Source organism: Burkholderia sp. Bp8998, from assembly GCF_003854235.1.
Lineage (GTDB): Bacteria > Pseudomonadota > Gammaproteobacteria > Burkholderiales > Burkholderiaceae > Burkholderia.
The window spans coordinates 1-114,381 of the sequence record NZ_QTQF01000006.1 but is presented as its reverse complement, the minus strand read 5'-3'; the positions used below and the strand labels follow the sequence as shown (position 1 = coordinate 114,381).

Here is a 114,381-nt window from a genome sequence, read left to right as displayed (position 1 = left end):
CGAACCGGGCCATTGTACAAAGCCTTGCGGCCGCGTGTCGGGCGAACTTTTTACCGGTTCCGGGAGTCCGCGTATTATCGGCATCCCGTGCGGTTCGCGCGGTGCGACGTACGGGTGACGGATCGACGAGGATCGACATGAAACGCGAATGGATTCAACGCGGTGCGGGCTGGGCGGCGGTGCTGTGCGTGGCGCTGCTGACGGGCTGTACCAGCTACGTGACGACACAGGTCACGGCCTTCTCCGACTGGAGCGGCAGCGACGCGACACGCACTTACGCCTTCACGCGCACCGATGCGCAGAAGCACAGCATCGAGCAGTCGACCTACGAGCCGATCGTCGCGAACGAACTGTCCGCGTACGCATTCCGGCAGGTGCCTGCCGCGCAGGCGCGCTATCTGGTCGGGCTGGCCTACGGGGTCGGCAGCGATCTGGTGACGGTGCCGCAACCGGTCTACTACGACCCGTGGTTCACGGGGCCGGGGCCGTACTGGCGGGGCGGGCCGTGGGGCCCGTGGGGGCCCTGGGGGCCGATGCCGGCGGGCTACGTCGCGCAGACCTACCAGGTCTTCGACTACACGCTCGGCATCCGGATCACCGAGCGCGCGACCGGCAAGGAAGTCTATAACGTGACCGCGCGCACCACGGGCGACAACGGCGCGCTGCTGTATGCGATGCCGTTCCTTGCGCGCAGCGCGCTCGCCGATTTTCCGTTGTCGAACGGGGCGATCCGCACGGTGCGGCTGCCGGTCGACAAGCGCGGCGGGCCGGCTGCGCCGGCCGCCAACGAGCGTGCGGTGCCGGCCGTGCCGGCATCGGGCACGGCGGTCGCGAAGTAACGCGGTATCGACACCGGCGCGGCCGCCCGGCCGCGCCACGTGCCTGCGTGCGTCAGGCCCCGACGCCGAGCAGCGCCAGCGCGCCCAGCACGACGAACAGCACGGCCGCGATGCCGTGCACCAGCTTCGTCGGCAGGCGGTGCGCGAAACGGTCGCCCAGCAGGATCGCGGGCACGTTCGCGAGCATCATCCCGAAGGTCGTGCCGGCCACCACGCCGATGTAATCCTGGAAGCGCGCGGCGAGCGCGACGGTCGCGATCTGCGTCTTGTCGCCCATTTCCGCGAGGAAGAACGCGACGAGCGTCGCGCCGAACACGCCGAGCCGCGAGCGGTTCGCATTGGCTTCGTCGGCATCGAGTTTGTCCGGCACGAGGATCCACAACCCCATCGCGATGAACGAGAACGCGAGCGCCCAGCGCATGATCGACGGCGTGACGAGCGCGCCGAGCCATTCGCCGAGCGCACCGGCGAAGCCGTGGTTCACCAGTGTCGCGACGAGTACGCCGAGAATGATCGGCACGGGCTTGCGATAGCGCGCGGCCAGCACGAGGGACAGCAGTTGGGTCTTGTCGCCGATTTCAGCAAGGGCGACGGCGCCGGTGGAGATGAGGAAGGCTTGGGACACGTATGGGGTTCCACGGGCCGATGTTGTGCGTGCGAGCGACGATCCGCCGCGCGCCGGGCCCTGATGCGGCGCGCAGTGAACCATCGGTCTCGCCAGGCCTGGTGGCTGCGCCCGCCATGGCCGAACGGCCAAGTCTGTTGACGGACGCCTCCGTCACGATGCGCGCCGGGGGCGCGGGACATCGAGCGGAGCGGCTACTCCCCAATGAGCGGCGAATTCTAGCACGGCGCGTGCCGCGAACGGTGAATTCGGCGGCCCCGGCATGCGCCGCAGCGCATGCCGGGGCCGGGTGGGCCCAACGCGCGTGAGTTACGCGGTGGCGGTGGTGCGGCGTGCGGCCCCGCGCTCGTGCACGAGCCGGCCGGCCGCGTACGTGCGGTACACGGCACGATCGTCGCCGAGCAGCGCGAACGCGAACAGCAGTTCCTCGAGCGACTCCGCGCGCCTCGTGCGGCGCGCGAGCAGCGGCGTGGCCTGCGGGTCGAGCACGACGAAGTCGGCTTCGGTGCGCGGCGCGAGCGTGCCGACCGTGTCGGCGAGGTCGAGCGCCTGCGCGGCGCCGGCCGTCGCGAGCCAGAACATCCGCGTCGCCGTCAGGTGGTGGCCCGACAGCCGCGCGACCTTGTGCGCCTCGTTCATCGTCTGCAGCATCGAGAACGACGTGCCGCCGCCGACGTCGGTGGCGAGCGTGACGGGCACGTCGTATTCGCCGGCCTTGTCGAAGTCGAACAGCCCGCTGCCGAGGAAGAAGTTCGACGTCGGACAGTGCGCGACCACGGTGCGCGTCTCGGCCATCCGGCGGCGGTCCTCGTCGTCGAGGTGGATGCAGTGGCCGTACACCGCGCGCGGCCGCAGCAGCCCGTAACGATCGTAGATGTCGAGATAGCTGCGGTGGCCAGGGAACAGCTCGGCGACCCATTTCACTTCGTCGACGTTTTCCGCGACGTGGCTCTGCACGAACACGTCCGGATGCCGGCGCGCGAGTTCGCCGCACGCCTCGAGCTGCGCCTCGGTGGAGGTCGGCGCGAAGCGTGGCGTGAGCGCATACATCTGGCGGCCGTTGCCGTGCCAGCGGCCGATCAGCTCGGCACTGTCGTCATAGCCCGATTGCGCGGTGTCGCGCAGGAACTCGGGGCAGTTGCGGTCCATCAGCACCTTGCCCGCGATCATCCGCAGGTCGCGCGCGTCACTCGCCGCGAACAGCGCGTCGGCCGACTGCTTGTGCACGGTGCAGTAGACGAGCGCGCTCGTCGTGCCGCAGGCGAGCAGTTCGTCGACGAAGAAGTCGGCGACCTCGCGCGCATGCTCCGGGTCGCCGAACTGGCGCTCGGTCGGGAACGTGTACTTGTCGAGCCACGGCAGCAGGCCGGGGGCCGGCGACGCGATCATGTCCGTCTGCGGATAGTGGATGTGCGTGTCGATGAAGCCGGGCACGATCAGCTTGTCGCGCAGGTCGTGGACGACCGCGTCGCGTGCGAGCGTCGCGGCCAGCCGCGCATACGGGCCGGCCGCGACGACCTTGCCGTCGTCGACGATCAGGAGGCCGTCGGTCTCGTGGTTCGCGGCCTGGCTCGACTGCGCCGGGTCGCCGTTGAAGGTCAGCAGTTGGGAACGGAAAGCGGTTTGCGTCATGACGAATGGTCCTGCATCAAGGTAAGGCGAACAGAAGAAAACGGCCGGCGTCGCGCGGGCGACGGCATTGCAGGCGCTGCCCGTGCATGCGCGATGCGGCGACGCGCGAAGGTGGGGCGCCGCAGGCTGCGATTGCGCACGCGAGCGTGGCGGCGGCGGCCGCCATCGCGGGACTCCGGGCGGCAAGCGCCAGGATTGCGACCGCAATCGCGGCGGCGGTGAGCTGCCTGACGAGCCGCAACGACAGGCTTCGGTGCGCGACGACGCACATCGCCGTCGCCACGCGTGCCACGGGTGCGACGCCGGCGTGCGCGTGCGGTGCGCGCCGGCGGCCGGCACGGCGCAGGGCCGAGCCGGTCGTCGCGAAGCGGATGTCGTTGCGGTGTTTCATCTGTCTAGCGAACCTCGATGCCGGCCGTCACGCGGCCTGCCAGTACGAATCGAGACGCGCGATCAGCGCATCGCGCTGCGCGGCGTCGACGAACGACGCCTCGAAGCCGTTGCGGATCACCGCGTGCACTTCGGCGTCCGTCAGTTGCAGCCCGTCGACCGTCGCGAAGTAGTTGTCGTTGACGTAGCCGCCGAAATAGGCCGGATCGTCGGAGTTGATCGTCACCGCGACGCCGCGATCGAGCAGCGCCTTCAGCGTGTGTTTCGCCATGTCGTCGAACACACACAGCTTCAGGTTCGACAGCGGGCACACGGTCAGCGCCGTGCGCGTGCGCGCGAGGCGTTCGACGAGCGCCGCATCCTCGATGCTGCGCACGCCATGGTCGATACGGTCGACCTTCAGCACGTCGAGCGCTTCGTAGATGTAGGCGGGCGGGCCTTCCTCGCCCGCATGCGCGACGAGCTTCAGCCCGAGCGCGCGCGCCTTCTCGAACACGCGCGCGAACTTCGTCGGCGGATGGCCGAGCTCGGACGAATCAAGGCCGACGCCGATCAGCCGATGGCGATAGCGTTCGAACAGCGGCAACGCGGATTCGAACGTCGCGAGTGCATCTTCTTCGGACAGGTGGCGCAGGAAACACAGGATCAGCTTGCTCGACAGCCCGCGCTGCTCGGCATCGGCGAGCGCGCGGTCGATGCCGGCCACCACCGTCTCGATCGGCACGCCGCGTTCGGTGTGCGTCTGCGGGTCGAAGAACAGTTCGGTGTGGACGACGTTGTCGGCGAGTGCGCGTTCGCAGTACGCGGCCGTCATGTCGTAGAAATCCTGCTCGGTCAGCAGCACGCTCGCGCCGGCGTAATAAATGTCGAGGAACGACTGCAGGTCGGTGAACGCGTACGCGGCGCGCAGCGCGTCGATCGACTCGTACGCGAGCTTCACGCCGTTGCGCTGCGCCAGCGCGAAGATCAGTTCCGGCTCGAGCGAGCCTTCGATATGGATGTGGAGCTCCGCTTTCGGAGCGCGGGCAATCTTGTCCTTGAATGTCGGGGTCATGGCGTTGTTCTTGGTCGGTCAGAAGGTAGGGGAAGCTTGCGCGGGCGCGTTCGCCTCGACGGCCTGCAGCAACTGCGCGGCCACCGAGATCGCGATCACTTCGGGTGCCTTGTCGATGATGCCTTCGACGCCGATCGGGCAGCGCATCCGCGCGACCTGGGCCGGGTCGATGCCGATCGCTGCCAGCCGATGATCGAACTGCACGCGCTTGGTGTGCGAGCCGGTCATCCCGAAGTACGCATAGTCGCCGCGCCGCAGGATGCGTTCGGCCAGCACGAAATCGAGTGCGTGGTCGTGTGTCATCACGACGAAGTACGTGTGCGGCGGCGCCGCGTCGACGGCATCGGCCGGGCTGGCCACCGCGTCGATCGCGAGATTGCCGATCCCGGCGAGCGCCTCGGCCGGCGGGAACACCGCGTCGGGCCCGTCGATCCAGCGCACGTGGCACGGCAGCGTCGCCAGCACCTTCACGAGCGCGGTGCCGATGTGTCCCGCGCCGAACAGCACGACGGGGAACGCGTACGGCGCGATCGTTTCGGTCATCAGCGACACGCCGCCGGTTTCCCACAGCAGGCAATCGGCACGCGCGGCGGGCGATTCGGGCTCGCTGAGCAGCGGCACACCCGGCGAGGGGCCGAATGATACGCTACGCACGGTCGCGGCGCCGGCCGCGACGCGCTTCGCGAGCGACATGATCCAGCCGAGGTCGCCGACGTCGAGCCGCTCGAACGCGAGCACGACCGCGCCGCCGCAGCACTGGCCGAGGCTCGGGCCGAGCGCGAGCCGTTCGAGCCGGCGTGCGTGGGGCACGTGCGCGCCGTCCTTCAGCAGGTGCCGCGCGATCTCGATCGCCTTCCATTCCAGATGACCGCCGCCGATCGTATGGCGGGCGGTGTCGCGCGTGACGAGCATCTTGGTGCCGGCCTCGCGCGGCGCGGAACCGTCGGTGTGCGCGACCGTCACGAGCACGGCCGCTTCACCGTGCGCGAGCAGTTGCTGCAGATCGCCGAGCCAGGCCTCCATCAGCACGCTCCGGTTGGGACGACGCGGCGCGACGCGCGGCGCGGGCTGGCGGGCGCGGCGGCAACGAGGATGGACGGGAGCGCGGCGGGGCGGCCGCACGACGGGTTCAGTGCGGTGGCCGTGCGCCGAAGGCGCGCGCGAACGACGCCGCGGAACGTGCGGACGCCATGAGGGTGACGGATGCGGATGGTTTGCGTTGTCATGATGAATCCAGTCGACATTGCGGATCGGGCGCGCGTTACGCAGGAGGTGAGACCGCCTGGCCTCGCGCACGTAGATCGCCATCCAGTCGCGAAGATAGCACCGCAACGCGACGGGAACATCGCCGGGCGGTGATCCGGGCTATCAGGCAGCGATCATGTCGATCATAGGCCCGCCGCGCGGGATCGGGGCGCCGATGCGCGAGCATCGGGCCGAAACGCATGCGTGGCGGGGCGTGCGCGCGGATGTCGCGCGACGCGCGGTCGCCCGGAAATCCGGGCGGCGGCGGGGATAGGTGTTTACGCGCGGCCGGCAGGGTGCGGCCGCGAGAGACGTCGCCGGCACAGCCGGGCGAACCAGGGCCGACCACGGCGGCATCGACCGGTCGGCCGGACCGCGCGGCGCGGCCTCTCAGCCTGCCAGCTTGCGGCGATGGCGCCACAGGCTCGAGGCGACGGCAATCAGGATCACGGCGAAGCCGATCAGCGCCCAGCCGGGCAGCAGGATCCCGAAGATCGGCGGATAGACCGTCTCGCACAGGCCGGCGACCTTGAACATGCCGGGGAACCACTGGGCGGGCGGCAGGCTGTCGACGATCGGCTGCAGCGTGTCGAAGCCGCAGCTGAAGCCCGGATTCATCTGGATCGACAGGTGTCGCGCGGCAGTGCCGACGCCGCCGGCCGCGGCGATCGCGATCAGCAGCTCGAGCACCCAGATGCCGCGCCAGTTGCGCATCCCGGCGGCCAGGAACGCGAAGATCCCGATCGCCGCGAAGAAGTAACGCTGGATGATGCACAGCGGGCACGGGTCTTCGTTCTTTACGTACTGGAGGTACAGCGCGCCGGCCAGCAGGGCGATGCACACCCAGCCGAGCAGCATCAGCAGGCGGCGTTCACGGCGGAGTGCGAGCGTGTAGTCGTTCATGTCGGCGGGATTCCTGTCGTTGGTCGGTCCGATAAGCAATCGCGCGATTTTAGCGCGAACGATCTGGCACGAAACTGACAGCGCGCGCGTGCGGCACCCCGCCGCACCTGCTTCGTCCGGCCCATCACCTCGCCCTGATGCCGCGCGTGCGGTCACCGGATCGTGTTCAGCACGGCCTCGACCGCCTGGCCGATCGCGAGCAGCGCGTCGTCGCGATGAGGTGCGGCCGCGAGCATCAGGCCGACCGGCGCCGCGTCGCGCGGATGGCACGGCAACGACAACGCGCATGCGTCGAGGAAGTTGAACGCGCTCGGGTTGCGCAGGATCAGCGCATTGGTGCGCGTGAACGCGGCGTCGTCCGCTTCGAGTTCGGCGATGCGCGGCGGCACGACGGGCACCGTCGGCGCGACGAGCGCGTCGAAGCGCGACCAGACGGTGTGCGCGGCTTCGTCCAGCATCGCGTGGCGGGCGGCGAGCAGGTCGAGATAGTCGGCCGCGCTGGCCGGTTCGCCCTTCAGGATGCGCGACAGTACGCGCGGGTCGTATTGGTCGCGGTGCTGCGCGAGCAGCGGGCGATGCCATGCGTATGCCTCGATCGGCGAGAAGCCGAAGCGGTTGATGTCCGGCAACCGGTCGAGCGCGGAAAAGCGCACTTCCGTGACGATCGCGCCGGCGGCTTCGAGGTGCTTCAGCGCTGCGTCGAGCGCGGCGGCGACGTCGGCGTCGACGCCGTCCGTCACGTAGTTGGTCAGCACGCCGAGGCGCACGCCTTCGAGCGGCCGCGCGGCCGGCACGTTCGGCTCGAGGCCCGCGAGCATCCGGTCGACGAGTGCGCAGCAGGCAACCGTCAGGCCGATCGGGCCGAACGAGTCGAGCGTGGTCGACAGCGGCACGCCGCCTTGTGTCGGGATCCGGCTCGCGGTCGGCTTGAAGCCCGAGAGCCCGCACAGCGCGGCCGGAATGCGGATCGAGCCGCCGGTGTCGGTGCCGAGCGCGACGGCCGCCATCCCGTCGGCGACGGACGCGGCCGCGCCGGACGACGAGCCGCCGGCAATCCGCGCGTCGCCCGGTACGTCGCGGCGGTACGGCGACCGGGGCGTGCCGAAGTGCGGATTCAGGCCGAGCCCCGAGAACGCGAACTCGCTCATGTTGGTGCGGCCGACCAGCACCGCGCCCGCGCGCTTGAGCCGTGCGACCGCGACCGCGTCGGCCTTGGCGGGCGGCGCCCCGTCGAGCACGCGCGAACCGGCGCGCGTCACCTGGCCCGCGACGTCGAACAGGTCCTTTACCGACACGGGGATGCCCGCGAGCGGCGACAGCACGGTGCCCGCGGCACGCAGACGATCGTGCGCGTCGGCGGCCGCGCGCGCGTTGTCGGCGTCGACTTCGGTGAAGACGGCGGCACCCTGGCCGGACGGATCGGCGATCCGATCGAGCGCGACGTCGACGAGCGCGCGGCTCGTGGTCCGGCCGGCGGCGAGGTCGGCGGCGAGCTGGGCGAGCGGAGGGAAGGGCGTGAAAGTGGTCATGGGCGGCTCAGGGGCGAAGATGTTGGACGAGGGTGGCGCGAAACGAGTCAATATGGCGTTCGACGGCCGTGCGCGCGCCGGCGGCGTCGCGCGCGGACAGCCGCTCGAACAGTTCGCGGTGTTCATGCTGGACGTCGGACAGGTGGTGCGGTTCGGACAGCGTGACGAACCAGAAGCGCAGCGAGCGTTCGTGCAGCGCGCGCAGGATCTCCGCGAGGACCGTATTGCGTGCCGCCGCGGCAATCGCCTGATGAAACGCGCGGTCGAGTTCCATCATGCCCTCGACGTCGTGCGTGTCGACGCGGGCCTGCCCGTCGTCGAGCAGCGCGGCGATGCGCGCGAGATCGTCGGGCGTCGCATGGCGGGCGGCGAGTTCGACGCAAAGCGCTTCGTTGATGCGGCGCACGTCGATCACCGCGACGATGTCGTCGAGCGACAGCGGCTGCACCATCAGCCCCTTGCGCGGCATCACGGACAGCAACCCTTCGAGCACCAGCCGGTGGACGGCCTGACGGACGGGCGTGCGGCCGATGCCGGTGCGTGCGACGAGGTCGGCTTCGTTGAGCGCGGCGCCCGGCTTAAGGCGCATCGTGATGATGTCGCGCTGGATCAGCGTGTACGCGCGGACGGCGAGGCTGACCGCCGATGCGGCGGGCCGGTCGTGGAGGGCGTCGGTCAGGGCGTTCATGCGGGCGGCGGCGCAATGGCCGGGCAGGGCGCGGTCATTGCGCGGGCGAGGGGCGTGTGGACGATCCGTGAATATTATTGTGATATATCACTGATGTCCAGCTCACCGGGGTGACCTTCGAGCCGTCAAACGGGGTACGACGGCGTGTCCGGCGCCACATGCGACTGCTTGCAACAATATCGACAGGATGTTGCAGGTTTACCGCGCGATCGTGCACTGAAGCATAATGAATCCTCGTCAATCCAATACGCGCGAGCGACGTACCAGACCATCGTCATGAGCGAAATCACGCCTTCCCCGGCCGGTCTGCCCGGCACCTCTTCCACTTCTTCCCATTCCCCCCGTTCCGATCCTGCGAATACGCCCGACGCCCGCGCCGCGCAGGCTGCGGCTGCGCAGAACGCCGCCGCGGACGGCGTCTCGCCGGCCACGGCCGTTTCAGAGCCAGGTGCGCCGGGTGCTGCCGTCGACGGTGTTGCGGCGTCGCCGAAACCCGGCGTCCCGCCGCCCGGCTTCGGCGCGCAGCCCGATTTCGATACGCCGCGACCGCCGCCCGCGAGCGCGCAGCATGCGCCGCCGGCTTACCTGAAACAAAGCGACACACCGTGGTCGGTGTTCGGCCGGATTGTCGCGGCGCGCGCGCGCCGGATGTTCGACCGTGCCGGCCAGCGGATCACGCAGCGCACGCTGCGCATCGGCGTGTCGGCGCGGATCTTCCATCCGGAGCCGGGTGCGAAGGGGCTGCGCGGCAAGACGCTGCAATATCTCGAGGAATCGATCGCGCACTGGGTGATGTCGCGCGACGTGCTCGTGTTCATGATTCCGACCGTCGGTCATCAGGGCATGCTGCATCCGAGCAACATCCGCCTGCGCGACTACGCGAAGCATCTCGACGGCCTGCTGCTGCAAGGCGGTGCCGACGTGTCGCCGCAAACCTACGCGGCGTCGGATGCGCGTCCCGAATGGCCGGGCGACCGCGTGCGCGACATGTACGAGCTCGAGCTGTTCCACGAGTTCGTCGAGTCCGGCAAGCCGGTGCTCGGCGTATGCCGCGGCTGCCAGTTGATCAACGTCGCGTACGGCGGGTCGCTGTACCAGGACATCGCGACCGACGTGCCGACCGCGAATCCGCACGTGAGCGAGCATTACGACCAGCATCGCCACGCGATCCGCTTCCCGGATTCGTCGACGCTCGCGAGCATGTTCCCCGGGCGCAGCGAAGCGATCGTGAACTCGATCCACCATCAGGCGATCCGCGATCTCGGCCGCGATCTGAACATCGAGGCCGTGTCGGCCGGCGACGGGATCATCGAAGGCATTCGCTACCGGCGCGCGCCGTTCGTCGTCGGTGTGCAATGGCACCCGGAGTTTCATCGCGCGGGCGGCGCCGAGCTGCTCGACTGCACGCCGCTGCTCGATGCATTCCTGCGCGCGGCGCGCGAAACCCGCCTGTAACCCGCCCGTGTATCGCCCCGCAGGAAGGCCGGCCGCATCCCGTCGAATTCGAGATGCGGCCGTTTGATTTTGAACGATAATCGCGACTCCCGATGCGTTCGCCGGAGTCTGACGTTGGCCTTCCGAGATTTTTCCCCTGCACGATGCGCAACATGGATCGTCGCGCTGGCCGCCTGCGCGCATGCGGGGGCGGCGTGGTCCGCCGACGCGACCGCGCCCGTCGCGGGCACGCGCCCCGCGGTGACGAGCCTGAGCGGCGATGCCGCGACCGCGGTGCCTGCTTCCACGGCGTCCGCCACGGACGCCACCGCGCAAGGCAACGTCGCCGAACTCACGCAGATGCTGCACGACGGGCGCATGGTCGAGATGCGCACCAGCTACAACGGCAGCTATGGTGCGAGCCTGATGTTCGATCCGCGCGAGATGACGTATTACGTCGCGCTGTTTCAGGACAAGCATCTGTGGCGCGTGATCAAGTCGCAGGAGAAGCGCCGTGCGGAGAGGGTGTACACGAACTTCGTCCAGCTGACGGTGCAACTCGCGGACGTCGAAATTCATCGTACGGAACTGCAGGCGCAGAAGGCGTTCCTCGAACGCGTGATCGCGCTGCAGGCGAATCGCGCGCAGCAACTGCAGGCCGATCTGAGCGTCGCGCGCAGCCAGCAGGCCGAGGTGGCGCAGCGGCAGAAGTCGGCGCAGGAGCAGACGCGGGCGCTGCAGGTCGAGAAGCGGGCGGCGCAATTGCAGTTGCGCGATCTGCAGGAGCAGGTGCGGCAACTCGAGCGGCAGGCCGAAACGGGGTTGCCCGCGCGCCAGTGAGCTGGTATCGATCCAGCTGGATCGACGGACGAACGAAACCCGGCGAGGCCTGTTTCGCCGGGTTTTTATCGGGTGGGCGTCAGCAGGGGAGCGTGCCGGGGCTACCCGCCGGACCGGCACCAAGGCGGCACCGGGGCCGTGGCTGAGCGTCGCCGCGATCTGCGGATTGTTCGCGACGCTCGTGCTGTATCGCACGCCCGAATCGCGCAACCAGTACAAGGCGGCCTGACGTCGCCTGTCTTGCATCACGTCGAATGAAACAAGGGATCGCACCGCGCTCCCTTTTTTGTCTGCGTTCGGGTATTCAGGCGTCGCGCAGCGCGCCGGCGACCGCTGCCGCCACGTCGAGCCATTGTCCCGGTGCGGACTGGCGGGCGAGCCTGGCGTGCGGATACCACGGACAGTCGTCGCCGGTGAACCAGCGCCAGTCGGGTGCGAACGGCAGCATGATCCACAGTGGCTTGCCGAGTGCGCCCGCGAGGTGCGCGACCGCCGTATCGATCGTGACGACGCCGTCGAGCCGTTCGATCAGCGCGGCCGTGTCGGCGAAGTCGTTCAACCGCCCGTCGAGCCGATGCACGCGAGGATGCGCATCGACGCGCGCCCGTTCGTCGTCGTCGAGCGCCGGCTGGAGCACGACCCAGTCGATGTCCGGCAGCGCGAGCAGCGGCGCGAGCGCGTCGAACGGCATCGAGCGGTTTTCCTGCGCCTGCCGGCGTCCCGTCCATGCAAGGCCCAACTTGCGCTTCGACTGGCCGCCCAGCGAGCCGCGAAAGCGCCGGTGCGCGCTGTCCGGCGCATCGAGGTAGCGTGTGCCTGAGGCGATGTCGGCCGGCTGCAGGCCAAGCAGGAAAGGCAGGCTCATCAGCGTGCACGCGATGTCCGCCGGCGGCGGCTTCGCGGCGCCCTGCGCGACGAGCGTCACGCGCCAGCGCGCCGCGGCCGGCGCGAGCAGCGCGACGAGTTCGGGTTGCACTTCGAGCACGACGCGCGCGCAGCGCGCGCGGGCCAGCGGCACGAAGCGGACGAACTGCAGCGTGTCGCCGAAGCCCTGTTCCGCGCGGATCAGCAGCGTGCGCGCCGCAATCGGCTCGCCCTGCCAGCGCGGCAGCGTGCCGAGCGGCGTCGCGCCCGGCGTATCGTGGCGCGTTTCGTACGCGGGCAGGCCGCGGGTGAAGTCGCCCAGCGTCAGCAGCGTGACGGCGCGGTGCAGTTGCGCGAGTTTCAGGTCGGGGGCAACGCGCAGTGCCTGGTCGAACGCGCGCAGCGCCATCTCGTGCGCGCCGAGTGCGTGATGCGCGTTGCCGAGGTTCAGCCACGCGAGACTGAACGACGGATCGAGACCGACCGCGCGTTCGTAGTATGGCAGCGCTTCGCGCTGGCGCGCCTGCGCGCACAGCGCGTTCGCGAGCCCGAAGAGGGCGAGCGGGAACGGCGGGTGCAGCGCGAGCGCGGCTTCAAATGCGGCGGCGGCTTCGCCATGACGGCCGACCGCCTCGAACGTGTTGCCGAGATTGAAATGCGCGGCGACGAAGCGCGGTTGCGCGGCGATCGCCGCCTGGAAGTGTGCGATTGCGTCGTCGGCCCGGCCCATCGCGTTCAGCGCCATCGCGAGATTGTTGTGCGCGCCGGCATGCCCGGGCCGCAGCTCGAGGGCGCGATGGAAGGCGGCGAGCGCGTCGTCGTGACGGCCGAGCGCATTCAGCGCGTTGCCGAGGTTGTTGTGGATCGATGCGTCGTCGGGTGTGAGCCGAAGTGCGCGGGCAAACGCGTCGACGGCATCCTCGTGGCGCTGCAGCGCCGCATACGCATTGCCGAGGTTGTAGTGCGCGAGCGGAAAATCGGGCGCGAGCGTCAGCGCGTTGCGAAAGCGGTCGATCGCTTCGTCGAGCCGGCCGAGCGCCTTCAGCGCGTTGCCGAGATTGAGCTGGAACGCGGCGTCGTTCGGGCGCAACTCGACCGCACGCGCGACGAGATCGGCCGCCTCGGCATGCTGGCCCTGCTGATGCCGCAGCACGCCGAACAGATGCAGTGCGTCGGCGTCGGCGGGATGGGTGGCGAGTGCGGCGCGATAGCCGTGCTCTGCCTCGGCGAGGCGGCCCGCGCGGTGCGCGGCAAACGCTCGGTCGAATGCGGAATCCATGACGCGAAAACTGGCGGAAAGCGCGTATTTTCCCACACTGCGCGCGGGCGCCCCAGATCGGCCGGTCGGCATATGGCCCCGTCACGCGGAGCGGCGTAGACTTGCACAATCGCGTGTCATCGAGGTTCTCATGGCTGACACACCGCTCGATATCCCGCCCGTGCTGATCGTCGGCGCAGGCCCCACCGGCCTTGCCGCTGCGATGAGTCTCGCGCGAGCCCGCGTGCCGGTGCGCATCATCGACCGGCTCGCCGCGCCCGCGCCGTATTCGCGCGCGATTGGCATCCAGGCGCGCACGCTCGAATTGCTGGAGCAGCATCGCGCGGTCGAACCGTTTCTCGCGCTGGGTCATCGCGCCCATGCGGCAGCGCTGCATGCGGACGGTCGCGTGATCGCCCGACTCGATTTCGATCCGCTGCAAACGCGCTATCCGTATCTGCTGTTTCTCGACCAGAGCATCACCGAGCGGCTGCTCGCCGAGCATCTGGCCGGGTTCGGCGTGACCGTCGAACGCGGCGTCGCGCTCACCGCATGCGACGCGGGCGGACCGTCGCTCGACGTGACGATCCGCGATGCCGACGGTCGTGAACAGGCGTTCGCGCCGTCGTACCTGATCGCTGCCGACGGCGCGCACAGCACGGTGCGCCATCTGCTTGGCCTGGGCTTCGCCGGGCATGCGTTCGAGCAGACCTTCCTGCTCGCCGATTTCGCGGCGATACCCGACTGGCCGGACGAGGAGATCCATCTGTTCACGACGCCAGACGGCATCGCCGGGCTGTTTCCGATGGGCGGCGGCCGCTACCGGCTCGTTGCCGACCGGCCGCCCGGCGGCGACGCATCGCCCGATGCGCCGACCCCGACCCCGACGATCGAGGAATGCGCGGCGATCGTGCGCGCACGCGTCGGTGCATCGATTGCGCCGAGCGATCTCGCGTGGTCCGCGTATTTCCGCTTGCATAGCCGGATGGTCGACCGGCTGCGTCACGGGCGCGTGTTCTTCGCGGGCGACGCCGCGCACGTTCACAGCCCGGCGGGCGCGCAGGGGATGAACACGGGCATCCAGGAAGCGTTCAATCTCGGCTGGAAGCTCGCGCGCGTGCTGGGCGCGGGCACGCCGGAGCGGCTGCTCGACACCTATCACGCGGAGCGCCACCCGATCGAGCGGGACGTATTGCGGCAAACCGGCCTCGTCACGCAGATCGTCGAAGCCGACCACGGCGCGATGAAGCTGCTGCGCGATCATGTCGTGCCGCTGCTGGCGTCGTTTGGGCCGGTGCGCGACGTGGTGCGCCGCACCGTCAGCGAGCTCGGCGTGCAATACCGGAAAAGCCCGCTCACGCTCGAGCGCGTGCTCGACGGCGGGCCGCGCGCGGGTGAGCGTGCGCCCGACGCGCTCGTGCACGTGGTCGACGGGCCGCTCGGCCGGGCGCCCGGAACCGCACGGCTATACGATCTGCACGACCCGGCGAGCTTTACGCTGCTGCTGCTCGAGGAGCCGGCAGGTGCCGACGCGCGCGATACGGGCGACGTACCGCCGATGCCCGCGGATGCGCAGGCGCTTGCGCAGGGGCTGGAGCGGATCATGCCGGGTGCCGTGCGGACGTGGCGCGTCGCCGATGCCGAAAGCGACGGCGCGGACGGGCTTGCGCAGGTATACGGCCGCTCGAGGCCGTCGTTCTACCTGCTGCGGCCCGATGGCTACATCGCGGTGCGCGGCCGTACCGCCACCGACGCGAACGCGCTGCTGCGCCACTGCGAAAGCTGGTTCGCGGGCATGTCGGTGCCCGCGTAGCGGGGCGCTCAGGCGGAGGCCGCGGCCGGCTCGAGCGATGCGCGGTGCGCGGAGATCGCGTCGCGCACGATCGGTGCCGCGCGTTGTCCGGCCGCGCTCGACGGATCGTCGAGCGCGGCGAGAAGCGCGCGCCGCATTCGCGGCTCCCAGAAGCGCCGGATATGGTCGGCGATCCCGGACAGCGCTTCTTCGCGATCGGGCATCGATTCGAAGAACGCGCCGATCTGGTTGGCCATGTCGATCAAGTGTCCGTTGTCCATCGCGTCCTCACTTGCCCGTCGTCACGGCGGCCGGCGTGGCGGCGCGTTCGAGCAGGTCGAGCTGCTCCGAGTTGAAGCGCGCATACGCGCGCTGCCAGTCGGACGGCTGCGCAACCGGCATCACCTGCACGGCCGTCACCTTGTATTCGGGGCAGTTCGTCGCCCAGTCGGAGCTGTCCGTCGTGATCACGTTCGCACCCGACTCGGGGAAGTGGAACGTCGTGTACACGACACCCGGCTGCATGCGGTCGGACACGAGCGCACGCAGTACCGTCTGGCCGGCCCGCGATTCGATGCCGACCCAGTCGCCGGTCCGGATCCCGCGATCCTCCGCGTCGTGCGGATGGATCTCGAGGCGGTCCTCTTCGTGCCATCGGACGTTCTCGGTCCGGCGCGTCTGCGCGCCGACGTTGTATTGCGACAGGATGCGTCCCGTGGTCAGGATCAGCGGATAGCGCTGCGTGACCTTTTCCGGCGTCGGGATGAACTGCGTGATCACGAACTTGCCCTTGCCGCGCACGAACGCGTCGATGTGCATCGTCGGCGTGCCGTCCGGCGCCTGTTCGTTGCACGGCCACTGGATGCTGCCGAGCGCGTCGAGCTTCTCGTACGACACGCCCGCGAAGGTCGGCGTGAGCCGCGCGATCTCGTCCATGATTTCCGACGGATGCGTGTAGTGCATGTCGTAGCCGAGCGCCTGCGACAGCAGCAGCGTCACTTCCCAGTCCGCGTAGCCCGCGAGCGGCGGCATCACCTTGCGCACGCGCGAGATACGGCGCTCCGCGTTCGTGAACGTGCCGTCCTTCTCGAGGAACGTCGAGCCCGGCAGCAGCACGTGCGCGTATTTCGCGGTTTCGTTCAGGAAGATGTCCTGCACCACGATGCATTCCATCGACGACAGCGCGGCCGCGACATGCTGTGTGTTCGGGTCCGACTGGACGATGTCCTCGCCCTGGCAGTAAAGCCCCTTGAAGCTGCCGTCGAGCGCCGCGTCGAACATGTTCGGAATGCGCAGTCCGGGTTCCGGTTGCAGCGTGGCCGACCATGCCTGTTCGAACTGCGTGCGCACGGTTGTGTCGCTGATGTGCCGGTAGCCGGGCAACTCGTGCGGGAACGAGCCCATGTCGCACGAGCCCTGCACGTTGTTCTGGCCGCGCAGCGGATTGACGCCGACGCCTTCGCGGCCGATGTTGCCGGTCGCCATCGCGAGGTTCGCGATGCCCATCACCGTCGTCGAGCCTTGCGCGTGTTCGGTCACGCCGAGGCCGTAGTAGATCGCGGCGTTGCCGCCCGTTGCGTAGAGGCGCGCGGCTTCGCGCACCTGCTCGGCCGGTACGCCCGTCACGTCCGCGGTCGCTTCGGGCGAGTTCTCCGCGCGCGACACGAAGTCGCGCCATTGCTCGAACGCGCGCGTGTCGCAGCGTTCGGCGACGAATGCGTCGGCGACGAGCCCTTCGGTGACGATCACGTGCGCGAGCGCGTTGACGATCGCGACGTTGGTGCCGGGGCGCAGCTGCAGGTGGTGCGTGGCCTTCACGTGAGGGCCGTCGACCACGTCGATGCGGCGCGGGTCGATCACGATCAGCTTCGCGCCTTCGCGGATGCGCCGCTTCATGCGCGAGCCGAACACCGGGTGGCCGTCGGTCGGGTTCGCGCCCATCACGACGATCACGTCGGCCTCGCTGACCGACGCGAAGGTCTGCGTGCCGGCCGATTCGCCGAGCGTCGTCTTCAGGCCATAGCCGGTCGGGGAGTGGCACACGCGTGCGCAGGTGTCGACGTTGTTGTTGCCGAACGCGGCGCGCACGAGCTTCTGCACCAGGTAGGTTTCCTCGTTCGTGCAGCGCGACGACGTGATGCCGCCGATCGAATCGCGGCCATACTTCTGCTGCAGCTTGCGGAATTGCGTCGCGGCGTAGGTGAGCGCCTCTTCCCAGCTGACTTCGCGCCACGGGTCGGTGATCTTCTCGCGGATCATCGGCTTCGTGATGCGGTCCTTGTGTGTTGCGTAGCCCCATGCGAAGCGGCCCTTCACGCACGCGTGGCCTTCGTTCGCGAGGCCGTTCTTGTGCGGCGTCATGCGCACGACCTGCGTGCCCTTCATCTCGGCCTTGAACGAGCAGCCGACGCCGCAGTACGCGCAGGTCGTGACGACCGAGTGCTCGGCCTGGCCGAGCTGGACGACGGACTTCTCCTGCAGCGTGGCGGTCGGGCATGCGGCGACGCAGGCGCCGCACGACACGCATTCCGATGCCATGAACGATTCGCTTGCGCCGGCGGCGACGCGCGATTCGAAACCGCGCGCGGCGATCGTCAGTGCGAACGTGCCTTGCGTTTCCTCGCACGCGCGCACGCAGCGGTTGCAGACGATGCACTTCGACGGATCGTACGTGAAGTACGGATTCGATTCGTCCTTCTGCTCGCGCAGGTGATTCGCGCCGTCGAAACCGTAACGCACTTCGCGCAGCCCGACCACGCCCGCCATGTCCTGCAGTTCACAGTCGCCGTTGGCGGGGCAGGTGAGGCAGTCGAGCGGATGGTCGGAGATGTACAGCTCCATCACGTTGCGGCGCAGCGACTGCAGCCGGTCCGACTGCGTGCGCACCTTCATCCCGGCTTCGGCGGGCGTCGTGCACGACGCCGGATAGCCGCGCCGGCCTTCGATTTCGACCAGGCACAGACGGCATGAGCCGAACGGTTCGAGCGAATCGGTCGCGCAGAGCTTGGGCACGTTGACGCCGGCTTCGATCGCGGCGCGCATCACCGACGTGCCGGCCGGCACCGTCACCGGCTGGCCGTCGATTTCGAGCGTGACGTCGGTATCGGCATGCCGTTGCGGCGTACCGTAGTCGGTTTCGTCGAACGGATCGCGTGCACGCGCCTGTGCGGCGCTCTTGCACGCGCATTGGCCCGAGCCGCAGCCGCCTTGGCGGACGTTGTTCGTGTCGAGGGACATGCAGGGCTCCTTCTGGGTCAGGCCGCAGCCTTGACCGGACCCGACGCGGCTTGCTTGCCGGCGGCGAGCCCGAAATCTTCGGGGAAATGGTCGAGCGCGGACAGCACCGGGTACGGCGTCATCCCGCCCATCGCGCACAGCGAGCCGGCGAGCATCGTGTCGCACAGGTCGCGCAGCAGCGTGACCTGTCGCTCCGACGTATCGCCCTGGCGAATGCGTGCGATCGTCTCGACGCCGCGCGTCGATCCGATCCGGCACGGCGTGCACTTGCCGCACGATTCGATCGCGCAGAACTTCATCGCGTATTCGGCGAGCGCCGCGAGATTCGACGTGTCGTCGTGCAGCACGATGCCGCCGTGGCCGACGACCGCGCCGATGGCCGTATAGGCCTCGTAGTCGAGCGGCACGTCCCACTGGTGTTCGGGCAGATAGGTGCCGAGCGGGCCGCCGACCTGGGCGGCGCGCGCGGGCCGGCCGCTCGCCGTGCCGCCGCCGTAGTCGAACAGCAGCTCGCGCAGCGTGACGCCGAACGCGAGTTCGACGAGGCCGCCATGGCGGATGTTGCCCGCGAGCTGGAACGGCAGCGTGCCGCGCGAGCGACCCATCCCGTAGTCGCGGTAGAACGCGGCACCGCGCGCGAAGATCACCGGCGCGGTCGCGAGCGTGATCACGTTGTTGATCACGGTCGGCTGGCCGAACAGGCCGGCGAGCGCGGGCAGCGGCGGTTTCGCGCGCACGACGCCGCGCTTGCCTTCGAGCGATTCGAGCAGCGCCGTTTCCTCGCCGCATACGTACGAACCGGCGCCCTTTGCGACGTGCAGGTCGAACGCATGCGCGGAGCCGAGCACGTGGTCGCCGAGCCAGCCGGCTTCGCGGGCGCGCTCAATCGCGGTTTCGAGTGCAGCGATCGCGTGCGGGTATTCGCTGCGCACGTAGATGTAGCCGAGCGTCGCGCCCGTCGCGATGCCCGCGATGATCATCCCTTCGATCAGACAGTACGGGTCGCTTTCCATGATCAGGCGATCCGAGAACGTGCCCGAGTCGCCTTCGTCCGCGTTGCAGACGATGTACTTCTGTGTCGCGCTGGCCTGCCGGACGGTGCGCCACTTGATGCCGGCCGGGAAGGCCGCGCCGCCGCGGCCGCGCAGCCCCGATTCGAGCAGCAGTTCGCACGCGGCGTCGCCGTCGAGTGCGAGCGCGTTCTTCAGGCCGGCGAGGCCGTCGTGCTTCAGGTAGTCGTCGATCGACAGCGGATCGGTCAGGCCGATGCGCGCGAACGTGAGGCGCTGCTGGCGCGCGAGATAGGGCAGGGCGTCGACGAGGCCGACGCCGCTCGGATGCGTGCCGCCGTCGAGCCAGTTCGCGTCGAACAGCGCGGGCACGTCGGCGGCCGACAGGTTCGCGTAGCCGACGCGCCCGGCGGCCGTGCCGACCTCGACGAGCGGCTCGAGCCACAGCAACCCGCGCGAGCCGTTGCGGATCAGTTCAATCGCGACACCGCGCCGCTCGGCTTCCGCGACGATCGCGGCGGCGAGGGCGTCGGCGCCGAGCGCCAGCGCGGACGAATCGCGCGGAACGTAGATGCGGGTCGTCATGCGGCCTCCGGGGTGTGAGTGGCCGCATCCGCGAGCAGGGCGTCGAACTTCTCCGGCGTGACCTTCGCGTGCAGCACGCCGTTGACCGTCATGGACGGCGATTGTGCGCACAGCCCGAGGCAGTAGACCGATTCGAGCGCGACGTCGCCCGGTGCGTGCACGTCGGCGCCATCGCCGTGCGCCGCGTCGAACCGGCAACCCGTGCGCGCTTCCGCGTGCGCGGCCAGCGCTTCGCAGCCCATGCTGCGGCACGCCTCGGCGCGGCACATCTGGATCGTCACGCGCGCGGGCGGCGCGGTGCGGAAGTGGTGATAGTAGGTGAGCACGCCGTGCACTTCGGCGCGCGACAGGTTGAGCGCCTTCGCGAGCGGTGCGACGCAGCCTGCGGGCACGTAGCCAGCATCGTCCTGGATCGCATGCAGGATCGCGACGAGCGAACGGCCGGCGTGCGCATGGCGCTCGACGAGCGCGTCGGGCGCAGGGGAATTCGGGGACATCGGTTATGCTCCTCCAAAGTCTCATATGTGCCACTGATTCATATAGTGCACACCGGGACTTCGTCCTGATTGATTTTGAGCAACGATAAGCGGAAGATTCCGCAGTCGCAATAGGAAATCGGAGTGCATAATTGGTTCGAATCGAATGCGACGCGTATCTGACCGTACGCGACTCGGAGGGCCGCACCGCCAGCCTGTCGGACGTCGCTCCGCTGCTGGAGCTCGTGGCCGTTACGGGCAGCATCGCGCAGGCTGCGCAGGCGAAAGGGCTGTCGTATCGGCACGCCTGGGGCATGCTGCGGGCGCTGGAAGCGTGCGTCGGCGGCGAGTTGATCGAGACCGCGCGCGGCAAGGGGTCGACGCTGTCGCCGTTGGGGCAGGCAGTCGTCGATGCGCAGCGCCTCGCGCGCAGCCGTCTCGACGGAAACCTGCGCGCGCTGGCGGCCGAGGTGGCGAGCGACCTGAACCGGCGGCTCGCGCAGCGCGACGGCGCCGTGCGGATCCATGCATCGCACGGCTATGCGGTTGCGACGCTCGTTTCCGCGCTCGTCGATGCGCAGGCAGCCGTGGATATCAAGTATCGCGAGAGTGTCGAGGCCGTGCAGGCGCTCGCGCGCGGCGAATGCGAGCTGGCCGGGTTCCATCTGCCGCGCGGCGCGTTCCGCGAGCAGTGCGCGCAGATCTACCGACCGTGGCTCGACGACACGCGTCACGTGCTGATTCATCTGACGCGTCGCCAGCAGGGGCTGTTCGTGCCGCGTGGCAACCCGAAGCAGGTCAGCGGGCTCGCCGATCTTGCCCGCAGCGACATCCGCTTCGTCAATCGGCAGCCGGGGTCGGGCACGCGCATGCTGCTCGATCTCGCGTTGCGCGCGATCGGCATCGATCCTGAGCGTATCGACGGCTATGCGTCGGCCGAACTCACGCACTCTGCGATCGCCGCGTTCGTCGCGAGCGGGATGGCCGATCTCGGCTTCGGCGTCGAGCCGGCCGCCCATCATTTCGGGCTCGATTTCATCCCGGTCGTCGACGAGGACTATTACTTCGCGTGCGAACGCGCGCAGCTCGACTCGCGGCCGCTTGCCGGCGTGCTGGCCTTGTTGCGCGATGCTCGCTTCGTCGAGCGCGTCGCGCATCTCGACGGTTACGATCCGGCCGCGTGCGGGACGCTGACCGGGATCGCGGCGGGACTCGCCGGTCCCGACGGGGCGGGCGCGCCGGAAGGCAATGCACGGTAACGGGGGCGCGTGCGAACCGCGCTGCAGCAGGGAGGGATTTGCGCTACGCTTGCCGCTTGATCAACGTTCCAACAAGCACGCCGTTCAGGCGTCATCCCGCCATGAAACTTTCCGTTCCCCTCTCTGCGGCAGCGTTGACCGCGGGGCTTCTTCTTGCCGTTTCGCCGTTTGCGCTTGCGCAGAATTCCCCGGGCGTGCCCGGCGGGATCCTGAGCGACCAGTTCCGCCTGAACGAGCATCCGCAGATGCCCTTCGCGGCGTCGACGCCGTCGCAGAAATTCCAGAGCGGCAAGAAGTCGGCATTGCGCCGCAAGGGTGATATGGGTGATCCGAACGGCTGCAACCTGAAGTGCCCGATGGACACTCAGTAAACAAACGCAGGCGCGCCGGGTCGTCGTCGACGCGACCGTCTGGTCGAGCCGCGCCGATGCCGCACGGTTATTTTCGAGCCCCGCAGAGCGTGCTGCCTTGCGGGGCTCGTGCTTTGTGGTCCGTCGTTATGTCGTGCGATCGTGCGGTGTCGGATCGGGTGCGTGTCTTATCTAGGGTTAACCCTTGATTCAGGAAGGATGTCTTCCTGAAACGTGCCTTATTCTTAAGCATCCGCCTACATAAACTTCAGTTTGTCAGCGATGAACGGGTGTTCACCGCGAAATCAGACAAATCTGGAGGTAGGTCATCATGAAGTCGCTCGTTCAAGCTGTTGTCGTTGCTGCCGCTCTCGTTGCTCCGGTCGTTTCGTTCGCGCAGTCCGGCTCGGCACTCACCCGCGCACAGGTTCGCGCCGAACTGGTTCAGCTCCAGCAGGCCGGTTACAACACCGCGAGCGGCGAAGATCCGCACTATCCGGAAGCGATCCAGGCCGCCACGGCGCGTGTTGCCGAGCAACAGCGCAGCGCGTTGGCCCAGGCACACGGTGCTGACGCCAGCGGCTATGGCGCGCAGGGGCAGGGCGCATCGGCATCGGGCTCGCGTGCGATCGGCGTGCGTCCGGCCAGCGCAGAAGAAATGAAGTCGCTGTATCGCGGCAGCTAAGCCGTGCATCGCCCGGGGAGGCCGCGCGGCGGGTGCGACGGTGCGTCGCGTCCGGGTCGCGGTGCCGGGCGGGTGCCGTCTGCGGCGGTCGATCACCGCGCGGGCGGCACCGAACATCCGTTACCTCCTGCCGCCGGTAGACCGGCGGCATTCCGCTCGGCCCGTTCGGGGCTGGGCGCTTTTTCGGAAGGCGCGGGATGTGGCGTGTCGCCGGCAACAAAAAACCCCGCAGACTCGCGTCATGCGGGGTTCGTGCGTCAAGCGTGGAATTTGGTGGTGGGGGCGCACCCTATCTAAAAATCGCGCCATCCCAGCAGTTTGGCACTCACGATAGCGGCTGGTTGATTCGTCAGATGTTATAGGATTGGTGCAAAATCGTCTCCCATCTTTCTGGCAACGAGCGGGCATTTTATAGAGGATGCCAAAACATTTGATGCGGCTTGGTCGGTGCTCGCTTGCCATCCAGTTCGATTCCGTTTGGGAATCGAACCGACGTCCTAATTTAGACTTGGCTTGCGGACGAAGCAGCGCCTTCATGGACTCCCGTCAACTTATTGGAAGGGAGTTCAAGATGGATATTGTTTACTTCAATCAGCGCCAACTGGCTGCCCGCTGGGGCGTCAGCGAGGCCACGCTAGAGCGCTGGCGTAGCGATGGGGTCGGACCGAGATATTTGAAATTGGTTGGTAAGGTGCTCTATCGCCACGTGGACATCGAGGCTTTCGAGGAGGCGAGCGCAAGGGCGGCAACTCCGGGCAAGAGAAAGCCTCGTGCAGAGACGGCCTCAGTCGATCAGAGTTCAATACCTGACCGAAGCGTCGATTTTTCGCGGCTGGTCGGCCCGGCTCAGCGTTGGTATCACGTAGTCAGAGCGCAGGGCGGGAGAGTGGCGTCGAACCCGCATTCGCCTTTCGAGTCAGACAATAACGCCTCGGAATTGAGGGGCTGAAAGGGTTGGCTGTGAGCAGCCAAGGCGCTTTCCACTAACCGGGGTCGATGCGGCCGGTTGAGTTGCAATGGCCCGGCTGCTACACCGGGCTCCATTCTCCGCAAGTAAGCCATCACCGTAGACAATTCCCCCGATTGCGTTCCGCTCGGGGGATTCTCGATGGCACACAAGCTTTGCGTCTGCTGTGGGGATGTGTTCGTACCGCGTCAGCAGATGCCTCATCAGACCTACAGCTCGTCGCTCGCTTGCCAGCGCGCCCGCAAGCGTCAGTGGCAGCGCGAGAAACTCCGCACCGACTCCGACTACCGCGATAACCAGCGTGATGCGCAGCGCGCGTGGTTGAGCCAGAACCCGGATTACTGGCGTCAGTACCGGCGTGACCCTCTAGACCACGCGCTCGACATAATAATGGGGGCGGAATGCCTTCGTTGTTCTGTTGTTGTTCATATTCTGCTTGACCGTTTGGGGCGGTGCACCTAAGATCATTCGGAACAACGACTGAACAACGAGGTGCAGCGTGGAGAGACGGTTTGTCGCGACCCTGAGTCGATCGCAGGGCCGGAGTGCATGGGCGGTGATTTTTCGTCACCCGGTTCGGCTCGATCCGAATACCGGCAAACCAGGGCTGAGGGTTCGCCAAGGACTCGGGACGTCCGAAGAAACCGAGGCGAACGACCTAAAGGAGCAGCTCAATCAATTGCTTGCGGAAGGCGCCTTCTGGAGTCTGCCCGCGCGGGCTGAGGCTGAAAAGCGGTTCCACCGCCGGGTTGTCGAAATCTTCTACCACGGCATGGAGCCTGAGCAGAGCGACTTCAGCGCGATCCGCGAGTCGATCATTCCCTTGCCAACGTCCAATGACTCAGACTATAGGCGGGCGCTGCTCCTCGGAACCACTGGCGCCGGCAAGACGACGTTGCTGCGGCAGTTGATGGGTACGGATCCCGAAACCGAGCGTTTCCCATCAACATCAACGGCGAAGACTACGGTGCACGAGACCGAGGTCGTACTTGCCCCAGGGCCGTTCAAGGCCGTGGTCACGTTCTTTCCCGTCGACGAGGTCCGTGAGCATCTGAACGAGTGCATCTCGGAGGCTGTGCTGGTCGCCTACCGTGGCGATAGCGACGGCGAAGTGCTGCGTAAGCTGCTGATGCACGTCAACCAGAGGTTCCGCTTCAACTATGTTCTTGGCAACGGGCCTCAGGTCGATGATGTCGACGATGACGAGGATGAAGAGGACGACGTTCTCGAGCTGACCGAGGATTCTGCCGCTGATGGCGCTATTGATCTCGAGGCTACAAACGCTTTGTTGAGCAAGACGTTGACTGCGCTGCGCGCCATTGCCGCCCGCCACGGCGATCAACTGAAGACCGAACTCGGTGCCATCGACGAGAAGGATCAGCGGGTCGTCGACGAGCTGTTCGAGGAGGAGCTTGATCGCCGGCTTCGCGAAGATGACGAGTTTCACCGTATTAGCGACGAGCTCATGGACGAGGTCGAGTTGCGCTTCTCGCTGCTCACCGATGGCACCGTGCGGCGCAATAAGCAGGGCTGGCCGCAGTCGTGGTCATGGGAGACGGATGATCGCGAGAACTTCATCAAGACGGTCACTCGCTTTTCCAGCAACCATGCCCCGCGGTTCGGGCGCTTGTTGACTCCGCTGGTAAATGGCGTCCGTGTGGCGGGCGCATTCCTGCCCGCGTGGAGTGGTGGACAGCAACCTAAGCTGGTACTGCTCGATGGCGAAGGCCTAGGCCACACACCTAAGTCGGTCGCAGCCATCTCGACTTCGCTCACGCGGCGTATCGAGTCGACGGATGCCATCGTGCTCGTCGACAACGCCGTGCAGCCGATGCAGGCTGCGCCGGTTTCGGCCATGAAGGAGATGATCACCTCGGGCAGTGCCAGCAAGCTGCTGCTGGTGTTTACGCATTTCGACGAAGTCAAGGGCGACAATCTACCAAACGCGGCAGCCAAGGAGCAGCACGTCCTGGCTTCCGCTGAAAACGTTCTTGCTTCGATTGGCGAGGAACTGGGTCCCTTCGCAGAACGGGCACTTCGTGGTCGGCTGAAGGATGCTTGCTTCTTCGTCGGTGGCATCGACGAGGATCTGGATGCCACGAAGAAGGCGCACAAGCGGACCATCGGTCAATTGCAGGCGCTGTTGGCCGCCATCGATGCCATCGTGGAGACGCCGGCACCTGTCTACGCGAAGCCGGTGTATGACCGAATGAATCTCGTCCTAGCCGTGAAGAACGCGGCTGAGAGCTTCCACGATGCATGGTGGCCGCGCCTCGGCCTCTCCTACAAGCCTGGCGTGAGCAAGGAGCATTGGAAGCGTATCTGGGCATTGAGCCGACGACTCAGCACCCCTGGTCTTGGCGACGAGTTCGATAACCTAAAGCCGGTCGCAGATCTTCGTAAGCAGCTTCAGGATCGGTTGTATGTGCTGCTGCAGAACCCGCTGAGGTGGGCTCCGGCCGAGCCGACTGATGACGAGCATAAGCAGCAGGTGTTTGACGGCCTCGCCAACGCGCTATCCGCCAAAACGCTGGATCTCGCCACCCGTCGCGTTCGAGCCGAACGGATATCGGAATGGCAGTCGGCGTTCAACCAGTCAGGGCGCGGGTCTAGCTATGCGCGGGCCTCGATTATCGGCGAGCGAATTTACGAGCGTGCGGCACCGATTCCCGACGTAACTCCCTCGTTGGATCGCAATTCCTTTCTGCACGAAGTGGCGGCGTTGGTGGCGAGTGTCTGCGAGGACGGTGGTGCTGAACTCGCGTAGCAGCGAGGACCTGAATGTGACTGAGACATTGACGCTGTTTCGCGTGCTAATCGCCGTGACTAACTCCGGGAAATCGAAATGAATGATCCACACGTACTAACACTTCTACAAATGCGGTTGCTCATTGGCTTCCTTGGCGAGCGTACCCAGTTTGCATGGTGGCCGACGGCGTTCTACGAGGCATCGAGCCGACTCTTTCTCGAACCGGTGTTCTCGAAGACTGCAGGGTTGGCACAGTACCACGGCATCGTAGAGGCAGCGCGCCGGCTGCATGACGAACACCTGAGTGTCGGTAGCTACCACCTATTCCGTCTGCCTGAGGAGGTCGAACAGGATATTCACACCCTCGTGCAGGACGGTGATAGTGCAACACTCGCAGGTCAAACTCTTCATAATAAAGATTTGGCATTGGTGGCATTGAAGAATATGACGTCGGCGACGCCAACAACCGGCGAGGGGCCGCTTGCATTAGGCAAAGTTAATGAATTGGACGCTGACGATGTTTTGAAGGCGATCGCTGGCGCCTATTGGTCAGCCTTCACGCGAAACGTAAGGGTCTATCCTTATCTGGCGGGGTAGGTGTGAGCGAGAAGCAGAAGTACGATACCAACTTAGCCATGGGTTTGGGTCTTATAGAAGAGACAAAAGTTCTTCTAAAAACCTGGAGTTACCCGATGGGTGCAGCAGACCTGTATAAAGAGGTCCTGCATTCCGGTGTTTTGTCGCGCATTTCGGCATATCGGCTAAGAAATATCGTCATCCGTTGCTTTGGCAATAGATACTTGGTCAACGCAGGTAAGCCGGCGCGCACGCTAAAGAAATTGCTGCCGAGTTTGACTTCGCCGGAGCTTGTACAGCTCTTCTTCATCTTTACATGTCGTGCAAATCCGATTTTGGCTGACTTCGTCAGGGACGTTTATTGGAGCAGCTACGAATCGGCGGCTCGGTTCATCACAAAGGACATGGCCGAGCGGTTCATTCGTCGCGCAATTGATGACAACAGGACTCCGTCCCGTTGGGCAGATGGGCAAGTCGAGCGCGTGGGCAGATATTTAACAGGATGCTGCTCGGATTTCGGTTTGCTTGGGCGACCCACACCAGCAGGAAGACCCCTGCTCCCGCATAGGATCGAGCCGAAGGTTATTGCCTATCTCGCCCATGACCTGCATTTCATGGGGGTCGGTGACAACGCATTGCTGGCGCATGAAGACTGGTTCCTGTTCGGCCTAGAGCGTGAAGACGTGCTGGAAGAAATAAAGCGGCTTTCGCTCAAGGGGCTTCTCATCATTCAGGCGGCTGGCGACGTGATTCGCGTCAGCTGGAAACAACAAGACATGGAGACGCTCTGCGATGTCCTCACTCAAAGCTGATTTCGACGAGTTGCGCGAGCGCATTCGGCACGGGCGGGAGCTCGGCCATGCGAGCTTCGAGCCGATCTATTACCTAGTCTTCCCGCCAGAGCAAATCCTTGAGGTAAAGCGACAGACGTCCGCCTGGCTGGCCAAGCTTCACCAGGAAGGCTGGGACGTTCACACATTCTCCATCGTCGAACAGATCTGGGCCCTGCTCAAGGACGATCCGTTCTGGTCGCTCTGCGTGATGGAAGACAAGGCAGCACCATTGGACTGGCCGCGTACCAACAAGGCGCTGGCCGACATCCTGACAACTGAGAATGGCTTGCTCAAGCGGCTTGAGGACGCTCTACAGCCGCTGGAGGGGCAGCAGAACGCGCTGCTGTTGGTAACCGACGTTGAGGCACTGCATCCGTTTATGCGGATCGGCGCCATCGAAAGCCAGCTCCAGGGCAAGTTTCACGCGCCGACGATTTTTCTGTACCCCGGCGTGCGAACCGGCAAGACACGCTTGAAGTTTCTCGGCTTCTACCCGGAAGACGGCAATTACCGCTCCGTCCACGTCGGCGGCTGAACAGACAAAAGAACCCTAAGACTATGACCATTCGCTCACTCTTCGATCCAAGCAAGGACATCTACCGGACCATCGAAAAGGTCATCACTTACGGCGCCTCGCAAGAGAGCCGCCTCAAGGCTGAGATCTCCGAATACGTGGTCACCGAGAGCATTGAGGAGCAGTTCCGCAAGCTCCTTGATCGCATGCAGCTCGCAATGGAGTCCGGCGGCGAAAATGAAGTGGGCGTCTGGGTTTCTGGCTTCTACGGTTCCGGTAAGAGTTCGTTCACCAAGTACCTCGGCCTGGCATTTGATGATCAGCGCACCATCGATGGGACGCCGTTCATTAACTACTTGCAAGACCGCCTTCACAAGCCGCAGACCAAAGCGCTCCTCAGCACTGTGGCAAAGCGCTTCCCGGCCGCGGTGGTCATGCTGGACCTTGCCAGTGAAATGCTCGCTGGCGCCACGATGGAAGACGTCTCCACTGTTCTCTATTTCAAGGTGCTGCAGTGGGCGGGCTACTCGCGCAACCTTAAGGTTGCCGCTTTCGAGCGCATGGTCGAAAAGGATAGCCGCACGCCCGAGCTGCATGAACGGATCGCGAAGGCGCTGCCGGGCGCAACCTGGGCGCGCGTGCAAAACAACCCGCTGGCAATTGACGGGCTGATCCCCAAAATCGCCCATGAGATGTACCCGGCGCTCTTCCCCGAGGCCAAGTCCTTCTCGTCCAGTACCGAGGGCTTCTTCCAGTTCGAAGACCAGCGTGTGCAGGAGATGATCGACATCGTCCGCGAAAAGAGCGGCAAGCAGAACATCATCTTCATCGTCGACGAAGTGGGGCAGTACGTTGCCTCGCGCGACAACCTGATCCTTAACCTTGATGGCCTGGCCAAGAACCTCAAGCGGCTGGGCGACGGAAAGGCCTGGATCATCTCCACCGCGCAGCAGACCCTGACCGAGGACGACCCTCGCGCAGCCCTGAACTCCGACAAGCTCTACAAGCTCAAGGATCGCTTCCCGATCCAAATTGACCTTGAGTCGAGCGACATCAAGGAAATCTGCTACCGCCGTCTGCTTGGTAAATCACCGGCTGGCGAAACTGAGCTCGGCAAGCTGTTTGACGCCCACGGCCAGGCACTGCGACACAACACCAAACTGCAAGACGCCAAGTATTACGACGCAGACTTCAGCAAAGAGAGTTTCACCAATCTCTACCCGTTCCTGCCGGCTCACTTCGACATCCTGCTGCACCTGCTGGGCGCCCTAGCCAAGTCCACCGGTGGCATCGGCCTGCGCTCTGCAATCAAGGTGATCCAAGACGTCCTGAAGGGTGAAGGCGGTTCCAAGGCAATGGCCGATCAGCCCGTGGGCTGGCTCGCCACCACCGTCACGCTGTACGACGAGCTGGAAAAGGATATCCGCCGCGCCTTCACGTCTATTCATCAAGCGGTTGGCAAGGTCCAGATTCGCTTCCCGGATTCGCAGCTCCATCAGGACATTGCGAAGTCCGTCGCCGTGCTGCAGATTCTGGGCAATCTGCCGGTGTCAGTGCAGAACGTCGCCAGCTTGATGCATCCCTCCGTCACGGCACCTTCGCATCTCGACACGGTCAAGAAGGCCGTCGAAGAAATGCTGGGCGACGTGCATGTGCCGCTGGGCGAAAAGGATGGCAGCCTGGTATTCCTCAGCGAGAAGCTGCGAGATATCGAACAGGAGCGCGGCGCCATTGCAATGCGCACTGTCGATGTGAAGCGCATCTTCAACGATGCGCTGCGCGAGTCCTTCGATCCGCTGCCCCGCGTCAGCCTTCACGGCACGATGGGCGTCGCAACGGGCCTGAAGGTCCAGGCCGGTAGCGCCATCACCAGCCTGGCTGGTGACAGCAACGCTATCCAAACGGTCGCTGAGCTGGTGCCCGCCAGCGACTACGAAGCTGCCAAGAACCGGATGCTGGACGACTCCCGCAGTCGCGCCGGTCGCAATGTCATTGGCCTCTTGGCCCGGGCCAACGCTGACCTTGACGACCTGGCGAATGAAATCTATCGCTGCCAGCGCATCGCGGAGCTGCACCGTAACGAGCCCGACCAAGAGGTCAAGGACTACTGCACCGGCCAGCTCGACCGCGCTGCCAAGCTCGCGACCCAACTGCAAAGCAAGATCAAACAAACCCTACAAGCCGGTTCGTTTGTCTTCCGGGGGCAGGCCACTGCCGTGTCGGCGCTGGATGCCGACCTGCTAGAAGCCGCTAAGAAGCTGCTTTCGGACGTGGCCGACCAGGTGTTCGACCGTTACGTCGAAGCGCCGGTACGCGCCGGAACCGATACCGCTGAAAAATTCCTGAAGGTTGCCAACCCCGCTGCCATCAGCAGTGCGCTGGACCCGCTCAGCCTCGTGCAAACCGTCGCGGGGCGCGCATCCTTCAAGACCGACCACAAAGCGATGATCAGCATCCGGGACTACATCGACAAGCGCGGCACTGTCGATGGCAAGCGGCTGCTCGACGATTTTTCAAACGATCCATTCGGTTGGTCACCCGACACGACGCGCTACATCGTGGCGGCCATGCTCATGGCCGGTGAAATCAAGCTGAAGGTCTCGGGGCGTGAAGTCACGGCCGCAGGCCAACAAGCCATTGATGCCCTGAAGACCAATAACTCGTTCAAGCAGATCGGCGTCACACTGCGCGACGAGCGTCCGTCTATCGAAACCCTCGGTCGGGCGGCGGAGCGACTCTCTGAACTGGTCGGTGACATGGTCATCCCGCTGGAGCAGGAGATCAGCAAGGCGGCGGCAAAGCACTTCCCACGCTTCCAGCACGATTATGGTTCCTTGGCCGAAAAGCTCAGTGGGCTTGGTCTGGCAGGCAGCGAGCGCATCCGCACCTTGAACCAGGACATTGCCGACGTCCTGTTCACCGATGCATCCGACGCGCCGCAGCGCCTGGGCGCCGAAACTTCGGCCATTTACGACAACCTCAAGTGGGCGCAGGAAGTGAAGCGCGTGCTCGACAACGGGCTCGACACCACGCTGCGAGACTTGCAGGCTCATCGCCGCGAAATCGAGGCGTTGCCGGACACCGGCGTGCCGGGTGAGCTGCGCCGCGAGGTAGCTGAGGACCTGGCGACCCTGTCGGAGCGCTTGGGCAAGGAGGACTTCTACAAGCACACGGCTGACTTCAACTCGCAACTCACCCATTTGAAGGGCCGGGTGCGCGACGCGGTCGTCACGCTGTCCGATCAGCAGAAGCTGCGTCTGAAAGAAGGCGTCGAGGAACTGCAGCGTATCCCCGAGTGGGAAGAACTCACTCAGGAGGAGCGCGGCAACGCCGTCAACCGGCTGGATGGCCTCGCCTTGGCAGCCACGCAGGATCTGGTGGGGCTCAAGAAGCTCCTAGCGCGCGACTATGACATCAACAGCACCCTCGAAGACCTGAAACGGTCGATTCAACGCCAGGGCCAGGAACGCCTGCGTCAGCGCATGGAGGAAGAACGCGCCAAGTCCGGCGAGAAAGGCCCCGCCAAGCTCTCCAAGTCGATTGCGGTGCCGACCAAGATGACGTCGGCTGCAGACATTGATGCGCTGATTCAGCAGCTGCACGAAATCAAGGCACAGCTTGGCCTCTACGCAGAGATCGAAGTGACCTTCTCTGTGGGCAATGGAGGCAATCAATAAATGGCTTTCGACCAAACAACAAGAAACCGCCTGCAGCGCTTCGTCAACGATGCGCGCCGCGTGCTGGAAGAAGAATTCACACGCCAGCTGCAGAACGATTACGGCATGGACCCGAACTCAGGCAGCGTGGCGGATCTGGGCAACCTGCGCCATATCAACGACGCCCAGCGCGAAACTGCACGCATCCTGCGCGACACCCTGGCCCACTACACCGCCAGTGGCGATATGAACGCCATGCAGGGTCTGGATCGCATCGTGCGCGAGCAGGCCTTCACCGTGCTCAACCGCCTGGCAGCCCTACGCATGGCGGAGGCTCGCGGCTTACTTGTCGAGTCGGCGGGCAACGGCTTCCAGGCCAAGGGCTTTCAGCTCTACGCTCGGCTGGCCGGCACCGGCCTCGGCGAAACCGGAGATGCCTACCGCGTGTACTTGTTCAGCGTGTTCGATGAGCTCGCCCAAGACCTGCCGGGCCTGTTCGACCGCTACTCACCGCAGGGCCGCCTGTTCCCGCGCGAAGCCGCGCTGCTGCAAGTGCTGAATCTGATAAACGATGCCGACATCGCCCCGCTGTGGAGCGAGGACGAGACCATCGGCTGGATCTATCAGTACTTCAACTCCAAAGAAGAGCGCAAGGCCATGCGCGATGCCTCGCAGGCGCCGCGTAACAGCCGCGAATTGGCAGTGCGCAACCAGTTCTTTACGCCGCGCTACGTGGTCGAGTTCTTGGTGGACAACACCTTGGGCCGCCTGTGGTTCAACGCCACTGGTGGGGCAACGGGCCTGCGCGAGCGCTGCCAGTACCTGTTGGTGAAACCCGATGGGGCGCAGACTCTTCACGCCGCGAAGCTGCGTGACGCGCGCACCCTCAAGCTGCTGGACCCGGCCTGCGGCTCCATGCACTTCGGCCTTTATGCCTTCGATCTTTTCGCCGAGATCTACCGGGAAGCCTGGGCCTGGGAGAAGGAACACGGCCCTGGCTCGCTGGACGTTTCCACCCAGCCCCAGGCTGCACTCAAGCCACTGAGCCAGACCTACGAAGATGAGGCTGCATTTCTGCGAGACGTGCCGCGCCTGATCATCGAACACAACATCTATGGCGTGGATATCGACCCACGTGCCGCGCAAATCGCCTCCCTGGCCCTATGGTTACGAGCGCAGCGTGCCTGGCACGACGCGGGAGTGAAGGCCAAAGACCGCCCGTTGATTGGGCGGGGCCATGTGGTTGCCGCCATTGCGCCCCCGGCAGAGCGTGAGTTGCGCCAGCAGTTCGTGGCCAACCTCGATCAGCGCGACGCCGAGCTGTTCGAGAAGACCCTGCAAATGCTCAAGGGTCTGCCGGAGCTGGGTGTGCTGCTCCAGGTCGAGCGCGAGTTGCCGCACTTGATTCGCCAGGTCTATGTGGGCAAAGGCACCGGCCTGTTTGCTGCGCAGGAGCAGGAGAACTGGCAGCAGGCGGAGGCACGTCTTCACACGGCACTCACTGAGTTCGCCCAGGCCACCAAGTCGACGTATCAGGGACGGCTGTTTGCGCAGGATGCCCTGCAGGGGCTGCGGCTCATCGATCTATGCCGTGAAGTGTTCGACGTGGTGGTGATGAATCCACCTTTTGGTGCCCTTACGAGCAACACCAAGGAGCAACTGTCAAAGGTCTACCCCCGTAGCAAGAATGACCTGGTAGCTATTTTTGTTGAGCGCGGGCTTGAACTACTCCGGCCAGGAGGTCGCATTGGCGCAATCACTTCACGTACATGTTTCTTTCTGACTAGCTACCAGAAGTGGCGAGAGGAGTTGGTATTAGGCGCAGCAAAACCAGAGGTGATGGCCGATCTGGGGCACGGGGTAATGGATGACGCGATGGTTGAGGCCGCAGCCTATGTTCTGGAGAAGGCAGCATGACGATATTCCTAGGCCTCCTTGAGGAGAAAGATAAGGCAGCTGCCTTACAAACATCTATTCGTGCATTTCGGTCGGCAGCACCGGACTCTCGGGTCTTCGCTGTCGAGCCCTCTGACTTTCAGGAAGTCCCCGGCGCTCCATTTGCGTACTGGGTGAGCGCAAACGTCAGGTCATCCTTCAAAGCAAATCCGGAGCTTGAGTCTGCAGGGCGCGACGTCCAGTCGGGGGCGTCTACGATGAATGACTTCCGGTTCTTGAGATTGTGGTGGGAGAACACTTCAAATGCTGCTGCTCGCGGCACCGAAGAAGGATCAAGCAGAGGAAAGTGGGTGACGATCTCGAAGGGAGGTTCTTTCGCGCGCTATTACATCGACTGGGAGCTACAGCTCAATTGGGAGGACGACGGTCGCGAAATCAAGGAGCATGTCGCAGCATATCGGGGTGGGAAGGGCTGGGGCTATCATTGGGCGGCTGCTCTAAACGGTTATACGCAATATTTCCGTCCGGGACTTACTTGGCCGCGACGTTCCCAAAAGGGTTTGAGTGTTCGCATCCTTCCCGGTCAGGCAATCTTTGGTGACAAGGGGCCGACGATATTTGCGCCCAATGACGATAACGAACAACTTTTGAAGTTGCTCGCGTTAACCAATTCGTCAGCGTTTTTCGAATTGGTTCGGCTTCAAATGGCCTTCGGCTCATACGAGGTTGGGGTTCTTGAAAGAACCCCCGTTGCTAGGGAGGCACTGCATCCCGATAGCGCGCTCTTGGAATTGGCACGACGGGCATGGTCCCTTACACGCACATTGGACACCGTTGAAGAGGGTTCCCACGCATTCCTATTGCCAGCCGCGTTGCGTGCCCGTCTAGGCGACTACAACCCGCCGGCGATTAAATGCGAGCTGACCGAAATTCAGTCGAAGATCGACGCGATTGCATTTGATCTATATGGATTCACCGAGGCGGACCGCAAGGCCGCATTGGGGCACAGCAGTGTTGATGAAGTTCCTGAGAACGATTCGGAGGAGGACGAAGGGGAAGACGTCAAGCCCGAGGCGTCAACTGTCGATGCACTACTCTCTTGGGCAATAGGGGTGGTATTTGGTCGCTTTGACTGGCGCCTTGCCACCGGCGAGCGCGCCGCACCCGCCGAGCCGGAACCCTTCGAGCCGCTGCCCGCCAAGAGCCCAGGCATGCTGCCTGACCGGGCAGCGCCCTTCCATGCGCACGAAGGCATACTGGTGGACGACCAAGGCCATCCCCACGACCTCGCGCGCCTGACTGAGGAGGTTCTTGCTCGCGTCGACGTGACCGTTCCGGATGATGTGCGCCGTTGGTTGCAGCGAGATTTTTTCGCCTTCCATCTGCAGCGCTACTCCAAGAGTCGCCGCAAAGCACCGATTTACTGGCCGCTGACCACTACGTCCGGCAGCTATACGCTTTGGGTCTATTACCCTAGCCTCACCAGCCAGACGCTATACACGGCGATCAACGACTTCGTCGAGCCCAAGCTCAAACAAGTCGGCGCTGACGTGACGGCGCTGCGCAATAAGGGATTGGCCCGCACGCGCGACGACGAAAAACAGTTCGAGGCCCTGCAGGCCTTCGAGCTGGAGCTGATCGAACTGCGCGACAACCTGCTCAAGCTCGCGCCTACCTACAAGCCCAACCACGACGACGGCGTACAGATCAGCGCCGCGCCGCTATGGCCGCTGTTCCGTCACAAGCCCTGGCAGAAGGTACTCAAGGACACCTGGACCAAGCTTGAAAAAGGTGACCATGACTGGGCGCACCTGGCCATGAACTACTGGCCGGAACGCGTGTGCGAGAAATGCAAGACCGACAAGTCGCTCGCTATCGCGCGTGGACTGGAGGATTTGTACGTTGAGCCGGAGGCTGCACCTAAGAAGCCACGCGGCAAGAAAAACGCGGGGAGCGACGAATGATCCAAGACGTAAAGGCGCTGCCGGTAATCCTGAGCCTGCGGGAGGACAAATGACGATTGCGGAATTTATTCGAGAGAGCGTACTAAGGCCGCGCCTGGAGCAGACGGGCTGCTTGGTGGTGTACGACGTTGACAAGCGCTACCGCGAGCAGTGCTTCGACCTTGCGGCCGACAAGGTGCGGGTCATCGATGCATCTGAAAGCAGTATTGAAAGCCGCGAGGCCGCGCTGCTGGCGCTGCGCGAGCTGGTGCAACCCAAGGCGCCGCTGGAAGGTGTGCTGATCTATGTGCCAGCCAATCGCCCCGAAACCGAAGAACAGAAACAGGCTGATCCGTTTGCACTGTACGCAGAATGCGGCGCGGTGTTTCCACAAGACGATGGCGACGAATACCTGAGCCTTTGCCTGCGCGCCAGGCCGGATCACGCGACCGAGATTCGGCAGGTATTTGGCGGGTCACCTGCGGGGCCTACCTTTGCGGTGATCGACGCGATCGGCGGTGGCGTGAGCTGGCCCCAGTTGCGAGCTACTCTGCGGGTGGAGTCTGGCCGCGAGATTCTGGCGGCCCTGCTGGCGCCGAGCGGCAGCCAAACCGAAGCGCTCAAGGGACAAGAAGGCTGGGTGCAGGAGGCGCGCGATTTCCTGCGCGCTACCTTGGGCCTGAACGTGAAGACGCGCGGCAAAACGTGGTCCGCCTTGGCGGATGAGCTGTGGCGCTATGTGCTCTTCAGCGAGTTCGTTTTTGATTTGCCGGGGGCGCTTCCGGAGACGCTGAAGGGGGTGCCACACGCACCGATGGAAGCCAGGCCTATCGTCGAGGATGTGTGCGACCGTTTGCGCACTGATCCTAAGACACGCGCGGCTTATATCGAGCGCGCGGAAGCCATCGAGGCAGAGCTCAACCTGACCGATTTGTGTGGGGCCATTGACGATTTGGGCGAGCGCGACACTTTCCCCTTCGAGGAGCGAACCTTCCTGCGCACGGCGATCAAGGGCATTGTCACCGGCGACACCGATGCCACACGCCGGGTGCTGACTCGCCACAAGAGCTCTGTCTGGCTAGGCAAAGGCGAAAGCCAAGCCCAGTGGGAGCTGGTGCGCTCTGGTTTGAGTCTGGTTGAGGCCTGCGAAGACTTCGAACGGCAGTTGCCAGACCGCGCCCGTTCCCAGGCTGAGCTGATCGATTTTTACCTGGGCAGCCTGCGCGAGGCTGACCGCTTGCAACGCGAATTTGAGCAAGCGGCAGGTGACTTTCTTGACCAGCACGGCCTGATGCATGAAGTGATCAGTCAGGCCCGGGCCCGTTATCGGCGCTTGGCGGAGAAGGTTCAGGGTGTGTTCGTGAAGCATGTCGAGACGACGGGGTGGCCGCCTAGCGGGCGCCTAGCCAATGCCGATGCTTTTGATCGCCTAGTGGCCGATCGCCTCAAGGAGCGCGGGCGCAAGGTGGCCTACCTGATGGTGGACGCTCTGCGCTATGAGCTGGGTGTGGCCCTCGAGAAACTGCTGGCGGAAGACGGGCCCGTCGAGCTGCAAGCGGCTTATGCGCAGCTGCCCACCATCACCCTGGTCGGTATGGCCAGCTTGCTGCCTGGCGCCCGCACGGGGCTGACCCTGGCGCTGGAGAACGAATCACTCGTTCCCAAGCTGGACGGGGCGGCGGTGAGCAATGTTGCGCAGCGAATGGGTGTCCTGAGCAAGAAGTATGGCGACCGCTTCGCGGAGATGCCGCTCAACGATTTCGTGCGCGGTAAACCCAAAATTGCCGAGACCGTCGACCTGCTGGTGTTGCGATCCACCGAGATTGATAGCCAACTGGAGAGCAACCCAGAGACGACGCTCGGGTTGATTCCGGGCACGCTCAAGCTGATTCGCGTCGCACTCCATAAGTTGCGTGGCATGGGCTTTAAGGAGGCGGTCATTGTCACCGACCATGGCTTTTTCCTCAATGCACAAGCGGAGGCCGGCGATGTGTGCGTGAAGCCGCAAGGAAAATGGCCGGTCAACGCGCACGACCGCATGATGCTGGGCGATGGTACGGCTGATGGGCACAGCCTGGTTGTAAGCGCAGAGAAGGTCGGTATTCGCGGGGATTTCACGCAAGTGGCGCTACCGCGCAGCATGGCGCCCTATCGCTCAGGGCACCTGTATTTTCACGGCGGAGCATCCCTGGCGGAGGCCGTTGTGCCCGTGCTGGTTGCTCGGCTGGATACCGCCGTCCAGGCGGATCTTCGCAAGGTGGTGGTCGAGCTGAGCTACAAGAACGGCGCCAAACGAATAACTACGCAATTGCCGGTCATCGAAGTGATACTGGTGGCCGACGACATGTTCTCCCAAGACACGAGCGTGGAAATTCTGCTGGAAGCTCAGGACATTAAAGGCAATGTGGTGGGTGAGCCGCGCCCGGGCGGAGATGTGAACCCTGCGACCAGAACTGTGACCCTGATGCCAGGCCAGCGCAAGCAAATCGCGCTGCGGATGGATGATGAGTTCAGAGGCAAGTTCGCGGTCAAGGCGCTGAACCCCACAACTCTGGCGGCCTACAGCAATCTGGCGCTTGAAACCGACTATACGGAATGAGCCCTATGGACGAACTCGACCAAAAATTAAACGCCACATTCGACGGCAAGGTTCTTCGTAAGGACCTGCTGCATCGGATTAAAAAGGGCACCAACGTCCCGACGTTCGTCCTGGAGTTTCTGCTCGCCAAGTATTGCGCCAGCAACGACCAGGCAGAGATGGATGCCGGCATGGAGGCCGTGCTGTCGTCGCTGCAAGAAAACTACGTGCGGCCAGACGAGGCCAATGCGGCGCAGTCCAAGGTGGCCACCAAGGGCAAGCATCGGTTCATCGACAAGGTTCACGTTCGCTACGTCGAAAAGGAGAAGCGCCACTGGGCATCGCTGGAAAACTTCAATTCGCAACGCATCGCGATTGGCGAGAAGTTTTACCGTGATAACGACAGGCTGCTGGAAGGAGGCATTTGGGCGGAAGTCACACTGGCGCACAACGACATTGATGAAGACGACTACGCGTTCTCGATCGAGGATCTGCGTCCCATTCAGCTGACACGCTTTGATTTCGAGCGCTATGCAGAGGGGCGCGCTGCGTTCACGCGTGATGAATGGCTCGCGGCGGTGTTGCGTTCCGTGGGGCTGGAGCCCAGCAAGCTCTCGAAGCGCGTGCAGATGCACTTCATCGCCAGATTGGCTGCGCTGGTTGAGCCCAACTACAACTACATCGAGCTGGGGCCACGCGGCACCGGCAAGTCCTATTTCTTCAGTGAGTTTTCGCCCTATGCCACCTTGATCTCGGGCGGCCAGGCAACCAAGGCAACGCTGTTCTACAACAACGCGCGTCGCAAGGTGGGGCTGGTTGGATTTTGGGACACGGTGGCCTTTGACGAAGTGGGCGGCATCAAGGTCAAAGATCCGGACACCATCCAGATCATGAAGGACTTCATGGCCAACGGGCGCTTTTCGCGTGGGGCCGAAGTCATCGCCGATGCCAGCCTGAGTTTTGTCGGCAACATCGACGTGTCGGTGCAGCAGGTGGTCAACTCCAACGAGCACGATCTGTTTCAGCCGTTGCCGCCAGAGCTAGACCTCGCTGTTATGGACCGTTTCGCAGCGTACATCCCAGGTTGGGAGATGCCCAAGAACAGCAGTGAGTTCCTGACTAGCAACTACGGGTTCATCACTGACTACCTAGCAGAAGCCTTCCACTATCAGTTCAAGCACACGAATCGGTATGAGGAAGTGAGCAAGCGTATTCGACTCGGCAAATCGATCGAGGGGCGCGACGAAAAAGGCATCAAGAAGACCGTTTGCGCATTCTTGAAGGTACTGCACCCCAACGGTCCGCCGACCGACGAAGAGTTCGAGGAGTACGTGGCTTATGCGACGGAGTGTCGCCGCCGCGTCAAGGAGCAGATGAACAAGCGCAAACCAGATGACGAGTTTGCGCGAATCAACTTGTCCTACTTCAAGGCCAGCGGGGAGGAAGTGGTGGTTTTTTGTCCTGAGTCGAAGGATGCGCCCGCAACGCAACAGCCGGCTCGTCGTCGTTTAAATCAGGCGGATGGCCAGCCTACTGAGGTGGCCGAAATGCAACCCGCTGCGCAGCCAGAACCTGCTGCACAGGCATCTCAATCGGCGCCTACACCGGCATCACCGGCCCAGGCGACTGTTGCGCCGTCTCCGGCGGAGCTCAAGGAACAGCACTTCACCATTCTCTATGGCGACACTGGCTACAGCTATGAGTCGATTATGGGCCCCTATCTGCGGGGTGCCAAATCCGTCGTGATCGAGGACCCGTACATTCGGCTGCAGCATCAGATTCAGAACTTTGTTCGATTCTGCGAGACGGTTCTGAAAGCTGGAACGGTGAAGAAGATCAACCTGATCACTGGCTACGACGACAAGACCCAGTTGGCCGACATCGCAGAAAAACTCGATGAGCTGAAGCAAAGCCTACTGGAGTTGGATGTCGAGCTAGAGGTGAAGCTCAACCCAAGCATGCACGACCGAGAGATTCGTATCGACAACGGGTGGGTGATTAAGATTGGCCGAGGACTGGATTTTTTCCAGAAGCCCGGAGGCTGGTTTGAGGTAGGGGCGAATGATCTTACCCTGCGTAAGTGCCTTGAGACAAAGGTGGATATCTTTCGGATATGAGGGGTGCGAAGGGTTGTTCTAGGTGGATCACGATCTCTGACGATACTCTGTTAGAGCCTGCTGGCAGAGTTGCCAGCGCCGCTGACAACGTCGCTTGGAAAACAATCAGCCCGGCCTGTACCGTGAGCCGCGTCTGAGCATCAAGCGGCAGGGCATTGACGATGGCCAGTGCCGCAGGAATCGACGTATTGATGAGCGACTGCACCGATGCGGTATCGACATTGGTGGCTTTCTGGCAGACGGTTGCACTGTCGGTCGCGAGCGCAGCTAGTGCCGACGCTTGCGATGCAAGCAACGCGTTGCCATTCGAGGCCAACGTCGCCAAACTGTTCAGTTCCGGCTGAGCCACGGAGCAGGCCTGTTTGACACGGGTCTGAAATGTGGTCGCCACGGTCGTGGTTGTCTGCTGTTGCGCCGTCGTGCAGGCAACGAATGCAATGGGCGTGGCAAGACTCGCCGCGAGAAGCAGCTTCTTCATGATGAACACCTTCGTGGAGATTGCCGCGAATGCGGCGGGATGGGAACAGCGGGTGAATTACGCCTGCGGGGTAGCAGGGGCAGGGGGCACAGTCGGAGCTGGGGTTACAGGCTCCGCCGCAGGTGCAGGCGCGTCGGCCTTTGCAGTCTGGCGGTTCACCCACCAGTTCCCGATCGCATGTGCACCGGTCACGATCAGCGCGGCAATCAGATACGGCAGACTGTCTGGAATAGGCAGCGGGCATCCCGCCAGCAGCCATTGCAGCATGGGCGCGAGCGTGGCAGCCGTGATGGTCGTGCCGCCGGTGACAAGGGACGAAACTTGATTCATGGTCGACTCCTTTGGGTGGGTGAAATTTCGTGCACACGGTCAGGCCATGCTTGAAACCAGCTTGCCGCCCGCGTTCACGTAGGCGGTCTGCAACGCGGCAAGCGTGTTGACGTGCTGTTCGTAGTCGTTGCCCGGAAGGCTGGCCCATATGCCCGAGCAGAGCTGGACGGCCTTCGTGAAATTGCCGATGTCGATGAACGGAAGCGCGCCTTTCTCGCGAATCTGCTGGAGCGCTATCCTGTCCTGGGAGAGTGGCGAGAAATTGGCCAACCGGAGCAGTTGCCGGTATGCCAACCAGTAGCGGTAGAGCAGCTGATACCGGCCAGCGGCGGACGAATCGAGCGCCGAGTTGAGAATGTCCGGGTGCGCGGCGTAACTTGAAAACGTCAGCGGCTTCTCCGGTGTCGCGCCGACGAGCACTCGATAGCCGTCGTCGGAATCGGGAATGCGCGAGGTTCCTTCACTCCACGCGATCATGTCGAGAAAGGCGATCCGGTTGGATCCTCCGGCCTGCTGTGCGGTGATGACAGGCATGTTCAATCCTCCGTGTTTTGGCGCCGACGAAAAACCTTGTCGCGCGCCAGGATGAAAATCTGCAGAACCGTGTAGACGAGCGTGGCCGACAGCACCACGTTCGAAAGCGTCAGGTACGCCGCGACCTTGGCCAGCAGTGTGCCGATCAGGCCACCCACCCACGCGATCGACACCTTGATGGATTCCATGACGTGGTCATTACTGTCCATGGGCGTGCTCCAGAAATGAAGAACCGCCCCGTAGGGCGGCGTTAGATGCCTGCAGGTCGCGTTCAGCCTATGAGCCGCAGTAGTAAGAGAAGACCGCAAGCGCGAGATCGGGCGCCGCCTGCGGCTGGAACGCGTAGAAGCCGCACGAGTCGGGCGTGAGAAATGAATTGATCGCCTCGCTGAACAGCGATTGCCACGATGAACCGTCGCCCGACACTTCGTAATACCAGTTCGTCGCGTCGCTATGGATTCGCATCCATTCCGGAACGGCGCCAATGTTCGTTGAGAAGGGGTTGCCGGCCCACGACGAGAAATTACTGAAGTTGCCGACCCAGTAGCCGAGCTGGTTCTGATAAGCGAGTTCAAAAAGTTTGAGCTTTCCGCTCGCGCTGTCATACAGACACGGCCCAACACAACCGTAGTTCGCATTCAGTGGAGCAGCGCGCAAGCGCATCGTCACCTGAAAGGCCCCGGATGGTATCGGCTGCGTGAGGACGAATGCCTGCGCGCTGCTTGAATGCGGAGTGACAATGCCAATGCCCCACGGATATTGCGTGGCGATCGCGCCTGTCGCGCCCTGGTTACGCTGTGTGAACCCGGACAATTGCGGCACCGCGTCCGTCACGCCATGCGATGAATTCGGCGTAATCGTCGCGCTAGAACCTGTCGCCGTCACGCTCGCGTTCGTGAAATTCAGCGATCCCGGCGCCACGGCCTTGATGCTGCCGGCCTGTTCAACCGCGCCGAGCGTGCCGGCAAGGGACAATCCAACCCCAAGATTGCCGCCGTCGATCACCTGCAGATTCGCGCCGCCCGTGAGCGATTTGAATGCGAGCGTCTGTGCCGTCGAATTCGCCACATCGAGAATCGGGGCGCCACTGCCTTCGTTCGATGCGCCAGTAATTGAGCCACCGGGGCAGGTCAGGACCAGACCTCCTGCGCCGTTGTCCGTGATCGAAAAATTTCCCGCTGCGGCGAGCGTTTTCACAACGAGATTCGCTGCGGTCGATGCCGAGGTATCGACCAGGCGGGAGCCAGCTCCTTCGTTCACGGCACCGCGCAGCGACCCGCTTATCGCATTCGGCTGGTAACTGCGCACGTCGGTGTAGCTCGATGCCGTCAATGTCCCGGTCACCACCTGGTACAGCGGAAACGACGCGGCCGGAAAGCCTGAGGTGTTGCTGCTGACCACACCCGTCACCGGATCCGCGAAAATATAGTTCGTCGCGCTCGCGGCCAGCGTCAGGGTACCGTCTGGAATCGATTGCACCATGCCCTCGGGGTTCATATACGTGCCGCCGTAGTAGCCCCAGACGAGGCCGCCCGTTGTTGCCGCGCGCCGGCCCCACAACATCAGTGGGCTGACGGCATCAAACAGCGCGTTGAGCGTCGCCTCCTTTGTCGAGGAAGTCGCGGAAAGCGTATCGAGCAGGGTTGAACTGTTCGACATGGCCTACGCTCCGGCGTACCAGGAAAACACCGAAAGGCCGACGGCCTGCCCGTTCGGATCAGCGAAGAATCCCACCTGGTCCGGCGTGAGAAAGGTCGCGCGCGAGAGCGAGTACATATTCACCCACGTAACGCCGTCCGGCGACACGTCGTAATACCGGTTCGTCCCGTCGTCACGGATCCGGTGCCAGTCCGGCCAGAAGGTCATCGCGTACTGCGAGCCCTGAAATCCGTTCCACGCGGTCGGGCTGTTGAAGTTGCCAATGCCGTACTGGAATCCGCTCTGATACAGCAGGCCTGCGACCTGCAGCAGGCCGCTTGAACTGTTGCGCCAGACGAGTCCACACTTGATGTAGCTGGAGCTCGCCGGAAACGCGCGCATGCGGGCGACGACCTGATAAGGCGTCGAAGGCGCGGCCACGACCAGGCACGCGCAGTTTTCACCGCCTGCTTTCGGCGTGGACAGGCTGATGCCCCACGGTTCCTGCAGCGCGGTGGCGCTGCCCTGGTTGACCCAGGTGAAATTCGACAGGTTCGGCGGTTGATCGGGCGTGCCGAAACCCGAGAACAGCGCGATCTGCGCCTGCGATCCGCCCGGATTCGTGACCTGCGCCCCCTGGAAATTGAGCTGCGTCGCCGCGCTGACGGCAGTCGTCCCGTTCTGCTGGATCGCCGGCGCGACGGCAGCGGCCGCGTTTGCGCCGATTGCGATGCCGGCGGATCCATTGTCGGTGATCGTGATGCCGCTGCCGGCGACCAGTGTCTTGAACGCGAGGTTGCTCGACGTAGTGGATGCAGTGTCGAGCACGCCGATCCCACTGCCTTCGTTGCTGCCGCCCGTGACGGTGCCGCTCGTACCACTCGTGCTGATCGTGATCCCGTTCGATCCGCCGTCCGTGACCGACACCCCCGATCCGCCAATCAGCGACTTGAAGGCGAGCGTCTGCGCTGTCGAATTCGCCGTGTCCAGTACAGGTATTCCACTGCCTTCGCTCGTTGCGCTGCGGACGGTGCCCGCGATCACGCTCGGCTGGTAGCTGCGGCAGTCCGTGTAGCTGGAGACACCGGTCGAGCCGGTCACGATCTGGTAGAGCGGAATCGACCCGGCGGGGAAACCCGTGGTGTTCACCGACACGGCACCGGTTGTGGCGCTCGCATACACGTAGTTGGTCGTGCTCGCGGTGAGCGTGACGGTGCCGTTCGCGATCGCATTGGCGGTGGTGCCGACCATATATGTGCCGCCGTAGTAACCCCACGTCAGGCTGCTCGTCGTGCTCGCGCGCCGGCCCCAGATCATTGCGGGACTGGCCGCATCGAACATTGCATTGGCGATCACTTCCTTGGCCGCCTGATTTGTCGCGATGGTGTCGAGCAGCGTCGTGCTGTTGGACATCGTGTTACCTCGTGATGGTCGTCGTTGCGGATGCGCCCAGCACGCCCTGATCGCTGTTCTGCTGCACGCGGAAGGTGATCGTCGCGCCCGTCGGGAAGCCGTCTGCCGAGATAGTGGCGGCGGCATACGTCCAGGTGCCGCCGGCACCGTTGCCGGCCACCGTGACGGTCCGAACCACGGTCGAACCGTTCAGGATCGTGAGCGTGTAGTTCTCGGCCGACTCATCGAGCGGGACATCGGCGCCATCGATCCACTGGGCGCGCACGCGGGCACGCCGGATCCACGACAGCGAGATGTCGGAGGTGCTCGACGCGCTCCCGTGCGCGGCGATGAAATACACCGGCGAGAGTGGCATGACCCGGCCGTTCTTCGGCGTGAGGCTCACCTGCGCGCCGGGCGAACCTGAGAACAGGTTAAGCAGGAATGTCTCGAAATAGAGCGTCGAGCCGAAATCCGTCGTCTGGATCGGCATCGACACGATCGCAGCAGGATCGAGCAGCACGAAGCGCTCGCCAGCGGCGTGGGTGGTCATGGCGGCTTCCGTTCCACCGCGCCCCCGCAGCAGACCGGACAACGTCCAGGTGTTGGCTGCCGTCTGCGTCGCGTTGCGGAAAAACAGGATTTCGCCGCCCAGCCACGCCGCATTGGCGCCGGTGAGGAAATCTGCATAGCTGCACGAAGCGAGCGCCCCTTCGTAGAGCACGATACTGACCGTATTGATTTCGTCCGGGAGGTTGCCGCCGCCGAACGATGACAGGGCACCCGCCGCGTAACCCATGACGGACGCATGGGTGATCTGCGCGAACTGTGTGAACGTCACGTCATCGCGCGACAGGTCGATCGCCGCACCGGGCCACGATGAAGCCATGCCGCAGGCAGCGATGTAAAGCCCGGGCGTGTTATCCGCATCGCGCAGCGGCGGAATGTCGAGCGCCAAGAGGATGGTCGGCCCGCTGTAATCGATCTGCTGGCTGGCAAAGCCAAGCGCTGCGCCGCCCTGCGTCGTGTAGGAGCTGCCTGGATAGATATCGGGTTCCTCGCGCGCGGCGGCCCAGAGGAGCGACCCCTGGCCGTCATACTGGCAACGCGTGATCCGAACGATCCAGCTCTCGCCGTTCGCGCCCTGCAACGTCATTACGTCGCCCGGCTCGTACTGCAGGTAAGCGAGGCCTGTCGTGAACTGGAAAGTCTTGCGGCCGACCCATGCCGACCACAGCATGGCCTGGGTACGCGCGAGCGCATCGGAACCCGCGAGCACGATCGGTACCTGCATAACGGTGTCGCGGTTCGAGTTCGTGTATGCGCGCATCGCACGCTGTGTGTTCGGGTTGTAGTCGTCTCCGAGTTCCGGGTAAGTCAGCTGCATCGAGCGAGGCAGATCGACCTCCTGCACGATCGTCTCGGTGATCGGCGTCGTGTTTGCCGTGTCACCCACATTAGGCGAGGCACCGAGATCGGCGTAGAGGAAGGTCCCGACCGGTTGCGCACCGCGCTTCACGAACCGGATCACGCCGCCCGAATCGCACGCATCGAAGAAGTACGTGGACATGAGCGGGCCGAGGTTGCTGCGCGTGGTCGAATGGTTCGTCACGCAGTAGCCGTTCATCACGTCGGTGAGCTGCGAGACATCGACCTGCGAAGCCGACAGGCCCGCACGGCCACACAGGTCGGCCACGACATTGCCGACCGTCGTGAAAGTCTGCCCCTGCGAAATCCACATGTATCCGAGCGAGATGCTGCTGAGGTTCGCACCCGAGGCGAACACGAAGAAATTTTCGTTGATGGCCACCATCGTCGAGACGCCGAACGGTGCATAGCCGAGTACCGTGTAGGTGTTTTGCGACGGCCGGAACAGGGATACGGCGAGGTTGTCGCCCACCGTATAGATGTAGTCGTCCGTCAGCACATACCCGGTATTCGCATTGAAATTGATGCCGGTCCAGGTGGTGGTGACGGCCAGCGTGTCCCGGTCGAACTGGAACAGATGGCCAGTCAGGTCGTCGAATGCATAAACGTGGGTCGCCGAGCCGCCGAGGATGTGCCATTCGCCCAGCTGGGTGCTCTGGGCGACGATCAGCCCCTGCTGCGAGAGATCGCACCGGTAGATTGGACGGCCACTCGTCGTATAGGACGAGCTCAGGAAGATGTCGCTGCCGTTGCGCCAGAAGCAGGCCTCGTCGCCATCGAAGCCGAGGTCCATGCTGCCCGTCAGGCTCATGTCGTCACACGAGCCGTCCGGATGCAACCACCCCGGCCAGGTGTAGATGCCCGGCACATCGCTGTAGCCCAGTGGCATGTTGATGCCACCCCGGTTGCCGCTCCAGGGAATCAGCTGCGTCTGGACGGCACCATAAGCGCTCAGGTTTGCGACGGTGACGCCGTTGTAGCCGAAGTAGTACCCGTAGCCCATCGCGATGCCGCCCGACGCCGACAGGCACGGCGCCATGAAGAACGTTCCGAGCGAGGTCGAATACGCATACGTTGACGCCGAGCTCGACGTGGCGAGTGCGGCGGGTGCCGTGACCACCTCGAACGAGAGGGACGGCAGATAGTTGCCCCATTGCGAGAGGTCCAGCTCGTTGAATACGACGTAGGCCAGTCCCCGGTGCGCCGGCGTGTTGTTCACGCCGAGCGCAGCCTGCATTACCGGATCCGGCAGCTGGTTTTCATCACCGGGGTAGACGGTGAAATTCGTCACCATCTGGTTCGAGCCGCTGATCGCCTGGAAATTTGACGGATTGGACACGTCGTAGATCAGCTTGCCGTTGGCCCAGATGCGCCGCACGGCCGAAATCGGACCCGCACACAGACCGACGGCGAACGACATCGACACCTTCTGCTGCTGCGGCCCCTTGCCACCAGCCCCTTTACCGCCGCTGCTGGCGACGTAAGGCTGGCCGGCCCAGATGATGTTCCCGGCAATCCGGTAGATGCCGTAGGCGAGCGGAACCGGCTTGCCGTATGCGCTGTCCTGGATGCGGATATCAGCGGGCTGCGGGCCCTTCTGGCGGAACAGCAGGCCACCGGCGATTCCGCCCGCCATCCAGCCGAGTTCTGCACCTTCTGCGATACCGGCAGGCCCGCCGATCAGGAAGCCGGCCGCACCGCCGACCACGGCACCGGCGGCAGACAGGACAAGCTGGCCCATTCAGACGACTCCAGGGATGCGATAGGCTGCCACGACGTGGCGCCGGGTTTTTTCATCGAGGCGCGATTCGACCACGCGCCGGTTCGGCAGATAGCCGTGGATAAAGTGATCCGCATCGGTCAGGATCGCCACGTGGATCGGCGTGGCGTGCCACGCGAACAGCAACACATCGCCGCCTTGGGCATCTGAAAGCGGAACTCGTATCAGGTGAGCTTCTAGTGCGCCGCGCAGCCGGCCATCCGGGCGGCGCCCGTAATCTGGCGCATCAGGCACGTCGAGGCCGACCGCGCGAGATACGCCGATCACAAGACCGATGCAGTCGCAGGCGGTGCCCTTCAAGCGTCCTTGATGCTGGTACGGGGTGCCGAGCCAGTCGCGCGCTTCGGCGACGAACTGCTCGCGCGTGATGGTCACCACGGCATGATCTTCCATTCAGTCCCCCTGAGGCGAGAGCAGGAGGTCGGGGCCGGGGATATACGGCTCGCCACGGAAATGGACGACGTTGTTGTAACGCGCGTAGCAGGTGCCAAGCTGTTTGTCGCAGCCGGCCGCGATCGTGTACGTGTCGCCGACCGCCACGGGGTACGGCATCGCCATCGCAAGCGTCACGACGCCCGGCGCGAACGCCTTGACCTCCATGACGAAACCCGCGTTCTGGCCGGTTAGCCACTTGACCTTGCCGAAGGCGAAATACCCGACTGTGTAGTTGTAGCTGATGAAAATCTCACCGCCGGCCTGTGCGCTATTGAATGTGTAGAGACCCGCGGCCGAGACCGTGTACTGCCCGGATCCGGTCCCGACGCTATAGGTGGTGCCATACGAATCGACGACCGAGATCGTCGAAACAAACGCACCACCGTTGGGGGGCACGACCTGGACCGTAAACGGCGAGCGTGTCGGGATCTTGTGGCCGGTCGTATCGGTGTAGGCGACGACCGGCCCGGTCTGCGTGAGGCCGGGATCGTTCCAGCTGGCCGCGCCGTTCACGCGCGCGACCGTACCGTTGAAGGTGAGTGACGTCAGATCGATCGTGCATTTCGCGTCGCCAAGCTGCGCGCGGCAGGTCGGGCTGTACACGTCCCCCTGTTCCTGCTGCATCAGCTGCGCCACGCCGCGCATTTCGACCTGATAGGCGCCGTTTGTGATCGTCACCTGACCGAGCGTGCCGCTCGCCAGCGTCACGGCGCCGGCCGACGGGTTTGTGTAGTCAACCAGCGCGCAGGTCACCTGTGCGAAATCCCACTGTCCGGACTCGAGCGAGGCCTGCGTGATGGCCGAATTGTCAAATACGGCCTGAACCTCGAGGTTCGAGGTCGAAAGGTCGCTCGTGCTGTCGATCTGCGAATGGGTGTAGCCGCCTGCCGACTGATACGTCATGCCACCGTACGTGACAGGCTGGTCGAGATCGGTGAACGCGAAGACCTGTCCATCGGTGCGGGTGATCTTCCAGAGCGTGCAGACGGTCTGCACCTCGGCCTGCAGCGTGGCGAGGAGGGCGGTGGGAATCGAACGCATGAAGATGGCGAATTACGGGCGGATCTCTATCAGGGGGATTGATCCCCAGTCGACCAGCAGATCGCCAACCGCACCATTGCGGTCCATGATCTGTTTTTTCATCTGGTCTACGTCAAACCGCACAGGCACATCGAACTGGCCTGTCCACGTGAGCGTGGGGGAGCCCGTCGGTGCCGGCGTAATCGTCACGAGCCCGGTGGTCGTATCGAGCGTGACGCCGGTCGTAAGCGGCGCGCCGGACTGCAAAACCTGCACGCTGCCCGCAACTGCCTTCTGGATCAGCCGCGATTCCGTGAGTGCTCCGTTCGAATACAGTTTCGTCATCTGGTAGACGCCACTGGTTGCGGTCGCAACCAGTACGCCGGTGCCGCCGTCGGAGTAATCGGTCCAGTCCTTGATACGAAAACCATATGCGCGTCCCTTGACCGTGCGAAAGAAGGCATCGAGCGTGGCGGTATCGGCGGCGTTCATCGCCCGACGTCCGACATCGAACTGGATGCGCGCCTGCGTCCAGGCGGGGATGCGCGCGTCGCGCCCGCTGTAGACCTGGTTGACGACGGTCAGGTACGTTGGGCCGACCGTGGCACCGAACGCGATGTTGTCCGGAAAGCGGGGCGATTCGAGAAACGTGGTCATCGCGTAATCAACCGTTCCTTGCTACCGCGATGTTTGCCTGCCGCATGATGGCCTGCGCTTGCTGCTGCGCGCTCTGCCGGGTCGTGCCGGGCGGCACCGCAATATTCAGGTTGAACGTGTGGCCACCGCGCGCGGGACCGGAAGAACCACCCGGGGTAACCGTACCGCCCTGGTTGCCCATCATAAGGAACGTGCGGTTCGCGACGGTCAGCAGCTCCGGTCCTTTCTCGTTGACCTCGTACAGGCCACCCGGCGACGTATCGCCGCCGGATGCCATATGAAACGGGTAGGTCAGCATGCTGCCGATATCGTCCGCCCCGACACTGAAATCGGGCGTCAATCCCATCAGGCCGGACGGCATGACATCGGTCGACAAAGACATCGCACTGCCACCCGTCAGCCCGAGTAGTCCCATGCCCCAGCTGAACAGCTGCCCCAGCCACCCGCCCGAACTGCTGCCGGAACCAGAGCCCGAGCCAATCCCGAATAACTGGTTCGTCAGATCCTGCGCAATGATCTTCGTGATTGCCTGCTCAATGCTGTTGGCCGTATCGAGGAATTCCTGCCGCAGCGTCTTCGTGCGGGTGATCGTGTTGTCGAGCATGTTCGCGAACGAATGGGCGAAGACGTCGGAGATAGACTTGCCGAGCACGTTGCTCGAGGCGGAAAGTTGCTGGACTTGCAGGCCGAACTGCTGCGCCTGAAGATCGAGTTGCGGCAGGCCCGAGTTCGATGCGATGCCCTCCATCAGCTGCTGGATTTGCGCAAACTGCTGCGCGGCCTGCTGGCGAAGCTGGCCGAGTTCGACCATGCCGGCAACGGCACCTTTCTCGCCTGTCTCCTGTGCGACGGCCAGTTCCTTCTCCGCGAGGGTGAGTCGTTGGGTGATCTGCTCGGCTTCCTGCTTTAGCGAATTCATCTGCGCCTGTGCGACGGCAGCATTGCGTGCTTGTGCAAGCGTGGCGAGCGTGTCCGTGTCGCCGGCGAGCGTCGCCTGGCGCTGCAGGTGGCCATGCTCGCGATCGAAGTCCGCGCCCGCCGTGCGGCCCGGATCACGGTCTAGCTTGCCGAGTTCCGAGTTCAGCTTCTCAACCTCGTCACGGTACTTGCGCGTATCCTCGGTCTGCTTCTCGGTCAGTTCGGACAATCGCTCCGACGACTGCAGTAGCGCCTGCTGTTCGTCGTTTCGCAGCGCATTCGCCCGGTTCGTCAGCGTGACGCGGGTCCGGGCATCGGCCGTGCGCTTTGCCGCGCCTTCGACGATCGTGATCTGCTGATCGTAGAGCGTGCGGATCTGAGAGTTGTACTGCTCGATCGCCGCCTTCGACTGGTCGTAGTACGCCTGCTCGCTGATGTGGTCATCGCGATACGCGAGTTCCAGCTGTTTCTGCCAATCCTGCAGCAACCGGGACTGCGAGGTGATCTGTTCCTGGATCGGCTGGGTCTGCGCATCGAGATTGGCCCGGTCAAGCCCTGCGCCACCGGCGCCGTGGCTGTATTCCTTGCGGATACGCTCCTGCATCGCGCCGATTTCGGTGGGTGAGGCACCCGCCTGCTGGCCGACACGAGCGGCTTCGTCGAGCTCTTCCTTCAGGCGTTCGGCGCCGACCTTGTGCGCCTTCGTGAGTTCGTCCCAGCGCGTCTTCGCCGCGACGACCATCTCATCGGTGTGCGCCTTGTAGGCCGCCAATGGCGCCGCATCCTGCTGGCGACGCGCAAGCGACGTTGCAGCCGACTGCTGACGGATCAGGTCGTCATAGCTTCCGCCGGCCTGCTGGTTGATCGATGCGCCATCCCCGACGTTCATCGCATAGTCAAAATCGCTTTGGCCTGAGCGCCTGGCGGTGAGCGTACGGTTGATGCGCGCCGCCGTTTCCGCTGCCGTCTCGGCGCGACCGACTGACATCAGCGCATCGGCGGTATCGCTGATCGCGGACTTCACCCCGCGCCAGGCGCGCTCGATGTAACCGAGGTTCTCCGTCGCTGCGTTGCCAAGGTGCTGGTAGAGCGCGGTCGAAGCGACCGCCATCGCCTGTTCCTGCTGGCCGGCCTGCTCCAGCGCCTTGATGTGATCGTAGAGTGCGCCGTCGACGAAGCGATACTGCCTGTTCGCATCGAGGGCCCACTTCAGCACGCCGTCCGACATGCCGGCGAACTGGCGCACGATCTCCTGCGCATTCTGGCCGGTGACGACCTGCAGCCGGGTGGCGGCAAGCGCGACGGATTCGAGCGCCCCCGAACTGATACGCCCGGACGAGATCAGTGCCTGCGTGATCTCGCGCGCATTGCCGATCGTGGCGCCCGAGGCATCGGCGATACTGCGTGACAGTCGGTTATAGCTCGCTTCTGTCTGGCCGGCGTAGTTGCCGGTCAGCATGATCGAGCGTGCGAACTGGGCCGACTCCATCGCGCCCTTGATTGCCATCGCGGCAAAGCCGGCAACGGCTGCGGTAAGCCCTGCGATCGCAATGCCTGCCGGGGATGCGAGCTTCGACATGATGTCGATACGCTCGCCCAGCACCATGAGCGATCCTGCCGCGCGCTTGAAGTTGCCGGTGGCCAGTTCATGGGCGAGCACCAGCATCTCGCGCCGCGCACCGACCGATGCGTGGCCGACCCGTTCGATGCTGGCTGCGGCTTCCTCGGCGCCCTGTACGCGCTGGATCGCACGCCCGGCCGTGGCGACACCCTGGATGTTGTCGGACGTACGGGAGGCTGCCGCATCCATGCGGCGCATCGCAGACTCGACGATCTGCTGCAGGCGCCCCATGTCTTCCTGCGTGCGGGCGACATTACCCTGCAGTTCGAGAACGAGGGAGCCGAGCGACATAGGTCGATTGTGTGCGGTTGAAAACCAGTTTCAGGATCGTTGCGGATTGCTGCTCGGGGTCGTCGAAGAAGATCGGTTTCTCTTCGACGCGCGGCAGGTAGGGCATGAAGTCACTCGCCCGGTAGGGCTTGGGCAAGGTACGGTTGCCGTGATTGCCGACGGCCGCAGCGATGATGCCGGCACGCAGATCGGCGCGTGCCTCACCAATCGCCTCGATGCGCTCGAAGGCCATCCATTCGGTCAGTTCACTGCTGTCGAGATTGGCCAGCAGTTGCCGGACCGTCATGCCGAGGGCTGCGGCGAGCCGGAAGCAGAAGCGTCGGGCTGGCCGCTCACGGAGTTTTTTTCCGCGTCCGCCACGGCGTCCTTCGACAGGCCGTTGATGCGCTGCGCGGCGACGAACAGGCGCTCGATCACGGCCGCGTTCTTGCCTGCGAGCGCGGGCAGGTCATCCGGTGTGAAGAGCGGCGTGCCGGTCTCATCGACCGCCGTGAAGATCACGAGCTTCGCCCGCATGTTTTCGGTATCGACGCTATAGCGGCCGGACGAGTCTTTCGTCATCAGGCTGGTTTCATAGGCGTCGCGTTGCCCGCCCGTCATCGAACGGATGATGACGGCGCCGCCCCATTCGGGCACGTCGACGATAACGGTTGCGAGGTCATTGGCCGCAAGGATGGCGGCACGATTCAGGATCGTGGACATGGAAGTTCCGTGGTGAGGTTACAGGAAGCAACCGGAGATCACGCAATCGTGATCGGCCCGGTGATAATCAGGTTGATAGTGGCGGTCAGCAGCTTGTCCACACCGCCATCCCAAGGGAACGATTCGACGAACGCGGTGAAGGTCGCGGTGTGGCCGTTGGGTAGCGTGAGCCGATAATTTGCGAGCGCGCTGCTCGCCTTGAGCGTCTGTAGCGCAAGCTGCCCCGCATCGGTCAGGTCGATATCGACGTCGAAGCTGAAATTGCCCGGATCCTGTAGACCTGCGCGATATTCCTTCGCGAGCGACGCGAGGTTCGTCGCGTCGAGCTTCGATGTCTTGCCGTCGAAGCCCTTGATTGTCTTGAAGTTGCCGATCGGCGTCCAGGCAACGGGCGTGGCCGTGCCCCCTGAGGTCCACGATGCACCGCCTGTCGAGTTGAAGTTGACGGCGAACGTATTCGGCGTCACGTTGGTCACGACGAGTGACTGGCCGTTAAGCCCCGTCTCGCCGCCGACGCCGGCGAACGACACGACGTCGCCGTTGCTGAAACCGTGCGCGGTTGCCTCGATGATGGTGGGGTAGCCGAGAATGATTCCGGTGATACTGACGGCGGCGCCGGTGCCGCCTGACACGGCAAACGACGAGCCCTGCGACGAAATGGCAGTCGAGGTCATGGATGTGACTCCAGAGAGAAGGAAAACAGAGGAAGCAGAAGCAGGTCAGTCGTGCCAGACGGAAAACGTCTGCACGACACGGAAAGCCTTGACGTCGGATTCGTACAGGTCCTGCTCATGCTGCAGGACGTTCTGGATGCTCCACGACTGGAACGCAGCGGCCACGGCCGAAGCGGTCGCCACGGCATCGGCATATGTGTAGCCCCAGGACGAGATCTCGAAGAGCGTGTTGTTGATCGGCGGCGAGCCGTTGCCGGCAAGCGTATTGCAGATCGGACTCGCCAGACGCCGGTAGACGATGTACGGGTACGTGCCATCCTGCAACTGCACCTGGGGCGAGACGCCTCCGGCGGCGAGCGGCTGCAGCAACGCTGCCACCTGCTCCTGGATCGTGGTCATTTCATCGTCAGCCCGAGGTTGGCCGCTTCTTTTGGAATGCGGGCTGCGAGGTAATCGATCATGGCCTGGATCGCCTGATCCTTCGCAATCGCAAACGCCGGCCGCATAAACGAGCGTGGTTCAACCCAGATCGCGGTGGGCATCGCCTTGACCGCCGCACGATGTGCCTTCAGCGACATACCCTTCGGACGTGGCGGGACATAGGCGTGGCCGAATTCCAGCCACGTCCAGTAGTAGGCGTCGAGATTTGTGACCCGGCCGCGCACGACCTTGACCTGATTCTTCCGGCCGCGCCGTACGCCGACGTAGAACACCTGCAGCAGTTCGTTCGAGCGCTCGGGGATCTGCTTCTGGTAGATCGCGCGCCGGATGCGTCCGGGATCCTGGCGTGGATCGTCGCCCTCGTAGACCGGCGCAAACACAACCGCCTGCTGGCGCAGCACGGTGGCGCCTGCATTGACCGCGCCGCGTAGCACGTTGCGACCGATATTGCGGGGCAGCTGCTCGAGCGCCTTGGCAAACTCGTCCAGCCCCTTGATGCATCGGAGTTCAGCCATTCGTCAGTCCCTCGCTCGCGAGCAGTTCGACGGTCCGGTTAGATTCATCGATGTTCAGCGCAGCATTGATGTCGAAGATTCGGCTGGCGTAGACGATGCGGTATGTGGCCACGACACGCGGATCCGCAAAGATCGCGTCGTACCGGACCGTGAAACGGTGGGAGACATCCGTTGAGATCGATTGGGCGGCGGCACGCTCGCTGCCGCTCAGCGCCTCGATATATGCGTAGACCGACTTGATCGTCATCCACGCCTCGACCTGCTGGCCGAAACTGTCGCGGGCCGTGCTGCGCTGCTGGATGGCCACCAGCCGGTTCAGCTGGCCCGCACGCATCTGCGTGGTCATGGCAACATCATCCGGTAGGGATCGAGCAGGCCAGCCACGAACGGCAGTTCCTCGACCTTGCCCCGATTGAGGATCGCGACTTCCTCCCGGTTCTCGTACAGCGAGCCGGTGCGCAGCAGGATCCAGTTGCGGATGCCCTCGGGCACCGGCTCCGCACCACCGTAGACATAGCTCGTGCCGCTGCCTGCGTCCGACAGGGTGACCGGATTGCCGCCGGGATCCTGCAGGGCATAGAGGCCCGCGTTCGCAGCCGTCACCGTGTACGGGACGTCAACCTGCAATGGCGTCGGCAGCTCCCCGCCCGAATTGAAGAACTGGACGGTATTGCCGATGGCCCAGGTGACGGGGCCGCGCACCTGAATCTGCGTCGAGGGTAGACTGCCCGGGACTGTGCACACCGACATGTAGCCGGCGTCATACGTCACGGTGACTGCACCGATCTGTGGCAGCGGGATCGGCCAGGTCTTTCCGAATCCGGGCGTGATGATCGCGGGCATCAGCGCCGCGTTGACCACGTAGTCGGCCAGATCCATCGTCTGGGGCATGCCGTTCATGTCGAGATAGTTGATCGACACAACATCGACGAGCGGCGCGTGAGGGAGCACGATCGCAAATGCCGGATAGTTGATCACATGCTCGAACGGCAGCGGCGTACCGATGCCCGCCATCGGGAACCGGTCCAGCACGAGCTGATAGCGCGCGTGGAGCAGCTGCTGGCGCGTGATCGTCTCGGCTGCAATCCGGGCCGTGGTCACGAGCGAGGCGATCAGCGTGTCCTGCGCATTGTCGGTCACGCGCAGGTGCAGTTTCGCCTCGTTGAGATCCACGGGCTCGCCGACAGGCCGCTGCAGCAGGATTTCCGGCATAGGTCAGTCCGGCAACGATGGACTCAGACTATCTGGACGACGCTCGCGTCGCCAAGATTGACCGGAATCGGCGCTGACGCATCCACCGGCGGATCGAAGCGGCCACCGACACCGAACAGGTACGCGGCAACAAACGAGGCTGCTGTGCCGACCGTGAGCGAGAGCTGCACGAACGCGTATCCGTTGTTTGTGTCGACGTCGCCGTTGCTGAAATTGATCAGCGCCTGCACGTTGGCGCCGGCGGCGGCCTGGATCGTCGTGATCGCCTTGTTGGGCAGATCCTTGGCACCGGTGCCAGTTGCATCCTGCGCCTGCCGGACCTTTGCGTCGAGCGTGGCGTTTGTGCCCATGACGCCGGTACCGATCAACGCGAGGAACGTATGGAAATTCTGAACCGGCACCCACGCAGTGGTAACCGTGCCGGCAGGCTGGTTGGCGGGGTCGATCGAGGTCAGCAATGCCTCGAAATCGGTGGGTTTGAGACTCGGGAACATGGGCGGAATCCTCCGGTTAGGTTCGGAATCAGCGCGGGATCAACGCGCCGCGAGCTGGATGAACGGCGACAGGTTGTTTGTGCCGTTGGCCGGCTTGATCGGGCTGGTGATGGCGGGCTGCCCGTCCAGACGAAACACTGTCCGGAACGCCATGGCGTCGGCGTCGAAGTACAGGTGCATGGACGTCGCCGTCTCGATGCCCGATGCCTTCTTGATGGTGCGGTAGTACGACATGTCGAGCAGGATCACGTCGCCTTGCGACGAGAAGCTCTTCGCGTGCTGCGAGACGAACACCGGACGGCCAAGCAGCATTCCGTAGGGCGATTCCTGTGCACCTGCCGAGATCGGCAGGTAGATCGGGTAGTTACCGAGCGTGAGCGTGAAGAGCGCAGGCAGCACATCGTTGTTTACGAGCCAGATAGCACGACCGAAAGATCCCGGTGGCAAGCGCGAGATCATCTTTGAGAGGTTCGAGATGGTCAGCGTCTGCGTGGCCTGACCGGAATCCTTCGAGACAACGATCGCGGCATTAGCCTGCAGGGCGCCAATCGGCATGCCGTTGCCGGCACCGAAGAGCAGCGACTCATTGGTTTTCCAGCGGATCGAGTCGCCGATCTTACGGTTCAGGTATTGACCAAGCGCCGGACCGTCGGCGATCAGTTCATCCGTGAGCGGCACGAGCGCCATCATCTTGTGCAGGTACTGCGTCGTTGCCGACAGCTTGGGCTTGGTCGCCGTTCCGGTATTGGCTTCGGCCTGCCAGTACGCGCGGATCCCGTCGGTGCCCCACGGCGTCGTCTCGTCTTTCGGGAACACCATCGAGTTGCCCTCGATGTCGTAGTCGTCGGTGTAGGGCAGCAGCGCATCCTCGCCGAGCGAGAGCGTGAAGATATCGCGCGAGAACTCCGGCGGAATCAGGAAACCTCCATCCGGACCAGAGCCTTCGCCGCCGTATGTGCCGGGCGCGACCGCACCGTAGCGCAACCGGTCGTCGGCGCGCATCGGGTTGACGGTGGCCGTGTGCACCGAGCGGGCGAATTCGCCGAGCGTCTGGAAGCCGCGCTTCGGATCCTGTTCGACGTTCTCCGAGACGCTGATGCGCGCCCCCTCGGGAATCGTCACACCTGCGGTGCGTTCGGCTTCGATCAGCGCTTCCTCGCGCTCGATCTGGCGCTGCGTGGACTGGATCGATGCCATCAGCGAGTCGTACTGCGTTGCCTCGGTGTCGTTGAGGTCACGGTCTTCGGCGTGGGCAGCATCGACTAGCTTGCGCGCGTCGGCAACCAGCGTCGCCTTGCGCTGCTGCAGGGTGCGGAGGGTTTTGCTCATGTCAGGCTCCAGAAATGAAAAAACCTCGCCGGAGCGAGGTCGAGAGATGAGATGGGAGGAGGTTACGTGCCGATCAGGTCGAGGAGACGTCGCCGGCACGCGATGCGTCCCATGCCCTCGGTGACAACGGGCTCAGCCTGAGGAACCACAGGGTCTGCTGTCGCACTGGCCTTCGCGGACTGGCGCAGGTTTTTCGACATGCGCCGGATCACGTCGTCAAACCCGGCGATGTCATCGACCATACCGGCCTCCTTCGCGGCCTGTGCGCCCAGCACGCGACCCTGGCCCATGCCGTCACGCACCGTGGCAACCGGCACGCCCCGATTACGCGCGACCGCTTTCGTGAAGGCACCGTAGTAATCGTCGACACGGCTTTGCATGAAGGCCTGCGCATCGGCGGAAAGCGGGCCGTATGGGTTGCCTTCAGTCTTGTACTTGCCGGCAGTAATTAGCGTGGTCGTCACACCGGCATCGGCCAGCGCCTTCGACCAGTCCTCGTGCGCCGACCACACGCCGATCGAGCCGACTTCGCCACCGGGCGTCACATAAAATTCGCTCGCGGCGCTGCCGAGCCAGTACGCGGCGCTGGCCGCCAGGCTGTTCGCGATCGTGACGACCGGTTTCTGGCCACGCGCCTGATAGATCTCGTCGGCCAGTTCCTGTACGCCGTAGACGCTGCCCCCGGGCGAGTCGATGTCGATCAGGACGGCATCGACCGAGTCGTCGGCCAGCGCGGAGCGGAGCGCCTGCGCGAACATCTGCGTGCTCATGGATCCGGGGCCGGAAATATCATCGGCCATGTTGCCGCGCTGCGTGACGACACCGTACATCGGCAGGACGGCGATCGAGCCGTTGCCGGCGCGTGCGCTTGCCCCTCGTCGGGCTGCCACGGTTGCTGAGTCGGTTTGGACCGCAGTCATCGTATCGGCATCGGCGACGGCACCAAGCGACCAGCGTGCGATCACCCCGGCGAAGGCCGACAATCGCTCGGGCATGATGGCCCATGGGGTCGACAGGAATTCAGAGATCAGGAGCGCGTGTTTCATTCAGTATTCCTGGCGTCGTCGGACGTGTCATCGGACTCGTCGGGTGCGGGTTGCGTCGTTGCTGGGGCGTTCGATGCGTCGCTTTCCTCGACCATATTGAGTGGCCGCAGCGGTTCGTCGAGCCCGTCGAGCGGATCGAGCGATTCCATGCGGCGCGCCTCGTTACGCGTGAGCCAGCCATCGAGAATGCCGTTGTGGTAGTACATCGCCCGGGCCTGTGCATCGCCGCGCAACAGCGCCGTGACCGGAAACTCAAGGTTCAGGCCATCGTCCTCAGCGAGGAAGTGGTAGCGGATCGCTTCCTCCCAGCGCACGAGCCAAGGGCGCAGAGTGTGGATCACGAACTCGAGCGATTGCTGCTCGATGTTCGAGAAGGTGGCCTTGTCCAGGTCTCCGATCATGTGCGGCGGAATCCGGAACAGGCGCGCGATTTCGGAGACGGAGAACTTGCGCGTTTCGATGAACTGGATGTCCTCGTTCTTCAAGCCCAGCTCGTGATACTTCATCCCGAACTCGAGGATGGCCGTCTTGTGCCGGTTGCGGCCGGTCTGCTGCCGCTGCCATGCCTCGCGGAATTCACGGCGCTTCTCGTCAGACGGGAACGCATTCGGCATCTCGATCCAGCCACCCGGCGTCGCGTCGTTCATGAAAAAACGCATACCGTAGTCCTGCGCGGCGAGTCCACCGGCAACTGCCTCGCGTGCGGCCGTAATCGGGTTGTAGCCGACGATGCCGTCCGGCGACAGGCCGCGCAGGTGGAACACTTCGCTTCGTGCGAGCACGATCTCGCTGCCGTCACGGCGCGTATACCGGTAGCGCCACTGCGTATCGGACAGCAGTTCGATCGTCACGCGATCCGGATGCAGCGGCAGCAGGTCTGTCACTTCGCCCCGGCTGTTCGAGACGATCTGCGCGAACGCATTGCCGCGCAGTGTGCAGTGTCCCTGCAGCATCTCCCGGAATTCCAGCGGATTCTGGAAATCATTGGGCCTTACGGCGAGCAGCCGGTAAAGCCAGTGGTTGCGCAACGGCGTCTTCCGTCCATCATGCCGCTCGCGGTACAGCATGAACGGCAGTGTTGAGACGGATTCGGCGAGCACACGCACGCAGGCGAATACGGCCGTGAGCCGCATTGCCGCATCGGCGTTGACCGAGTGCGGCGTGCCCCGAAACGGCACCGGCGAGAACCAGAAATCGCCCCACGGAGACCGGTCACCGGTGTCCGCGTTCAGGCGCATCGATAGCAGCACGGATCACTTCCTCGCGATAAGTGCGCCGAACACCGTGAACGCGAGCACAAGCGTGCCAACCGCTACCAGTGCCGCCGGAATGCTGATAAGCGCCAGGCCCGAGCCGATCAGGGCAATACCGGTCACCAGGGAAGCGTTGTAGGTCAGCGGGCTCATACGATCATCAAGGTGTAGTCGTCGGGCATCTTCGGGGTGCCGTCACCGACGAGCGCGCGCGATAGCGCCATGATCAGCGCGACAATGCCGTCGATCTTGTTCTCCGGACGCTCCTTACGCGGGTAGATGTTGTCCTTCGCGTCGAGGTGAGCGACCACGTTGCTCGCCATCCAGCCCAATACCGGATCGCCGTCGTGGATCAGCCGGCGCTGCAGCACGAGCGCTTCGAGTGCCTTCATCGGTTCCGAGAAATTCAGCACGGTCGGGCGCACCTCGATCATCGGCAAACCCTCGGCAAGCATCCGGGTTGAAAGTTGCGTCGCCTGGAAGGGATCGAAGGCGACGCCCTGTACCTGAAAGCGGCTCGACATCTCGATCAGGTCGGCCTCGATCCACCCGAAATCGATCACGTTGCCGGGCGTAACCGTGAGGCGGCCGTTGCGCATCCAGCCCGCGTACTGGCTGTTGCTGGTCGCCATCACGGTGTCCTCGGGCAGGTAGTACCGTCCGAAGACGGCATATCCGCCTTCGATCTCTGGATGCGCGAACAGCAGCGTCAGCGCGGCGATATCCGTCTTGCTCGCGAGGTCGAGTCCGATCCAGCATGGCTGTCCGGCAAACGTATCGAGATCGAGTGCAGCATCGGAACACCGGTCCCACGCCCGCATATCCATCCACGCGGTGTCGGCGTTGACCCATTCGTTGAGGTGCTTGGTCTTGAAGTTGTTGACCGCGCTCGGCAACTGCATCGCCTTCGCTTGCAGCGGCACCAGCACCTCGGGCTGGACCGAGATGCCCCAGTTCGGATTCGCCTTGATCAGCGCTTCTTCGGTCGTCCAGTCGTCACCGTCGTCGAGGCCGTACACGATGCCGAACTGGCTGTCGTCCTCGAACACGCCCTCGAGCAGCTTGGTGACAAAAGTGCGTATTTCGTAGCAGATCCCGGCCCGGTTGCTGCCCGCCGTCGTGATCACCCAAAGCAGCGAGTTGTTCCGTTTGCCGGTTCCCGTTTCGACCACGTCGTAGACCGTGCGCGTCTTGTGGGCGTGCAGTTCATCGACGCAACCGAAATGGATGTTCAGGCCGTCGAGCGTGGAGCCCTCGGCGGAAAGGGCTTCGAACTTGGAGCCGGACGCCAGCACATTCATGTTGTGCGCACCGACGGCGACAGCAAAGCGCGAACGGAACCCGGCGCTGCGCCGGGCCATCGTCTGTGCATCGCCAAACACGATGCGCGCCTGGTCGCGTGTCGTCGCCAGCGAATACACCTCTGCGCCGCCTTCGCCGTCGGCCGCGAGCATGTACAGGCCCACTGCGGACGACAGCGTCGATTTGGCGTTGCCGCGCGGCACTTCAATGTATGAGCGCCGGAAACGGCGTCGGCCATCGGCCTGCACCCAGCCGAACACGGTGGTCAGGATGAACACCTGCCATGGCTCGAGCGTGATTGACTCACCGGCCAGCGGCCCCTTGACGTGGGGCAGGCGCTCGATGAACGAACACAGGTTGTCCGCTGGCGCGAAGGCCCTGCCGGAGCGGTCCGTCAGCTTCGGATTGAACCGATAGGGACTGCTCTTACCCTTGAATCGGGCTAGATCATTCAGCTGCCGCTGGCAGGCGAGCTTGACCCAGCGGCACGCGGGGACGTTGCCCGCTACGACGGCCTCGGCATACCGTCGGGCAGTCATCGCGTAGCTCGACGTTGCCATCAGCCGGCGATCTCCGACCATGGATCGTGCGCGCTCGTCGGTTCCTGCGCAATCTGTACCCGCGAGCGCGACGCAGGGGTAAAGCCCATTTCCGATTCGTAGCTTTTCATCTCGAGCGCGAGATCGCGAATCACGTCCATCAGCGGCGAGCGACGCAGGATGCCGCTCGGCGTCTTGATGATCATGCCGGCCACGCCGGCGCGATTGATCTTGGCCAGCGCCTCCCGATAGAGGCCGGCGCAGTTGGCCCAGCGTTCCAGCACGGCGGCGTCGAGCGACGAGAGCAGTCCCGGCGGCGCGTTTTCGATCGCGTAGCGCCAGGCTTCCTTGGCGGTATCCGACATGTACTCGGGCGGCTCACCGAGCTTTCCGGTCGGGCGTGGCTCGTGCGGATTGATCCGGCATTTCTGCAAGGTGCCTTTGACCTTCTTGACGGCAGCGGGTAGCGGCTTACGGCCGGCCATGGGGGGCATCGAGCATCAAAAAAAGTTTTTCATTTTGCACGCGCAAAAATTCAGGCACGCGCACGATCCGGCGGCCGGAAGCGCCAGAGATCTGATCCCCCCTGGGGGGCCATCGTAGCCGCCGTGGACTGCGACAACGCCACCCGTCGCGCCCGTTTGCGCGCAGGCATCCGTTTCGTTCAGCCGGGCAGCGAGGCGCGCACGGTGCGGATTTCAGAAAGTCGTCCGACAGCGGGTGCGCTGAGCCGTCTCCCTGGCGGTCTTGCGGTTATGGCACGACGTGCATAACGACTGCAGGTTGGCCCAGTCGAGGCGAGCACCACCATCCTTAATCGGTACGACGTGATCGACGACGCGAGCGGCGACGGTCAGACCACGCGCCGAGCAGTGCGCGCACAGCGGATGCGATCGCAGATAAGCCGCGCGACATTGCTGCCAGGCCATCGACTTGTAGAAGCCGAGCTCTGCATCGAACGTGCGCCGGGCGCGGCCGTAATCGCGATGCGTCCATCCACGATGTGTGGCGCAGAAGCCGGGCGTCGCGAGCACAGCCGCGCATCCTGGGAACCGGCACGGCGTCGGCGCTCCACGTGGCATCAGATCTTCCGCTTGGCTTCATGATTGAACAGCGTGTTCATGGAGTCGTTATCCACCACGAGAGGAGTACGACCATGAGCACCATCGAACTGACGCCCGCGCAACGTGCGATCCTCGCCTACGCGATCAACCATACCAGCAGCAAGATCGACTGGTTTCCCGATAACATCAAGGGCGGCGCTCGCAAGAAGGTGATCGACGGCCTGTCGAACCGTGCCCTGATCACCACCGACGGCACCGATTGGTTTGTGGCCAGCGAGGGCTACGATGCGTTGGGTGTCCCGCGCCATGGACTGGTTGTACCCGTCGATCCTACCGATCCCGAGATGGAAACCGCAGTCGAAACCGCCGAGGCAAACATCGGGGTCAAGGCACCACGCCGCGCGCGCGAGAACAGCAAGCAGGCGCTGGTGATCACAATGCTGCGCCGACCGGAAGGCGCCACGATCGCGCAGATCTGCGAGGCGACCAGCTGGCAAAGCCACACGGTGCGCGGCACGCTGGCCGGTGCTCTCAAGAAAAAACTCGGACTCGACATTACGTCCGACAAGCAAAACGGCGAGCGCGTCTACCGGATTGCCATCCCAACTTGCAAGTGATCAAAGCAACTAAACTGAAATGGTTGTGGGACGGTGCCGTCGGCACGCCGCAGCATTCTGGAGGTCGACCATGGAACTCTATGACCGCGCCAAGTCTGTCGGAAATGCAATTGTCGAATTCGATTCATTTCGTAAGTTGCATCAGATCAACCCGGTTGCATGTAGAAATCACCTTCGCGGCTTTTTTGGTGACCAGCACGGTGACTGGAATATCGCGAACGTTCAGGCCGAAGGCGCAATGCTGCTGTTGAATGCAATGGGCAAGCAAGAGATTGGATTCAAAGACGCGCTAAAGACGCAGCAGCAACTGCAGTTAGCGGACGCATTGACGTCTGACGAGCACGATGCGAAACACGTTTAGGTGAGATCTAGGCGATATTTCCTCGACGGCTCATTTGATCTCCCGAAAAATCTCACCGAAGCGCGCCCCATCGTGGGCGCGTGTCGCTTCGGTGCCCGTGTAGTCCTGCCAGCGGCGCACGATCACGTCGACGTACTTCGGATCGAGTTCGATCAGTCGCGCGTGTCGTCCCGATTTCTCGCATGCGATCAGCGTCGTGCCCGAGCCACCGAACGGATCCACCACGATGTCGCGCGTCTTGCTGCTGTTACGCACTGCGCGTTCGACCAGCTCGACCGGCTTCATCGTCGGATGCAGGTCGTTCTTCGCGGGCTTCCTGATCTGCCAGACATCGCCCTGATCGCGTGCGCCGCACCAGAAGTGATCGGCACCATCGCGCCACCCGTAGAGGATCGGCTCGTACTGACGCTGGTAGTCAGCGCGGCCGAGCGTGAAGGTGTTCTTGGCCCAGATGATGAACGTCGACCAGCGACCGCCGGCGGCACGGAACGCCGACTGCAGCGTATCGAGCTCGCTCGACGACATCGCGATGTACACGGCGCCCTTGGTGACTGCCAGGATGTTCTGACAGGCTGCGGCCAGGAACACCTCGAAGCCGTCACCGAGATTGTCGTTCAGGATCGGGCGATTCTTGCCACGCAACTTGTCCTTCGCGGTGTTCGCGTAGTTGACGTTGTACGGCGGATCCGTGAAAGCCATGTCGGCAAGTTCGTCGCCGAGCAGGGCCCGGTAGGATTCAGCCTTCGTGGCATCGCCACACAGCAGCTTGTGCTCGCCAAGCAGCCAGATATCACCGGTGCGCGACACCGGGATCTCTTCGACTTCCGGGACCGCATCTTCATCGGTCTGTCCGGCGCGATCCGGCTCGTCGCCGGCGATCAGCGCATCCCACTCGTCGGCACTGAAGCCTGTGAGTGCGGGATCGACGCCGGCATCTTTCAGCTCGGCAAGTTCGAGACCCAGCAGCTCATCGTCCCACGATGCGTTCTCGCCGATCTTGTTGTCGGCCAGGATCAGCGCGCGACGCTGGATGTCGGTCAGGTGCGTCATTGGCACTACCGGCACCTCGGTGAGTCCGAGCTTGCGCGCCGCGAGCAGACGACCGTGGCCGGCGATGACGTTGTTCTGGCCATCGACCAGGATCGGCGCACCCCAGCCAAACTCGATGATGCTCGCGGCGATCTGCGCCACCTGTGCATCGGAATGCTGCTTGGCGTTCCGCGCATACGGGATCAGCACGTCGACCGATCGCAACTCGATCTTGACGTCCGCGACCGGGTTACGCATGGGCGACCTCGTCGAGGTTGACACGTTCAGCTTTGACCTGTTCAAAGGATCGTCCGGAACTCGCCAGCGTCACCTCGGCGTCCGGGTAGTGCTGCAGAAAGCGGCGGATCGCAACATCCACATACTCGGGTGCGATCTCGACTGCACGGCAGCGACGGCGCGTGCGTTCCGCCGCGAGCAGGGACGTGCCGGAGCCATTGAACGGCTCGAACACTACGTCGCTCGCATCGGAGAACGCCAGCATCACGTGCTCAGGCAGCGCGACCGGAAACACCGCCGGGTGATCGATGCCTTCGCCGATCGTGCCCTTGTGACGCATGATCCGGATCACGCTGTCTGGGATGCGGGTGTCCTGCGTTGGCGCGCCGGCGTGCGACCAGCCGCCGACCTCGCCATCCTTCTTGCGCATTGCGGTGGACGAACCGTCGGCACGGAGATGCGATTCCTGGCCGGCGTGCTTGCACGGTACGATCTTGTTCGGACGCCGCGCTTCGCGGTTGAAATGGAAAACGAACTCGAAGCTCGGTGCGAGGCGGCCGTTCCAGTCACCGGGCATTCCCGGCCCCTGATCCCACACATACCAGCCGAAGCGCCGCCAGCCGGATGCGTGCATCCACTGCAGCCAGCCGTCCCAGTAGGGGATAACTTCGTTGTCGCGATGGATCAGACCGAGATTGACGAGCACCTGGCCGTCGGTGGCCAGCGGTAGCGCGGCAAACACTCCGCGCATCAAGCCGTCCCAATCGACGATCGTGTTCGTGTAGTCGCGCTGGCTGCCGTAGGGCGGGCTGGTGAAGCACAATGACGCGCGATCCTCGCCCATCAGCGTCGCGATGACCGTCGGATCGGCGGCATCACCGCAGATGAGCCGATGCGTGCCAATCTGCCACACATCACCAGCTCGAGTGACCGGCGTAGTCGGCGCCTCCGGCACATCGTCGTCGGCGTCGTCGCCGTCGACCGACTCGGATTCGTTATGACCGAGCAGCTCTGCAATCTCGTTGTCATCGAAGCCGGTTAGATCAAGGTCGAACCCGGCCGCCTGCAGATCGGCCAGCTCGAGCGACAGCAGCTCACCATCCCAGCCCGCGCGTTCCGTGAGTTTGTTCTCCGCGAGGATGAACGCACGCTTCTGCGTCTCGGACAGGTGCGCGAGTTCGATCACGGGCACCTCGGTCATCGCAAGCTGGCGCGCAGCGAGGAGGCGACCGTGGCCAGCGATGACGCCGCGGTGCCCATCGACCAGCACCGGGTTGTTGAAGCCGAACTCCCGGATGCACGCCGCAATCTGCGCGATCTGTTCATCGCTGTGCGTGCGCGCGTTACGGGCGTACGGGATCAGCGACTCGATCGGACGATAGTCAATTTGAAGGGCCAGCATCGGGAGCGGAAATAAAAAAACCCGCGCGAGCAGGGCTCATCGCGGGCAAGAGAGGAGGGGGCGGTGCGAGATCCACCTCTCGCAACCATAGCCGGAATCTTAGCGAAATATCCTCAAAACGCGACACCTATGATGAGCGAGGGATCCTTGCATTTGTTGGCACGAGCCCGAGGGAAACCTGAACGACAGTCAACCTCTATTGATTCCCTGCATCGAGTTGCCGGACGATGTGCTGCATGGCGCTATCCCACCGGCGCTGGGCAGTCCGCGCGACGCAGCCGAAGCGCTTCGCGATGTCGTCCCAGCGATGCCGTTCGGCACGCATCCAGACAAGATGCCGCTGTTCCTCTTCGAGCCACTGCACCCAGCGCATCGTTTCCAGCATCCGGTCGACCGCAGATGGCGACGGCGGCAACGGGCGGTACTCGCGATCTTCGTTCGCGAGTGCTTCCCATTCGCGCCGCACAAATTCCGGCCAGACGTTGAAGTAGCCTTGAACACGCACGGGCGGCAGACGGTGGCTGGTTTCCGCTGCCTCGACAAAGCGTGCTGCCACAACATCGACGCTCCACTCAGTCATGGCGACCTCCGTGGCCGGGCGGGCCATAGAGCCGGTTGCCGATCCGGCGTACGAATTCACGCTCGATGAAATCCAGCCGCTCGTCATGCTCGGCGATGACGAGGATGCGTTGCTGCTGCCAGCCATCGCGCTTGGTCGCTTCGAGATCCACGGCCGCGGGCTGATGGCGGGCAAGCGAGGACGGGGAGTGCGGAACCGGGATCTTCATCTCACTCCCCCTGTGTGTCAGCGGTCCAGTGGAGCAACGCCAGCGCGTCGGCTTCGTTGTCGTCGATCACGGCATGTCCGAGCGCGCGCATCGCGGCGATGACTTCATCCTTGCTAGCATTGCCCCGGCCAGTCGCGTGTTTCTTGATCGTGCCCACAGGCACACCCTGGTACGGGATACGGTGGTGCTCGCACCATGCCGAGAGCGTGGCGAGGAATCCGCCATACGCGTGTGCTGCGTCGACACCGGCATGACGGCGCACTTCCTCGAAGTACACAGCGTGAATATCCCCTGCGCTGCCGTGCAGTTCCGAGAGCCAGCGACGAAAGCGCAGGAAGCGCATGCCACCCCCCTCGAAGCGCTGCGGCCGGAAGTGCTGCGCGCCGCTCGTGATGCCGCCATCAAACCGGCGCAGCGCCCAGCCGGTGGTCGTGCCCAGATCGAGGGCGAGAATCGTCGTGATCATGATTGCAGTCGTTCCTGTTGGGAGGAACGGCGCAGCCGGCAGAGCAAAACGTAATATCTTCGTGTGCGCGCGCACGCGCACGCGTATAAGAGTTACGTTGTAATGCGCCGGCTGCGCCGTTCGGCATGCTCGAATGGCGACTCAGTTGTCGGCGTATGGAGTGTATGCGGGCGTATGCGGGTTCTTGAGGTCGATGCCCCTGAAACCGCGCAGACCTGCGGCGTTTTTCCACTGCTCGCATCCACGCGTGATCAGCAGATCGGAAAACCGCCGTTGTGATCCAACAAACTCCCCGGCGGACTCGGCCCATTGCTTCCAGTCGTTGAACAATTCCGCAGTCAGCGACTTCGCGTTGGCCTCGCGTACACAGCGTTCGTCGAGCCAGCGGCCCAGCGCATCCTCGGCCTCGAAATACTCGTCGGTCGCGTCCTTCACCTGTTGGGGTGGATCAAGCCGCCCGAGACGTTGCCAGTCGAGGCAGCCCTGAACTGCCCAGGCCAGAATGCCGTCGCGCTCGGCCAGGAGCTTCTGCTGGAGCAGCTTGTCGCGGCGCTCGGGCGGTATGGTGATCGTGAACGGGATCAGGTGCAGACGCCGCTTCATCGCTTCGTCGATGTTGCGGATCGCAGGCTTGTGGTTACCGGCAACGAACAGCTTGAACTGCGGGAGAAACTCGAAGAAGTCCTGCCGCATGAAGCGCGCGGAGATCTTGTCGCCACCCGTGAGGTTTTTGATCTTTGACTCGGCCCAGCGCCGTCCCTGTTCGGTTTCGATGGCCGACACGAAGCGCGCGCCACGCAGGCTAGCCATGTCGGTCGGGTGCCGGTCGTTGCGCGTTTCCATGAATGTGTCCATCGGCGCGTTGGTGGCATAGTCGCCGAGGATAGTTGCCAGCGTGTTGACGAATACCGACTTGCCGTTCGCGCCTGTGCCGTAGAGGAAGAACAGCGCGTGCTCCTGCGTCGAACCGGTGAGCGCGTAGCCCGCCGTCCGTTGCAGATAGTCCTGTAGCTCGATATCCCCACCCGTGACCTCGGTGAGGAACTGTCGCCAGATCGGACAGTTGGCACTTGGGGTCGCCGTGGTGACCCGAGTCATCCGGTCGGTACGGTCGTGCGCACGCTGCCTGCCCGTCGTGAGATCGACCACGCCACCCGGCGTGTTGAGCAGCCACGGGTCGGCGTCCCATTCTGCGGTGGTGGCCGCATGTCGGCGATCCGATCGAGCCAGCCGTTCGACACCAGCGACCGTGCCAGAACTGGCGAGCCTGGCGGCAATCTTCGGGTTTTCCGCACGCACGGCCGTGTGACGGCACACGCTACGAATCAGGTCGGTAGCGGCCAGCGTGTCTTCGGAGCGCCAGCGATGGCCGTCCCACATCATCCAGCGCCCCCATGCGGACACGTAGCGCCAGTCGCGGTAGTAACGGCGGGTGAAGGCCAGCGCCAGCGCGTCTTCCGTGCCCCACACGGATTCGTCGCTGCCGACGGCGGGTTCCTGCTCGACGTCGATGTTGTAGATCTGGGCACGCGGGGCGTGGGCGAGAAAGGCTGCGAGATCGAAACCCTCAGCCACTGCATCCGCTGCATCCCATCCTTCTGATGCTTCCTCGGGCGGATACAGGATGTGGCAGGATTTTGCGCCTGCCGTGAGGATGGCCTGTGCTGCCTGCGTGGCGTATTCCCAGCCGGGTTTGTCGCGGTCGGGCCAGATGAGCACGGCCTTGTCCGCGAGTGGAGACCAATCGGTCTTCTCGACGGGCGCGTTCGCACCGTGCATCGCGGTTGTAGCGACGATGCCTGCGTTGATCAGCGTCTGCGCGCATTTCTCGCCCTCGACCAGGACCACCTGCGAGGCGTCGACCATGCCCGGCTGGTTGTAGAGAGGGCGCGGATTGGGCGGGGCCATCTTGCGGCGCTTCGCATCCCACGGCCGGAATTCCTTCTTCCGGCCCGGTGGATCGTAGCGGTAGACGACAGCGATCAGCTGGCCACTGGCATCAAGGTAGTCCCACTTCGCCGTGGCCGGGCCAAGATCGTCGATCGGCGCTTCCTTTTTCGTGCGTCGTTTCGGCGTGAGGGCGCTCTGTCCAATTAGCTCGCGTGCCTCCTGCAGCACGCGCGGGAAATCGACGTGAGCGTTGACACCGAGCCATGCCGCGATCAGATCGAAGATGTCGCCGCCGTCACCGGTAGCGCGGTCGGTCCACAGGCCTGCCTTCTCTCCGGCGAGCACAATTTCCAGGCTGTCACCCGGGCTACCCAATACGTCACCGACAAGGAACAGACCCCGGCGCTGCTTGCCTGCCGGGTACAGGACGGTGAGGACCGGTTCGATATGGGCTATCAATGTCGCGCGGATCTCGTCACGGCTCGTGTCCTCATGTACGGAAGACGGGATGTCGTTGAAATCGATCATTTTGAGTTCTCCCCGGTTGCGGTTATGGCCGTGTGTTCCAGCAGCGGTCCTGCCACGCGCACATCCGGCATTCGAAGTGAGTGGGATCGTTGAATGCGCGCGGCAGTCGCTCGCCGGTGTCGCTCGCGCTGATCACCGTCACGGCACGGTCGGACATGCGTTGCGCAAGCACCGCATCGAACGGAACCAGCTCGATGTACAGATCCATCGTGTCGGCGTTGATCGCGGTGAACACGGCAGGATGCTCGTGCAGACCGAGATAGGCCTGATAGAGCGCGACCTGTGCGGCATAGATGGGTTTGGCGACGGCGAGCCGGTGCTTGAGCAATTCGCGCCACGACTTGCCGCCGAGGCACTTGTTTTCCCAGAGCGCTGGATAGCTGACGTCGTCGGGGCCGCCGACGAGCACACCATCGATGTGCCCCTGCAGCCGACCATCGAGTGCCGAGAAGCCGAACTGCTCGCCATCAGCCTTGTGCGTGCGCAGATCGAATCCGGCGTCACACAACCACGCGGCCATGCGGTCCTCCATCACATGACCACGCTCGAAAATACGCAGCATGCGGCCCGGCACGTCGCGACCGTGGTCGACGGCGGCACGCTCGTACTCGTATTGCAGTGCGCGTTCGCAAGCGGCTCCCAGACGCGAGGCACCGAGATACGTTCTGGTACCTTGGCGCTTGCTCGTGCGCTGCATGCCGGAATCAATCAATGCCGTAATCCGATCCGACAAGGTGGACGATGAGTTGAAATCCATCATCGCGCGACCTCCCACGGCAGGTCGTCGGCCATGTCGGCAAACGGATCGAGTGGAGGCGTCGTACCACGCAAAGCTGGCTGGCGCGTCGCCTCGTGGTGCGAGACCATCTGTTCCGTCCAGCAGGTGACGATCGCGTCAATCACGCGCAGGGCTTCTTCCTCGGCGTAGGCACCGAGGGGTTTGTCGAAACCGATCTCACCAGCGGCTTCGCCGAACGCCTTGAGGCACCGCTTCATTGCGGCGCGTTCGACTTCAGTCGGATCAATCATCGTGTTCTCCGCAATGGTTGCGCCGTCGTCCAGGACACGAAGCCTGGTGCCGTACAGCGCATGGAAGGCGTTCTGGCAGCGTTGCGAGCAGAACGCCCAGTCAATCGGGTAGCGCCGGGGATTGCCGATACCGTGACGGGTATCGGCATGCGTGAGTCCCCGGGCCTGACGGGTGCAGACCCAGCATTTCATTGAGGATCTCCGCGTCAGGCCCAGGCAGGTTTGCCCGCCAGTGCCGGTCGGGTCGTGGTCGGCGCGGGACGGAAAGTCGGCGCGGTCTGTGCCGGAGCGCCCGACTGGCCACCAGAGCTGGGAGGCTTCGTGGCAATGCTCGTGAACGCGGCGTAATCGGCGTGATCCGGTTCGACTGCCATGCGCACGACATTGCGGTCATCGCCGCGCGCATCCTTCTCGATGTCCACGCGCACGATGAACTCGACGCCATCAAGATCGGCGAAACTCTCGATACGGCGGGCAGCCGATGCCTGCGGACTGTTGTCCTGCGGGTGGACGTGCCGAGCGCTGTTGAGAATTGCGCGGATGAAGCTGCGCCCCATCTGCCCCCAGGTAGGCCCCTTGCGCGAGTGCAGACCGATGTTCGTCCACATCTTGCGTTTGGCATACGGGCCATCGGTCACGACAAACTCGCAGGCCAGATAGACCGAGCCCGTCTCGAACGATTCGGTCGCGTAGCCGCCGGTCCAGCCCTGCTCGGGATCATCGTAGCCACCGGGTTTGATGGTCATGCGAACCGGCACCACCGTGCCCTTCGGGATCAGCTCAAAACCAGCGTGCTGGGCATCGGCATCGTTGAAGTCGTTCCATTGGGACATGATCAGTTCCTCGTCGTCGGGGATTGGGTCGCTGCGGCTGCGCATTTGCGGATCAGCGCGTGGAGATCGGGCGGCTCGAGCAGCTCGAGCTGGCCTGAACGGTCCTTGGCCGGATAGCCGTAGGGATTGAGCGTGTGGGTGACGAACGCGCGGTACGCTGTGCCGTCGTCGGCCTTGATCTCGGCGAGCGTGACGACCTCGTCGACGATGCCGGGCAGCTCGGCGGCAGTCTTCGAGCCTTCGATCTGCGGGGCGAACACCTTGCGGTTGAAATCGTCGACGCGCTCGTCGAGAATCGCGACGAACACAACGTTCTTGCCGCGCGCATGCTGCAGGTGGGTCAGTGCCGTGAGCATCTCAGTGCCGAGCAGACCGTAGGCACCGCGCATGTCGGGCTTGCCCGTGCGATCGGACACGGCCTGCGGCTGGGTTCTGGCCCAGATCAGTGCCAGGCGCGCGAGCACGGTGATGCTGTCGACGAAGTACGTGTCGTAGCGGGTCAATTGCGCCGGATCGCCGAAGCGTTCGCATACATGGCGGAAATGCGCGTCCGAGAACGGCACCTCCGGTGGCAAGGCTGGGTTGGGGCCTGCGAGGAACACGACGAGGTCGCGGAATTCCGGCCAGGTGGCGGGACGCATGCAGTCGCCCTGCCAGTCGCGTACCGCGAGGTCGCCTGCCTCGAGATCGACGAACAACGTCGAGGCCTCGGGCAGCGTTCTCAGCAGGCTGGTCTTGCCAATCCCGCTCTTGCCAAGCACGGCGATCTTGACGCCCTGGCGCTCGGCTAGCCGCTGGTCAGCGGTGATGATGGGAAGCGCCATTACGCGGCCTCCTTCAGCAGATCCGCGACAGCCGGATTCCAGAGAATCTGGTAGCCGGAGTGACCGTTGCGCGAGTACGGCATGGCCTCGGCCCAGGCCTCGCCCGCCTCGGTCAGTTCCCACTCGTCGCGGTCATTGCGCGCCTGCAGACCGTGACGCGCAAGACGCTGGTTGGCGGCTTTCGCCGAGATGCTCAGAAGCTGGCCAACCTGCGTGGCGTTGAGCGAGCAGATGGGCGCATCCGCAGCGGGCAACGCGCGTCGCAGCGTGTCGACGGCGATACCGGTGTTCTCGTGGATACAGGTCAGCGTTGCAGCCATCGCAATGCCGGCCTTGACGCCAGGCACCTTCGCCACGGCCTCGCCGATCAGCAGGATCGACGACACGCGGTCCTGGGTCGGTGCGGGCAGGCTGGCGACGGCGTTGTAGCTGCCGGTCTTGCGGATCGCTGGCAGCACCTCGCTCGTGACCCAGCGCTTGAAGCGTTTTGCCGCGTCCTTGGTGCTGCCGATGATCAGGGCGTACAGCCCTGACTCGTTGACGTGGTTGGTACGTTGCGTGCGACCGATAGCATCGATGGTGTCCAATTTCTGGACATCATCGTCATCGACGTGCGATTCGACAGCCTGGCGCGGATTGCCGAACTCGAGCACGGCGCACACATCGTTGGCGTTGAACCACGGCTGGCCTGCGTCGTCGACGTTGACGCGCACGGCATGGGACTCAAATTCGAACGGCAGAATGTTCGTCATGCTCAGGCTCCGATGTCATCGATGAGGGCCAGGCGGAACGCCGGCTTGCCGGGTTTGGTGGTGCGTGCAGGGGAGAACTGCTCGCGCAGTGCCGGTGGCCAGTTGTTGAAACGCGATTCAGCGATCGAGAACTCGACGTCGAGATAGTCCTCAATGCGCTCACCAGCAGCAGTGAGACGCGAGGCCATTTCGGAAAGACGCTGCTGGTCCCATGACACGCGACGTGGCAGTTCGAACGTGATGCGCAGGGGACCGTCGGACACATGCGTGGTGCCGTAATCACGACCGGAGTCACGCAGTGCGTTACGTGCCTGTTCGCCATAGGCAGCGTCGAGCGCTGCGTCAAACTTCGTGCGAGTGGCCTTGATCCATTCGCTCGCATCGATCAGGTTGCGATGAATTGCGGCTTTCTGGGCTGCAGGCAAGGCTGCGATCTGGGCCACGGACATGGCCATGAGATCGGCCGGGAGGATCGTCATGTCGCTCATGGCTTTCCCCTCACTGACCGACGGCGGTTTGAGTATCTGCGCGCTCGGACGTGCTCTTGCGCAGACTCTCGGCCTCGAACGATTCGACATCCTCGAGGCGGTAGAGCACGCGGCCTTGCAACTTCAGGAATACCGGGCCGATACCGTCTGAGCGCCAGCGCTCGAGCGTGGCTTCACTAACGTCCCAGCGTTCAGCCAGATCGCGTTGATTGAGGTGTTTGATACTCACGTTTTTCTCCTTTCGGGTGGTTGCGAAAACGTGAGGTCATCTTCGGATTCGGCATGTACGGGCGTCCGCCACCGCCATGTACGGGCTGATGTACGGGCGCAGTTCCTGCCTGGAGAATCGGAGCCAAAAAAGCAAAAAACCGCCCGAAGGCGGTTGTGCGTGACGATGAGGGGACGAGTCAGTTCAGGTTGAATCCGTACTGTCCGTTGCCGTCGTTGGCGATGTAGTCTTCCCAGACGGTGTTGCCGCTGAACAGGTTCTGCATTCGCTGGCTGCGCCCGGATTTCTGGTTGCCGTAGACGGCGGCGAGGATTTCGTGGGCTGGAACCCATCGACGGCCGTGCGATAACTGCTCATACAGATAGCTAACAGCCGCCACCTGCCGTTTGCCCTTGATGTTCCAGGGACGGTTGGATCTTGTGACGATGACGAGCGTGCTGGTAATCGGATCGAAGCGCACCGGCAATGATTTGTCGAGGTGTGTGCCGGGCGAGGATACGAGCAGCCGATGAATCAGATCGGCATCGATGTGCGGGTTTGCACTGTGCTCGACCAGCAGGTCGCGAATGGAAATGATCCTGTAGTCGCGCGGTGGTGGCACAACGTTGGGCAAATTCTGCCCCGAGGTCAGGACGAGCCCCTGGCTTGGCAATGACGGTTGTCGAAGGTGTGCAAACACCTGTGCAGCTTGCGTTGATAAATCCCTGACGAACCACACGTCGACCTGTGCGTCGGCCACACGCATCCGGCCGAGTTGCCAGAGTATGCCGTCGATCGCCGGGGAGGCGATGGCGCGACGCAGAGCCTGCGGTATGCCCAGCAGTTCGGCAATGTAATTCAGCAGCCTGGACGCGTTGACGGCACGGACTGCCGCGACGCTGGTATCAAGGTATTTCCGGCGGAATGTCTCAGGACATCGATAGCGATATCGCCCGGATTCGTCTTCCACGAGATCGACCATGACTGTCTCATCGCCACAGGGTGCCGGATAACCGCTGGCGTAGCCGATGCATTCAGTCCACGTTTCGAGATCGTGCCCGGACAGGGCCGTCGCGCGCGACAGGCTCCATCCGGGCACGCCCTGCAGACGTTGTCCGTCCGCGTCGGGGATCGGCTGGTTCGATTGTTCGAACAGTGCGATCAGCTCAAGCAGCGAGCGCGTCGACAGGGGTGTCGTCTGCACTGCCGATCTCCTTCACCAGATTCCACCTGGCGAGCAGGCGGTCGCACAGCGCCCGATCCTTTTCGCGCTTGGTCTTGATATTGCAGCGATTTTCGTCGCGCAGAATGATGGTGATCGTGCGTGCGCGATCCGTGCCGACCTTCCTGATGCGAATGGAAAGCTTTGCGTAATTGAGGTGGTGGTCACGGAAATCAAATGTTGGGGAGATCAGGGAACGGGCGGCCGTGTAAATGTCGTCGCTGTCCTTTGCCCAGATTTTTACTAGCAGTGATCGATGGCTTTCGGATGCATAGCCGAGCTCAATCACCTTGACCGATGCAACGTTCTCACCGGAGATGTCGAAATTCCGGAGTGCTGCCAGGCTCTGGTAATCGTATTGCTTGAGCGGGACTTTTTCGCCGGTGATCGGCGACTGCAGCAACGAGTCTGCTGCGATGCGCGCCAGCGCTTCACGTCCGTCCGTGTCTTTCGACAGGATTTCCAGATGACCGTTGGCCGGCTCGTAGGTGACGTGCGAGGACACGGCACGCACGACCTCCTGCGGCACCAGTTCACTGTCCTGGACGCAATCGACGATTTCGGGCGGGCGGTTGTGGTGGACACTGATCTGATACAGCTCGATGTCCTCGCCGGTCTGCGTGTCTGGGCGCAGTCGCTTGAACACCTGTACGGCGACGTCTGTCGCTGCACAGCGTAGCTGCTCGGCCACTGCATTGTGGAAGGACTGACGCGCTTCCACATCGTCCAGCACTGCGAGATCTTTGGGGGCCAAGTACCCCGAATAGCAGGTAGCACTTTGGCGGAATACGTCCGCCTGCCGCGCATTCAAGGCTTCATCGAATAGCGAGGGAGCATGGCGATACAGCCAGATCGCACGCTCGTACTGGTTGCGAATTGCAGAAAACGCTGCCTGGTCCTGCTCATCGAAGATATCCTGACTGATCCCGTCGATGACGTCCTGCCCAGGACCATCGGACAGCAACACGATGCGTTCGGCAACCTCCTCGATCTGCTGCCGTTCCCCGACATCGAGGCTCGCCAGTTCGGCCTCCATCGCCGCCCGCTGGTCCCGCTTGGTCTGGTCGTCATCCAGATCCACAAGATCCAGGCCGAATTTATCGACCATGAATTCGTGGAACACGGCCGGCGTCACATGGCCCAGCAATTTCGACAGATTCTCTGCATCGTTCATCGCTACCCCTTTCTCAACGTGTGGATCAGGCTGGCTTCGGTCTGTGTGGCCCTGTTTTTTATCGGGGTGTACAGACCGATGGCGTTCGGTTTACCGAACAGATGTGATTATTTCGGGACGGTGCTGGGTTTGTCAAGCAGTTACGAATTCGTTCGGTCGGGTGGTATCATTTTCTGAGTAAAACCGGAACGATCAGGAGAATTCAGTGCCATCCCCTCTGGGTGACAAGATCCGTGCGCGGCGCAAGGAAAAAAGGCTTAGCCTCGAGCAACTGGCCGAGCTGACCGATTCCAGCAAGAGCTATATCTGGGAGTTGGAAAACAAGGACGACCCGAAGCCGTCGGCTGAGAAGATCGGGAAGATCGCTGCCGTGCTCGATGTGACGACGGAATTTCTGCTGAACGAGTCCACGACGACTCCCGACGAGGAAGTGGTCGACGAGGCTTTCTTCCGCAAGTACAAGAGCATGTCCGAGCCGGACAAGAAAAAGATCCGCAAGATCCTGGATGCCTGGGAGGACGAATGACGGCTGTGAAAAAGCCGAAGGCGGCAGCTAATCAGATTTCGTCGATGCTGAACGCCGTGCTCGGCGTGGACCGTTTTCCGGTCAAGGTCGATGAACTGGCGCTGGAGTATTCACGGCAGTGCTTCGCAGATTCGCCGATCGACAAGGTGGTCGGCGAGGACATGGATGATTTTGAAGGCATGCTGGCTGCGAACAAGGCCCGGTCGAAATGGCTCATCGTCTATAACAGCGCCGTGCGATCGGAGGGGCGCAAGCGCTTCACCGTCGCTCACGAATTTGGGCACTACCTGCTGCATCGCCATCAGCAGGTCCATTTTGAGTGCGGCACCGATGACATAGAGACGGGCGACAACAATGGGCGCGATATCGAGGGGGAAGCCGATGTCTTCGCCTCGACCCTGCTGATGCCGCTGGATGATTTCCGGCGACAGGTGGACGGACAGCCGGTCAGCTTTGATCTGCTCGGTCACTGCGCTGATCGCTACGGTGTTTCTCTGACAGCGGCAGCTTTGCGCTGGACCGAAATTGCGCCGAAGCGTGTCGTGCTGGTGGCCAGTCGCGACGACCATATGCTATGGGCGAAATCGAACGATGCGGCGTTCAAATCGGGGGCATATTTTGCGACACGCAGGAACACAATCGAGTTGCCTCGCCAGGCGCTTGCCCACAGCGATAACGGCTGGAGTGCAGGCGATCAGCAGACGGGCCGAGCGCAGCACTGGTTTCCACATGAACCTGCCAGTATGCCCGTTACCGAAATGACCCGGGTGGCAGGGCAGTACGACTATACGTTGACGCTGCTGTCGTTGCCCGACGCGGAATGGCAACGGCCCCGGCATGATGATGAAGAGGCCGAGGAGGACAGCTTCGACCGGTTCGTCCGCAGCGGACAGTACCCGGTTCGGTAGATCATGAGCGCGTACAAGTGGCAGTTCAGTTCCCGTTTCCGCCGCAACGCCTTCGGCTGGCGATCCGACACGCCGATTCAGCGTATCAAGGAAGCGCTTTCAGAAATCAAGGCGGTCGCACGTAAGGAGCCAGTGGTTGCGGCCGAGGGGGCGGTGCTGCTCCTCGAAAAGCTGTCGCCCGCGCTGGAGCAGGTCGATAGTTCCTCGGGCGCCTTGGGCACTGCGGTCAACAAGGCCATCGAAACACTGGTGCCGATCATTGCGAAGGCGGATGTCGACGCGTGCGTTCGGCAGCATTGGCTTGAACGCCTGTGGCAGGCTTTGCAGGACGATGAGATGCCCTACATCGAATCGCTCGGCGAGCACTGGGGCGAACTGTGCGTTACCCCGGAGATTGCTGCCCGGTGGGTCGATGATTTCTTGCCGCTGGTCGAACATGTCTGGGGTTCCCAATCCTCCGGTCACGGTTTTTTCAAGGGGACGGGTGCATGCCTTGCTTCCTTGTACGCCGCCGGTCGCCATGAACAACTGCTCGCGTTGCTGGAGCGAGCACCGTTCAAGTGGTGGTATTACCGCCAGTGGGGCGTAAAGGCGCTCGGAGCGATGGGGAAGAAGGCGGAGGCGATCCGCTATGCCGAGCGGTCGCGCGGCTTGAACGACCCTGGCTGGCAGATTGCAGAGACCTGCGAAGCCCTCCTGTTATCGTCGGGCATGGCGGAGGATGCATATCGACGCTATGCGATCGAAGCCAATCAAGGCACGACCAATCTCGCCACCTTTCGCGCCATCGCCAAAAAATATCCGAACATTCCGCCGGAGCAGATTCTGCGCGACCTGGTTGCCAGCACGCCCGGTGCTGAAGGCAAGTGGTTCGCCGCCGCGAAAGATGCTGGCCTGTTCGACGTTGCCATCGAGTTGGTCACACGCAGCCCGACCGACCCGCGCACACTGGCGCGCGCAGCAAGAGATTTTGCCGAGCTTCAGCCTGGGTTCGCGGTTGCTGCCGGCCTTGCTTCATTGCGGTGGATTTCGCTTGGCCATGGTTATGAAATCACGGGCACCGATGTACTCGATGCGTATTCGGCCGTGCTGAAGGCCGCATCAACGGAAGGCATGGATATTCGGCAGGTCAAGACCCAGATCAGGGATCTGCTGGCCTCGACGCCCGCAGGCAATCAGTTTATGAAGACCGTTCTGGCCCATCATCTGGCGGTCTGATTCAGTCGCGTTTTTGCGATAGCCTGCATCCGTATGCGCGCATACGAAACTCCCTCATGGTGTCGGTGACGGTTCGTCTGGAAAATTTCGCTTTCAAGGCGAGTTTGACGGAGAGGGCCGGTACCGATGCACGAGATAAACCAGATTTCCCCAGAACGGATGACCCCGGAGCAGCGCCGGCTCGAAGTCGCGTCGCTGCTGGCCAATGGGCTCGTGCGCCTGCGCATCAGCCATTTTCCACAGTCCACAAAGCGCCTTCCGGAGAGTGAGTTTGAGCTTGCCTTATCTGGACGCCAGCGCGTTCATACAGACCCCGTCAACAACAAAAATACGGAGTCCAGATGAGTACGAGCCCGCGTGCATACACGACACCAGCGTCGGTGGCTGCGCAAATCGCCCGATTGCCTGATCTGCCCATGTCAGAAATCAAGGCGCTCTGGCGCAGGCTGATCGGGGGCGATACGCCCACGCACAACCGGCAGTTTCTCGAGCGCCGCATTGCCTACCGACTGCAGGAAGTCGAGTTTCGCAAGGTCGATCCAAACCTGCTTGAGAGGAACAAGCGCCGAATTGCCAATCTGGTAGAAACGGGCAAGCTCACCAAGAAGGCGCGATCGTTCCGTCCGCCAGCGGGGACGGTGCTGACTCGCGAATACCAGAAGGTCGAGTATCGCGTGACGGTCATTGCGGACGACCGATATGAGTTTGAAGGTCGGCTATACCCGAGCCTGTCGATGATTGCTCGCGAAATTACCGGGACGCGTTGGTCAGGTCCCGTGTTTTTCGGTCTCACGGAGCCGGGAAAGCGGAGGGTTGAAAAGCAGCGGGGGCGGAGATGAGCGATTCACTGACCCGGCGCTTGCGCTGCGCCGTCTACACGCGGAAATCCACCGACGAGGGGCTGGACCAGGAGTACAACTCGATCGATGCGCAGCGCGATGCGGGGCATGCGTACATCGCGAGCCAGCGTGCCGAGGGCTGGATTCCGGTCGCCGACGACTACGACGATCCGGCCTACTCGGGCGGGAACATGGACCGTCCCGCGATTAAACGCCTGATGGCAGATATCGAAGCGGGCAAGATTGACATTGTGGTGATCTACAAGATCGACCGGCTGACGCGCAGCCTGACCGACTTCGCCCGCATGGTCGATGTGTTCGAGCGCCACGGCGTGTCGTTCGTCTCGGTTACCCAGCAGTTCAACACCACGACGTCAATGGGTCGACTGATGCTGAACATCCTGCTGTCCTTCGCCCAGTTCGAGCGCGAGGTCACCGGGGAGCGCATTCGCGACAAAATCGCTGCGAGCAAACGCAAGGGCATGTGGATGGGCGGTATTCCACCCATCGGGTACGACGTCGTGAATCGCCGACTGGTGTTGAATGACGGCGAGGCAAAACTCGTGCGCCACATCTTTCGGCGTTTCGTCGAAATCGGATCGAGCACCCTCGTGGTCAAGGAGTTGAGACTCGATGGCGTGACGTCGAAGGCATGGACCACGCAGGACGGCAAGGTCCGTAAGGGGCGGCCGATCGACAAGGCGCTGATCTACAAACTGCTGCACAACCGTACCTACCTCGGGGAATTGCGCCATCGGGACCAATGGTATCCGGGAGAGCATCCGTCGATCATCGATCGCGAGCTGTGGGATCGAGTTCATGCAATCCTGTCTACCAATCGCCGTGCGCGCGCAAGCGCCACGCGGGCGCAGGTGGCGAAGGTGCATTGTCTGCTCAGGGGTATGGTGTTCGGAAGCGACGGCCGGGCGCTGTCGCCAATTTCCACGGTAAAGAAAGACGGGCGTCGATATCGCTACTACGTCCCTCAGCGTGAAAAAAAGGAGCATGCCGGTGCGTCGGGTCTGCCTACCTTGCCGGCGGCCGAACTCGAGGCAGCGGTGTTGGATCAACTACGGGCGATCCTTCGCTCGCCGGGGCTGATCGGGGATATGCTGCCTCGGGCTATCGCACTCGACCCCAGCCTGGACGAGGCCATGGTCACCGTGGCGATGACCCGTCTCGATGCGATCTGGGACCAGCTGTTCCCGGCAGAGCAGACCAGGATCGTCAAATTGCTGGTCGAGAAGGTGATCGTGTCGCCCGATGATCTGGAGGTGCGGTTGCGCGCGAACGGCATCGAGCGTCTGGTCCTTGAATTGCGACCGGCGACCGATGGCGGGGCCGAGGAGGTCATGGCATGAGTAAGATGTCGATCCAGCAGGCAGGGGAGCCAACCGTCGTCGAAGCAAGCGACGGCCGTCTGACGCTGTATGTGCCGATCCGGATCAAGCGGCGTAGCGGTCGCAAATTGGTCACGCTGCCCAGCGGTGAAACCATGAAGCCACGGCCGTGGGACAACACCACGGCCACGCCGCTGCAGTTGGCGTTGGCCCGAGGCCACCGCTGGCTGGCGATGCTGACGTCGGGCGAAGTGCAGTCGCTCAAGGAAATTGCTGCCCGCGAGAACGTCGACCCCAGCTATGTAAGCCGCATGGTCAATCTGACCTCGCTGGCGCCCGACATCGTGGCCGCGATTTTGGACGACGCTTTGCCGGATCACATCACGTTGTTTGATCTGGCGGTCGATCCGCCGGCTCTGTGGGAATTGCAACGTGAGAGGCTAAAAGTCGTTGAATGACTGGCTGCGGACCCATTGCGGCCAGTCAAGTTTTCGAAAAGCGGACTTTCAAGGCTCCGGTTCAGCGGCGGGCCGCGTAGAGTACCGTTCGCTGTAACCGGTTGTCAGGCTCTGGCTACTCAAGCAGATTCTTAACCATCAGTGCCGTCTTCTTTAGCTCTGCCGAATCGAGGCCCCTGCCGTCCTCCTCGGTCGACGTGAAGAGCGTCTTGCCCTCAGCGAAGCCGTTCTTTCTGTACCAAGCTTGCTTCCACTCCCAGCCCCGCTTGTAGTCGGGGCGGCTGAGCATGCCGAGGTGCTCCCAGACGAGCAGGTCGCCGTCGGCGGTAACGAACGAGAAGTCGGGGCGCAGGCGGCCCGCTGCGGTCGTCCCGTCGAGCACTCGCTCGTACTCGTAGGGGATACCGAGCTGGAACAGCATGTTTGCGATGACCAGCTCCGACTTGCTGCGCACCAGGTGGCCCTTCTCGGTCCGGTGGATCAGGTGCTCGGCGAAGGGCACAGTGTCGTCGGCGGCGCGGATGACGCTATGGAAGATATTCGTGTTGCGGCGCGCGGTTTCCGAGCGCTCCGGACGCGTGAGGTCGAAGAGCACTGTCGCGTCGTCGCCCTCGATGAGGAGCACGAGCTGTTCACGCGAGCGCGTTAGCGCGGTGTACACCAGCTCGCGCGAGAGCAGCCTACTGTTCTTCGGCAGGATGACGAAGACCTTCTTAAACTCGCTGCCCTGCGACTTGTGGACGGTGAGGGCGTAGGCCAGCTCGAGGGGAGCGTAGCCGTTGGAGAACTGGTTGGGCCAGTAGTCGAAGGTCAGGTTCGGCCGCCCGGCGAACACGCCCTTGAGCATATTCTTCACCTTCGACATCAAGGCGACTTCGCCGTTCGCGATGTAGTGCTCCTCGCTCGCGCGCTCGACCCAGTTGTACGCCTTGCGCCGCTGGTTCGTGGTCTGGATGACTTTGTCCTTAGCGACGATAGTCTCGTCGCCAAGGCTCACTCCCCAAAGCGTCGCTGCCGCCTCCAGCTCCTTCGCGCGGAACTGCCGCTGCACCCAGCGATTCAGGTCGTGGACGCCGTGCGGGTGCATGCGGACCGGCGACAGGATCTGCCAGCGCTCGGAGCCCTCCGGCGCGTCGAACGGGACCCAGCCCTTGTCGTCGAGACCGAGCGCCGTGTCGAATCCGGCGACGTCGCTTGGGCCGCTCAGCCCGAGGTGCCGCTGGAACGCCGCCAGGAGCTGTGCACGCAGCTCGTCGGGCGTCTTCCACAACGCGATCTCGAGGTCGTTGAATTTCTCGCCCAGCTCAAGGCCGCTGAGCACACGGTCGGCGTCGACGGGCTGCTGCTCGCGCGTGAACCAAGACGCGAGACGGAGCGCGTCCGAGGCCGACGAGGACGCCGCTGCTGCCGCGCGGACCTCGACCGAGAGCCTGGCGAGCGCATTGCCGAGCGGCGTGCCGTTCTCCCCCTTCACTTCCGTGGTTTCGAGGTACGAGACGAGATCGGCGAAGGGACGCCCCACGCCGATGGGCGGGAGCTGGTTCGGATCGCCGACGAGGATGACGCGCTGCACGTGCGCGAGGTCGAGCGCTTCGAGAACGGCGACCAGGTCGTCCATCGTGAGCATCGAGCACTCGTCGATGACGACAGTCTTTTCCTTCCGGTACTTGTCCTTGCCGTCGAACTTTGGCCGCTGGCGAGAGCCGTCGTAGCGACCAAGGCGATGAAGGAACTGCGCGACGGTCATCGCCTCCGCGCTAGTCGCCTTGCCGAGGCGCACGCGCGCCTTTCCGGTCGGCGCGAGCAGCAGGATGCCGTCCTTCGTGAGCGCGTCGCAAAGCATGAGCGCGCCCATGACAGACGTCTTGCCCGTGCCCGCGCGTCCGACGAGAACGCTGAGACGCCGTGAGAGAAGCCGCTCAAGGGCGACGGCCTGTTCGTCGATGGCCTGCCGGTGGATCTCGTTCGCCTTGTCGAACTTGCCGCCCGCCTCGGAGATAGCTGTGACGAGCAGCTTCCGCCAGTCGGCCGTGATGGGCGCCGCAGCCTTCGCTGCACGCTTGCCAAGCACGGAGCGAAGTCGGTCCTCGCGGCCCTTTAGTTCCGTGAGCTGGAGCGCCGCCGTCGGCGCTCCTTCCGCAGCGGGGATGTCGATGAGCTCGACGACGCCGGCGAGCGTCGAGCGGTTCGTGCTTGGCCAGTCCGAGCCGATGACGCACGGGTGCGCGAGGTCGAGCGATCTCACTCGCTGAAGCGCTTCGGGCACGCTGAGGAGCGCGTCGCCGTTCTCGGATGCTTCACGCAGGATCGCGACCAGCGCAGCGCGCAGGCGGCGCGCGTCGTTCGGCGAGCCCACCTTCGACGGCGCCGGGACCGGGTGCTTCGCGGCGATGGTCGCGTCGGGAAGCAGCCCGCGATCGATGACGCCGACGGACACCGGTGAGTCGTTCCAGTCGCCGAGATCCACCTCGCTTATGCGGTACGGGTTCGCGAGGATCTCCTCGTCGGTCACCTTCGCGGCGGTGCCTTTCGCGCGTTCCTTGGGGTCGAACCAGCGGAGCGCCTGCTCTGAGGTGAGCGCGAAGCGCGAGAGCAGCTTGAGCAAGGCGCGACGCTCATCGGCGAGGTCCGTCCATGTCTCGCGGATCGCCTTCAGGTCCTCGGTGTATGCAGGCTGTGGAGCCTTCTGTTTGCCGCGAAGGATCGCGTCCACCGTCGGCCACGGGTCGGCTTCGGCCTTCACCGTTCCCGACGACCGCAGCTCCAGCGCGAGTGCCGTCCCTAAGCGCATTCCCAGCGCTTCGAGCACAGGGCCGAGCCCAGGGAACGCCCCTCGGTCCTGCCACGCTTGGGCGATTTGCTGGTTGAGCCACTCCTCGCGGCGCTCCCACGGGCCTTTGGCGATGCCATGCACGCGGATCTTCCGCACCGATTCGAGGCAGCGCACCAAGGTCGAGAGAGCGATGTCTGCGGGGGCGAGTTCGGCGGCGTAAGAGAAGACCCGAACGTGTGCAGGGTCGGCGGGCACTGCGATCTCGCGAAGGAGCCGTTCGCGCCGCGCGTCTTCGCTGGCGTCACCCGTCGGTTCCAAGTAATCGTGGTACGGGAGCAGGAATCCGTCCTCGCCATCGGGCCGGATTGTGTGGCGAATGAGCAGGTCCCACATCAAGTGCGTGGGCTTCTTCTTCGAGACGTCGTAGGCCTTCGGCTGGGCAACATTGGCGATCCTTCCGACGCCCATTACCAGCCGCGAGAAGGTGTCGCCGAGCGGCTGCCCTTCCTTGCAGTAGAAGAAGACCAGCGAGCGCTCCGCCGTGAGGCGGCTCGTGAAGAGCTTGAGGATTGCCTCCTGGCGCTCGCGCCCGAAGACCCACGGGCTATTGAATGGAGCTTCCTCGTCGAGGGGAAGCGGCGTGGGCAGTCGAGCGTCGATCGCCTCCTGTTCGCTCTTGAGCATCCACGCGAACGGCACGACGAACGTAGCGTACGACGGGATCTTCACCAACGTCGGCTTCAGGTGCCCGTGCGTCTCCTCGGCCTTCTTGATGCCCGCGTACGGGTGAACGAAGCGCCGGGCCCATTCCTCGTCGTTCATGAACGCGCCCGACTCCGCCTGGCAGGCAGGCAGCACGTCAGGCTCAAGCGTGCTCCATCGCTTGCCAGCGATCATGTCTTCGCGCGCGTCGTCGCGCTCCTCGCGGATGCGGTCGAGTGCGGCGCAGAACGAGTTGCACGATGGATGACGGCAGACCGATCCGTTCCAGCGGGAGTCGTGCCAGGCTACGCGTGCGGTCAGGTGGAACACTACCATTTGCTCTCCATGCGTCTAGCTATCTATTTGGACGGCAAATCGCGATTATCACCCGACTACCACCGTCTGCACGTTGCCGCAATCGGGCGTTCAGTAAATGCCGTGGCCGCGTTCCCCGCGACCTGAAGCAGCCTTGAACCGGTGCGTCAGTTCCTTTCGTCTACCAATGTCATAAATTAACCGCTCGATCCGTCCGCGTGTAACCAATTGATTTGTGTGGGAATAGTCTGTGGTCTTTGCGGACTTCCGACGGAGCAGGGAGAGAGGGGCCGGAGAGAGAAATGGCCGGGAGAGAGTGGTAAGTGGCCCGAAACGGGCCGGCTGGCTCGTCGGTGAAGTCCACAGGCGTTTGCAGGAACTCCCACGGGTGCGCGGGAGCCGGGGCGAGCAGACAAGAAAAAACCCCAACCGAGAACGGTTGGGGTTCGAATTTTGGTGGAGGCGGCGGGAATCGAACCCGCGTCCAGAAGCGCTCCACGACTAGTTCTACATGTTTAGTTCAGTCATTTGATTTAACCGCAGCGACGCGGACGAACACGCTGCACTACGGCGATTCGCTAGGTTTTCGACCCTGGCGTCGCGACGCCGACAGGGCTTAACTGACGTAAATGACCTCTGGCGGTATTGCTACCGGTCTTGCGACACTAGCCCGTCAGTGAACTAGGCAGAGGACGGCGGCCGTTAGGCTGCCAGTGCGAACGTATCGTCGTTTGCAGTTACGATTTTCCCATTGATTAACGAGGTGACGGGTCCTCGACATGCCCTAGCCGCTTCACAACCCCTGTCGAAACCAGGTCGCCCCCGCGGATCAGATCAAACATTATAGCCCAACATCGCGCAGCAGTTCGCGCAGTTCCTGCGTCGTGCCGACGAGATGCTGCGCCTGCCAGTCGGCCGGCGCGGCGCCGTCGCCGCAGTAGCCATAGGCGGCGGCGACCGTCGCCATGCCTGCCGCGCTGCCGGCCTGGATGTCGCGAAGATCATCGCCGACATAGACGATGCGCTCGGGCGCGAGGGTCATCTGCCCTGCTGCATGCAGCAGCGGGGCCGGATGCGGTTTCGAGTGCGGCGTTGTGTCGCCCCCGACGATGCAGGCCGCGCGCGTCGCGAGGCCGAGCAGGTCGGCGAGCGGCGCGGTGAGACGCATCGCCTTGTTCGTGACGATGCCCCAGCGCACGCCGCGCGCATCGAGTTCGTCGAGCACATCGCCGATGCCGGGGAACAGCACCGTGTGCACGCAGATGTCCGTCGCGTAATTGGTCAGGAACTCGTCGCGCATCGTTTCATAGCCGGGCGATTGCGGGTCGATGCCGAATGCGCCGCCGAGCAGGCCACGTGCACCGGCCGATGCCAGCGGCCGCAGTACGTCGAGCGACGTTTCGGGCAAGCCGCGCACGCGCTGCATCTTGTTGACGGCGGCGGCGAGATCGGGCGCCGTGTCGGCGAGCGTGCCGTCGAGGTCGAACAGCACGGCATCGCAGTGCAGCAGGCGCGGCTCGTCGAGTGCAGGCCGGCCGGTCGAAAGGAGAGTCGTCATGCCGGTCGAAAGGTCAGACGCCGCGGCGGCACGCGACGAGATAGTTGATGTCGGTGTCGTTCGACAGCGCGAAGCGCTTGCCGATCGGGTGATAGGTGATGCCCTTGATCTCCACGATGTGCAGATCGGTCCCGCGCACGAAACTCGCCAGTTCCGACGGGCGGATGAAGCGCGCGTAATCGTGGGTGCCCTTCGGCAGCATCTGCGCGATGTACTCCGCACCGATCACCGCGAACAGGTAGGACTTCAGGTTGCGGTTCAGCGTGGAGAAGAATACCCAGCCGCCCGGCTTCACGAGCGTCGCGCACGCGGCGACGATGCCGGCCGGCGATGGCACATGCTCGAGCATCTCCATGCACGTGACGACGTCATAGGTGGCCGGCTCGCGTTCGGCGATCGCTTCGGCGGCGATCGCCTCGTAATCGACCGTGATGCCGCTTTCGAGGCTGTGCAGGTCGGCCACGCCGAGCGCTTCGGTCGACAGGTCGATGCCTTTCACCTGCGCGCCGAGCCCTGCCATCGATTCGGACAGGATGCCGCCGCCGCAGCCGATATCGAGCGCGCGTTTGCCGGCGAGGTGCGCATGTGAATCGATCCAGCCGAGCCGGACCGGGTTCAGGTCGTGCAACGGCTTGAATTCGGCATTCGGATCCCACCACCGATGGGCGAGGTCGCTGAATTTCTGGAGTTCGTGCGGATCGGCGTTGGTCATGTCGGCAAACGGGCTACGGAAGGAGGGCGGTGCGTCGATACGTCAGCCCCGAGTATATAAGGGGGCGCACAACGAGGCCAGCGAGCGCCTGGACGGGCGTCAAAGAAAAAGCCCCGCCGGAGCGGGGCTTTGAAGCAGTCGAAAACCGCGGCTTACTGCGCCGGAACGGTCGTCTTCTGGACTTCTTGCGTACCGACCACTTCGACTTCCACGCGGCGGTCCGGTGCGAGGCAGGCGATCAGTTGCTTGCGGTTCTTCTGGTTGCAGCCGGTCGTGACCGGGTTGCGCTTGCCCTTGCCTTCCGTGTAGATCTTGTTGGCCGGGACACCCTTGCTGACCAGGTACGACTTGACAGCTTGCGCACGGCGCAGCGACAGACGGTCGTTGTACTTGTCCGAACCGATGCGGTCCGTGTAGCCCGTTGCGACGACCACTTCCGTGTTCATGCCTTCGATCTTCGAAGCCAGTTCGTCCAGCTTTTGCTTGCCCAGCGGCTTGAGCGTTGCCTTGTCGAAGTCGAACAGTGCGTCGGCCTGGTACGTGATCTTCTGGCTGGTGATGGCCGGAGCCGGAGCCGGAGCGACCGGCGGCTGCGGTGCCTGGGCGACCAGTGCGCCATCGCACTTTGCGTTGGCGGTGGCCGGCGTCCAGAACGCGTCACGCCAGCAGAGCTCGTTCGTGCCGTTCATCCACACCCATTCGCCCGTGCCGTTCACCCAGTTGTCGTTGACGGCTTGACGCGACGCCGGCACCGACTGTGCCGAAGCGGATGCAGCCATAACTGCGGTAGCTGCAATGAACGCGAGCTTTGAAAGTTTATTCATATTTCTCCTCTCGAAATTGAGATTACCGCAGGTTTACTGCGAGCTTGTTGACGGTGACAAGTCATACATTGCTCGAAGTATAACATTGGTGCGGCACAAAAAACGCGGCACCGCTCTGTGTAGACTTCGAGCAGCGTCTAACTTTCAGTGCGTTGGCATTTTGCCATATCGTTCCCTTCCTACGAAAAAAAATCCTCCCCACCCTAAGATCGCTCCAACTTTGTGGTGCATGCGCAACACCCGCTGCCGTAACTTTTAGGGATTGTCAAGAGCGTGCCCGCGAAATTGCGCGAAAGGCCGCAAGTGTTTACTCGCGTGCGTGACACGAATTGGCGCGATGCCCGAACCGCCTGAAGGGGGGCGATCGCGGCCGGTTCCAGGTGCCGCCGCCTTGGCCGCGATTTTTGCTGTTTACATATAGAGGGGGCGGCGAATCGGCGGCTGATGGGCGCATGTTAGAATCTCGCGTTGCGTTGCGCATGCAGCGCCCACGCGAAAGGCGTTCGCCGTCTTCGCTCCGAAACGATACGGATACATGGATCAATTCGCCAAAGAGACCCTGCCCACCTCCCTAGAGGAGGAAATGCGCCGTTCGTATCTCGATTACGCGATGAGCGTGATCGTCGGACGTGCCCTTCCGGATGTCCGCGATGGCCTGAAGCCCGTGCACCGGCGCGTACTGTTCGCGATGCACGAACTGAACAACGACTGGAACCGCGCGTACAAGAAGTCGGCGCGTATCGTCGGCGACGTGATCGGTAAGTATCACCCTCACGGCGATACCGCGGTGTACGACACGATCGTGCGGATGGCGCAGGACTTCTCGCTGCGCTACATGCTGATCGACGGGCAGGGCAACTTCGGCTCGATCGACGGCGACAATGCCGCGGCGATGCGTTACACCGAAATTCGCATGGCGAAGATCGGTCACGAGTTGCTCGCCGACATCGACAAGGAAACGGTCGACTTCGAACCGAACTACGACGGCAACGAGACGCAGCCGTCGGTCCTGCCGTCGCGCATCCCGAACCTGCTGATCAACGGCTCGTCGGGCATCGCGGTCGGCATGGCGACCAACATTCCGCCGCACAACCTGAACGAAGTCGTCGACGCGTGCCAGCACCTGCTGAACAACCCGGAAGCGACGATCGACGAGCTGATCGAGATCATCCCGGCGCCGGACTTCCCGACGGCCGGCATCATCTACGGCGTCGCCGGCGTGCGCGACGGCTACCGCACCGGGCGCGGCCGCGTCGTGATGCGCGCGGCCACGCACTTCGAGGAGATCGACCGCGGCCAGCGGATGGCGATCATCGTCGACGAGCTGCCGTACCAGGTGAACAAGCGCTCGCTGCTCGAGCGCATCGCCGAGCTCGTCAACGAGAAGAAGCTCGAGGGCATCTCCGACATCCGCGACGAGTCCGACAAGAGCGGCATGCGCGTCGTGATCGAGCTGAAGCGCGGCGAAGTGCCGGAAGTGGTGCTGAACAACCTGTACAAGGCGACGCAGCTGCAGGACACGTTCGGCATGAACATGGTCGCGCTCGTCGACGGCCAGCCGAAGCTGCTGAACCTGAAGGAAATCCTGCAGTGCTTCCTGTCGCACCGACGCGAAGTGCTGACGCGCCGCACGATCTACGAACTGCGCAAGGCCCGCGAACGCGGCCACGTGCTCGAAGGTCTTGCCGTTGCGCTCGCGAACATCGACGAGTTCATCGCGATCATCAAGGCCGCGCCGACGCCGCCGATCGCGAAGCAGGAACTGATGGCGAAGCCGTGGGATTCGTCGCTCGTGCGCGAGATGCTGACGCGCGCCGAGAGCGAGAACGCGGCGGCCGGCGGCCGTTCCGCATACCGTCCGGAAGGCCTGAACCCGGCGTTCGGGATGCAGACCGACGGGCTGTACCGCCTGTCCGACACGCAGGCGCAGGAAATCCTGCAGATGCGTCTGCAGCGCCTGACCGGCCTCGAGCAGGACAAGATCATCGGCGAGTACCGCGAAGTGATGGCGCAGATCGCCGACTTGCTGGACATCCTCGCGCGCCCCGAGCGGATCACGACGATGATCGGCGACGAGCTGACCTCGGTGAAGGCCGAATTCGGCGACGCGCGCCGCTCGAAGATCGAGCTGAACGCGACCGAGCTGAACACCGAGGATCTGATCACGCCGCAGGACATGGTCGTCACGATGTCGCACGCGGGGTACGTGAAGTCGCAGCCGCTGTCGGAGTATCGCGCGCAGAAGCGCGGCGGTCGCGGCAAACAGGCGACGCAGATGAAGGAAGACGACTGGATCGAGACGCTGTTCATCGCGAACACGCACGACTACATCCTGTGCTTCTCGAACCGCGGCCGCGTGTACTGGGTCAAGGTCTATGAAGTGCCGCAGGGCTCGCGCAACTCGCGCGGCCGTCCGATCGTCAACATGTTCCCGCTGCAGGACGGCGAGAAGATCAACGTCGTGCTGCCGGTCAAGGAATTCTCGGCCGACAAGTTCGTGTTCATGGCGACGTCGCTCGGCACCGTGAAGAAGACGCCGCTCGAAGCATTCAGCCGCCCGATGAAGAAGGGCATCATCGCGGTCGGCCTCGACGAGGGCGACTACCTGATCGGCGCCTCGATCACCGACGGCGCGCACGACGTGATGCTGTTCTCCGACGCCGGCAAGGCCGTGCGCTTCGACGAGAACGACGTGCGTCCGATGGGCCGGGAAGCGCGCGGCGTGCGCGGCATGCAGCTCGAGGACGGGCAGCAGGTCATCGCGCTGCTGGTTGCCGGCAGCGAGGAGCAGACCGTGCTCACCGCGACCGAGAACGGCTACGGCAAGCGCACGCCGATCACCGAGTACACGCGCCACGGCCGCGGCACGAAGGGGATGATCGCGATCCAGACGTCCGAGCGCAACGGCAAGGTCGTCGCCGCGACGCTCGTCGACCCCGAGGATCAGATCATGCTGATCACGACCGCCGGCGTGTTGATTCGTACGCGTGTGTCCGAGATTCGCGAGATGGGCCGCGCCACGCAAGGTGTTACACTCATCAGTCTCGATGAGGGTACCAAGCTCTCCGGCCTGCAGCAGATCGCGGAAGCCGAAGAGGGCGATGGCGAGGCCGACGAGGCGTCGGACGGCGAAGCCTGAAGAACGGATGAGTCTCGAGCCGCCGCGGGCGAAAAGCGCCGCGGTCGGCGAGCAACCATTCATATTTCCAAAAGGGAGTGATGATGCAAAAGCAATTCAAGCAACTGGTTCTGCTGGCTGCACTGGTGCCGACGTTCGCGATGGCGCAAGCGCTGTCGAATTCCGCACCGGCTGCGACCGCGGCAGCTGCGCCGATCGACGCCGACAAGAAGGCAGCGATCAAGGATCTGCTCGACGCGATCGACGCGCCGAAGCTCGTGTCGGCTATCGGCAACAGCGCCGAGATGCAGGCAAAGCAGCTCGTGCCGGCGATCCTGTCGGACGCGCTGTCGGAAAACAAGTCGCTGAACGACAAGCAGAAGCAGGCCGCCGTGCCGACGCTGCAGAAGAACGCGGTGCCGAAGCTGGTTGACGGCGCGGGCAAGGTGTTCGGCACGCAGCAGTTCCAGAACGACGCGATGTCGGCTCAGTACGACGCATACGCGAAGTACTACAGCACGTCGGAGATCAAGGATCTGACGACGTTCTACAAGAGCCCGACGGGCCGCAAGTTCATCCAGGTTCAGGACCAGGTTGGCCGCGACGTGGTCAACGGCCTGATGCAGAAGTACATGCCGCAAGCGATCCAGGCGACGCGCGCGCAGGCTGACAAGGAAGTCGCGGCAGTCAAGCCGGGCAAGTAAGCCGTCCGGGCACGCCGCCCGGCCGTTCGGCCGGGTTTGGCGGGAGCCTGATGACAGTGCGATAATGGCCGTTTGCGCGCGAGCGCAAGCGGCCATTTCTTTTCTGGCGCGGTTCTTTCTGCCGGCGGCAAGCCGGTCGCGTCCCTCCCGAGGTTTTCACGATGCGCGTCTTTAATTTCTCCGCCGGTCCTGCGGCGCTCCCCGAGGAAGTGCTGCGGCAGGCCGCCGACGAAATGCTCGACTGGCACGGCAGCGGCATGAGCGTGATGGAGATGAGTCATCGCGGCAAGGAATTCATGTCGATCCACGAGGCGGCGCTGACCGACCTGCGCGAGCTGCTCGATGTGCCGGCCAGCCACCGGATCCTGTTCCTGCAGGGTGGCGGCATCGCCGAGAACGCGATCGTGCCGATGAACCTGCTCGGTTCGCGCAAGACCGCCGACTTCGTCGTGACGGGCTCGTGGTCGCAGAAGTCGTTCAACGAAGCGAAGAAATACGGCACGCCGCATCTGGCCGCATCCGGCAAGACCGCCGACGGTTTCACGCGCGCGCCCGCCCGCGCCGACTGGCAGCTGTCGGACGATCCGGCTTACGTGCATCTGTGCACGAACGAGACGATCGACGGCGTCGAGACGTTCGAGATTCCCGACCTCGGCGACGTTCCGCTCGTCGCAGATGTCTCGTCGCACATCCTGTCGCGCCCGATGGACGTCGCGAAGTACGGCGTGCTGTTTGGCGGTGCGCAGAAGAACATCGGGATGGCCGGCGTGACGGTCGTGATCGTGCGCGAGGATCTGCTCGATCGCGCGCTGTCGATCTGCCCGTCCGCATTCGAATGGAAGACCGTCGCCGAGAACAACTCGCTGTACAACACGCCGCCCACCTATGCGATCTACATCGCGGGCCTCGTGTTCCAGTGGTTGAAGCGGCAGGGCGGCCTCGAGGCGATCGAGGCTCGCAATATCGAGAAGGCGAAGCTGCTCTACGACACGATCGATGCGAGCAGCTTCTATCTGAACAAGGTCGAGCCGGCGGTGCGTTCGCGGATGAACGTGCCCTTTTTTCTGGCCGACGAAACGCGCAATGAAGACTTCCTCGCCGGCGCAAAGGCGCGCGGGCTGCTGCAGCTGAAGGGCCACAAGTCCGTCGGCGGCATGCGGGCGTCGATCTACAACGCGGTGCCGCTCGAGGGCGTGAAAGCGCTGGTCGAGTACATGAAGGACTTCGAGCAGCGCGGCGCCTGAAGGCGGCGCTGTTCAAACAGCACGGCAAAACGCATGGACGACGAACTGAATTCCCGCCTGAAACCGTTGCGCGACCGCATCGATGCGATCGACGCGCAGCTGATCGCGCTCCTCAACCAGCGCGCCGCGGTGGCGCTGGAGGTGGGCGAGGTCAAGAAGCACTTCAACGCGCCGGTGTTCCGGCCGGAGCGCGAGCTGCAGGTGATCACGCGCCTGCAGGACATGAGCGCGGGGCCGCTCGCCGGCGAGCACATCAGCGCCATCTGGCGCGAGATCATGGCCGCGAGCCGCGCGCTCGAACAGACGATCCACGTCGCGTTCCTCGGGCCGGTCGGCACGTACAGCGAACAGGCGATGTTCGAGTATTTCGGCCAGTCGATCGAGGGGCTGCCGTGCCCGTCGATCGACGAGGTGTTCCGCTCGGTCGAGGCAGGCGCGACGGCATTCGGCATCGCGCCGGTCGAGAATTCGACCGAAGGCGCGGTGTCGCGCACGCTCGACCTGCTGCTGCAGACGCAGTTGCTGATCAGCGGCGAGCTCGCGCTGCCGATCCATCACAACCTGCTCACGCAGAGCGGCACGCTCGACGGCGTGACGCGTGTCTGCGCGCATGCGCAGGCGCTCGCGCAATGCCAGCAGTGGCTCGCCGCGAATGCACCGCAGCTCGAGCGGCAAGCGGTGTCGAGCAATGCGGAGGCCGCGCGTCTCGCGGCGGCCGACCCGAGCGTCGCGGCGATCGCGGGTGACCGCGCGGCCGCGCACTACGGGCTGCAGATCGCGTTCTCGCTGATTCAGGACGATCCGCACAACCGCACGCGCTTCGTGATCGTCGGCAAGCAGCCGGCCGGACCGAGCGGTCACGACCAGACCTCGCTGATCGTGTCGGTGAAGAACGAGCCGGGCGCGGTGTTCAAGCTGCTCGAACCGCTGGCGCGGCACGGTGTGTCGATGACGCGCTTCGAGTCGCGCCCGGCGCGGGTCGGCACGTGGGAGTATTACTTCTACATCGACATCGAAGGGCACCGGGACGAGCCAGCCGTGGCCGCCGCGCTCGCGGAGCTCGGCCAGAAGGCCGCGTTCCTGAAGGTGCTCGGTTCGTATCCGCGCGCGCGCTGACGCGCAGCGGCCCGTCGCCTGCACCCCGCGGGCGGCGCGGCGAAGCGGGCAGGGCAGGCCGGGCGGCGCTGCCCAAGGCGGGTTCGGGCGGTATCCGGCGCAGGTCGCGCCGGGTGCCGGCCTGTTGCCCGGGATCTGGACTTCCGTGCGCGGGGCGTCATTCCGCGCGCGTCACTTGGCTCTTGTCGTGTCAGGCTTTGCATTCAACAAACTGGTCATCTTCGGCGTCGGCCTGATCGGCGGATCGCTGGCGCGCGCACTGCGCGAGCGTGCACCGGGCGGCGCCGGCGAAGTCGTCGGCGAAGTCGTCGGCGTCGGTCGATCGCGTGCGTCGGTCGAGCGCGCGCTCGCGCTCGGCGTGATCGATCGCGCGGCGGCGCTCGACGACGATGCGCAAGTGCGCGATGCGCTTGCCGGCGCCGATCTCGTGCTGCTGGCTGCCCCCGTCGCGCAAACGGGTCCGTTGCTCGCGCGCATCGCGCCGTGGCTCGACGCCGCGACGATCGTCACCGACGCGGGCAGCACCAAGTCCGATGTCGTCGCGGCGGCCCGCGACGTGCTCGGTGCGCGGATCGCGCAATTCGTGCCGGGCCACCCGATCGCCGGGCGCGAGTCGAGCGGCGTCGAGGCCGCGCTGCCGGATCTGTACGTCGGCCGCAACGTCGTGCTGTGTCCGCTGCCGGAGAACGCGCCCGACGCGGTCGCGCGGATCGATGCGATGTGGCGGGCGACCGGCGCCGACGTGCGCACGATGAGCACGGCGCAGCACGATCGCGTGTTCGCGTCGATCAGCCATCTGCCGCACGTGCTGTCGTTCGCGCTCGTCGAGCAGATCCTCGGCGAGACGGATGCCGAACTGAAATTCTCGTATGCGGCGGGCGGTTTCCGCGACTTCACGCGGATCGCGGCGTCGAGCCCGGAAATGTGGCGCGACGTGTGTGTCGCGAATCGCGCGGCGCTGCTCGACGAGCTCGATGGCTACACGCGCGTGCTCGCCCGGCTGCGTGCGGCGATCGACGCCGGCGACGGCGCGGCGCTCGAAGCCGTGTTCACGCGCTCGCGCGCTGCACGCAAGGCATGGCAGGAACGTGGCGCGCAGCCCGCTGCCGAACCGGTCAAGAAATAACAGGAAACAGGACGACTCCCATGGACTATCTCGATCTCGGCCCGTATTCCAGTGCATCGGGCACCGTGCGCCTGCCCGGCTCGAAAAGCATCTCGAACCGCGTGCTGCTGCTCGCGGCCCTTGCCGAAGGCGACACGACGATCACCAACCTGCTGGATTCCGACGACACGCGCGTGATGCTGGATGCGCTCGGCAAGCTCGGCGTGAAGCTCGCGCGCGAGGGCGACACCTGTGTCGTCACCGGCACGCGCGGCGCGTTCACCGCGAAGACTGCCGACCTGTTTCTCGGCAACGCGGGCACCGCGGTGCGACCGTTGACGGCGGCACTCGCGGTCAATGGCGGCGACTATCGCGTTCACGGCGTGCCGCGCATGCACGAGCGGCCGATCGGCGACCTCGTCGACGGCCTGCGGCAGATTGGCGCACAGATCGACTACGAACAGAACGAAGGTTTCCCGCCGCTGCGGATCAAGCCTGCGACGATCACGGTCGACGCGCCGATCCGCGTGCGTGGCGACGTGTCGAGCCAGTTCCTCACGGCGCTGCTGATGACGCTGCCGCTCGTAAAGGCGAAGGACGGCAGGATCGTCGTCGAAGTCGACGGAGAACTGATCTCGAAGCCGTACATCGACATCACGATCCGGCTGATGGAGCGCTTTGGCGTGACCGTCGAGCGCGACGGCTGGCAGCGCTTCGTCGTGCCGGCCGGCGTCCGCTACCGTTCGCCGGGGCGCATCATGGTCGAGGGCGATGCGTCGTCGGCCTCGTACTTCCTCGCGGCCGGCGCGCTCGGCGGCGGCCCGCTGCGCGTCGAGGGCGTGGGGCGCGCGAGCATCCAGGGCGACGTCGGCTTCGCGAATGCGCTGATGCAGATGGGCGCGAACGTATCGATGGGCGACGACTGGATCGAGGTGCGCGGCGTCGGCCACGACCACGGCAAGCTCGAGCCGATCGACATGGACTTCAACCTGATTCCCGACGCGGCGATGACCATCGCGGTCGCGGCGCTGTTCGCGAGCGGCACGAGCACGCTGCGCAACATCGCGAGCTGGCGCGTGAAGGAAACCGACCGCATCGCCGCGATGGCGACCGAGTTGCGCAAGGTCGGCGCGATCGTCGAGGAAGGCCCCGACTATCTGGTCGTCACGCCGCCGCAACAGCTCACGCCGAATGCCGCGATCGACACGTACGACGATCACCGGATGGCGATGTGCTTCTCGCTCGTCAGCCTGGGCGGCGTGCCCGTGCGGATCAACGATCCGAAGTGCGTCGGCAAGACGTTCCCCGACTATTTCGACCGCTTCGCCGCGCTCGCCAAGGCCTGATCCGACCGTACCGATGAAATCGACCCGACCCTTTCACCCGACCCCCGTCATCACGATCGACGGTCCGACCGCTTCCGGCAAGGGGACCGTCGCGGCGCTCGTCGCCGCGCATCTCGGTTTCCACCTGCTCGACAGCGGCGCGCTGTACCGTCTCGCGGCGCTCGCGAGCGTGCGCTACGGCATCGCGGCGGAGGACATCGACGCGCTCGTGAAGCTGATCGACGATCTTCACATCACGTTCCGCGAGGGCTGCGCGCAGCTCGACGGCGTCGACGTGTCGAACGACATCCGTGCCGAAGCGGTCGGCAACCGCGCGTCGGCGATTGCCGTGCACGGGCCGGTCCGTACCGCGCTCGTCGCGCGCCAGCGCGCGTTCCGCAAGACGCCGGGCCTCGTCGCCGACGGGCGTGACATGGGTACCGTGATCTTCCCGGACGCCGTGCTGAAGGTGTTCCTGACGGCCAGCGCGGAGGCACGCGCGGCCAGACGGCATAAGCAATTGATGCAAAAAGGTTTTTCTGCTAATATAGATGACTTGCTCCGGGATCTTCGTGAACGTGATGCGCGCGACAGCAATCGCGCCGCCGCGCCGCTGAAGCCCGCGGCAGATGCCAAGCTGCTCGATACGTCGGCGCTTTCGGTCGACGAAGCTGTCGACCAGGTGCTGCAGTGGTACCGGGCGCTCGGCCAGCCCGCCTGAGAAGGCGGGCAGCAGTAGGTGCTTCGCGCGAGAAGCGTGGAGCGTGTTTCGAACCCTTAACCCCGTGTGGACCTCGATCTGGCCCTTTCAGCCTGCCATTCCGGCCGGCGTGGCACAGCGATCCATGCACAATCAGATTTTTATGTCCGACCTGCAAACCTCCACCCCGAATACCGAATCCTTTGCGGCTCTGTTCGAAGAGTCGCTGACCCGTCAAGACATGCGCGCCGGCGAAGTGATTTCCGCCGAAGTCGTGCGCGTCGACCACAACTTCGTGGTCGTCAATGCAGGCCTGAAGTCCGAGGCTTACATTCCGATCGAGGAATTCCTGAACGATCAGGGCGAGGTTGAGGTGCAGTCGGGCGATTTCGTGTCCGTCGCGATCGACGCACTCGAAAACGGCTACGGCGACACGATCCTGTCGCGCGACAAGGCGAAGCGCCTTGCATCGTGGCTGTCGCTGGAAAAGGCCCTCGACAACAACGAACTCGTCACCGGCACGATCACCGGCAAGGTGAAGGGCGGCATGACCGTGATGGTCAACGGCATCCGCGCGTTCCTGCCGGGTTCGCTGGTCGACACGCGTCCGGTCAAGGACACGACCCCGTACGAAGGCAAGACGCTCGAGTTCCGCGTGATCAAGCTCGATCGCAAGCGTAACAACGTCGTGCTGTCGCGTCGTGCAGTGATCGAAGCAACCCAAGGCGAAGAGCGCGCGAAGCTGCTCGAGACGCTGAAGGAAGGCGCGATCGTCAACGGCGTGGTCAAGAACATCACCGACTACGGCGCGTTCGTCGACCTCGGCGGCATCGACGGCCTGCTGCACATCACCGACATCGCATGGCGTCGTGTGCGTCACCCGAGCGAAGTCCTGTCGGTTGGCCAGGAAGTCACCGCGAAGATCCTCAAGTTCGACCAAGAGAAGAACCGCGTCTCGCTGGGCATCAAGCAACTGGGCGACGATCCGTGGGAAGGCATCTCGCGCCGTTACCCGTCGGGCACGCGTCTGTTCGGCAAGGTCACGAACATCACCGACTACGGCGCATTCGTCGAAGTGGAATCGGGCATCGAAGGCCTCGTCCACGTGTCGGAAATGGACTGGACCAACAAGAACGTTGCACCGTCGAAGGTTGTCCAGCTGGGCGACGAAGTCGAAGTCATGGTCCTCGAGATCGACGAAGACCGTCGTCGTATCAGCCTCGGCATGAAGCAGTGCAAGCCGAATCCGTGGGATGACTTCAGCCGCAACTTCAAGAAGGGCGACAAGATCACGGGCGCAATCAAGTCGATCACCGACTTCGGCGTGTTCATCGGTCTGCCGGGCGGCATCGACGGCCTGGTCCACCTGTCGGACCTGTCGTGGAGCGAAGCCGGCGAAGAAGCCGTTCGCAAGTACAAGAAGGGCGACGAAGTCGAAGCGATCGTGCTCGGCATCGACGTCGAGAAGGAGCGTATTTCGCTCGGCATCAAGCAGCTCGAAGGCGACCCGTTCAGCAACTACGTTGCAATGAACGACAAGGGTTCGATCGTCGACGGCGTGGTGAAGTCGGTCGATGCGAAGGGCGCTGTCATCACGCTGACGGGCGACATCGAAGGCTACCTGCGTGCATCGGAAATCTCGCAGGATCGCGTCGAAGACGCACGCAACGTGCTGAAGGAAGGCGACAAGGTCAACGCGATGGTGATCAACATCGATCGCAAGTCGCGTGGCATCAACCTGTCGATCAAGGCGAAGGATTCGGCTGAACAACAGGAAGCGATCCGCGGCCTGCAGTCGGACACCAGCGCTGCTGCGACCGGTACGACCAACCTCGGCGCGCTGCTGAAGGCGAAGCTCGACGGCCAGAACCAGTAAGCCTCACGAGGTCTGCTGAAGTATGACCAAATCCGAGTTGGTCGCGCAGCTGGCACTGCGATTTCCGCAACTTGTCCTCAAGGATGCGGATTTCGCGGTGAAAACGATGCTCGATGCGATGTCCGATGCCTTGTCGAAAGGGCATCGCATCGAAATTCGGGGTTTCGGCAGCTTCGGCCTCAACCGTCGCCCGGCGCGCGTCGGACGCAACCCGAAGTCGGGGGAGAAAGTGCAGGTGCCCGAGAAGTTCGTGCCTCACTTCAAGCCCGGCAAGGAATTGCGCGAACGCGTCGACGGCCGCGCCGGCGAGCCGCTGAAAGCTGATGATCCGGACGACGAACGTTGAACGTCGTGCGGCTTGCCCGGAATCCGTCCGGCGAAGGCTGAAGAAAAAAGCGCCCCTTGCGGGCGCTTTTTTCATTTCCGGCTGCCGCGTGGCAATACGCGTGCGCAGGATGTGCGGTGACGCGGAAACGCTTCCTTTACAATACGGGTCGATTCGGCGCCGCGAAGGGGAGTCGCGCGCCACGGCAAACCTCAACAAAGAGAGGGAGATATGAAGTTTATCGTCTGGCTGATCCGGGTGTTGGTGTTCGTGCTGCTGCTGGTGCTCGCACTGGCCAATACGCAAACCGCGACGCTGAATTTCGTTGCCGGCTATGCGTGGCAAGCGCCGCTGATCCTGATCGGCCTCGCGTTCTTCGTCGTCGGGCTGCTGGCCGGCCTGCTGTCGGCGCTGCCGGCGACCTTCCGCCTGCGCCTCGAGAACGGGCGCCTGAAGCGCGATCTGCGCGCGGCGCGCGAAACCCCGGCCATCGTCGACCAGCCGCCGATGCCGCCCGTCATTTAACACGGACGCCGCGCGATCCTCGCGCGGTTTTCGTCTCTGCTTCGATATTTCGCATGGATCTGGATTTCTGGTGGTTGCTCGCGATTCCGGTGGCGTTCGCGCTCGGCTGGGCGGCGTCACGCTATGACCTGAAGAACCTCCTGTCGGAGAGCGCCAACCTGCCGCGCTCGTATTTCCGCGGCCTGAACTTTCTGTTGAACGAACAACCGGACAAGGCGATCGACGCGTTCATCGAGGTCGCGAAGCTCGACCCCGAGACGGTCGAGCTGCACTTCGCGCTCGGCAACCTGTTTCGCCGCCGCGGTGAAACGGACCGTGCGATTCGCGTGCACCAGAATCTGCTGAGCCGCACGGACCTGCCGGTGAGCGAGCGCGACCACGCGCTGTACGAACTCGGCCAGGATTTCCTGAAGGCCGGCCTGCTCGATCGTGCCGAGGAGGCTTTCCACCGGCTCGCCGACGGCGACTACGCGCTGGGCGCGCAGCGGGCGCTGCTGACGATCTACGAGATCGAGAAGGACTGGAACAAGTCGATCGATACCGCGAAGCGCATCGAATCGATGAGCGACAAGCCGCTCGGCACCGAAATCGCGCAGTTCCATTGCGAACTCGCGCAGGACGCGCTGCAACGCAAGAACGCCGCGGCCGCGGCCGAGCAGTTGAAGCTCGCGCTTGCCGCGAACCCGCAGAACGTCCGCGCGACGATCCTGTCCGGCGATGCCGCGCAGGCGGCGGGCGATCACGCGGCCGCGATCGAGCACTGGAAGCGTGTCGAGGCGCAGAATCCCGCTTATCTGCCGCTCGTCGCCGACAAGCTGATGAAGGCCTATGTCGCGCTCGACCAGCCGGTCGAGGGCGCCGAACTGCTGATGGGCTACATCGATCGCTATCCGTCGAACGACCTGCTCGATATTGCGTATCAGCACATCGCCGGGTTGCGCGGCCAGGAAGCGGCGCATACGCTCGCGCGCACGCAGATGGAGAAGTCGCCGAACCTGTCGGGCATGCTGCACCTGCTCGATGCGCAGATCGCGGCCGCCGACGAGCCGCGCCGTAAGGAACTTGAAATGATGCGCGCGCTGATCAAGCAGCGCACCAAAAATCTGCCACGCTATACGTGCCAGAATTGCGGCTTCCGGGCGCGGCTCTTCTACTGGCAGTGCCCCGGATGCAGCGGTTGGGAAACCTATGCGCCGCGCCGCGTCGAACCCGCGATGCCGGGTTGATCCCGGCGCGCGGCGCCGACGTGATGCGGTTGCCGCCGGGTCCGGCCCGGCGGCCAAGTTAGTCAATTACCGGGACGTACCGGAACATCTATGAAAATCACCATCATCGGCACCGGCTATGTCGGTCTTGTCACGGGCTCCTGCCTCGCCGAGATCGGCCACGACGTCTACTGTCTGGATGTCGATCCGCGCAAGATCGAGATCCTGAACAACGGCGGGATGCCGATTCACGAACCGGGCCTGCTGGACATCATTGCGCGCAATCGCGCGGCAGGGCGTCTGCGCTTCTCGACCGACATCGAGGCGAGCGTCGCGCACGGCGAGATCCAGTTCATCGCGGTCGGCACGCCGCCCGACGAGGACGGTTCGGCGGACCTGCAATACGTGCTCGAGGCCGCGCGCAACATCGGTCGTTACATGACCGGTTTCAAGGTGATCGTCGACAAGTCGACGGTGCCGGTCGGCACCGCGCAGCGCGTGCGCGCGGTGGTCGACGAGGCGCTTGGCGCCCGCGGGCTCGCGGGCAGCGTCGCGCACCGTTTCTCGGTGGTATCGAATCCGGAATTCCTGAAGGAAGGCGCGGCAGTCGAGGATTTCATGCGCCCGGACCGGATCATCATCGGTGTCGACGACGACGAGACGGGCACGGTGGCGCGCGAGAAGATGAAGAAGCTGTACGCGCCGTTCAACCGCAATCACGAGCGCACGATCTACATGGACGTGCGTTCCGCGGAATTCGCGAAATATGCGGCGAACGCGATGCTCGCGACGCGCATCTCGTTCATGAACGAGATGTCGAATCTCGCCGACAAGGTCGGTGCCGACATCGAAGCCGTGCGCCGCGGGATCGGTTCCGATCCGCGCATCGGCTATCACTTCCTGTACGCCGGCGTCGGCTACGGTGGCTCGTGCTTCCCGAAGGACGTGCAGGCGCTGATCCGCGCCGCCGACGAGAACGGCCAGCCGCTGCGCATCCTGGAGGCCGTCGAAGCGGCCAATTCCGCACAGAAGGACGTGCTGATCGGCAAGATCGAGCAGCGCTTCGGCGCGGACCTGACCGGTCGCGAGTTCGCGGTATGGGGCCTTGCGTTCAAGCCGAATACGGACGACATGCGCGAGGCGCCGAGCCGTCGGCTGATCGCCGCGCTGCTCGGGCGTGGCGCGATCGTGCGCGCGTACGATCCGGTTGCGATCGACGAGGCGCGCCGCGTGTTCGCGCTCGATCTCGGTGAGACTTCCGACGCGCTGGCGCGCCTGCATTTCGTCGATACCCAGGACGCGGCCGTGACCGCCGCGGATGCGCTCGTGATCGTCACCGAGTGGAAGGAATTCCGGAGCCCGGATTTCACGCGCCTGAAGGCCGAACTGAAGGCACCGGTGATCTTCGACGGACGCAACCTGTACGAACCGGACGCGATGGCCGAACTCGGCATCGACTACCATGCGATCGGGCGTCCGCATGTCGATCCCCAGTCGTCCTCCCGTGGATGAGCGCACGATGACTACCCTTCGCGAAGTGGTACCGGTCCCGCGCGCGCAGCTCGCGCGTTCGCGCGTGCTCGTCGTCGGCGACGTGATGCTGGACCGCTACTGGTTCGGCAACGTCGACCGTATTTCACCGGAAGCGCCGGTGCCCGTCGTGCACGTGCAGCGTCAGGAAGAGCGGCTCGGCGGCGCGGCCAACGTCGCACGCAACGCCGTGACGCTCGGCGGTCAGGCCGGGCTGCTGTGCGTGGTCGGCTGCGACGAACCCGGTGAGCGGATCGTCGAGCTGCTCGGCGGCAGCGGCGTGACGCCCCATCTCGAGCGCGATGCGGCGCTGCCGACGACCATCAAGCTGCGCGTGCTTGCGCGTCAGCAGCAGCTGCTGCGCGTCGATTTCGAAGCGATGCCGACGCACGAGGTGCTGCTCGCCGGGCTCGCGCGGTTCGACGCGCTGCTGCCGCAGCACGACGTCGTGTTGATGTCGGATTACGCGAAAGGCGGGCTGACGCACGTGACGACGATGATCGAGAAGGCGCGCGCGGCCGGCAAGCCGGTGCTCGTCGATCCGAAGGGCGGCGACTGGGCGCGCTATCGCGGCGCATCGCTGATCACGCCGAACCGTGCCGAGTTGCGCGAAGTCGTCGGTCAGTGGCATTCGGAGGATGACCTGCGCGCGCGTGTCGCGAAGCTGCGTGCCGAGCTCGATCTCGAAGCGTTGCTGCTCACGCGTTCGGAAGAGGGTATGACGCTCTTTTCCGCCGCAGGCGAACTGCATGCGCCGGCGCTCGCGCGCGAGGTATACGACGTGTCGGGTGCGGGCGATACCGTGATCGCGACAGTCGCGACGATGCTCGGCGCAGGCGTGCCGCTCGTCGACGCCGTCGTGCTGGCGAACCGTGCCGCGGGTATCGTGGTGGGCAAGCTCGGCACGGCGACCGTCGACTACGACGAACTGTTTCACTGAGCGCATCGGGCGGCGAGCATGCCGCCCCGATGGCTCCCATTTTTCAGGCAGGACGACCATGACCATCATCGTCACCGGCGCAGCCGGTTTTATCGGCGCGAACATCGTCAAGGCGCTCAACGAGCGCGGCGAGTCGCGCATCATCGCGGTCGACAATCTGACGCGCGCGGACAAGTTCCGCAATCTCGTCGATTGCGAGATCGACGACTATCTCGACAAGACGGAATTCGTCGAGCGCTTCGCGCGCGGCGATTTCGGCAAGGTGCGCGCGGTGTTCCATGAAGGCGCCTGTTCGGACACGATGGAAACCGACGGCCGCTACATGATGGACAACAACTTCCGCTATAGCCGCGCGGTGCTCGATGCGTGCCTCGCGCAGGGCGCGCAGTTCCTGTACGCGTCGTCGGCGGCGATCTACGGCGGCTCGACGCGTTTCGTCGAGGAGCGCGAGGTTGAGGCACCGCTGAACGTCTACGGCTATTCGAAGTTCCTGTTCGACCAGGTGATCCGCCGCGTGCTGCCGAGCGCGAAGAGCCAGATCGCCGGGTTCCGTTACTTCAACGTGTACGGTCCGCGCGAGACGCACAAGGGCCGCATGGCGTCGGTCGCGTTCCACAACTTCAACCAGTTCCGCGCGGAAGGCAAGGTCAAGCTGTTCGGCGAGTACAACGGTTATGCGCCGGGCGAGCAGACGCGCGACTTCGTTTCGGTCGAGGACATCGCGAAGGTGAACCTGTTCTTCTTCGATCATCCGGAGAAGTCGGGCATCTTCAACCTCGGCACCGGCCGTGCACAACCGTTCAACGACATCGCGTCGACGGTCGTGAACACGCTGCGCGCGCTCGACGACCTGCCGCCGCTGACGCTCGCGCAGCAGGTCGAGCAAGGGCTGATCGAATACGTGCCGTTCCCGGATGCGCTGCGCGGCAAGTACCAGTGCTTCACGCAGGCCGATCAGACGAAACTGCGTGCCGCCGGTTACGATGCGCCGTTCCTGACGGTGCAGGAAGGTGTCGACCGCTACGTGCGTTGGCTGTCCGGCCAGGTTTAAGTTCACGCGCTGCATCGCTAGACTGGGTCTCACGGTCGGCAGCCGCCGACCGTTCTCACCGGAGATCCAGCACATGATCAGGAAATGGTTTGCCGCCGCCGTGATGTTCGGCGCGATCGCGTCGGCCTGGGCGGCCGTCGATGTCAACACCGCGAACGAGGATGCACTCGTCGGCATCAAGGGCATCGGTCCCGCGCGGGCAAAGGCGATTCTCGACGAGCGCGGCGCACGCGGGCCGTTCAGGAATGCAGATGATCTCGCATCGCGTGTGAAAGGCATGGGCGGCCATACGGTCGAGCGCCTTCAGCAGGAGGGGCTGACGATCGGCGCGGCGGGCTCGGGCGCGCCGGCACCTGCCGCGGGCAAGCCCGCTGCGGCGAAACCTGCCGCGGCGCCTGCCCGCACCGCGCAGAAGTAACGCACACGAGACAAAGGGCTCCTTCAGTCGTCGTCGTTGCGACGGCTTCCCGCGGCATGCCGCGGGTTTTTTGCGTGCATGCCGCACGCGCACAATCGTGAATCGCGGGGCACGCCTATTCCATCGTCACAATGGGGTTGCCGGCGCGAGCCCCGGTGCTGGTTTACAATCGATCGATTGATCGGCCTCGCACTCACGGTATCTCCATGGCTTACAAAACTATCGAAGACACGATCGGCAACACGCCGCTCGTGCAACTGGTCCGCCTGCCGGACGACGAGATTCGCGCACGCAACAACGTGGTGCTCGCGAAGCTGGAAGGCAACAATCCGGCCGGCTCCGTGAAGGATCGCCCGGCGCTGTCGATGATCAGCAAGGCCGAGGCGCGCGGTCGCATCAAGCCGGGAGATACGCTGATCGAGGCAACGAGCGGCAACACGGGCATCGCACTCGCGATGGCCGCGGCGATCCGCGGTTACAAGATGGTGCTTATCATGCCGGAGGACCTGTCGGTCGAGCGTCGGCAGAGCATGGCCGCTTACGGCGCCGAAATCATCCTGACGCCGGTAAAGGGCGGTATGGAACTGGCGCGCGACCTCGCGGAGCAGATGCAGCGCGAAGGCAAGGGCGTGATCCTCGATCAGTTCGGCAACCCCGACAACCCGATCGCGCACTACGAAGGAACGGGGCCGGAGATCTGGCGCGACACCGACGGCCGCGTCACGCACTTCGTGTCGGCGATGGGCACGACGGGCACGATCATGGGCACGTCGCGCTATCTGAAGGAGCAGAATCCGGCGATCGAGATCGTCGGCGCGCAGCCGGAGGACGGGTCGCGCATTCCGGGCATTCGCAAGTGGCCGGAAGCCTATATGCCGACGATCTTCGATCGCAGTCGCGTCGATCGCGTCGAGAGCGTGAGCCAGGCCGCGTCGGAAACGATGGCGCGCCGGCTCGCGGCCGTCGAAGGCATCTTTGCCGGCATCTCGTCGGGTGGCGCATGCGAAGTCGCGATGCGCATCGCGCGTCAGGTCGAAAACGCGACGATCGTGTTCATCGTCTGCGATCGTGGCGACCGCTACCTGTCGACCGGCGTGTTTCCTGCCTGAACCGGAACGGCATCCGCGGAACCACGCGATAAAAAAGCGCCGCACGCGGCGCTTTTTCTTTGCGCGGGCCGAGCTTACTGCGCCGGCGCTTCCGTGTCCGCCGCAGGCAGCGGCAGCGCGCCGCTCGCTTCCATCTGCGCCTTCACTGCTTCGCCGAGCTGGTACACGGTAAGGGCGTAGAAGAAGCTGCGGTTGTAGCGCGTCAGCACGTAGAAGTTCTTGAGGCCGAGCATGTATTCGGTCGCGCGCCCCGGCGACGGCAGATCGATCACGGTGACCGGCGTGCCGGCTTCGGTGGTGATATTGACCATCGGCTCGTTGAGCGTCATGCCGGCGCGCAGCAGTTGCGACAGCGCCCAGTGCGGTTCGGGCTGGCCGTCCGCGGCCGCCTGGGCGATGCCGAGGCTGCCCGTGTCGGGCGTGATCTGCCAGACCACCGGGCGATCGGTTTCCCAGCCGTGCTGCTTCAGGTAGTTCGCGACGCTGCCGATCGCATCGGCAGGACTGCTGCGCAGATCGACGTGGCCGCCGCCGTCGTAGTCGACCGCATACTCGCGGATGCTGCTCGGCAGGAACTGCGGGATGCCGATCGCGCCCGTATACGAGCCGAGCACGGTGGTCGGGTCGAGCTGGTTGTCGCGGGTCCAGACGAGGAAGTCCTCGAGGTTCTTGCGGAACGTGGCCTGGCGGCTGTCGCGATTCGGCGTGTCCGGGTAGTCGAACGTGAGCGTCGTCAGCGCATCGAGCACGCGGAAGTTGCCCATGTAGCGGCCATAGATCGTTTCGACGCCGATGATGCCGACGATCACTTCGGGCGGCACGCCGAATTCCTGGGACGCGCGCTGCAGTGTTGCCTGGTTCGCCTTCCAGAATTTCACGCCCGCGTTGATGCGAATCGGTTCGATGAAGCGCGAACGATAGACGCGCCAGTTCTTCACCGAAGGCGTCGGCGCCGGCTTCACGAGCTTCACGGCGGTGGCCGAGTAGCTGATGCGCGAGAACAGCGCATGCAGGCTCGCGGAATCGAAGCCGTTGCGGCTCACCATCTCGTCGATGAACGCATCGACCTTCGCGTTGCTCGCGTAACGCTGCGGAACGATCTCCTCTTCGAAGGTCTGGCCTTGCGGCGCCGGCTGCTGCGGTTGCGCCTGCGCGACGCGCGTGCCGGATGACTTCGCAGGCTGCGTCTGCGCGACGGCGGGTGCGGCGGCCAGGGTAGCGGCGGCAGCAGCGGCAACGAGCGGAACGCGAACGCGGAACAGCGTGGAGAGAAGGGCGGCAGGCTTGCTGGAATTCATGTCGAAGCGGGCGGACAGGGCGATGGGGTTCGGCGCAGTATACCCGACGCATCTTGCGTACCGGGGCGAAGCAGCGCACCGTTGTGGTAAGTTAGCGGCGAATTCGCGGCAGACGATGGACATCATTGATGGAGACCTGCGGCGCACCCTGCGTCGCGGATGACAGCTTATGGCAACCGCCTTCTATACGCACCCCGACTGCATGTTGCACGAGATGGGGGAATGGCATCCGGAATGCCCGGCCCGACTGTCGGCGATCCAGGATCAGCTGATCGCGAGCCGCATCGACGACCTGATCGTGCACGAAACCGCGCCGTTCGCGAGCGAGGTGGCGCTGGGCCGCGTGCATACGCAGGCCCATATCGACTACATCCGCAGCATGACGCCCGTCGACGGCTACGTCGAGATCGATCCGGACACGCTGATGAACCGCGACACGTGGCGCGCCGCGCTGCGTGCGGCCGGCGCCGCGATCGCGGCGACCGATGCGGTGATCGAAGGCCGCTACGCGAACGCGTTCTGCGGCGTTCGGCCGCCCGGTCATCACGCGGAACCCGCGCGCGCGATGGGCTTCTGCTTCTTCAACAATGTCGCGATCGCCGCGCGGCATGCGCTCGACGTCCACGGCCTCGAGCGCGTCGCGATCATCGATTTCGACGTGCACCACGGCAACGGCACCGAAGCCGCGTTCGCGAACGACGAGCGCGTGCTGATGTGCAGCTTCTTCCAGCATCCGCTGTACCCGTTCTCGGGCGTCGATCACCAGGCGCCGAACATGGTCAACCTGCCGATGCCTGCGCGCAGCAACGGGATGGCGATCCGTGAAGCGGTCGACATGTTCTGGCTGCCGCGTCTCGACGCATTCAAGCCGCAAATGCTGTTCGTGTCGGCCGGTTTCGACGCGCATCGCGAGGACGACATCGGCAATCTCGGTCTCGTCGAGGCCGATTTCGAATGGCTGACCGCGCAGGTCGTCGACGTCGCGCGCCGGCATGCGCAGGGCCGCATCGTGAGCTGTCTCGAGGGCGGCTACAACCTGTCGGCACTCGGGCGCAGCGTCGTCGCACACCTGCGCGTGCTGGCCGGCATCTGACCGGCCGCGGGGCGGCGCGCGTTCAGCGCGCCGGCACGTGCGCGTGAATCCACGCGATCAGCGCATCGATCACGCGGTCGCGCTCGAGATCGTTCATCGTTTCGTGGAACCCGCCTTCGTATAGCGTCAGCGTGCGATCGGGCGAGCCGACGCGTGCGCCGAACGCGCGGCTTCCGTCGGGTTCGGTCAGCTTGTCCTCGGTGCCGTGATAGACGAGCACCGGCACGCGCAGCGCGCCGCGACCGCGCTCGATGCGCGCCATCGCGTCGAGGATTTCGGCGCCGGTGCGCGCCGGCACCGCGCCGTGGTGCACGAGCGGATCGGCACGATTGGCCGCGACGACGGCCGGATCGCGCGACAGCAGCGCCGCATCGATCCTGATCGCGGGGAAGCCCGGCCATACGCGGCTAATGAAGCGGCTCATCGTGAGCATCCAGCGCGGCACGTCGCGTCCCGGCGCGAGTGCCGGGCTCGACAGCACGAGGCCCGCAAGCGCGTGGCCGCGGGCCGGCATGCGCTCGATTGCGTACAGCGCCGCGACCGCGCCGCCCATGCTGTGCCCCATCAGGAAGAGCGGCGTATCGCCGCGGGCGGCCTTGGCGACCAGCGCATCCGCATCGTTCAGGTAACCGTCGAAACGCTCGACCCACGCGCGTTTGCCGGGCGACCGGCCGTGCCCGCGCAGATCGATCGCCAGCACGTCGATGCCGGCCGCGTTCAATCTGGCCGCGAGCGCCGCGTAACGGCCCGCATGCTCGGCGAGGCCGTGCACCAGCGCGATCGTCGCGCGCGGCGGCACCGTGCCGTCGCCGGCCGGCCAGCGATACGACGCCAGTTCGAACCCGTCCGCGGAACGCAACCGGCCCATCCGCGGGGCAGGCTGCGAGCCCGGGCCCGGGCCCGGTGCCGTGGTGGCGATGGCGGGTGCGGCGGCCTGCGTGGTGCTGGTGGTCATCTGGCGTGTCCCCTGTTCATTGGCGTCGTGTTCCGGATCATAGTCGCGACATTTCCGCGGCGGGCCAGCGGCGCTCCTCTAATTTCGTCTGGTTATGAAAAGATCGAAATCGATTATTAAGTGGAATGAGGCGTTTGCGGTAAAATCGCCGGCTATTCCAGATGCATCGGCGGCCGACTGGCGGGTCTCGCCTGTCCGGCCGCCGCTTTGTTTACATGATCGAATTACGCAATCTGTCGCAGCGTTTCCCGGGGCCGACCGGCTGGGTTGACGCATTGCACAACGTCAATCTGACGATCCCGCAGGGCGAGGTGTTCGGCATCATCGGCCGAAGCGGAGCCGGCAAGAGCACGCTCGTGCGCACCATCAACCTGCTCACGCGGCCGACCGAAGGCAATGTCGTCGTCGGCGGACGCGATCTCACGCTGCTGCCGGCCGGCGCGCTGCGCGAAGCCCGCCGCGAGATCGGCATGATCTTCCAGCACTTCAACCTGCTGTCGTCGCGCACGGTGTTCGACAACGTCGCGCTGCCGCTCGAGCTGGCCGGCGCGAGCCGCGCCGACATCGAGGCGGCCGTGCTGCCGCTGCTCGACCTCGTCGGGCTGTCCGCACAGAAGGATCGCTACCCGGCGCAGATCAGCGGCGGCCAGAAGCAGCGTGTCGGCATCGCCCGCGCGCTCGCGAGCAAGCCGAAGGTGCTGCTGTCGGACGAAGCGACGTCGGCGCTCGACCCCGAGACCACGCGCGCGATCCTCGATCTGCTGAAACGCATCAACCGCGAACTCGGCCTGACGATCGTGTTGATCACGCACCAGATGGAAGTGATCAAGCAGGTGTGCGATCGCGTGGCGGTGCTCGATGCGGGCCGCGTGGTCGAAGAGGGCCGCGTGATCGACGTGTTCCTGCAGCCGCATCACGAAGTGACGCGCGCGCTGATCGGCGACGTGATCGCGCAGGAACTGCCGCCGGCGCTGAAGGCACGCGTGGCCGAGCGGCTGAAGACGGGCAGCGGGCATCTGCTGCGGCTCGCGTTCACCGGCTCGGGTGTCGACCAGCCGATCCTGTCGGAGACGATTCGCCGGTACGAACTCGATTTCAACATCCTGCACGGCCAGATCGACGAGATCCAGGGGCAGGCGTTCGGGTCGCTCGCGGTGCTCGCGGGCGGCGAGCCGGGCAAGGTCGGGCAGGCGCTCGCGTTCCTGCGCGAGCAAGGTGTGGTGGTAGAGGAGCTTTCGTATGTTGAGTGAGATGTTCGATATGTTCGTGCAGTCGTTCTGGGAGACGCTGATCATGGTCGGCATCTCGGGAGCGGTCGGCGCGCTCGTCGGGCTGCCGCTCGGCGTGCTGCTGTACCTGACCGACCGCCAGGGCGTGCTGCAGAACCTCGGCATGAATCGCGTGCTCGGCGGCATCGTGAACGCGGTGCGCTCGACACCGTTCATCATCCTGCTGGTCGCGGTCATTCCGCTCACGCGGCTCGTCACGGGGTCGTCGATCGGCACGGCCGCGGCGGTCGTGCCGTTGACGCTCGCGGCCGCGCCGTTCGTCGCGCGGCTGGTCGAGACCGCGCTGCGCGAGGTCGACCGCGGGCTGATCGAGGCCGCGCAGTCGATGGGCGCGACGACGTCGCAGATCGTGTTCAAGGTGCTGCTGCCCGAATCGCTGCCGGGCATCGTCGCGGGCCTGACGATCACGTTCGTGTCGCTCGTCGGCTATTCGGCGATGGCCGGTGCGATCGGCGGCGGCGGGCTCGGCGATCTCGGGATCCGCTACGGCTACCAGCGCTATCTGCCGGAAGTGATGTGGACGGTCGTCGCGATCCTGATCGTGTTCGTGCAGATCGTGCAGTCGTTCGGCGACTGGCTCGTGCGCCGACTGAGCCACAAGTAAAAACGACATTCATTCATTGGGGGAGACGATGCAACGACGCTTCATGCTGAAGTTCGCGGCCGCACTCGGCGCGGCCGCGCTGTTCGCAAGCGCGCACGCGCAGGCCGAAACCATCAAGGTGGGCGTCACGGGCGGCCCGCACGCGCAGATCATGGACGTGGTGAAGAAGGTCGCGGCCAAGAGCGGTCTCGACATCCGCGTTGTCGAATTCTCCGATTACGTGCAGCCGAACGCGGCGCTTGCATCTGGCGATCTCGACGCGAACAGCTACCAGCACGATCCGTATCTGCAGGCGCAGGTAAAGGATCGCGGCTACAAGCTGATCAAGGTCGCGGATACCGTCACGTTCCCGATGGGCATCTACTCGAAGCGGGTGAAGTCGCTGGCCGAGTTGAAGCCCGGCGCGCGCATCGCGGTGCCGAACGATCCGACCAACGGCGGCCGTGCGCTGCTGTTGTTGCAGAAGCAGGGGCTGCTGAAGTTGCGTGCGGACGCCGGGCTGAAGGCGACGCCACTCGACATCGTCGACAATCCGCGCAAGCTGAAGATCGTCGAACTCGATGCGGCGCAGATTCCGCGCTCGCTCGGCGACGTCGACGCGGCGGCGATCAACACCAACTACGCGATGGAAGCGGGGTTGAAACCGAAACAGGACGCAATCGCGATCGAGGGCCCGAACGGCCCGTACGCGAACATTCTCGCGATTCGCGAGGCTGACCGGAGCAAGCCGTGGGTCGCGAAGCTGGTTGCGGCCTACCATTCCGCGGAAGTGAAGCAGTTCATCGAACAGAAGTTCGGCGGCGCGGTCATCGCTGCCTGGTAACACGTGGTGCTGGGCGCGCCCGGTGACGATTAGAGTCGATGATCGAAAACCCGGGCTTTGCGTCCGGGTTTTTTCTCTTTTAAAATAGAACGACCGTTCGCTATTGCCGGCGTGCCGAAGAGGAGCGCTATCCTCGATAGCCGCGATGGATGGGTCCGCTTGGCCGCGCAGTCATGAGGCCTCGCTATAGAATGGCCTCTGGTCGTATTCGTAACTTTGGAGCGTGTGCATGAAAATCCTGGTGCCAGTGAAAAGAGTGGTCGATTACAACGTGAAGGTCCGCGTGAAGTCGGACAACACGGGCGTCGACATTGCGAACGTGAAGATGTCGATGAACCCGTTCGACGAAATCGCGGTGGAAGAAGCGGTGCGCCTGAAGGAAGCGGGCGT

107 protein-coding genes, 1 other RNA gene, 1 pseudogene and 1 riboswitch are annotated in these 114,381 nt (G+C 64.0%); of the genes and pseudogenes, 48 read left to right on the top strand and 61 right to left on the bottom strand.

What is annotated here, in order from left to right; all coding sequences use genetic code 11:
• The first annotated feature begins 137 nt into the window (after window positions 1-137).
• Window positions 138-839, top strand: a complete 702-nt coding sequence (locus tag DIE06_RS09310) for a DUF4136 domain-containing protein (RefSeq protein ID WP_124661167.1) — start codon at window positions 138-140, stop codon at window positions 837-839.
• A 52-nt stretch (window positions 840-891) separates the two neighbouring features.
• Here the strand turns inward: DIE06_RS09310 and DIE06_RS09305 are convergent, their stop codons facing one another.
• From DIE06_RS09305 to DIE06_RS09265, 8 genes are all read right to left on the bottom strand, one after another.
• A complete protein-coding gene (locus DIE06_RS09305; RefSeq protein ID WP_059448199.1) occupies window positions 892-1,464 on the bottom strand; it encodes a TMEM165/GDT1 family protein in 573 nt (190 codons plus the stop codon).
• 78 nt (window positions 1,465-1,542) lie between these two features.
• A riboswitch (yybP-ykoY riboswitch) is annotated at window positions 1,543-1,679 on the bottom strand.
• Between the two features lie 94 nt (window positions 1,680-1,773).
• On the bottom strand, window positions 1,774-3,096 hold the full coding sequence (guaD, locus tag DIE06_RS09295; protein ID WP_124661166.1) for a guanine deaminase: 1,323 nt from the start codon (window positions 3,094-3,096) through the stop codon (window positions 1,774-1,776).
• Window positions 3,097-3,112: 16 nt separating this feature from the next.
• The gene (locus DIE06_RS38955) at window positions 3,113-3,367 is read right to left on the bottom strand and encodes a hypothetical protein (protein ID WP_260433574.1); all 255 of its coding nucleotides are present in this window, start codon (window positions 3,365-3,367) and stop codon (window positions 3,113-3,115) included.
• A gap of 147 nt (window positions 3,368-3,514) precedes the next feature.
• Window positions 3,515-4,540, bottom strand: a complete 1,026-nt coding sequence (locus DIE06_RS09285) for an adenosine deaminase (protein ID WP_124613256.1) — start codon at window positions 4,538-4,540, stop codon at window positions 3,515-3,517.
• Between the two features lie 18 nt (window positions 4,541-4,558).
• A complete protein-coding gene (xdhC, locus tag DIE06_RS09280) occupies window positions 4,559-5,563 on the bottom strand; it encodes a xanthine dehydrogenase accessory protein XdhC (RefSeq protein ID WP_124661165.1) in 1,005 nt (334 codons plus the stop codon).
• 612 nt (window positions 5,564-6,175) lie between these two features.
• Window positions 6,176-6,688, bottom strand: coding sequence for a disulfide bond formation protein B (locus DIE06_RS09275; RefSeq protein WP_124661164.1), 513 nt, complete (start codon window positions 6,686-6,688; stop codon window positions 6,176-6,178).
• Window positions 6,689-6,840: 152 nt separating this feature from the next.
• Complete coding sequence (locus tag DIE06_RS09270) at window positions 6,841-8,217, bottom strand: amidase (RefSeq protein WP_124661163.1); 1,377 nt, start codon at window positions 8,215-8,217, stop codon at window positions 6,841-6,843.
• 7 nt (window positions 8,218-8,224) lie between these two features.
• Window positions 8,225-8,905 carry a GntR family transcriptional regulator gene (locus DIE06_RS09265; RefSeq protein ID WP_124661162.1) on the bottom strand — a complete coding sequence of 227 codons (681 nt, stop codon included), beginning with the start codon at window positions 8,903-8,905 and terminating at the stop codon, window positions 8,225-8,227.
• 276 nt (window positions 8,906-9,181) lie between these two features.
• Between DIE06_RS09265 and DIE06_RS09260 the strand changes: the two genes are divergently transcribed.
• Both DIE06_RS09260 and DIE06_RS09255 read left to right on the top strand, forming a co-directional pair.
• Entirely contained in the window at window positions 9,182-10,360 is a 1,179-nt protein-coding gene (locus DIE06_RS09260) for a gamma-glutamyl-gamma-aminobutyrate hydrolase family protein (protein ID WP_124661161.1), read from the top strand.
• A 114-nt stretch (window positions 10,361-10,474) separates the two neighbouring features.
• Entirely contained in the window at window positions 10,475-11,179 is a 705-nt protein-coding gene (locus tag DIE06_RS09255; protein WP_124661160.1) for a DUF2968 domain-containing protein, read from the top strand.
• 304 nt (window positions 11,180-11,483) lie between these two features.
• Here DIE06_RS09255 and DIE06_RS09250 read toward each other — a convergent pair whose 3' ends face one another.
• The gene (locus DIE06_RS09250) at window positions 11,484-13,322 is read right to left on the bottom strand and encodes a tetratricopeptide repeat protein (protein WP_409364492.1); all 1,839 of its coding nucleotides are present in this window, start codon (window positions 13,320-13,322) and stop codon (window positions 11,484-11,486) included.
• 130 nt (window positions 13,323-13,452) lie between these two features.
• Between DIE06_RS09250 and DIE06_RS09245 the strand changes: the two genes are divergently transcribed.
• Entirely contained in the window at window positions 13,453-15,114 is a 1,662-nt protein-coding gene (locus DIE06_RS09245) for an FAD-dependent monooxygenase (protein ID WP_124661158.1), read from the top strand.
• 8 nt (window positions 15,115-15,122) lie between these two features.
• Here DIE06_RS09245 and DIE06_RS09240 read toward each other — a convergent pair whose 3' ends face one another.
• Genes DIE06_RS09240 through DIE06_RS09225 form a run of 4 tightly spaced genes read right to left on the bottom strand, consistent with a single transcriptional unit; the run spans window position 15,123 to window position 20,422 of the window.
• Entirely contained in the window at window positions 15,123-15,374 is a 252-nt protein-coding gene (locus DIE06_RS09240) for a formate dehydrogenase subunit delta (RefSeq protein WP_124661157.1), read from the bottom strand.
• Between the two features lie 7 nt (window positions 15,375-15,381).
• Entirely contained in the window at window positions 15,382-18,330 is a 2,949-nt protein-coding gene (gene fdhF, locus DIE06_RS09235; protein ID WP_124661156.1) for a formate dehydrogenase subunit alpha, read from the bottom strand.
• Window positions 18,331-18,347: 17 nt separating this feature from the next.
• The gene (locus tag DIE06_RS09230) at window positions 18,348-19,925 is read right to left on the bottom strand and encodes an NADH-quinone oxidoreductase subunit NuoF (RefSeq protein ID WP_124661256.1); all 1,578 of its coding nucleotides are present in this window, start codon (window positions 19,923-19,925) and stop codon (window positions 18,348-18,350) included.
• Window positions 19,922-20,422, bottom strand: coding sequence for an NAD(P)H-dependent oxidoreductase subunit E (locus DIE06_RS09225; RefSeq protein WP_124661155.1), 501 nt, complete (start codon window positions 20,420-20,422; stop codon window positions 19,922-19,924). The genes DIE06_RS09230 and DIE06_RS09225 overlap by 4 nt, the downstream gene beginning before the upstream one ends.
• 131 nt (window positions 20,423-20,553) lie before the next feature.
• Between DIE06_RS09225 and DIE06_RS09220 the strand changes: the two genes are divergently transcribed.
• The 14 genes from DIE06_RS09220 (at window position 20,554) to brxL (ending at window position 40,524) form a co-directional block, all read left to right on the top strand.
• Window positions 20,554-21,660 (top strand): substrate-binding domain-containing protein, encoded by a 1,107-nt coding sequence (locus DIE06_RS09220; RefSeq protein ID WP_124661154.1) that lies wholly within the window; start codon window positions 20,554-20,556, stop codon window positions 21,658-21,660.
• A gap of 101 nt (window positions 21,661-21,761) precedes the next feature.
• Entirely contained in the window at window positions 21,762-22,031 is a 270-nt protein-coding gene (locus tag DIE06_RS09215) for a hypothetical protein (protein ID WP_124661153.1), read from the top strand.
• Between the two features lie 310 nt (window positions 22,032-22,341).
• A complete protein-coding gene (locus DIE06_RS09210; protein ID WP_124661152.1) occupies window positions 22,342-22,695 on the top strand; it encodes a DUF4148 domain-containing protein in 354 nt (117 codons plus the stop codon).
• Between the two features lie 535 nt (window positions 22,696-23,230).
• Complete coding sequence (locus DIE06_RS39435) at window positions 23,231-23,644, top strand: helix-turn-helix domain-containing protein (protein ID WP_311767625.1); 414 nt, start codon at window positions 23,231-23,233, stop codon at window positions 23,642-23,644.
• Between the two features lie 159 nt (window positions 23,645-23,803).
• A complete protein-coding gene (locus DIE06_RS09200) occupies window positions 23,804-24,124 on the top strand; it encodes a hypothetical protein (protein WP_124661151.1) in 321 nt (106 codons plus the stop codon).
• A gap of 94 nt (window positions 24,125-24,218) precedes the next feature.
• Entirely contained in the window at window positions 24,219-26,429 is a 2,211-nt protein-coding gene (locus DIE06_RS09195) for a hypothetical protein (RefSeq protein WP_260433572.1), read from the top strand.
• Window positions 26,430-26,507: 78 nt separating this feature from the next.
• Window positions 26,508-27,008, top strand: coding sequence for a BrxE family protein (locus DIE06_RS09190; RefSeq protein ID WP_124661149.1), 501 nt, complete (start codon window positions 26,508-26,510; stop codon window positions 27,006-27,008).
• A 2-nt stretch (window positions 27,009-27,010) separates the two neighbouring features.
• Window positions 27,011-27,799, top strand: a complete 789-nt coding sequence (locus DIE06_RS09185; protein WP_124661148.1) for a BrxA family protein — start codon at window positions 27,011-27,013, stop codon at window positions 27,797-27,799.
• Window positions 27,780-28,355 (top strand): BREX protein BrxB domain-containing protein, encoded by a 576-nt coding sequence (locus DIE06_RS09180; RefSeq protein ID WP_124661147.1) that lies wholly within the window; start codon window positions 27,780-27,782, stop codon window positions 28,353-28,355. Before DIE06_RS09185 ends, DIE06_RS09180 begins: the two co-directional genes overlap by 20 nt.
• Window positions 28,356-28,378: 23 nt before the next feature.
• Window positions 28,379-32,011, top strand: a complete 3,633-nt coding sequence (gene brxC / locus DIE06_RS09175) for a BREX system P-loop protein BrxC (RefSeq protein WP_124661146.1) — start codon at window positions 28,379-28,381, stop codon at window positions 32,009-32,011.
• A complete protein-coding gene (locus DIE06_RS09170) occupies window positions 32,012-33,907 on the top strand; it encodes an Eco57I restriction-modification methylase domain-containing protein (protein WP_124661145.1) in 1,896 nt (631 codons plus the stop codon).
• A gap of 329 nt (window positions 33,908-34,236) precedes the next feature.
• Window positions 34,237-35,850 carry a BREX-1 system adenine-specific DNA-methyltransferase PglX gene (locus DIE06_RS09165; protein WP_260433571.1) on the top strand — a complete coding sequence of 538 codons (1,614 nt, stop codon included), beginning with the start codon at window positions 34,237-34,239 and terminating at the stop codon, window positions 35,848-35,850.
• Window positions 35,851-35,899: 49 nt separating this feature from the next.
• The gene (locus DIE06_RS09160; RefSeq protein ID WP_124661143.1) at window positions 35,900-38,428 is read left to right on the top strand and encodes a PglZ domain-containing protein; all 2,529 of its coding nucleotides are present in this window, start codon (window positions 35,900-35,902) and stop codon (window positions 38,426-38,428) included.
• Between the two features lie 5 nt (window positions 38,429-38,433).
• The gene (gene brxL, locus DIE06_RS09155; protein ID WP_124661142.1) at window positions 38,434-40,524 is read left to right on the top strand and encodes a BREX system Lon protease-like protein BrxL; all 2,091 of its coding nucleotides are present in this window, start codon (window positions 38,434-38,436) and stop codon (window positions 40,522-40,524) included.
• Here the strand turns inward: brxL and DIE06_RS09150 are convergent.
• The 26 genes from DIE06_RS09150 to DIE06_RS09030 all read right to left on the bottom strand — a co-directional run bounded on the left by DIE06_RS09150 (window position 40,475) and on the right by DIE06_RS09030 (window position 63,587).
• Window positions 40,475-41,002 carry a hypothetical protein gene (locus tag DIE06_RS09150; RefSeq protein ID WP_124661141.1) on the bottom strand — a complete coding sequence of 176 codons (528 nt, stop codon included), beginning with the start codon at window positions 41,000-41,002 and terminating at the stop codon, window positions 40,475-40,477. The two genes, brxL and DIE06_RS09150, sit on opposite strands and share 50 nt — an antisense overlap.
• Window positions 41,003-41,059: 57 nt before the next feature.
• Window positions 41,060-41,332 (bottom strand): hypothetical protein, encoded by a 273-nt coding sequence (locus DIE06_RS09145; protein WP_124661140.1) that lies wholly within the window; start codon window positions 41,330-41,332, stop codon window positions 41,060-41,062.
• Window positions 41,333-41,371: 39 nt separating this feature from the next.
• Entirely contained in the window at window positions 41,372-41,866 is a 495-nt protein-coding gene (locus tag DIE06_RS09140) for a glycoside hydrolase family 104 protein (RefSeq protein WP_124661139.1), read from the bottom strand.
• Window positions 41,867-41,868: 2 nt separating this feature from the next.
• The gene (locus tag DIE06_RS09135) at window positions 41,869-42,075 is read right to left on the bottom strand and encodes a hypothetical protein (RefSeq protein ID WP_124661138.1); all 207 of its coding nucleotides are present in this window, start codon (window positions 42,073-42,075) and stop codon (window positions 41,869-41,871) included.
• Between the two features lie 67 nt (window positions 42,076-42,142).
• On the bottom strand, window positions 42,143-43,525 hold the full coding sequence (locus tag DIE06_RS09130; protein WP_124661137.1) for a hypothetical protein: 1,383 nt from the start codon (window positions 43,523-43,525) through the stop codon (window positions 42,143-42,145).
• A gap of 3 nt (window positions 43,526-43,528) precedes the next feature.
• On the bottom strand, window positions 43,529-44,917 hold the full coding sequence (locus tag DIE06_RS09125; RefSeq protein ID WP_124661136.1) for a hypothetical protein: 1,389 nt from the start codon (window positions 44,915-44,917) through the stop codon (window positions 43,529-43,531).
• A gap of 4 nt (window positions 44,918-44,921) precedes the next feature.
• Complete coding sequence (locus DIE06_RS09120) at window positions 44,922-48,065, bottom strand: phage tail protein (protein WP_124661135.1); 3,144 nt, start codon at window positions 48,063-48,065, stop codon at window positions 44,922-44,924.
• Window positions 48,066-48,497 carry an NlpC/P60 family protein gene (locus DIE06_RS09115; RefSeq protein WP_260433570.1) on the bottom strand — a complete coding sequence of 144 codons (432 nt, stop codon included), beginning with the start codon at window positions 48,495-48,497 and terminating at the stop codon, window positions 48,066-48,068.
• Entirely contained in the window at window positions 48,498-49,580 is a 1,083-nt protein-coding gene (locus DIE06_RS09110) for a DUF2163 domain-containing protein (protein WP_124661134.1), read from the bottom strand.
• Between the two features lie 12 nt (window positions 49,581-49,592).
• A complete protein-coding gene (locus DIE06_RS09105; RefSeq protein WP_124661133.1) occupies window positions 49,593-50,216 on the bottom strand; it encodes a DUF2460 domain-containing protein in 624 nt (207 codons plus the stop codon).
• A gap of 7 nt (window positions 50,217-50,223) precedes the next feature.
• Window positions 50,224-53,046: a phage tail length tape measure family protein gene (locus tag DIE06_RS09100; RefSeq protein ID WP_124661132.1), complete on the bottom strand. Its 2,823-nt coding sequence runs from the start codon at window positions 53,044-53,046 to the stop codon at window positions 50,224-50,226.
• The gene (locus DIE06_RS09095) at window positions 53,009-53,332 is read right to left on the bottom strand and encodes a hypothetical protein (protein ID WP_260433568.1); all 324 of its coding nucleotides are present in this window, start codon (window positions 53,330-53,332) and stop codon (window positions 53,009-53,011) included. The genes DIE06_RS09100 and DIE06_RS09095 overlap by 38 nt, the downstream gene beginning before the upstream one ends.
• On the bottom strand, window positions 53,329-53,748 hold the full coding sequence (locus tag DIE06_RS09090) for a hypothetical protein (protein ID WP_124661131.1): 420 nt from the start codon (window positions 53,746-53,748) through the stop codon (window positions 53,329-53,331). Before DIE06_RS09090 ends, DIE06_RS09095 begins: the two co-directional genes overlap by 4 nt.
• Window positions 53,749-53,786: 38 nt before the next feature.
• Window positions 53,787-54,422: a phage tail tube protein gene (locus DIE06_RS09085; protein WP_124661130.1), complete on the bottom strand. Its 636-nt coding sequence runs from the start codon at window positions 54,420-54,422 to the stop codon at window positions 53,787-53,789.
• 45 nt (window positions 54,423-54,467) lie between these two features.
• On the bottom strand, window positions 54,468-54,821 hold the full coding sequence (locus tag DIE06_RS09080) for a DUF3168 domain-containing protein (protein WP_124661129.1): 354 nt from the start codon (window positions 54,819-54,821) through the stop codon (window positions 54,468-54,470).
• Window positions 54,818-55,378, bottom strand: a complete 561-nt coding sequence (locus DIE06_RS09075) for an HK97-gp10 family putative phage morphogenesis protein (protein WP_124661128.1) — start codon at window positions 55,376-55,378, stop codon at window positions 54,818-54,820. Before DIE06_RS09075 ends, DIE06_RS09080 begins: the two co-directional genes overlap by 4 nt.
• Entirely contained in the window at window positions 55,371-55,724 is a 354-nt protein-coding gene (locus tag DIE06_RS09070; protein ID WP_124661127.1) for a phage head closure protein, read from the bottom strand. Before DIE06_RS09070 ends, DIE06_RS09075 begins: the two co-directional genes overlap by 8 nt.
• The gene (locus DIE06_RS09065) at window positions 55,721-56,590 is read right to left on the bottom strand and encodes a phage head-tail connector protein (protein WP_124661126.1); all 870 of its coding nucleotides are present in this window, start codon (window positions 56,588-56,590) and stop codon (window positions 55,721-55,723) included. Before DIE06_RS09065 ends, DIE06_RS09070 begins: the two co-directional genes overlap by 4 nt.
• A 23-nt stretch (window positions 56,591-56,613) precedes the next feature.
• Window positions 56,614-57,084, bottom strand: coding sequence for a hypothetical protein (locus DIE06_RS09060; protein ID WP_124661125.1), 471 nt, complete (start codon window positions 57,082-57,084; stop codon window positions 56,614-56,616).
• A 39-nt stretch (window positions 57,085-57,123) separates the two neighbouring features.
• Window positions 57,124-58,413 (bottom strand): phage major capsid protein, encoded by a 1,290-nt coding sequence (locus DIE06_RS09055; protein WP_124661124.1) that lies wholly within the window; start codon window positions 58,411-58,413, stop codon window positions 57,124-57,126.
• A 62-nt stretch (window positions 58,414-58,475) separates the two neighbouring features.
• Window positions 58,476-59,459 (bottom strand): S49 family peptidase, encoded by a 984-nt coding sequence (locus DIE06_RS09050; protein ID WP_124661123.1) that lies wholly within the window; start codon window positions 59,457-59,459, stop codon window positions 58,476-58,478.
• On the bottom strand, window positions 59,456-60,709 hold the full coding sequence (locus tag DIE06_RS09045; protein ID WP_124661122.1) for a phage portal protein: 1,254 nt from the start codon (window positions 60,707-60,709) through the stop codon (window positions 59,456-59,458). Before DIE06_RS09045 ends, DIE06_RS09050 begins: the two co-directional genes overlap by 4 nt.
• Window positions 60,710-60,712: 3 nt before the next feature.
• The gene (locus DIE06_RS38230) at window positions 60,713-60,865 is read right to left on the bottom strand and encodes a hypothetical protein (protein ID WP_185733377.1); all 153 of its coding nucleotides are present in this window, start codon (window positions 60,863-60,865) and stop codon (window positions 60,713-60,715) included.
• Window positions 60,862-62,574 (bottom strand): terminase large subunit, encoded by a 1,713-nt coding sequence (locus tag DIE06_RS09040; protein WP_124661121.1) that lies wholly within the window; start codon window positions 62,572-62,574, stop codon window positions 60,862-60,864. Before DIE06_RS09040 ends, DIE06_RS38230 begins: the two co-directional genes overlap by 4 nt.
• The gene (locus DIE06_RS09035) at window positions 62,574-63,038 is read right to left on the bottom strand and encodes a phage terminase small subunit P27 family (protein WP_185733376.1); all 465 of its coding nucleotides are present in this window, start codon (window positions 63,036-63,038) and stop codon (window positions 62,574-62,576) included. The genes DIE06_RS09040 and DIE06_RS09035 overlap by 1 nt, the downstream gene beginning before the upstream one ends.
• A 213-nt stretch (window positions 63,039-63,251) precedes the next feature.
• Window positions 63,252-63,587 (bottom strand): HNH endonuclease, encoded by a 336-nt coding sequence (locus tag DIE06_RS09030; protein ID WP_185101071.1) that lies wholly within the window; start codon window positions 63,585-63,587, stop codon window positions 63,252-63,254.
• A gap of 122 nt (window positions 63,588-63,709) precedes the next feature.
• On the opposite strand from DIE06_RS09030, the gene DIE06_RS09025 reads away from it, so the two are divergent.
• Together DIE06_RS09025 and DIE06_RS09020 are read left to right on the top strand one after the other, a co-directional pair.
• Window positions 63,710-64,234, top strand: coding sequence for a DUF3489 domain-containing protein (locus DIE06_RS09025; RefSeq protein ID WP_123850181.1), 525 nt, complete (start codon window positions 63,710-63,712; stop codon window positions 64,232-64,234).
• 70 nt (window positions 64,235-64,304) lie between these two features.
• Window positions 64,305-64,595 carry a hypothetical protein gene (locus DIE06_RS09020; RefSeq protein ID WP_124661119.1) on the top strand — a complete coding sequence of 97 codons (291 nt, stop codon included), beginning with the start codon at window positions 64,305-64,307 and terminating at the stop codon, window positions 64,593-64,595.
• Between the two features lie 30 nt (window positions 64,596-64,625).
• On the opposite strand, the gene DIE06_RS09015 is transcribed toward DIE06_RS09020, so the two are convergent.
• The 15 genes from DIE06_RS09015 to DIE06_RS08945 all read right to left on the bottom strand — a co-directional run bounded on the left by DIE06_RS09015 (window position 64,626) and on the right by DIE06_RS08945 (window position 77,465).
• Complete coding sequence (locus DIE06_RS09015) at window positions 64,626-65,882, bottom strand: site-specific DNA-methyltransferase (RefSeq protein WP_124661118.1); 1,257 nt, start codon at window positions 65,880-65,882, stop codon at window positions 64,626-64,628.
• The gene (locus DIE06_RS09010; protein WP_124661117.1) at window positions 65,875-67,263 is read right to left on the bottom strand and encodes a site-specific DNA-methyltransferase; all 1,389 of its coding nucleotides are present in this window, start codon (window positions 67,261-67,263) and stop codon (window positions 65,875-65,877) included. Before DIE06_RS09010 ends, DIE06_RS09015 begins: the two co-directional genes overlap by 8 nt.
• A gap of 196 nt (window positions 67,264-67,459) precedes the next feature.
• Window positions 67,460-67,843 (bottom strand): DUF6362 family protein, encoded by a 384-nt coding sequence (locus DIE06_RS09005; protein ID WP_124661116.1) that lies wholly within the window; start codon window positions 67,841-67,843, stop codon window positions 67,460-67,462.
• Window positions 67,836-68,051, bottom strand: coding sequence for a hypothetical protein (locus tag DIE06_RS09000; RefSeq protein WP_124661115.1), 216 nt, complete (start codon window positions 68,049-68,051; stop codon window positions 67,836-67,838). Before DIE06_RS09000 ends, DIE06_RS09005 begins: the two co-directional genes overlap by 8 nt.
• A gap of 1 nt (window position 68,052) precedes the next feature.
• A complete protein-coding gene (locus DIE06_RS08995) occupies window positions 68,053-68,517 on the bottom strand; it encodes a crossover junction endodeoxyribonuclease RuvC (protein WP_124661114.1) in 465 nt (154 codons plus the stop codon).
• A 141-nt stretch (window positions 68,518-68,658) separates the two neighbouring features.
• Entirely contained in the window at window positions 68,659-70,935 is a 2,277-nt protein-coding gene (locus tag DIE06_RS08990) for a phage/plasmid primase, P4 family (protein WP_124661113.1), read from the bottom strand.
• Between the two features lie 22 nt (window positions 70,936-70,957).
• The gene (locus DIE06_RS08985) at window positions 70,958-71,695 is read right to left on the bottom strand and encodes a hypothetical protein (RefSeq protein ID WP_124661112.1); all 738 of its coding nucleotides are present in this window, start codon (window positions 71,693-71,695) and stop codon (window positions 70,958-70,960) included.
• Complete coding sequence (locus DIE06_RS08980; RefSeq protein ID WP_124661111.1) at window positions 71,692-72,156, bottom strand: DUF6511 domain-containing protein; 465 nt, start codon at window positions 72,154-72,156, stop codon at window positions 71,692-71,694. Before DIE06_RS08980 ends, DIE06_RS08985 begins: the two co-directional genes overlap by 4 nt.
• Before the next feature lie 14 nt (window positions 72,157-72,170).
• On the bottom strand, window positions 72,171-72,797 hold the full coding sequence (locus DIE06_RS08975) for a hypothetical protein (protein ID WP_124661110.1): 627 nt from the start codon (window positions 72,795-72,797) through the stop codon (window positions 72,171-72,173).
• Window positions 72,798-72,799: 2 nt separating this feature from the next.
• Entirely contained in the window at window positions 72,800-73,621 is an 822-nt protein-coding gene (locus DIE06_RS08970; protein ID WP_124661109.1) for an ATP-binding protein, read from the bottom strand.
• Window positions 73,621-74,373, bottom strand: coding sequence for a Bro-N domain-containing protein (locus DIE06_RS08965; RefSeq protein WP_124661108.1), 753 nt, complete (start codon window positions 74,371-74,373; stop codon window positions 73,621-73,623). Before DIE06_RS08965 ends, DIE06_RS08970 begins: the two co-directional genes overlap by 1 nt.
• Before the next feature lie 2 nt (window positions 74,374-74,375).
• Window positions 74,376-74,861: a hypothetical protein gene (locus DIE06_RS08960; protein WP_124661107.1), complete on the bottom strand. Its 486-nt coding sequence runs from the start codon at window positions 74,859-74,861 to the stop codon at window positions 74,376-74,378.
• A 10-nt stretch (window positions 74,862-74,871) separates the two neighbouring features.
• On the bottom strand, window positions 74,872-75,090 hold the full coding sequence (locus DIE06_RS08955) for a helix-turn-helix domain-containing protein (protein WP_124661106.1): 219 nt from the start codon (window positions 75,088-75,090) through the stop codon (window positions 74,872-74,874).
• Between the two features lie 178 nt (window positions 75,091-75,268).
• The gene (locus DIE06_RS08950; RefSeq protein ID WP_124661105.1) at window positions 75,269-76,273 is read right to left on the bottom strand and encodes a hypothetical protein; all 1,005 of its coding nucleotides are present in this window, start codon (window positions 76,271-76,273) and stop codon (window positions 75,269-75,271) included.
• Window positions 76,236-77,465 (bottom strand): hypothetical protein, encoded by a 1,230-nt coding sequence (locus DIE06_RS08945; RefSeq protein WP_124661104.1) that lies wholly within the window; start codon window positions 77,463-77,465, stop codon window positions 76,236-76,238. Before DIE06_RS08945 ends, DIE06_RS08950 begins: the two co-directional genes overlap by 38 nt.
• Window positions 77,466-77,670: 205 nt before the next feature.
• Here DIE06_RS08945 and DIE06_RS08940 point away from each other — a divergent pair, with 205 nt between their 5' ends.
• The 7 genes from DIE06_RS08940 (at window position 77,671) to DIE06_RS08910 (ending at window position 82,754) form a co-directional block, all read left to right on the top strand.
• On the top strand, window positions 77,671-77,991 hold the full coding sequence (locus tag DIE06_RS08940; protein WP_124661103.1) for a helix-turn-helix domain-containing protein: 321 nt from the start codon (window positions 77,671-77,673) through the stop codon (window positions 77,989-77,991).
• Entirely contained in the window at window positions 77,988-78,899 is a 912-nt protein-coding gene (locus tag DIE06_RS08935) for an ImmA/IrrE family metallo-endopeptidase (protein WP_124661102.1), read from the top strand. The genes DIE06_RS08940 and DIE06_RS08935 overlap by 4 nt, the downstream gene beginning before the upstream one ends.
• Before the next feature lie 3 nt (window positions 78,900-78,902).
• The gene (locus DIE06_RS08930; protein WP_124661101.1) at window positions 78,903-80,117 is read left to right on the top strand and encodes a hypothetical protein; all 1,215 of its coding nucleotides are present in this window, start codon (window positions 78,903-78,905) and stop codon (window positions 80,115-80,117) included.
• Between the two features lie 126 nt (window positions 80,118-80,243).
• The gene (locus tag DIE06_RS08925; RefSeq protein ID WP_123850199.1) at window positions 80,244-80,462 is read left to right on the top strand and encodes a hypothetical protein; all 219 of its coding nucleotides are present in this window, start codon (window positions 80,244-80,246) and stop codon (window positions 80,460-80,462) included.
• The gene (locus tag DIE06_RS08920; RefSeq protein ID WP_124661100.1) at window positions 80,459-80,956 is read left to right on the top strand and encodes a DUF2924 domain-containing protein; all 498 of its coding nucleotides are present in this window, start codon (window positions 80,459-80,461) and stop codon (window positions 80,954-80,956) included. Before DIE06_RS08925 ends, DIE06_RS08920 begins: the two co-directional genes overlap by 4 nt.
• A complete protein-coding gene (locus tag DIE06_RS08915) occupies window positions 80,953-82,317 on the top strand; it encodes a recombinase family protein (RefSeq protein ID WP_124661099.1) in 1,365 nt (454 codons plus the stop codon). The genes DIE06_RS08920 and DIE06_RS08915 overlap by 4 nt, the downstream gene beginning before the upstream one ends.
• Complete coding sequence (locus DIE06_RS08910) at window positions 82,314-82,754, top strand: LacI family transcriptional regulator (RefSeq protein WP_124661098.1); 441 nt, start codon at window positions 82,314-82,316, stop codon at window positions 82,752-82,754. Before DIE06_RS08915 ends, DIE06_RS08910 begins: the two co-directional genes overlap by 4 nt.
• A 115-nt stretch (window positions 82,755-82,869) precedes the next feature.
• Here the strand turns inward: DIE06_RS08910 and DIE06_RS08905 are convergent, their stop codons facing one another.
• The 5 genes from DIE06_RS08905 to ompA form a co-directional block, all read right to left on the bottom strand.
• A complete protein-coding gene (locus tag DIE06_RS08905; RefSeq protein WP_124661097.1) occupies window positions 82,870-86,565 on the bottom strand; it encodes an AAA family ATPase in 3,696 nt (1,231 codons plus the stop codon).
• Between the two features lie 433 nt (window positions 86,566-86,998).
• Window positions 86,999-87,368, bottom strand: a transfer-messenger RNA (tmRNA) gene (gene ssrA / locus DIE06_RS08900).
• Window positions 87,369-87,385: 17 nt separating this feature from the next.
• Window positions 87,386-88,102, bottom strand: a complete 717-nt coding sequence (gph, locus tag DIE06_RS08895; RefSeq protein ID WP_124661096.1) for a phosphoglycolate phosphatase — start codon at window positions 88,100-88,102, stop codon at window positions 87,386-87,388.
• A 13-nt stretch (window positions 88,103-88,115) separates the two neighbouring features.
• Window positions 88,116-88,814, bottom strand: coding sequence for a bifunctional 2-polyprenyl-6-hydroxyphenol methylase/3-demethylubiquinol 3-O-methyltransferase UbiG (gene ubiG / locus DIE06_RS08890; RefSeq protein ID WP_124661095.1), 699 nt, complete (start codon window positions 88,812-88,814; stop codon window positions 88,116-88,118).
• Window positions 88,815-88,966: 152 nt separating this feature from the next.
• Complete coding sequence (gene ompA / locus DIE06_RS08885) at window positions 88,967-89,638, bottom strand: outer membrane protein OmpA (RefSeq protein ID WP_124661094.1); 672 nt, start codon at window positions 89,636-89,638, stop codon at window positions 88,967-88,969.
• Window positions 89,639-90,173: 535 nt separating this feature from the next.
• Here ompA and gyrA point away from each other — a divergent pair.
• The 16 genes from gyrA to cysM all read left to right on the top strand — a co-directional run bounded on the left by gyrA (window position 90,174) and on the right by cysM (window position 107,929).
• Window positions 90,174-92,777 carry a DNA gyrase subunit A gene (gene gyrA, locus DIE06_RS08880; RefSeq protein WP_124661093.1) on the top strand — a complete coding sequence of 868 codons (2,604 nt, stop codon included), beginning with the start codon at window positions 90,174-90,176 and terminating at the stop codon, window positions 92,775-92,777.
• Between the two features lie 83 nt (window positions 92,778-92,860).
• Complete coding sequence (locus tag DIE06_RS08875; protein ID WP_014897732.1) at window positions 92,861-93,460, top strand: DUF2059 domain-containing protein; 600 nt, start codon at window positions 92,861-92,863, stop codon at window positions 93,458-93,460.
• A gap of 161 nt (window positions 93,461-93,621) precedes the next feature.
• Window positions 93,622-94,704: a 3-phosphoserine/phosphohydroxythreonine transaminase gene (gene serC, locus DIE06_RS08870; protein ID WP_124661092.1), complete on the top strand. Its 1,083-nt coding sequence runs from the start codon at window positions 93,622-93,624 to the stop codon at window positions 94,702-94,704.
• A 33-nt stretch (window positions 94,705-94,737) separates the two neighbouring features.
• Window positions 94,738-95,820 carry a prephenate dehydratase gene (gene pheA / locus DIE06_RS08865; RefSeq protein ID WP_124661091.1) on the top strand — a complete coding sequence of 361 codons (1,083 nt, stop codon included), beginning with the start codon at window positions 94,738-94,740 and terminating at the stop codon, window positions 95,818-95,820.
• Between the two features lie 187 nt (window positions 95,821-96,007).
• On the top strand, window positions 96,008-96,946 hold the full coding sequence (locus tag DIE06_RS08860; RefSeq protein ID WP_124661090.1) for a prephenate dehydrogenase/arogenate dehydrogenase family protein: 939 nt from the start codon (window positions 96,008-96,010) through the stop codon (window positions 96,944-96,946).
• Window positions 96,947-96,966: 20 nt separating this feature from the next.
• Window positions 96,967-98,271, top strand: coding sequence for a 3-phosphoshikimate 1-carboxyvinyltransferase (gene aroA, locus DIE06_RS08855; protein WP_124661089.1), 1,305 nt, complete (start codon window positions 96,967-96,969; stop codon window positions 98,269-98,271).
• 13 nt (window positions 98,272-98,284) lie between these two features.
• A complete protein-coding gene (gene cmk / locus DIE06_RS08850; RefSeq protein ID WP_044844836.1) occupies window positions 98,285-98,971 on the top strand; it encodes a (d)CMP kinase in 687 nt (228 codons plus the stop codon).
• 142 nt (window positions 98,972-99,113) lie between these two features.
• Window positions 99,114-100,826 (top strand): 30S ribosomal protein S1, encoded by a 1,713-nt coding sequence (rpsA, locus tag DIE06_RS08845; protein ID WP_044844859.1) that lies wholly within the window; start codon window positions 99,114-99,116, stop codon window positions 100,824-100,826.
• Between the two features lie 22 nt (window positions 100,827-100,848).
• Window positions 100,849-101,172: an integration host factor subunit beta gene (locus DIE06_RS08840; RefSeq protein ID WP_006750752.1), complete on the top strand. Its 324-nt coding sequence runs from the start codon at window positions 100,849-100,851 to the stop codon at window positions 101,170-101,172.
• 210 nt (window positions 101,173-101,382) lie between these two features.
• Window positions 101,383-101,676: a lipopolysaccharide assembly protein LapA domain-containing protein gene (locus DIE06_RS08835; protein ID WP_124617360.1), complete on the top strand. Its 294-nt coding sequence runs from the start codon at window positions 101,383-101,385 to the stop codon at window positions 101,674-101,676.
• Window positions 101,677-101,729: 53 nt separating this feature from the next.
• Entirely contained in the window at window positions 101,730-102,902 is a 1,173-nt protein-coding gene (gene lapB, locus DIE06_RS08830; RefSeq protein WP_124661088.1) for a lipopolysaccharide assembly protein LapB, read from the top strand.
• Between the two features lie 90 nt (window positions 102,903-102,992).
• Complete coding sequence (locus tag DIE06_RS08825) at window positions 102,993-104,393, top strand: UDP-glucose/GDP-mannose dehydrogenase family protein (protein WP_124661087.1); 1,401 nt, start codon at window positions 102,993-102,995, stop codon at window positions 104,391-104,393.
• Window positions 104,394-104,400: 7 nt separating this feature from the next.
• On the top strand, window positions 104,401-105,351 hold the full coding sequence (gene rfaE1 / locus DIE06_RS08820; RefSeq protein WP_124661086.1) for a D-glycero-beta-D-manno-heptose-7-phosphate kinase: 951 nt from the start codon (window positions 104,401-104,403) through the stop codon (window positions 105,349-105,351).
• 58 nt (window positions 105,352-105,409) lie between these two features.
• The gene (gene rfaD / locus DIE06_RS08815) at window positions 105,410-106,402 is read left to right on the top strand and encodes an ADP-glyceromanno-heptose 6-epimerase (RefSeq protein WP_124661085.1); all 993 of its coding nucleotides are present in this window, start codon (window positions 105,410-105,412) and stop codon (window positions 106,400-106,402) included.
• Window positions 106,403-106,475: 73 nt separating this feature from the next.
• Window positions 106,476-106,820: a helix-hairpin-helix domain-containing protein gene (locus tag DIE06_RS08810; RefSeq protein ID WP_124661084.1), complete on the top strand. Its 345-nt coding sequence runs from the start codon at window positions 106,476-106,478 to the stop codon at window positions 106,818-106,820.
• A gap of 206 nt (window positions 106,821-107,026) precedes the next feature.
• Complete coding sequence (gene cysM / locus DIE06_RS08805; protein ID WP_124661083.1) at window positions 107,027-107,929, top strand: cysteine synthase CysM; 903 nt, start codon at window positions 107,027-107,029, stop codon at window positions 107,927-107,929.
• A gap of 74 nt (window positions 107,930-108,003) precedes the next feature.
• On the opposite strand, the gene mltB is transcribed toward cysM, so the two are convergent.
• The gene (gene mltB, locus DIE06_RS08800; protein ID WP_124661082.1) at window positions 108,004-109,353 is read right to left on the bottom strand and encodes a lytic murein transglycosylase B; all 1,350 of its coding nucleotides are present in this window, start codon (window positions 109,351-109,353) and stop codon (window positions 108,004-108,006) included.
• A gap of 43 nt (window positions 109,354-109,396) precedes the next feature.
• Between mltB and DIE06_RS08795 the strand changes: the two genes are divergently transcribed.
• Window positions 109,397-110,320, top strand: a complete 924-nt coding sequence (locus DIE06_RS08795) for a histone deacetylase family protein (RefSeq protein ID WP_124661081.1) — start codon at window positions 109,397-109,399, stop codon at window positions 110,318-110,320.
• 22 nt (window positions 110,321-110,342) lie between these two features.
• On the opposite strand, the gene DIE06_RS08790 is transcribed toward DIE06_RS08795, so the two are convergent.
• Window positions 110,343-111,275 (bottom strand): alpha/beta hydrolase, encoded by a 933-nt coding sequence (locus DIE06_RS08790; protein WP_124661080.1) that lies wholly within the window; start codon window positions 111,273-111,275, stop codon window positions 110,343-110,345.
• Window positions 111,276-111,490: 215 nt separating this feature from the next.
• Between DIE06_RS08790 and DIE06_RS08785 the strand changes: the two genes are divergently transcribed.
• From DIE06_RS08785 to DIE06_RS08770, 4 genes and pseudogenes are all read left to right on the top strand, one after another.
• Entirely contained in the window at window positions 111,491-112,525 is a 1,035-nt protein-coding gene (locus tag DIE06_RS08785; RefSeq protein ID WP_059509785.1) for a methionine ABC transporter ATP-binding protein, read from the top strand.
• The gene (locus DIE06_RS08780; protein WP_006750740.1) at window positions 112,515-113,168 is read left to right on the top strand and encodes a methionine ABC transporter permease; all 654 of its coding nucleotides are present in this window, start codon (window positions 112,515-112,517) and stop codon (window positions 113,166-113,168) included. The genes DIE06_RS08785 and DIE06_RS08780 overlap by 11 nt, the downstream gene beginning before the upstream one ends.
• A 28-nt stretch (window positions 113,169-113,196) precedes the next feature.
• Entirely contained in the window at window positions 113,197-113,991 is a 795-nt protein-coding gene (locus DIE06_RS08775) for a MetQ/NlpA family ABC transporter substrate-binding protein (protein ID WP_124606140.1), read from the top strand.
• 229 nt (window positions 113,992-114,220) lie between these two features.
• A pseudogene (locus DIE06_RS08770) lies at window positions 114,221-114,381 on the top strand (electron transfer flavoprotein subunit beta/FixA family protein); the annotation flags it as partial.

Coding starts and splice junctions, on each gene's coding strand:
- DIE06_RS09310 (WP_124661167.1), top strand. CDS start 138: ATGAAACGCGAATGGATTCAACGCGGTGCGGGCTGGGCGGCGGTGCTG.
- guaD (WP_124661166.1), bottom strand. CDS start 3,096: ATGACGCAAACCGCTTTCCGTTCCCAACTGCTGACCTTCAACGGCGAC.
- DIE06_RS38955 (WP_260433574.1), bottom strand. CDS start 3,367: ATGTGCGTCGTCGCGCACCGAAGCCTGTCGTTGCGGCTCGTCAGGCAG.
- DIE06_RS09285 (WP_124613256.1), bottom strand. CDS start 4,540: ATGACCCCGACATTCAAGGACAAGATTGCCCGCGCTCCGAAAGCGGAG.
- xdhC (WP_124661165.1), bottom strand. CDS start 5,563: ATGGAGGCCTGGCTCGGCGATCTGCAGCAACTGCTCGCGCACGGTGAA.
- DIE06_RS09275 (WP_124661164.1), bottom strand. CDS start 6,688: ATGAACGACTACACGCTCGCACTCCGCCGTGAACGCCGCCTGCTGATG.
- DIE06_RS09270 (WP_124661163.1), bottom strand. CDS start 8,217: ATGACCACTTTCACGCCCTTCCCTCCGCTCGCCCAGCTCGCCGCCGAC.
- DIE06_RS09265 (WP_124661162.1), bottom strand. CDS start 8,905: ATGAACGCCCTGACCGACGCCCTCCACGACCGGCCCGCCGCATCGGCG.
- DIE06_RS09260 (WP_124661161.1), top strand. CDS start 9,182: ATGAGCGAAATCACGCCTTCCCCGGCCGGTCTGCCCGGCACCTCTTCC.
- DIE06_RS09250 (WP_409364492.1), bottom strand. CDS start 13,322: ATGGATTCCGCATTCGACCGAGCGTTTGCCGCGCACCGCGCGGGCCGC.
- DIE06_RS09245 (WP_124661158.1), top strand. CDS start 13,453: ATGGCTGACACACCGCTCGATATCCCGCCCGTGCTGATCGTCGGCGCA.
- DIE06_RS09240 (WP_124661157.1), bottom strand. CDS start 15,374: ATGGACAACGGACACTTGATCGACATGGCCAACCAGATCGGCGCGTTC.
- fdhF (WP_124661156.1), bottom strand. CDS start 18,330: ATGTCCCTCGACACGAACAACGTCCGCCAAGGCGGCTGCGGCTCGGGC.
- DIE06_RS09230 (WP_124661256.1), bottom strand. CDS start 19,925: ATGACGACCCGCATCTACGTTCCGCGCGATTCGTCCGCGCTGGCGCTC.
- DIE06_RS09225 (WP_124661155.1), bottom strand. CDS start 20,422: ATGTCCCCGAATTCCCCTGCGCCCGACGCGCTCGTCGAGCGCCATGCG.
- DIE06_RS09215 (WP_124661153.1), top strand. CDS start 21,762: ATGAAACTTTCCGTTCCCCTCTCTGCGGCAGCGTTGACCGCGGGGCTT.
- DIE06_RS09210 (WP_124661152.1), top strand. CDS start 22,342: ATGAAGTCGCTCGTTCAAGCTGTTGTCGTTGCTGCCGCTCTCGTTGCT.
- DIE06_RS39435 (WP_311767625.1), top strand. CDS start 23,231: ATGGACTCCCGTCAACTTATTGGAAGGGAGTTCAAGATGGATATTGTT.
- DIE06_RS09200 (WP_124661151.1), top strand. CDS start 23,804: ATGGCACACAAGCTTTGCGTCTGCTGTGGGGATGTGTTCGTACCGCGT.
- DIE06_RS09190 (WP_124661149.1), top strand. CDS start 26,508: ATGAATGATCCACACGTACTAACACTTCTACAAATGCGGTTGCTCATT.
- DIE06_RS09180 (WP_124661147.1), top strand. CDS start 27,780: ATGTCCTCACTCAAAGCTGATTTCGACGAGTTGCGCGAGCGCATTCGG.
- brxC (WP_124661146.1), top strand. CDS start 28,379: ATGACCATTCGCTCACTCTTCGATCCAAGCAAGGACATCTACCGGACC.
- DIE06_RS09170 (WP_124661145.1), top strand. CDS start 32,012: ATGGCTTTCGACCAAACAACAAGAAACCGCCTGCAGCGCTTCGTCAAC.
- DIE06_RS09160 (WP_124661143.1), top strand. CDS start 35,900: ATGACGATTGCGGAATTTATTCGAGAGAGCGTACTAAGGCCGCGCCTG.
- brxL (WP_124661142.1), top strand. CDS start 38,434: ATGGACGAACTCGACCAAAAATTAAACGCCACATTCGACGGCAAGGTT.
- DIE06_RS09150 (WP_124661141.1), bottom strand. CDS start 41,002: ATGAAGAAGCTGCTTCTCGCGGCGAGTCTTGCCACGCCCATTGCATTC.
- DIE06_RS09145 (WP_124661140.1), bottom strand. CDS start 41,332: ATGAATCAAGTTTCGTCCCTTGTCACCGGCGGCACGACCATCACGGCT.
- DIE06_RS09140 (WP_124661139.1), bottom strand. CDS start 41,866: ATGCCTGTCATCACCGCACAGCAGGCCGGAGGATCCAACCGGATCGCC.
- DIE06_RS09135 (WP_124661138.1), bottom strand. CDS start 42,075: ATGGACAGTAATGACCACGTCATGGAATCCATCAAGGTGTCGATCGCG.
- DIE06_RS09130 (WP_124661137.1), bottom strand. CDS start 43,525: ATGTCGAACAGTTCAACCCTGCTCGATACGCTTTCCGCGACTTCCTCG.
- DIE06_RS09125 (WP_124661136.1), bottom strand. CDS start 44,917: ATGTCCAACAGCACGACGCTGCTCGACACCATCGCGACAAATCAGGCG.
- DIE06_RS09120 (WP_124661135.1), bottom strand. CDS start 48,065: ATGGGCCAGCTTGTCCTGTCTGCCGCCGGTGCCGTGGTCGGCGGTGCG.
- DIE06_RS09115 (WP_260433570.1), bottom strand. CDS start 48,497: ATGGAAGATCATGCCGTGGTGACCATCACGCGCGAGCAGTTCGTCGCC.
- DIE06_RS09110 (WP_124661134.1), bottom strand. CDS start 49,580: ATGCGTTCGATTCCCACCGCCCTCCTCGCCACGCTGCAGGCCGAGGTG.
- DIE06_RS09105 (WP_124661133.1), bottom strand. CDS start 50,216: ATGACCACGTTTCTCGAATCGCCCCGCTTTCCGGACAACATCGCGTTC.
- DIE06_RS09100 (WP_124661132.1), bottom strand. CDS start 53,046: ATGTCGCTCGGCTCCCTCGTTCTCGAACTGCAGGGTAATGTCGCCCGC.
- DIE06_RS09095 (WP_260433568.1), bottom strand. CDS start 53,332: ATGACGGTCCGGCAACTGCTGGCCAATCTCGACAGCAGTGAACTGACC.
- DIE06_RS09090 (WP_124661131.1), bottom strand. CDS start 53,748: ATGTCCACGATCCTGAATCGTGCCGCCATCCTTGCGGCCAATGACCTC.
- DIE06_RS09085 (WP_124661130.1), bottom strand. CDS start 54,422: ATGACCTCGACTGCCATTTCGTCGCAGGGCTCGTCGTTTGCCGTGTCA.
- DIE06_RS09080 (WP_124661129.1), bottom strand. CDS start 54,821: ATGACCACGATCCAGGAGCAGGTGGCAGCGTTGCTGCAGCCGCTCGCC.
- DIE06_RS09075 (WP_124661128.1), bottom strand. CDS start 55,378: ATGGCTGAACTCCGATGCATCAAGGGGCTGGACGAGTTTGCCAAGGCG.
- DIE06_RS09070 (WP_124661127.1), bottom strand. CDS start 55,724: ATGACCACGCAGATGCGTGCGGGCCAGCTGAACCGGCTGGTGGCCATC.
- DIE06_RS09065 (WP_124661126.1), bottom strand. CDS start 56,590: ATGCCGGAAATCCTGCTGCAGCGGCCTGTCGGCGAGCCCGTGGATCTC.
- DIE06_RS09060 (WP_124661125.1), bottom strand. CDS start 57,084: ATGTTCCCGAGTCTCAAACCCACCGATTTCGAGGCATTGCTGACCTCG.
- DIE06_RS09055 (WP_124661124.1), bottom strand. CDS start 58,413: ATGAGCAAAACCCTCCGCACCCTGCAGCAGCGCAAGGCGACGCTGGTT.
- DIE06_RS09050 (WP_124661123.1), bottom strand. CDS start 59,459: ATGAAACACGCGCTCCTGATCTCTGAATTCCTGTCGACCCCATGGGCC.
- DIE06_RS38230 (WP_185733377.1), bottom strand. CDS start 60,865: ATGAGCCCGCTGACCTACAACGCTTCCCTGGTGACCGGTATTGCCCTG.
- DIE06_RS09040 (WP_124661121.1), bottom strand. CDS start 62,574: ATGGCAACGTCGAGCTACGCGATGACTGCCCGACGGTATGCCGAGGCC.
- DIE06_RS09035 (WP_185733376.1), bottom strand. CDS start 63,038: ATGGCCGGCCGTAAGCCGCTACCCGCTGCCGTCAAGAAGGTCAAAGGC.
- DIE06_RS09025 (WP_123850181.1), top strand. CDS start 63,710: ATGAGCACCATCGAACTGACGCCCGCGCAACGTGCGATCCTCGCCTAC.
- DIE06_RS09020 (WP_124661119.1), top strand. CDS start 64,305: ATGGAACTCTATGACCGCGCCAAGTCTGTCGGAAATGCAATTGTCGAA.
- DIE06_RS09015 (WP_124661118.1), bottom strand. CDS start 65,882: ATGCGTAACCCGGTCGCGGACGTCAAGATCGAGTTGCGATCGGTCGAC.
- DIE06_RS09010 (WP_124661117.1), bottom strand. CDS start 67,263: ATGCTGGCCCTTCAAATTGACTATCGTCCGATCGAGTCGCTGATCCCG.
- DIE06_RS09005 (WP_124661116.1), bottom strand. CDS start 67,843: ATGACTGAGTGGAGCGTCGATGTTGTGGCAGCACGCTTTGTCGAGGCA.
- DIE06_RS09000 (WP_124661115.1), bottom strand. CDS start 68,051: ATGAAGATCCCGGTTCCGCACTCCCCGTCCTCGCTTGCCCGCCATCAG.
- DIE06_RS08995 (WP_124661114.1), bottom strand. CDS start 68,517: ATGATCACGACGATTCTCGCCCTCGATCTGGGCACGACCACCGGCTGG.
- DIE06_RS08990 (WP_124661113.1), bottom strand. CDS start 70,935: ATGATCGATTTCAACGACATCCCGTCTTCCGTACATGAGGACACGAGC.
- DIE06_RS08985 (WP_124661112.1), bottom strand. CDS start 71,695: ATGATGGATTTCAACTCATCGTCCACCTTGTCGGATCGGATTACGGCA.
- DIE06_RS08980 (WP_124661111.1), bottom strand. CDS start 72,156: ATGAAATGCTGGGTCTGCACCCGTCAGGCCCGGGGACTCACGCATGCC.
- DIE06_RS08975 (WP_124661110.1), bottom strand. CDS start 72,797: ATGTCCCAATGGAACGACTTCAACGATGCCGATGCCCAGCACGCTGGT.
- DIE06_RS08970 (WP_124661109.1), bottom strand. CDS start 73,621: ATGGCGCTTCCCATCATCACCGCTGACCAGCGGCTAGCCGAGCGCCAG.
- DIE06_RS08965 (WP_124661108.1), bottom strand. CDS start 74,373: ATGACGAACATTCTGCCGTTCGAATTTGAGTCCCATGCCGTGCGCGTC.
- DIE06_RS08960 (WP_124661107.1), bottom strand. CDS start 74,861: ATGAGCGACATGACGATCCTCCCGGCCGATCTCATGGCCATGTCCGTG.
- DIE06_RS08945 (WP_124661104.1), bottom strand. CDS start 77,465: ATGAACGATGCAGAGAATCTGTCGAAATTGCTGGGCCATGTGACGCCG.
- DIE06_RS08935 (WP_124661102.1), top strand. CDS start 77,988: ATGACGGCTGTGAAAAAGCCGAAGGCGGCAGCTAATCAGATTTCGTCG.
- DIE06_RS08930 (WP_124661101.1), top strand. CDS start 78,903: ATGAGCGCGTACAAGTGGCAGTTCAGTTCCCGTTTCCGCCGCAACGCC.
- DIE06_RS08925 (WP_123850199.1), top strand. CDS start 80,244: ATGCACGAGATAAACCAGATTTCCCCAGAACGGATGACCCCGGAGCAG.
- DIE06_RS08920 (WP_124661100.1), top strand. CDS start 80,459: ATGAGTACGAGCCCGCGTGCATACACGACACCAGCGTCGGTGGCTGCG.
- DIE06_RS08915 (WP_124661099.1), top strand. CDS start 80,953: ATGAGCGATTCACTGACCCGGCGCTTGCGCTGCGCCGTCTACACGCGG.
- DIE06_RS08910 (WP_124661098.1), top strand. CDS start 82,314: ATGAGTAAGATGTCGATCCAGCAGGCAGGGGAGCCAACCGTCGTCGAA.
- DIE06_RS08905 (WP_124661097.1), bottom strand. CDS start 86,565: ATGGTAGTGTTCCACCTGACCGCACGCGTAGCCTGGCACGACTCCCGC.
- gph (WP_124661096.1), bottom strand. CDS start 88,102: ATGACGACTCTCCTTTCGACCGGCCGGCCTGCACTCGACGAGCCGCGC.
- ubiG (WP_124661095.1), bottom strand. CDS start 88,814: ATGACCAACGCCGATCCGCACGAACTCCAGAAATTCAGCGACCTCGCC.
- ompA (WP_124661094.1), bottom strand. CDS start 89,638: ATGAATAAACTTTCAAAGCTCGCGTTCATTGCAGCTACCGCAGTTATG.
- gyrA (WP_124661093.1), top strand. CDS start 90,174: ATGGATCAATTCGCCAAAGAGACCCTGCCCACCTCCCTAGAGGAGGAA.
- DIE06_RS08875 (WP_014897732.1), top strand. CDS start 92,861: ATGCAAAAGCAATTCAAGCAACTGGTTCTGCTGGCTGCACTGGTGCCG.
- serC (WP_124661092.1), top strand. CDS start 93,622: ATGCGCGTCTTTAATTTCTCCGCCGGTCCTGCGGCGCTCCCCGAGGAA.
- pheA (WP_124661091.1), top strand. CDS start 94,738: ATGGACGACGAACTGAATTCCCGCCTGAAACCGTTGCGCGACCGCATC.
- aroA (WP_124661089.1), top strand. CDS start 96,967: ATGGACTATCTCGATCTCGGCCCGTATTCCAGTGCATCGGGCACCGTG.
- cmk (WP_044844836.1), top strand. CDS start 98,285: ATGAAATCGACCCGACCCTTTCACCCGACCCCCGTCATCACGATCGAC.
- rpsA (WP_044844859.1), top strand. CDS start 99,114: ATGTCCGACCTGCAAACCTCCACCCCGAATACCGAATCCTTTGCGGCT.
- DIE06_RS08840 (WP_006750752.1), top strand. CDS start 100,849: ATGACCAAATCCGAGTTGGTCGCGCAGCTGGCACTGCGATTTCCGCAA.
- DIE06_RS08835 (WP_124617360.1), top strand. CDS start 101,383: ATGAAGTTTATCGTCTGGCTGATCCGGGTGTTGGTGTTCGTGCTGCTG.
- lapB (WP_124661088.1), top strand. CDS start 101,730: ATGGATCTGGATTTCTGGTGGTTGCTCGCGATTCCGGTGGCGTTCGCG.
- DIE06_RS08825 (WP_124661087.1), top strand. CDS start 102,993: ATGAAAATCACCATCATCGGCACCGGCTATGTCGGTCTTGTCACGGGC.
- rfaE1 (WP_124661086.1), top strand. CDS start 104,401: ATGACTACCCTTCGCGAAGTGGTACCGGTCCCGCGCGCGCAGCTCGCG.
- rfaD (WP_124661085.1), top strand. CDS start 105,410: ATGACCATCATCGTCACCGGCGCAGCCGGTTTTATCGGCGCGAACATC.
- DIE06_RS08810 (WP_124661084.1), top strand. CDS start 106,476: ATGATCAGGAAATGGTTTGCCGCCGCCGTGATGTTCGGCGCGATCGCG.
- cysM (WP_124661083.1), top strand. CDS start 107,027: ATGGCTTACAAAACTATCGAAGACACGATCGGCAACACGCCGCTCGTG.
- mltB (WP_124661082.1), bottom strand. CDS start 109,353: ATGATGTCCATCGTCTGCCGCGAATTCGCCGCTAACTTACCACAACGG.
- DIE06_RS08795 (WP_124661081.1), top strand. CDS start 109,397: ATGGCAACCGCCTTCTATACGCACCCCGACTGCATGTTGCACGAGATG.
- DIE06_RS08790 (WP_124661080.1), bottom strand. CDS start 111,275: ATGACCACCAGCACCACGCAGGCCGCCGCACCCGCCATCGCCACCACG.
- DIE06_RS08785 (WP_059509785.1), top strand. CDS start 111,491: ATGATCGAATTACGCAATCTGTCGCAGCGTTTCCCGGGGCCGACCGGC.
- DIE06_RS08780 (WP_006750740.1), top strand. CDS start 112,515: ATGTTGAGTGAGATGTTCGATATGTTCGTGCAGTCGTTCTGGGAGACG.
- DIE06_RS08775 (WP_124606140.1), top strand. CDS start 113,197: ATGCAACGACGCTTCATGCTGAAGTTCGCGGCCGCACTCGGCGCGGCC.